The 115,343-nt window shown below is 59.2% G+C and carries 101 protein-coding genes, 7 tRNA genes, 3 rRNA genes and 1 other annotated feature (1 of these 112 running past the window's edge); of the genes, 72 read left to right on the forward strand and 39 right to left on the reverse strand.

Features of this window, described 5'->3' with window-relative positions; genetic code table 11:
* Positions 1-2,145 carry the 3' portion of a preprotein translocase subunit SecA gene (secA, locus tag J0F90_RS03680; RefSeq protein WP_033641260.1) on the forward strand. It extends 564 nt beyond the left edge of the window, so only the last 2,145 of its 2,709 coding nucleotides appear in the window; its start codon lies off the left edge, out of view; the stop codon is at positions 2,143-2,145.
* An 81-nt stretch (positions 2,146-2,226) separates the two neighbouring features.
* Positions 2,227-2,631, forward strand: a complete 405-nt coding sequence (gene mutT / locus J0F90_RS03685) for an 8-oxo-dGTP diphosphatase MutT (protein WP_028127851.1) — start codon at positions 2,227-2,229, stop codon at positions 2,629-2,631.
* A gap of 39 nt (positions 2,632-2,670) precedes the next feature.
* Here mutT and yacG read toward each other — a convergent pair whose 3' ends face one another.
* Genes yacG through coaE form a run of 3 tightly spaced genes read right to left on the reverse strand, consistent with a single transcriptional unit; the run spans position 2,671 to position 4,286 of the window.
* Positions 2,671-2,862 (reverse strand): DNA gyrase inhibitor YacG, encoded by a 192-nt coding sequence (yacG, locus tag J0F90_RS03690; protein ID WP_004932737.1) that lies wholly within the window; start codon positions 2,860-2,862, stop codon positions 2,671-2,673.
* 51 nt (positions 2,863-2,913) lie between these two features.
* Positions 2,914-3,666: a cell division protein ZapD gene (zapD, locus tag J0F90_RS03695; RefSeq protein WP_016929080.1), complete on the reverse strand. Its 753-nt coding sequence runs from the start codon at positions 3,664-3,666 to the stop codon at positions 2,914-2,916.
* Between the two features lie 5 nt (positions 3,667-3,671).
* Positions 3,672-4,286: a dephospho-CoA kinase gene (gene coaE / locus J0F90_RS03700; protein ID WP_033641261.1), complete on the reverse strand. Its 615-nt coding sequence runs from the start codon at positions 4,284-4,286 to the stop codon at positions 3,672-3,674.
* Between the two features lie 362 nt (positions 4,287-4,648).
* On the opposite strand from coaE, the gene J0F90_RS03705 reads away from it, so the two are divergent.
* Positions 4,649-5,692 (forward strand): GMP reductase, encoded by a 1,044-nt coding sequence (locus tag J0F90_RS03705; RefSeq protein ID WP_033641262.1) that lies wholly within the window; start codon positions 4,649-4,651, stop codon positions 5,690-5,692.
* A gap of 52 nt (positions 5,693-5,744) precedes the next feature.
* Here the strand turns inward: J0F90_RS03705 and hofC are convergent, their stop codons facing one another.
* From hofC to nadC, 4 genes are all read right to left on the reverse strand, one after another.
* The gene (hofC, locus tag J0F90_RS03710; RefSeq protein ID WP_033641263.1) at positions 5,745-6,944 is read right to left on the reverse strand and encodes a protein transport protein HofC; all 1,200 of its coding nucleotides are present in this window, start codon (positions 6,942-6,944) and stop codon (positions 5,745-5,747) included.
* A complete protein-coding gene (gene gspE / locus J0F90_RS03715) occupies positions 6,941-8,383 on the reverse strand; it encodes a type II secretion system protein GspE (RefSeq protein ID WP_033641264.1) in 1,443 nt (480 codons plus the stop codon). The genes hofC and gspE overlap by 4 nt, the downstream gene beginning before the upstream one ends.
* A 5-nt stretch (positions 8,384-8,388) precedes the next feature.
* Positions 8,389-8,826 (reverse strand): prepilin peptidase-dependent pilin, encoded by a 438-nt coding sequence (ppdD, locus tag J0F90_RS03720; RefSeq protein WP_033641265.1) that lies wholly within the window; start codon positions 8,824-8,826, stop codon positions 8,389-8,391.
* A 188-nt stretch (positions 8,827-9,014) separates the two neighbouring features.
* Positions 9,015-9,905 (reverse strand): carboxylating nicotinate-nucleotide diphosphorylase, encoded by an 891-nt coding sequence (nadC, locus tag J0F90_RS03725; protein ID WP_016929074.1) that lies wholly within the window; start codon positions 9,903-9,905, stop codon positions 9,015-9,017.
* Between the two features lie 84 nt (positions 9,906-9,989).
* Between nadC and ampD the strand changes: the two genes are divergently transcribed.
* Positions 9,990-10,586, forward strand: a complete 597-nt coding sequence (gene ampD, locus J0F90_RS03730; RefSeq protein WP_033641266.1) for a 1,6-anhydro-N-acetylmuramyl-L-alanine amidase AmpD — start codon at positions 9,990-9,992, stop codon at positions 10,584-10,586.
* On the forward strand, positions 10,586-11,440 hold the full coding sequence (gene ampE / locus J0F90_RS03735; RefSeq protein WP_004932714.1) for a beta-lactamase regulator AmpE: 855 nt from the start codon (positions 10,586-10,588) through the stop codon (positions 11,438-11,440). The genes ampD and ampE overlap by 1 nt, the downstream gene beginning before the upstream one ends.
* Before the next feature lie 61 nt (positions 11,441-11,501).
* On the opposite strand, the gene hemL is transcribed toward ampE, so the two are convergent.
* A complete protein-coding gene (gene hemL, locus J0F90_RS03740; protein WP_015376661.1) occupies positions 11,502-12,791 on the reverse strand; it encodes a glutamate-1-semialdehyde 2,1-aminomutase in 1,290 nt (429 codons plus the stop codon).
* Positions 12,792-12,965: 174 nt separating this feature from the next.
* On the opposite strand from hemL, the gene clcA reads away from it, so the two are divergent.
* Positions 12,966-14,405, forward strand: a complete 1,440-nt coding sequence (clcA, locus tag J0F90_RS03745; protein WP_033641268.1) for a H(+)/Cl(-) exchange transporter ClcA — start codon at positions 12,966-12,968, stop codon at positions 14,403-14,405.
* Between the two features lie 89 nt (positions 14,406-14,494).
* The gene (erpA, locus tag J0F90_RS03750) at positions 14,495-14,839 is read left to right on the forward strand and encodes an iron-sulfur cluster insertion protein ErpA (protein ID WP_033641269.1); all 345 of its coding nucleotides are present in this window, start codon (positions 14,495-14,497) and stop codon (positions 14,837-14,839) included.
* Positions 14,840-14,965: 126 nt separating this feature from the next.
* On the opposite strand, the gene J0F90_RS03755 is transcribed toward erpA, so the two are convergent.
* From J0F90_RS03755 to mtnN, 3 genes are read right to left on the reverse strand one after another with little or no spacing between them, the layout of a single operon-like run.
* Complete coding sequence (locus tag J0F90_RS03755; RefSeq protein ID WP_015376663.1) at positions 14,966-15,580, reverse strand: TRIC cation channel family protein; 615 nt, start codon at positions 15,578-15,580, stop codon at positions 14,966-14,968.
* Positions 15,580-16,365, reverse strand: coding sequence for a vitamin B12 ABC transporter substrate-binding protein BtuF (gene btuF, locus J0F90_RS03760; RefSeq protein WP_033641486.1), 786 nt, complete (start codon positions 16,363-16,365; stop codon positions 15,580-15,582). The genes J0F90_RS03755 and btuF overlap by 1 nt, the downstream gene beginning before the upstream one ends.
* A gap of 22 nt (positions 16,366-16,387) precedes the next feature.
* Positions 16,388-17,089, reverse strand: coding sequence for a 5'-methylthioadenosine/S-adenosylhomocysteine nucleosidase (mtnN, locus tag J0F90_RS03765; RefSeq protein ID WP_004932702.1), 702 nt, complete (start codon positions 17,087-17,089; stop codon positions 16,388-16,390).
* Between the two features lie 129 nt (positions 17,090-17,218).
* On the opposite strand from mtnN, the gene dgt reads away from it, so the two are divergent.
* The gene (dgt, locus tag J0F90_RS03770) at positions 17,219-18,736 is read left to right on the forward strand and encodes a dGTPase (protein WP_016929068.1); all 1,518 of its coding nucleotides are present in this window, start codon (positions 17,219-17,221) and stop codon (positions 18,734-18,736) included.
* 181 nt (positions 18,737-18,917) lie between these two features.
* Entirely contained in the window at positions 18,918-20,357 is a 1,440-nt protein-coding gene (gene degP / locus J0F90_RS03775) for a serine endoprotease DegP (RefSeq protein WP_033641270.1), read from the forward strand.
* A gap of 66 nt (positions 20,358-20,423) precedes the next feature.
* Here the strand turns inward: degP and barA are convergent, their stop codons facing one another.
* Positions 20,424-23,150 (reverse strand): two-component sensor histidine kinase BarA, encoded by a 2,727-nt coding sequence (gene barA, locus J0F90_RS03780; RefSeq protein ID WP_033641271.1) that lies wholly within the window; start codon positions 23,148-23,150, stop codon positions 20,424-20,426.
* A 66-nt stretch (positions 23,151-23,216) separates the two neighbouring features.
* On the opposite strand from barA, the gene rlmD reads away from it, so the two are divergent.
* The 8 genes from rlmD to J0F90_RS03820 all read left to right on the forward strand — a co-directional run bounded on the left by rlmD (position 23,217) and on the right by J0F90_RS03820 (position 34,187).
* Positions 23,217-24,566, forward strand: a complete 1,350-nt coding sequence (rlmD, locus tag J0F90_RS03785; RefSeq protein WP_033641272.1) for a 23S rRNA (uracil(1939)-C(5))-methyltransferase RlmD — start codon at positions 23,217-23,219, stop codon at positions 24,564-24,566.
* Between the two features lie 9 nt (positions 24,567-24,575).
* Complete coding sequence (gene relA / locus J0F90_RS03790) at positions 24,576-26,807, forward strand: GTP diphosphokinase (protein ID WP_004932686.1); 2,232 nt, start codon at positions 24,576-24,578, stop codon at positions 26,805-26,807.
* Positions 26,808-26,909: 102 nt separating this feature from the next.
* Positions 26,910-27,704, forward strand: coding sequence for a nucleoside triphosphate pyrophosphohydrolase (gene mazG / locus J0F90_RS03795; RefSeq protein WP_033641273.1), 795 nt, complete (start codon positions 26,910-26,912; stop codon positions 27,702-27,704).
* 351 nt (positions 27,705-28,055) lie between these two features.
* The gene (gene pyrG, locus J0F90_RS03800; protein WP_004932674.1) at positions 28,056-29,693 is read left to right on the forward strand and encodes a glutamine hydrolyzing CTP synthase; all 1,638 of its coding nucleotides are present in this window, start codon (positions 28,056-28,058) and stop codon (positions 29,691-29,693) included.
* An 81-nt stretch (positions 29,694-29,774) separates the two neighbouring features.
* Entirely contained in the window at positions 29,775-31,070 is a 1,296-nt protein-coding gene (eno, locus tag J0F90_RS03805) for a phosphopyruvate hydratase (protein ID WP_004932670.1), read from the forward strand.
* Between the two features lie 298 nt (positions 31,071-31,368).
* On the forward strand, positions 31,369-32,559 hold the full coding sequence (locus J0F90_RS03810; RefSeq protein ID WP_033641274.1) for an NAD(P)/FAD-dependent oxidoreductase: 1,191 nt from the start codon (positions 31,369-31,371) through the stop codon (positions 32,557-32,559).
* The gene (locus J0F90_RS03815; RefSeq protein WP_080286892.1) at positions 32,556-32,960 is read left to right on the forward strand and encodes a hypothetical protein; all 405 of its coding nucleotides are present in this window, start codon (positions 32,556-32,558) and stop codon (positions 32,958-32,960) included. Before J0F90_RS03810 ends, J0F90_RS03815 begins: the two co-directional genes overlap by 4 nt.
* A 30-nt stretch (positions 32,961-32,990) precedes the next feature.
* Complete coding sequence (locus J0F90_RS03820) at positions 32,991-34,187, forward strand: methionine gamma-lyase (protein WP_033641275.1); 1,197 nt, start codon at positions 32,991-32,993, stop codon at positions 34,185-34,187.
* A gap of 37 nt (positions 34,188-34,224) precedes the next feature.
* Here the strand turns inward: J0F90_RS03820 and J0F90_RS03825 are convergent, their stop codons facing one another.
* From J0F90_RS03825 to J0F90_RS03840, 4 genes are all read right to left on the reverse strand, one after another.
* Complete coding sequence (locus J0F90_RS03825) at positions 34,225-35,619, reverse strand: amino acid permease (protein WP_033641276.1); 1,395 nt, start codon at positions 35,617-35,619, stop codon at positions 34,225-34,227.
* Positions 35,620-35,721: 102 nt separating this feature from the next.
* Positions 35,722-37,257, reverse strand: a complete 1,536-nt coding sequence (hutH, locus tag J0F90_RS03830; protein WP_019455102.1) for a histidine ammonia-lyase — start codon at positions 37,255-37,257, stop codon at positions 35,722-35,724.
* Positions 37,254-38,945, reverse strand: coding sequence for a urocanate hydratase (gene hutU / locus J0F90_RS03835; protein ID WP_025159649.1), 1,692 nt, complete (start codon positions 38,943-38,945; stop codon positions 37,254-37,256). The genes hutH and hutU overlap by 4 nt, the downstream gene beginning before the upstream one ends.
* Positions 38,946-39,320: 375 nt before the next feature.
* Entirely contained in the window at positions 39,321-40,661 is a 1,341-nt protein-coding gene (locus J0F90_RS03840; RefSeq protein WP_015376678.1) for an MFS transporter, read from the reverse strand.
* Positions 40,662-40,988: 327 nt separating this feature from the next.
* Between J0F90_RS03840 and queE the strand changes: the two genes are divergently transcribed.
* On the forward strand, positions 40,989-41,660 hold the full coding sequence (gene queE, locus J0F90_RS03845) for a 7-carboxy-7-deazaguanine synthase QueE (protein ID WP_004932641.1): 672 nt from the start codon (positions 40,989-40,991) through the stop codon (positions 41,658-41,660).
* Positions 41,661-41,690: 30 nt separating this feature from the next.
* Here queE and queD read toward each other — a convergent pair whose 3' ends face one another.
* Positions 41,691-42,050 (reverse strand): 6-carboxytetrahydropterin synthase QueD, encoded by a 360-nt coding sequence (gene queD / locus J0F90_RS03850; RefSeq protein WP_004932638.1) that lies wholly within the window; start codon positions 42,048-42,050, stop codon positions 41,691-41,693.
* A gap of 436 nt (positions 42,051-42,486) precedes the next feature.
* On the opposite strand from queD, the gene cysJ reads away from it, so the two are divergent.
* The 3 genes from cysJ to J0F90_RS03865 are packed head-to-tail and all read left to right on the forward strand — an operon-like array spanning position 42,487 to position 46,799.
* Complete coding sequence (cysJ, locus tag J0F90_RS03855; protein ID WP_033641277.1) at positions 42,487-44,289, forward strand: NADPH-dependent assimilatory sulfite reductase flavoprotein subunit; 1,803 nt, start codon at positions 42,487-42,489, stop codon at positions 44,287-44,289.
* Entirely contained in the window at positions 44,289-46,004 is a 1,716-nt protein-coding gene (gene cysI, locus J0F90_RS03860) for an assimilatory sulfite reductase (NADPH) hemoprotein subunit (RefSeq protein ID WP_016929053.1), read from the forward strand. Before cysJ ends, cysI begins: the two co-directional genes overlap by 1 nt.
* Before the next feature lie 60 nt (positions 46,005-46,064).
* Positions 46,065-46,799 (forward strand): phosphoadenylyl-sulfate reductase, encoded by a 735-nt coding sequence (locus J0F90_RS03865; protein ID WP_016929052.1) that lies wholly within the window; start codon positions 46,065-46,067, stop codon positions 46,797-46,799.
* Between the two features lie 55 nt (positions 46,800-46,854).
* Here the strand turns inward: J0F90_RS03865 and J0F90_RS03870 are convergent, their stop codons facing one another.
* Entirely contained in the window at positions 46,855-47,925 is a 1,071-nt protein-coding gene (locus J0F90_RS03870) for an aminopeptidase (protein WP_033641488.1), read from the reverse strand.
* Between the two features lie 260 nt (positions 47,926-48,185).
* Between J0F90_RS03870 and cysG the strand changes: the two genes are divergently transcribed.
* The 5 genes from cysG to J0F90_RS03895 all read left to right on the forward strand — a co-directional run bounded on the left by cysG (position 48,186) and on the right by J0F90_RS03895 (position 53,025).
* Complete coding sequence (gene cysG / locus J0F90_RS03875; protein ID WP_033641278.1) at positions 48,186-49,616, forward strand: siroheme synthase CysG; 1,431 nt, start codon at positions 48,186-48,188, stop codon at positions 49,614-49,616.
* 22 nt (positions 49,617-49,638) lie between these two features.
* The gene (cysD, locus tag J0F90_RS03880; RefSeq protein ID WP_004932620.1) at positions 49,639-50,547 is read left to right on the forward strand and encodes a sulfate adenylyltransferase subunit CysD; all 909 of its coding nucleotides are present in this window, start codon (positions 49,639-49,641) and stop codon (positions 50,545-50,547) included.
* An 11-nt stretch (positions 50,548-50,558) separates the two neighbouring features.
* Positions 50,559-51,986: a sulfate adenylyltransferase subunit CysN gene (cysN, locus tag J0F90_RS03885; RefSeq protein ID WP_016929049.1), complete on the forward strand. Its 1,428-nt coding sequence runs from the start codon at positions 50,559-50,561 to the stop codon at positions 51,984-51,986.
* Entirely contained in the window at positions 51,925-52,614 is a 690-nt protein-coding gene (gene cysC, locus J0F90_RS03890; protein WP_080286893.1) for an adenylyl-sulfate kinase, read from the forward strand. The genes cysN and cysC overlap by 62 nt, the downstream gene beginning before the upstream one ends.
* Positions 52,615-52,698: 84 nt before the next feature.
* Positions 52,699-53,025 (forward strand): DUF3561 family protein, encoded by a 327-nt coding sequence (locus J0F90_RS03895; RefSeq protein ID WP_016929047.1) that lies wholly within the window; start codon positions 52,699-52,701, stop codon positions 53,023-53,025.
* Between the two features lie 52 nt (positions 53,026-53,077).
* Here the strand turns inward: J0F90_RS03895 and J0F90_RS03900 are convergent, their stop codons facing one another.
* The 3 genes from J0F90_RS03900 to J0F90_RS03910 form a co-directional block, all read right to left on the reverse strand.
* The gene (locus tag J0F90_RS03900) at positions 53,078-53,800 is read right to left on the reverse strand and encodes an amino acid ABC transporter ATP-binding protein (protein ID WP_033641279.1); all 723 of its coding nucleotides are present in this window, start codon (positions 53,798-53,800) and stop codon (positions 53,078-53,080) included.
* Positions 53,784-54,503, reverse strand: a complete 720-nt coding sequence (locus J0F90_RS03905; protein ID WP_042706788.1) for an amino acid ABC transporter permease — start codon at positions 54,501-54,503, stop codon at positions 53,784-53,786. Before J0F90_RS03905 ends, J0F90_RS03900 begins: the two co-directional genes overlap by 17 nt.
* 114 nt (positions 54,504-54,617) lie before the next feature.
* Positions 54,618-55,388 (reverse strand): basic amino acid ABC transporter substrate-binding protein, encoded by a 771-nt coding sequence (locus J0F90_RS03910; protein ID WP_015376687.1) that lies wholly within the window; start codon positions 55,386-55,388, stop codon positions 54,618-54,620.
* A 403-nt stretch (positions 55,389-55,791) separates the two neighbouring features.
* Here J0F90_RS03910 and ftsB point away from each other — a divergent pair, with 403 nt between their 5' ends.
* The 8 genes from ftsB (at position 55,792) to rpoS (ending at position 62,097) form a co-directional block, all read left to right on the forward strand.
* Positions 55,792-56,112, forward strand: a complete 321-nt coding sequence (ftsB, locus tag J0F90_RS03915; RefSeq protein WP_016929043.1) for a cell division protein FtsB — start codon at positions 55,792-55,794, stop codon at positions 56,110-56,112.
* Between the two features lie 3 nt (positions 56,113-56,115).
* Positions 56,116-56,823, forward strand: a complete 708-nt coding sequence (ispD, locus tag J0F90_RS03920; protein ID WP_028127843.1) for a 2-C-methyl-D-erythritol 4-phosphate cytidylyltransferase — start codon at positions 56,116-56,118, stop codon at positions 56,821-56,823.
* Between the two features lie 10 nt (positions 56,824-56,833).
* Complete coding sequence (ispF, locus tag J0F90_RS03925; RefSeq protein WP_004932594.1) at positions 56,834-57,307, forward strand: 2-C-methyl-D-erythritol 2,4-cyclodiphosphate synthase; 474 nt, start codon at positions 56,834-56,836, stop codon at positions 57,305-57,307.
* Between the two features lie 4 nt (positions 57,308-57,311).
* Positions 57,312-58,358, forward strand: a complete 1,047-nt coding sequence (gene truD, locus J0F90_RS03930) for a tRNA pseudouridine(13) synthase TruD (protein WP_033641280.1) — start codon at positions 57,312-57,314, stop codon at positions 58,356-58,358.
* Entirely contained in the window at positions 58,339-59,100 is a 762-nt protein-coding gene (gene surE / locus J0F90_RS03935; RefSeq protein ID WP_015376691.1) for a 5'/3'-nucleotidase SurE, read from the forward strand. The genes truD and surE overlap by 20 nt, the downstream gene beginning before the upstream one ends.
* Positions 59,094-59,720, forward strand: coding sequence for a protein-L-isoaspartate(D-aspartate) O-methyltransferase (locus J0F90_RS03940; RefSeq protein ID WP_033641281.1), 627 nt, complete (start codon positions 59,094-59,096; stop codon positions 59,718-59,720). The genes surE and J0F90_RS03940 overlap by 7 nt, the downstream gene beginning before the upstream one ends.
* Positions 59,721-60,045: 325 nt before the next feature.
* Complete coding sequence (gene nlpD, locus J0F90_RS03945; RefSeq protein WP_015376692.1) at positions 60,046-61,044, forward strand: murein hydrolase activator NlpD; 999 nt, start codon at positions 60,046-60,048, stop codon at positions 61,042-61,044.
* 54 nt (positions 61,045-61,098) lie between these two features.
* The gene (gene rpoS / locus J0F90_RS03950; protein WP_004932578.1) at positions 61,099-62,097 is read left to right on the forward strand and encodes an RNA polymerase sigma factor RpoS; all 999 of its coding nucleotides are present in this window, start codon (positions 61,099-61,101) and stop codon (positions 62,095-62,097) included.
* Positions 62,098-62,176: 79 nt separating this feature from the next.
* Here the strand turns inward: rpoS and mutS are convergent, their stop codons facing one another.
* From mutS to J0F90_RS03970, 4 genes are all read right to left on the reverse strand, one after another.
* Positions 62,177-64,732, reverse strand: coding sequence for a DNA mismatch repair protein MutS (gene mutS / locus J0F90_RS03955; protein WP_004932577.1), 2,556 nt, complete (start codon positions 64,730-64,732; stop codon positions 62,177-62,179).
* A gap of 311 nt (positions 64,733-65,043) precedes the next feature.
* Positions 65,044-66,036: an NHL repeat-containing protein gene (locus J0F90_RS03960; RefSeq protein ID WP_033634216.1), complete on the reverse strand. Its 993-nt coding sequence runs from the start codon at positions 66,034-66,036 to the stop codon at positions 65,044-65,046.
* 30 nt (positions 66,037-66,066) lie between these two features.
* Positions 66,067-67,038 carry an aldo/keto reductase gene (locus J0F90_RS03965; protein WP_033641282.1) on the reverse strand — a complete coding sequence of 324 codons (972 nt, stop codon included), beginning with the start codon at positions 67,036-67,038 and terminating at the stop codon, positions 66,067-66,069.
* Between the two features lie 12 nt (positions 67,039-67,050).
* Positions 67,051-67,788, reverse strand: coding sequence for an SDR family NAD(P)-dependent oxidoreductase (locus J0F90_RS03970; protein WP_327280422.1), 738 nt, complete (start codon positions 67,786-67,788; stop codon positions 67,051-67,053).
* A gap of 169 nt (positions 67,789-67,957) precedes the next feature.
* Between J0F90_RS03970 and J0F90_RS03975 the strand changes: the two genes are divergently transcribed.
* The 6 genes from J0F90_RS03975 to chbG all read left to right on the forward strand — a co-directional run bounded on the left by J0F90_RS03975 (position 67,958) and on the right by chbG (position 74,163).
* On the forward strand, positions 67,958-68,851 hold the full coding sequence (locus J0F90_RS03975; RefSeq protein WP_033641283.1) for a LysR family transcriptional regulator: 894 nt from the start codon (positions 67,958-67,960) through the stop codon (positions 68,849-68,851).
* Between the two features lie 417 nt (positions 68,852-69,268).
* Positions 69,269-69,586 carry a PTS sugar transporter subunit IIB gene (locus J0F90_RS03980; RefSeq protein WP_004932561.1) on the forward strand — a complete coding sequence of 106 codons (318 nt, stop codon included), beginning with the start codon at positions 69,269-69,271 and terminating at the stop codon, positions 69,584-69,586.
* 12 nt (positions 69,587-69,598) lie between these two features.
* On the forward strand, positions 69,599-70,960 hold the full coding sequence (chbC, locus tag J0F90_RS03985; protein ID WP_016929034.1) for a PTS N,N'-diacetylchitobiose transporter subunit IIC: 1,362 nt from the start codon (positions 69,599-69,601) through the stop codon (positions 70,958-70,960).
* Between the two features lie 43 nt (positions 70,961-71,003).
* A complete protein-coding gene (locus J0F90_RS03990; protein WP_033641284.1) occupies positions 71,004-72,389 on the forward strand; it encodes a glycoside hydrolase family 1 protein in 1,386 nt (461 codons plus the stop codon).
* Between the two features lie 15 nt (positions 72,390-72,404).
* Positions 72,405-73,253 (forward strand): transcriptional regulator ChbR, encoded by an 849-nt coding sequence (chbR, locus tag J0F90_RS03995; protein ID WP_016929032.1) that lies wholly within the window; start codon positions 72,405-72,407, stop codon positions 73,251-73,253.
* Between the two features lie 148 nt (positions 73,254-73,401).
* A complete protein-coding gene (gene chbG / locus J0F90_RS04000) occupies positions 73,402-74,163 on the forward strand; it encodes a chitin disaccharide deacetylase (RefSeq protein WP_033641285.1) in 762 nt (253 codons plus the stop codon).
* A gap of 9 nt (positions 74,164-74,172) precedes the next feature.
* On the opposite strand, the gene J0F90_RS04005 is transcribed toward chbG, so the two are convergent.
* Positions 74,173-75,552, reverse strand: a complete 1,380-nt coding sequence (locus J0F90_RS04005; RefSeq protein WP_033641286.1) for an MFS transporter — start codon at positions 75,550-75,552, stop codon at positions 74,173-74,175.
* A gap of 240 nt (positions 75,553-75,792) precedes the next feature.
* Between J0F90_RS04005 and pncC the strand changes: the two genes are divergently transcribed.
* The 3 genes from pncC (at position 75,793) to recX (ending at position 78,030) form a co-directional block, all read left to right on the forward strand.
* A complete protein-coding gene (gene pncC, locus J0F90_RS04010) occupies positions 75,793-76,281 on the forward strand; it encodes a nicotinamide-nucleotide amidase (protein WP_016929029.1) in 489 nt (162 codons plus the stop codon).
* A gap of 111 nt (positions 76,282-76,392) precedes the next feature.
* Positions 76,393-77,457, forward strand: a complete 1,065-nt coding sequence (gene recA / locus J0F90_RS04015) for a recombinase RecA (protein WP_004932541.1) — start codon at positions 76,393-76,395, stop codon at positions 77,455-77,457.
* A gap of 60 nt (positions 77,458-77,517) precedes the next feature.
* Positions 77,518-78,030 (forward strand): recombination regulator RecX, encoded by a 513-nt coding sequence (gene recX / locus J0F90_RS04020; RefSeq protein WP_028127836.1) that lies wholly within the window; start codon positions 77,518-77,520, stop codon positions 78,028-78,030.
* Between the two features lie 40 nt (positions 78,031-78,070).
* Here the strand turns inward: recX and J0F90_RS04025 are convergent, their stop codons facing one another.
* The gene (locus J0F90_RS04025; RefSeq protein WP_162180460.1) at positions 78,071-78,214 is read right to left on the reverse strand and encodes a hypothetical protein; all 144 of its coding nucleotides are present in this window, start codon (positions 78,212-78,214) and stop codon (positions 78,071-78,073) included.
* Between J0F90_RS04025 and alaS the strand changes: the two genes are divergently transcribed.
* The 11 genes from alaS (at position 78,164) to luxS (ending at position 85,626) form a co-directional block, all read left to right on the forward strand.
* Positions 78,164-80,791: an alanine--tRNA ligase gene (gene alaS, locus J0F90_RS04030; RefSeq protein WP_033641287.1), complete on the forward strand. Its 2,628-nt coding sequence runs from the start codon at positions 78,164-78,166 to the stop codon at positions 80,789-80,791. The two genes, J0F90_RS04025 and alaS, sit on opposite strands and share 51 nt — an antisense overlap.
* Before the next feature lie 252 nt (positions 80,792-81,043).
* Positions 81,044-81,229: a carbon storage regulator CsrA gene (gene csrA, locus J0F90_RS04035; protein WP_004091602.1), complete on the forward strand. Its 186-nt coding sequence runs from the start codon at positions 81,044-81,046 to the stop codon at positions 81,227-81,229.
* Positions 81,230-81,539: 310 nt separating this feature from the next.
* Positions 81,540-81,632, forward strand: a tRNA-Ser gene (locus J0F90_RS04040).
* 3 nt (positions 81,633-81,635) lie between these two features.
* A tRNA-Arg gene (locus J0F90_RS04045) sits at positions 81,636-81,712 on the forward strand.
* A gap of 61 nt (positions 81,713-81,773) precedes the next feature.
* Positions 81,774-81,850, forward strand: a tRNA-Arg gene (locus J0F90_RS04050).
* A 52-nt stretch (positions 81,851-81,902) separates the two neighbouring features.
* Positions 81,903-81,979 (forward strand) — tRNA-Arg (locus J0F90_RS04055).
* A gap of 73 nt (positions 81,980-82,052) precedes the next feature.
* Positions 82,053-82,129: transfer RNA gene (locus J0F90_RS04060), tRNA-Arg, on the forward strand.
* 178 nt (positions 82,130-82,307) lie between these two features.
* Positions 82,308-82,874 carry a fructose-1-phosphate/6-phosphogluconate phosphatase gene (yqaB, locus tag J0F90_RS04065; RefSeq protein ID WP_004932523.1) on the forward strand — a complete coding sequence of 189 codons (567 nt, stop codon included), beginning with the start codon at positions 82,308-82,310 and terminating at the stop codon, positions 82,872-82,874.
* Entirely contained in the window at positions 82,871-83,299 is a 429-nt protein-coding gene (locus J0F90_RS04070) for a YqaA family protein (RefSeq protein ID WP_025159656.1), read from the forward strand. The genes yqaB and J0F90_RS04070 overlap by 4 nt, the downstream gene beginning before the upstream one ends.
* An 82-nt stretch (positions 83,300-83,381) precedes the next feature.
* Complete coding sequence (gene gshA / locus J0F90_RS04075; protein WP_025301637.1) at positions 83,382-84,944, forward strand: glutamate--cysteine ligase; 1,563 nt, start codon at positions 83,382-83,384, stop codon at positions 84,942-84,944.
* A 166-nt stretch (positions 84,945-85,110) separates the two neighbouring features.
* On the forward strand, positions 85,111-85,626 hold the full coding sequence (luxS, locus tag J0F90_RS04080) for an S-ribosylhomocysteine lyase (RefSeq protein WP_004932513.1): 516 nt from the start codon (positions 85,111-85,113) through the stop codon (positions 85,624-85,626).
* 65 nt (positions 85,627-85,691) lie between these two features.
* Here luxS and J0F90_RS04085 read toward each other — a convergent pair whose 3' ends face one another.
* A complete protein-coding gene (locus J0F90_RS04085; protein ID WP_016929024.1) occupies positions 85,692-86,981 on the reverse strand; it encodes an HlyC/CorC family transporter in 1,290 nt (429 codons plus the stop codon).
* Positions 86,982-87,023: 42 nt separating this feature from the next.
* Entirely contained in the window at positions 87,024-87,815 is a 792-nt protein-coding gene (locus J0F90_RS04090) for a cytochrome C assembly family protein (RefSeq protein ID WP_004932506.1), read from the reverse strand.
* Positions 87,816-87,984: 169 nt separating this feature from the next.
* Between J0F90_RS04090 and ffh the strand changes: the two genes are divergently transcribed.
* The 5 genes from ffh (at position 87,985) to rplS (ending at position 91,601) form a co-directional block, all read left to right on the forward strand.
* On the forward strand, positions 87,985-89,346 hold the full coding sequence (gene ffh / locus J0F90_RS04095; protein WP_004932504.1) for a signal recognition particle protein: 1,362 nt from the start codon (positions 87,985-87,987) through the stop codon (positions 89,344-89,346).
* A 214-nt stretch (positions 89,347-89,560) separates the two neighbouring features.
* Positions 89,561-89,809 (forward strand): 30S ribosomal protein S16, encoded by a 249-nt coding sequence (gene rpsP, locus J0F90_RS04100; RefSeq protein WP_004932501.1) that lies wholly within the window; start codon positions 89,561-89,563, stop codon positions 89,807-89,809.
* An 18-nt stretch (positions 89,810-89,827) separates the two neighbouring features.
* Positions 89,828-90,376, forward strand: a complete 549-nt coding sequence (rimM, locus tag J0F90_RS04105) for a ribosome maturation factor RimM (RefSeq protein WP_019455135.1) — start codon at positions 89,828-89,830, stop codon at positions 90,374-90,376.
* A gap of 52 nt (positions 90,377-90,428) precedes the next feature.
* A complete protein-coding gene (trmD, locus tag J0F90_RS04110) occupies positions 90,429-91,196 on the forward strand; it encodes a tRNA (guanosine(37)-N1)-methyltransferase TrmD (protein ID WP_033641288.1) in 768 nt (255 codons plus the stop codon).
* Between the two features lie 48 nt (positions 91,197-91,244).
* Positions 91,245-91,601, forward strand: a complete 357-nt coding sequence (gene rplS, locus J0F90_RS04115; RefSeq protein ID WP_015376707.1) for a 50S ribosomal protein L19 — start codon at positions 91,245-91,247, stop codon at positions 91,599-91,601.
* A gap of 143 nt (positions 91,602-91,744) precedes the next feature.
* On the opposite strand, the gene J0F90_RS04120 is transcribed toward rplS, so the two are convergent.
* The 4 genes from J0F90_RS04120 to J0F90_RS04135 form a co-directional block, all read right to left on the reverse strand.
* The gene (locus J0F90_RS04120) at positions 91,745-91,972 is read right to left on the reverse strand and encodes an ogr/Delta-like zinc finger family protein (protein ID WP_021505301.1); all 228 of its coding nucleotides are present in this window, start codon (positions 91,970-91,972) and stop codon (positions 91,745-91,747) included.
* Between the two features lie 64 nt (positions 91,973-92,036).
* Entirely contained in the window at positions 92,037-92,552 is a 516-nt protein-coding gene (locus J0F90_RS04125) for a lysozyme (RefSeq protein ID WP_033641290.1), read from the reverse strand.
* The gene (locus J0F90_RS04130) at positions 92,536-92,757 is read right to left on the reverse strand and encodes an HP1 family phage holin (RefSeq protein WP_016929019.1); all 222 of its coding nucleotides are present in this window, start codon (positions 92,755-92,757) and stop codon (positions 92,536-92,538) included. The genes J0F90_RS04125 and J0F90_RS04130 overlap by 17 nt, the downstream gene beginning before the upstream one ends.
* Before the next feature lie 243 nt (positions 92,758-93,000).
* Positions 93,001-93,765 carry a DUF481 domain-containing protein gene (locus tag J0F90_RS04135; RefSeq protein WP_028127834.1) on the reverse strand — a complete coding sequence of 255 codons (765 nt, stop codon included), beginning with the start codon at positions 93,763-93,765 and terminating at the stop codon, positions 93,001-93,003.
* A 494-nt stretch (positions 93,766-94,259) separates the two neighbouring features.
* Here J0F90_RS04135 and J0F90_RS04140 point away from each other — a divergent pair, with 494 nt between their 5' ends.
* Positions 94,260-95,336 carry a 3-deoxy-7-phosphoheptulonate synthase gene (locus J0F90_RS04140; protein ID WP_033641291.1) on the forward strand — a complete coding sequence of 359 codons (1,077 nt, stop codon included), beginning with the start codon at positions 94,260-94,262 and terminating at the stop codon, positions 95,334-95,336.
* A 3-nt stretch (positions 95,337-95,339) separates the two neighbouring features.
* Complete coding sequence (tyrA, locus tag J0F90_RS04145; protein WP_033641292.1) at positions 95,340-96,461, forward strand: bifunctional chorismate mutase/prephenate dehydrogenase; 1,122 nt, start codon at positions 95,340-95,342, stop codon at positions 96,459-96,461.
* A gap of 54 nt (positions 96,462-96,515) precedes the next feature.
* Here the strand turns inward: tyrA and pheA are convergent, their stop codons facing one another.
* The 4 genes from pheA to bamD form a co-directional block, all read right to left on the reverse strand.
* Positions 96,516-97,673 (reverse strand): bifunctional chorismate mutase/prephenate dehydratase, encoded by a 1,158-nt coding sequence (gene pheA, locus J0F90_RS04150; protein ID WP_033641293.1) that lies wholly within the window; start codon positions 97,671-97,673, stop codon positions 96,516-96,518.
* 42 nt (positions 97,674-97,715) lie between these two features.
* Positions 97,716-97,842 (reverse strand) — a sequence feature (Phe leader region).
* Positions 97,794-97,841 (reverse strand): hypothetical protein, encoded by a 48-nt coding sequence (locus J0F90_RS04155; RefSeq protein WP_101428074.1) that lies wholly within the window; start codon positions 97,839-97,841, stop codon positions 97,794-97,796. Its footprint overlaps the feature before it by 48 nt.
* 122 nt (positions 97,843-97,964) lie before the next feature.
* Positions 97,965-98,306 carry a ribosome-associated translation inhibitor RaiA gene (raiA, locus tag J0F90_RS04160; protein ID WP_004932457.1) on the reverse strand — a complete coding sequence of 114 codons (342 nt, stop codon included), beginning with the start codon at positions 98,304-98,306 and terminating at the stop codon, positions 97,965-97,967.
* Positions 98,307-98,618: 312 nt separating this feature from the next.
* A complete protein-coding gene (gene bamD, locus J0F90_RS04165; RefSeq protein ID WP_004932456.1) occupies positions 98,619-99,350 on the reverse strand; it encodes an outer membrane protein assembly factor BamD in 732 nt (243 codons plus the stop codon).
* A gap of 131 nt (positions 99,351-99,481) precedes the next feature.
* Between bamD and rluD the strand changes: the two genes are divergently transcribed.
* From rluD to dkgB, 9 genes are all read left to right on the forward strand, one after another.
* A complete protein-coding gene (gene rluD / locus J0F90_RS04170) occupies positions 99,482-100,459 on the forward strand; it encodes a 23S rRNA pseudouridine(1911/1915/1917) synthase RluD (RefSeq protein ID WP_028127833.1) in 978 nt (325 codons plus the stop codon).
* Positions 100,459-101,190 (forward strand): purine nucleoside phosphorylase YfiH, encoded by a 732-nt coding sequence (yfiH, locus tag J0F90_RS04175; RefSeq protein ID WP_033641294.1) that lies wholly within the window; start codon positions 100,459-100,461, stop codon positions 101,188-101,190. The genes rluD and yfiH overlap by 1 nt, the downstream gene beginning before the upstream one ends.
* Before the next feature lie 130 nt (positions 101,191-101,320).
* Positions 101,321-103,894, forward strand: a complete 2,574-nt coding sequence (clpB, locus tag J0F90_RS04180) for an ATP-dependent chaperone ClpB (protein ID WP_025301647.1) — start codon at positions 101,321-101,323, stop codon at positions 103,892-103,894.
* 511 nt (positions 103,895-104,405) lie between these two features.
* Positions 104,406-105,947 (forward strand): 16S ribosomal RNA (locus J0F90_RS04185).
* An 88-nt stretch (positions 105,948-106,035) separates the two neighbouring features.
* Positions 106,036-106,111: transfer RNA gene (locus tag J0F90_RS04190), tRNA-Glu, on the forward strand.
* A gap of 239 nt (positions 106,112-106,350) precedes the next feature.
* Positions 106,351-109,257 (forward strand): 23S ribosomal RNA (locus tag J0F90_RS04195).
* Positions 109,258-109,355: 98 nt separating this feature from the next.
* A 5S ribosomal RNA gene (rrf, locus tag J0F90_RS04200) occupies positions 109,356-109,471 on the forward strand.
* The 16S, 23S and 5S rRNA genes sit together here with 2 tRNA genes alongside, the layout of an rRNA operon.
* Before the next feature lie 94 nt (positions 109,472-109,565).
* Positions 109,566-109,642: transfer RNA gene (locus tag J0F90_RS04205), tRNA-Asp, on the forward strand.
* A gap of 210 nt (positions 109,643-109,852) precedes the next feature.
* Positions 109,853-110,656, forward strand: a complete 804-nt coding sequence (gene dkgB / locus J0F90_RS04210; RefSeq protein WP_016929009.1) for a 2,5-didehydrogluconate reductase DkgB — start codon at positions 109,853-109,855, stop codon at positions 110,654-110,656.
* Positions 110,657-110,703: 47 nt separating this feature from the next.
* Here dkgB and yafC read toward each other — a convergent pair whose 3' ends face one another.
* Positions 110,704-111,591, reverse strand: coding sequence for a DNA-binding transcriptional regulator YafC (gene yafC / locus J0F90_RS04215; RefSeq protein WP_004930183.1), 888 nt, complete (start codon positions 111,589-111,591; stop codon positions 110,704-110,706).
* Positions 111,592-111,696: 105 nt separating this feature from the next.
* On the opposite strand from yafC, the gene J0F90_RS04220 reads away from it, so the two are divergent.
* Positions 111,697-112,872, forward strand: coding sequence for an MFS transporter (locus J0F90_RS04220; protein ID WP_033641295.1), 1,176 nt, complete (start codon positions 111,697-111,699; stop codon positions 112,870-112,872).
* 260 nt (positions 112,873-113,132) lie between these two features.
* Positions 113,133-113,906 carry an endonuclease/exonuclease/phosphatase family protein gene (locus J0F90_RS04225; RefSeq protein WP_033641296.1) on the forward strand — a complete coding sequence of 258 codons (774 nt, stop codon included), beginning with the start codon at positions 113,133-113,135 and terminating at the stop codon, positions 113,904-113,906.
* 51 nt (positions 113,907-113,957) lie between these two features.
* Here the strand turns inward: J0F90_RS04225 and mltD are convergent, their stop codons facing one another.
* A complete protein-coding gene (gene mltD / locus J0F90_RS04230; protein WP_103086433.1) occupies positions 113,958-115,340 on the reverse strand; it encodes a murein transglycosylase D in 1,383 nt (460 codons plus the stop codon).
* Positions 115,341-115,343 lie beyond the last annotated feature (3 nt).

The raw sequence follows: 115,343 nt of genomic DNA on the forward strand, positions 1-115,343 counted from the left end.
GACAACATGGCGTTCAGCCCGGAAGAGCGCGTGCAGCGCAAACTGCACTATGCGCTGGTGGATGAGGTGGACTCCATCCTGATCGATGAAGCGCGTACGCCGCTGATCATCTCCGGCCCGGCCGAAGACAGCTCTGAGATGTACATCAAGGTCAACAAGCTGATCCCTAAACTGATCCGCCAGGAAAAAGAAGACTCCGACACCTTCAAGGGTGAAGGGCACTTCTCGGTGGACGAGAAGGCGCGTCAGGTCCACCTGACTGAACGCGGTCTGATCCTGATCGAAGAGATGCTGGTGGACGCCGGCATCATGGATGAAGGCGAATCGCTGTACTCGCCGACCAACATCATGCTGATGCACCACGTTACCGCCGCGCTGCGCGCCCACGTGCTGTTCACCCGCGACGTGGACTACATCGTGAAAGACGGCGAAGTGATCATCGTCGATGAACACACCGGCCGTACCATGCAGGGCCGCCGTTGGTCCGACGGTCTGCACCAGGCGGTGGAAGCCAAAGAAGGCGTGGAGATCCAGAACGAGAACCAGACGCTGGCTTCGATCACCTTCCAGAACTACTTCCGTCTGTACGAGAAGCTGGCCGGGATGACCGGTACCGCCGATACCGAAGCCTTCGAATTCAGCTCGATCTACAAGCTGGACACGATCGTGGTGCCAACCAACCGTCCGATGATCCGTAAGGATATGCCGGATCTGGTGTACATGACCGAGAAAGAGAAGATCGGCGCCATCATTGAAGACATCCGCGAGCGTACCGCCAAAGGCCAACCGGTGCTGGTGGGTACCATCTCAATCGAGAAATCCGAAGTGGTGTCCCGTGAGCTGACCAAAGCGGGCATCGACCACAAGGTGCTGAATGCCAAATTCCACGCCATGGAAGCGGACATCGTCGCCCAGGCCGGCCAAAGCGGTGCGGTGACCATCGCTACCAACATGGCGGGCCGTGGTACCGATATCGTGCTGGGCGGCAGCTGGCAGGCCGAAGTGGCGCTGCTGGAAGAACCGACTGAAGAGCAGATCGAAGCTATCAAAGCCGCCTGGAAAGAGCGCCACGACGCGGTGCTGGCGGCGGGCGGCCTGCATATTATCGGCACCGAGCGCCATGAATCACGCCGTATCGATAACCAGCTGCGCGGCCGTTCCGGTCGTCAGGGCGACGCCGGTTCATCCCGCTTCTACCTATCGATGGAAGATGCCCTGATGCGTATCTTCGCTTCGGATCGCGTGTCCGGCATGATGCGTAAACTGGGTATGAAAGAAGGCGAAGCGATTGAGCACCCGTGGGTGACCAAGGCGATCGCCAATGCTCAGCGCAAGGTAGAGAGCCGCAACTTCGACATCCGTAAGCAGCTGCTGGAATACGACGACGTCGCCAACGATCAACGCCGCGCCATCTACAGCCAACGCAACGAATTGCTGGACGTGTCCGACGTGAGCGAAACCATCGCCAGCATCCGCGAGGACGTGTTCAAGAGCACCATCGACAACTACATCACGCCGCAGTCGCTGGAAGAAGAGTGGGACATTCAGGGGCTGGAAGAGCGCCTGAAGAACGACTTCGATCTGGAGATGCCGATCGCCCAGTGGCTGGACAAAGAGCCGGAGCTGCACGAAGAGACGCTGCGCGAACGCATTCTGGAGAACGCCAAAGAGCAGTATCAGCGTAAGGAAGAAGTGGTCGGCAGCGAGATGATGCGCAACTTCGAGAAGGGCGTGATGCTGCAGACGCTGGATTCTCTGTGGAAAGAGCATCTGGCGGCGATGGACTACCTGCGCCAGGGTATCCACCTGCGCGGTTACGCGCAGAAGGATCCGAAGCAGGAGTACAAGCGTGAATCCTTCAACATGTTCGCCACCATGCTGGAATCGCTGAAATATGAAGTGATCAGCGTGCTGAGCAAGGTACAGGTGCGGATGCCGGAAGAGGTGGAAGCGCTGGAACAGCAGCGCCGTGAAGAGGCCGAGCGTCTGGCGCAGCAGCAACAGCTGAGCCACCACGACGAGAACGCGCTGGCGACTGAAGATCCGAACGCGCCGGCGACCGCCGAGCGTAAAGTGGGCCGCAACGATCCTTGCCCATGCGGTTCCGGCAAGAAATACAAGCAGTGCCACGGTCGCCTGCAGTAATGCCGGCCGCGGTTGACCGATAACACCCAGGGGTTCAGCTTGCTGAACCCCTGTTTTTTTGACACCCATCAGGAGGGTGAGATGAAACATCTGAATATCGCCGTGGGCATCATCCGTAATGCTCAGCGGGAAATTTTTATTACCCGCCGCGCCGCTGACGCGCACATGGCCGGATTCTGGGAGTTTCCCGGCGGCAAGATCGAACAGGGTGAAACGCCGGAACAGGCGTTGAGCCGCGAGCTGCGGGAAGAGACCGGTATCGAAGCCGAACGCGCCGAACTGCTGGAAGTGGTGGAGCACCGCTTCAGCGATCGTATCGTGACGCTGAATTTTTATCTGGTAGAAGCCTGGGCGGGTGAGCCGTTCGGCCGTGAGGGGCAACCGATGCGCTGGGTAAAACAGGCGGATCTGCGTGAAGACGAGTTCCCGGAAGCCAATGTCGGCATTATTCAACTGCTGGTGGCGCAGGCGAACGCCGCGCAATAACAAGGTTGGCCTGGCGTCCGCCAGGCCAATAGCGGGCGATCAGCGATCGTCCATTTCACTCCAGTCTTCGCTTTCCGACAGATCGCTGTTGCTCGGAATGCGCTTCTCTTCATCGGCCCACTCGCCGAGATCGATCAGCTGGCAGCGTTTGCTGCAAAACGGCCGGAATGGGCTGACTTCACCCCAAACCACGCCGGTGCCACAGGTTGGGCATTTTACTACGGTCGTCATAACGGTTCCTTACGCCTTCTGTCTGTGCTGAGAAGGCTTTCTTTCACAAGTTCAACAACAGGCCAGTTCGAACGTCAGGCGTTCAGGCACCGCGCCATTTTCGCTATCCAGCGGCAGGAAACGAATGGCATAGCGCGTCTTATGGCCGGAAATCTGCGGATAAAGCTGCGGCGCCAGATGGAGGCGCAAGCGCAGCAGATCCGCCCCTTCGGCGTTGTCCTGGAAAAAACCGTTCAGGCTGATTTGATTGCGGAACGGCCCGGATTGGCGGATCAGATCCAACACCATGATCAGCGCCTGGTTCAGCGGATCCAGCGACTGCAGCCAGGCGGCGACGTCGGCATCGCGATCCTGCTGCGGCGCGTGCATCCACATGTGCAGGGTCGGCAGATCGAAGCTGCAGCAGCCGCCGGGAATATTCAGCCGCTGACGCACCAGGCCGATCAGCCGGTCTTCGCGCAGCGCCTGGCCGAGGCGCGGCGCCGCCATCAGCGCCGATGAGCGCGACTTCAGCTGACCGCGCAGCTGGTCGATCAGCGCCATATCCACGCCCGGCACATCGGCCCAGGCCAACAGTTTCTGCTGCTGGCGTTCCAACTCTTTGAGCAGTTCGGTGCGTACTTCGCCGCGCTCCAGCACGTCCAGCAAGTCGGAGACGGTGCGAAAGAAGGTGAGGGCGATGGCGGTCTCGCTCAGGGCGCGTTGGCCGTGCAGCTGTTGCAGCAGGAATTCGATGCGCAGCCAGGTGCGCATTTTTTCGTTCAGCGGGTGTTCAAAGAGAACGGTTGGGGAAACATCACTCATGCAGTTTAATCCTGTTGGGGCGCTGTTGCCGCCAGTTCAAGGTAGCGACGATGCAGTGCGGCGACCTGTGGCTCTATCCCCTGAGCGGCACCGCTGTTGTCAATAATGTCATCCGCCACGGCGAGGCGCTGCTGGCGCGTGGCCTGGGCGGCGAGAATGCTCTGCGCTTGCTCACGGCTGACGCCGTCGCGCGCGATGGTGCGAGCCAGCTGGGTTTCGGCGTCGACGTCGATCACCAGCACCCGATCGGCGCGATCCTGCAGACCGTTTTCCACCAGCAGCGGCACCACCCACAGCGCGTACGGGCTGCTGGCCTGCGCCAGTTGGCGCTGGGTTTCACGGTGTATCAGCGGGTGCAGCAGCTGGTTCAGCCAGGTTTTGTCATCGGGATGGCTGAAGATGCGCTGACGCAGCGCAGCGCGGTTCAACGCGCCGTCCGGCAGCAACATTTCATTACCAAATCGTTCGGCGATCGCGGCCAAGGCAGGGGTGCCCGGCTCGACGACCTGACGGGCGATCACGTCGGCGTCGACAAGGGTTGCGCCGTGGCGCGCAAAGGCGTTCGCGACGGTCGTCTTGCCGCTGCCTATGCCCCCGGTCAACGCAACAATGTAGGCCATGGTGTTAGGTGCATCCGATGTTCATAAAAAAATAATAGTCGAATCATAAAGCGATCGCGCAGAAGTGCAAGTCGGCAGGCGGCGCTTGCGCATCGGCACTGATCGGGTGGCGAGAAAAAACGCAGCGGCACGGCAAAAATGAGCGGGCAATCACACTGCGATTATGCAGGTAAATTTGTCGGATTGTAGCGTAAATAAAGGCGAATTCGCAGTCTTGTTCGGCGATTATTAGCGCGTATTATAACGTCACTGGAACTGGCATTAATCTCGCCGCCGTCTTTTTGCGCCACTGGAAAGCCGTCGGGCAGAGGTTCGAATATCCTCCTTGCGATCCGTCGCCATTAACCAGGAAATCATAAGTCATGCGTATTGAAGAAGATTTGAAGTTGGGCTTTAAAGACGTGTTGATCCGCCCTAAGCGCTCCACGCTGAAAAGCCGCTCCGAGGTTGAACTGGAACGTCAGTTTGCCTTCAAGCATTCAGGTTGCAGCTGGTCCGGCGTGCCGATTATCGCGGCCAACATGGACACGGTGGGCACCTTCCGCATGGCCGAGGCCCTGGCTTCTTTCGACGTTCTCACCGCCGTACACAAACATTACAGCGTCGAGCAATGGGCTGACTTCGTGCAGCGCATGCCGGAATCGGTGCTGCGCCACGTGATGGTCTCCACCGGCACCTCCGAAGCCGACTTCGCCAAAATGCAGCAGATCCTGGCCCTGTCTCCGGCGCTGAAATTCATCTGTATCGACGTGGCCAACGGCTACTCGGAACACTTTGTCGCCTTCCTGCAGAAAGCGCGCGAAGCCTGCCCGGATCACGTCATCTGCGCAGGTAACGTGGTCACCGGCGAGATGGTGGAAGAGTTGATCCTCTCCGGCGCCGACATCGTTAAAGTCGGCATCGGCCCGGGGTCGGTATGCACCACCCGCGTGAAGACCGGCGTGGGCTACCCGCAGCTGTCGGCGGTGATCGAATGCGCCGACGCGGCCCATGGGTTGGGCGGCCAAATCGTCAGCGACGGCGGCTGCTCGGTGCCGGGCGATGTCGCCAAAGCCTTCGGCGGCGGCGCGGACTTCGTGATGCTGGGCGGCATGCTGGCCGGCCACGACGAGTGCGAAGGCACCGTGGTGGAAGAGAACGGCGAGAAGTTCATGCTGTTCTACGGCATGAGCTCCGAGTCGGCGATGAAGCGCCACGTCGGTGGCGTAGCGGAGTATCGCGCGGCCGAAGGGAAAACCGTCAAGCTGCCGCTGCGGGGCGAGGTGGAGTTTACCGTGCGCGATATCCTCGGCGGCCTGCGTTCCGCCTGCACCTACGTCGGCGCCGAGCGTCTGAAAGAGCTGACCAAGCGCACCACCTTTATCCGCGTGGCGGAGCAGGAAAACCGCGTCTTCGGCAGCAAATAAGCCGCAGCTTGCATTCGGGCGCCGCGCACCGCGGCGCCCGCTATCCTCTTCTTTATCCCAGCACGCTGCCCAGTTGAAAGATAGGCAGATACATGGCGATCACCAAAGCGCCGACAATCCCGCCCACCACCAGCATCAGCAGCGGCTCCAGCGTTTGCGCCAGCGTATCGGCCAGCTCGTGCGTCTGCCGTTCATACCACTGCGCCAACTTATCCAGCAAGGCGTCCAGCGAACCGGACTCCTCGCCCACCCGCACCAGCTGCCGGCACAGTGGCGGAAACAGCGGTTGCAGACCCAGGGCCTGATGAAACGCTTCGCCTTCGGCGATCTGCCGTTGCACCTGCTCCAGCGCCTGCCGGTACAGCAGATGATCCGCCGCCAGCGCCGCCGCGTTCAAGCCTTCCACCAGCGTCAGCCCCGCGCGTTGGGTCATGGTCAGGATACGAAACGTTTGGCTCAGCGCGCCGCCGTTCACCAGCCGGGCAATCAGCGGCAGGCGCAGCAAGGCGGCCTGTTCGCGTTGGCGCCACGGAGGGCGCGGATGCAACCAGCGGAAGTAGCCGAACAGCGACGCGCCGAGCAGCAGCGCCAAATAGGGGCCAACGGCGATCAGCAGCGCGGACAGCCCCAATAACCCTTGGGTAAACCAGGGCAGCGGCGCATCGAACGACTGATAAACCTTGGCAAATTCCGGCAGCACCATCACCAGCATCAGCACGCTGACCAGCAGCGCCACCGCACAGATGAAAAGGGGATACCGCAGCGCTTTGGTCACTTTGCGGCGTAGCAGGTGCTGAGCCTCCTGCTGTTTCGCCAACTGCAGGCAGCAGCGATCGAGGTTGCCGGTCAGTTCGCCGATGGCGATCAGTTGGCGATAGATCGGTGGAAAAACGCCTGGTTGCGCGGCAAGGCTTTCGGAGAGCGGCTGCCCTTCGCGCACCTGTTCTGCCAACAGGCGCAACAGGCAACGCCAGGCTGCCGAAGGGTGCTCTGCCGCCAGAAGCTGCAGCGTATTGACCAGCGGCAGCCCGGCCTGCAACAAGGTAGCGAGCTGGCGGGTGAAGTGGATTAAGGGTTCTCCGCGCCATTGGCCGGGCGTGACGCGTTTGCCGTGCCCGATCCGCCAAGGTTGCAGGCCTTGTTCGATCAGCAACCTGCTCACCTGCCGTTTTTCATCGCTCATCAGTTCGCCGCGGCGTAAGGCGCCCTGAGCGTCGAAGGCCTGCCACAGAAACAACCGGCGCGCTTTCATGGCGTGGTTACGCCGAGCCGGACGACGTCGATGACGCGGTACAGTTCTTCCAGCGAGGTCGTGCCTTCGGCGGCCAGCGCCAGACCCGCCTGCAGCAGCGAAAGCTGCCCCTGTTCGCGGGCGATATCCGCCAGCAGACTGGGAGCGGCGTTCGCCAGCAATGCGGCCTGAATTTCCGGCGTAATGGCCAACAGTTCATACACGCCGATGCGCCCATAGTAGCCGCCGAAGCAGTGCTCGCAGCCGTCGGCACGCCAGGCGGTCAGCGGTTCCGGCCAGATCGCGGTGGGAAAATGCGTCGGCTGGCTGTGCGGGTAGCGGCAGTGGCGACACAGCCTGCGCACCAGCCGCTGGGCGACGACCAGCTTCAGGCAGCCGGCGAGCAGGTAGCCGGGGATACCCATGTGCATCAGCCGCGTCAGGGTCTCGCCGGTGGAGTTGGTATGCAGCGTCGACAGCACCAGGTGGCCGGTTTGCGCGGCCTTGACCGCGATCTCGGCGGTTTCCGCATCGCGGATCTCGCCGATCATGATGACGTCCGGATCCTGGCGCAGCAGGGCGCGCAGCACTCGGGCGAAGCTCAGCTCGGTTTTGGCGTTGATCTGGGTCTGATTAATGCCGAACAGCGGGATCTCGACCGGATCCTCGACGCTGCACAGGTTGCTTTGCGCATCGTTCAACTGGCGCATACCGCTGTACAGCGTTACCGTCTTGCCGCTGCCGGTCGGGCCGGTCACCAGGATCAAACCTTGCGGGCAGGTTAACGCCGCCGCGTAGCGCGCCAGATCCGTCCGGCTCATGCCCAGTTGATCCAGCGGCAGCTCTTGCTGCTCGCCCTGCTGAACACGCAGCACCACTTTTTCGCCGTGCAACGTCGGCAGGGTGGCGATACGCATGGCATAGCGCGCGCTGTCCAGCGTCAGGCTGAGCTGCCCGTCCTGAGGCTGACGGCGCTCGGCGATATCCAACTGGCCGAGGATCTTCAGCCGGGCGATGAGGCGCGCGGTCAGCTGCGGCGGCGGTGAGGCGAGGGTTTGCAGCACGCCGTCGATGCGCAGACGAATGCGAAAATGCTGCCGAAAGGGCTCGAAGTGGATGTCCGAGGCGCGGCGCTGAATGGCCAGGCGCAGCGTCTGGTTGATGAACTGTACCACCGGCGCATCGCCGTCGTCGGGGTAGGCGATGTCGGTCGTGTCCTCTTCGGCCGTCAATGGCGCCGGGAGCGGCTCGTGGTGCTGGTTCAGCGCCATCTCCAGCCTGGCCGCCGGCCATTGTTCCAAATGGATGCGCTTGCCGGTGGCGAAACGCAGCGCCGCCAGCAGCCCCTGCGGCGCTTCTTCGCTGAGCGCGACCGTCAGGGTGGTCGGGTCTTCGCTCAGCGCCAGCGCCTGATAGCGCCGGCACAGGGCGTGAACCTCTTCGCTGATTTGCGCATTCATCGCCGTTACTCCGCCGCGTTGTCGAAGCGGAAGACTTCCTGGCACACCTCAACCAGCGTCGCGTTTTCGCTGCTGCACAGCCGGGTCCAGCGGGTCAGTCCATCGGCGTTCGACTTGGGGGTTAATGCCACCGCCAGGCCCTGCAGCGTTTGGCTGCCGGTCAGCGTGATCACGCCTTTGACGACTTTCACCCCGCTGACATAGCGCGACGTGCCGCCGGTGGGAATGCCTTTGCTGCCGGCCTCGCAGCCGGCGGGCGTGCCTTCGTCCAGCACGCACAGCTCGACCGCCATTTTATACGGCGCTATGGTTTGCAGCATGTCGGTCATCGCCGCTTTCTGGATGTAGCGCTGGTAGGCGGGAATGCCGATGGCGCTGAGGATGGCGATGATGGCGATCACCACCATCAGTTCTATCAGGGTAAAGCCGCGTTGCGTTTCCATGCGTTGTTTCCTCCATTGGGGGGTGGAAGACAACGGTAGCGGCTTGCTCGGGGGCACGGCGAGGGGCTTTTGCGCGTTTCTCGGCGCGCCTCCATCAGTAATGATGTGGTTTGCAGCGGTGAAAAAAACGGTGAGAGGGGGTTCGCAATTTTACGGTGACGCCCCCGGCGGCGGCCGGGGGCGGGGGATCATTTGAAGCGCATCGACAGATCGAGTGCAGTGATGTGCTTGGTCAGCGCGCCGACCGAAATGTAATCCACGCCGGTGTCGGCGAAGGTGCGCAGCGTCTCACTGGTGACGTTGCCGGACACTTCCAGCTGGGCGCGGCCCTGGGTTTGGGCGACCGCCTGACGCATCATCTCGACGCTGAAGTTGTCCAGCATGATGATGTCGGCGCCGGCATCCAGCGCCTGCTGCAGTTCATCGAGCGATTCGACTTCCACTTCCACCGGCACGTCGGCGTGCAGCCAGAAGGCTTTTTCCACCGCGTTTTTGATCGAGCCGGAGGCGATGATGTGGTTTTCCTTGATCAGGAAGGCATCGGACAGCCCCAGCCGGTGGTTGCTCCCGCCCCCGCACAGCACGGCGTATTTCAGCGCGGTGCGCAGGCCGGGCAAGGTTTTGCGGGTATCGAGCAGGCGAGTCCGGGTCCCTTCCAGCAGGGCCACGTAGCGGCTGACCTCGGTCGCCACGCCGGAGAGCGTCTGCACGAAGTTCAGCGCGGTGCGCTCGCCGGTCAGCATCACCCGCGCCGGGCCGCGCAGCCGGCAGAGCGGTTGGTTCGGCGTCAGACGGTCGCCGTCCGCCACCAGCCACTCCACCTGCACCTGATTGCCCAACTGAATAAAGACTTCGTTCAGCCAGCGGCGGCCACAGAACACGCCGGCTTCGCGGGTGATGACGGTGGCTTCGGCCTGTTTGTCTGCCGGTAACAATTGCGCGGTAATATCGCGCCCGGCGTCGACTTCCCCCCCCAGGTCTTCACGCAGCGCCTGGGCGACGGCATAGGGAATATCACTTTCAATTCGTTCAAGAAGCTCGGTGCGGCGACTGTCGGCACTGTAGCGGCGTGTCGGCATGGAAAACTCCGAAATGGACGGTTAGATCGTAGGGGAACATGCTACTCTGTTGCAGGAATAAGTACCACCGCAGAGAGGTGTCTGATGCAGTTGGAAAATGGCTGGATTGTCGGGGTGACGCGAGTGCTCTCGCCGCACTGCGATCGGCGCCCGGATGACGAGCCGCCCTCGCTGTTGGTCATCCACAACATCAGCTTGCCGCCCGGCGAATTCGGTGGCCCCTATATCGACCAGCTGTTCACCGGCACGCTCGACCCTGCGCAGCACCCTTATTTTGCCGATATCCATCAGCTGCGGGTGTCGGCGCATTGCCTGATTCGCCGCGGCGGAGAGATCGTGCAGTATGTGCCCTTCGACCAACGCGCCTGGCACGCGGGCGTTTCCCTGTATCAGGGGCGCGATCGGTGCAATGATTTCTCCATCGGCATCGAGCTGGAAGGGACTGACCAGTTGCCCTACACCGAGGCGCAATATCGCACGCTGCAGGCGGTCACCGTGCTGCTGGCCGAACATTATCCACCGCTGGCGGCCCATATCGCCGGGCATTGCGATATCGCCCCCGGCCGCAAGACCGATCCCGGGCCGGCGTTCGATTGGGATCGCTATCTGGCATCTCTGGAACAACGCGGCGCGCCCGCCGACGCTATGCTTGAGACAAGAAAAAGGGAGAGGAATCGCTAATGACGCTGTTTACGCTGTTGCTGGTTTTGGCCTGGGAACGCCTGTTCAAGCTGGGAGAGCACTGGCAGCTGGATCATCGCCTCGAAGTGGTATTTCAGCGGCTGCATCGGGTTTCGCTGGCGCAGACACTGGCGATGACCGCCGCCTGGATGGTGATCGTCTGGGGCGTTCTGTGGCTGTCGCACGGGCTGTTCTTCGGCGTGGTGACGCTGCTGCTGTGGATCGTCATCGATCTGCTGTGTGTCGGCGCCGGCATCAAGCGCAAACACTACCGCGCCTACCTGAAAGCGGCGCGGCAGGGGGATATCCACGCCAGCGATCAGATGGCGGAAGAGCTGGCGTTGATCCACGGCTTGCCGGTGGACTGCAGCGAAGAGCTGCGCCTGCGCGAGCTGCAAAACGCGCTGCTGTGGATTAACTTCCGTTATTACCTGGCGCCGCTGTTCTGGTTCGTGGTCTTTGGGCCGTACGGGCCGATCGCGTTGGCGGGGTATGCCTTTCTGCGCGCCTATCAAACCTGGCTGGCGCGCCACAATACGCCGCTGGAGCGTTCGCAATCGGGCATCGATCACCTGTTGAACTGGCTGGACTGGATCCCGGTGCGTTTGGCCGGGGTGGCCTATGCGCTGTTCGGCCACGGCGAACGCGCGTTGCCGGCCTGGTTCGCCTCGCTGGGGGATCGGCATTCGTCGTCGTATCAGGTGCTGACGCGGCTGGCCCAGTTCTCGCTGGCGCGCGATCCGCATATGGATCCGGTGCAAACGCCGCGGGCGGCGGTGACGCTGGCGCGCAAGGTGACGATGATCATCGTGGTGGTGGTGGCGCTGTTGACCATTTACGGCACGCTGCTTTAAGCCGCTGAGAAAAACAAAACGGGCGCCGAGGCGCCCGTTTTGTTTGGCCATTCGGCCGGGATTACAGCTTGGCGAAGCAGCGACGCGCGGCGTCGATGGTGCGCTGGATGTCTTCCTTGCTGTGCGCCACGGACATGAAGCCCGCTTCGAAGGCGGACGGCGCAAGATACACCCCTTCTTCCAGCATCAGGTGGAAGAAACGCTTGAAGCGTTCCACGTCGCACTGCATCACGTCTTGGTAGCAGGTGACCGCCGGCGCGTCGGTGAAGAACAGGCCGAACATGCCGCCAACGTTGTTGACCACCAGCGGAATATTCTCCTCCTGCGCCGCGTGCAGCAGGCCAGCGGCCAGCATCTCGGTCAGTTCGGTCAGCGTCTGGTGCACACCTACCTGTGAGACTTCGGTCAAACAAGCGTAGCCCGCCGCCATGGCGATCGGGTTGCCGGACAGGGTGCCGGCCTGGTAGACCGGGCCGGTGGGCGCCAGCGCGTCCATCACCTCGCGACGGCCGCCGAAGGCGCCCACCGGCATGCCGCCGCCGATGATTTTGCCGAGGCAGGTCAGATCCGGCTCGACGCCGTAATAGGATTGCGCGCCGGCCAGCGCGACGCGGAAGCCGGTCATCACTTCGTCGATGATCAAGAGCGCGCCGTACTTGTCGCACAGGGCGCGCAGGCCCGGCAGGAATTCCGGCAGCGGCGGCACGCAGTTCATGTTGCCGGCGACCGGCTCGACGATAATACAGGCGATCTCGGACGGGTACTGTTCGAAGGCGGCGCGCACCGAATCCAGATCGTTATAGGTGCAGGTCAGAGTGTGCTTGGCGAAGTCGGCCGGCACGCCCGGTGAGTTCGGCTGGCCGAGGGTCAGCGCGCCGGAGCCGGCTTTCACCAGCAGGCAGTCGGCGTGGCCGTGATAGCAGCCTTCGAACTTGATGATTTTATCGCGGTTGGTGTAGCCGCGCGCCAGGCGGATGGCGCTCATGGTGGCTTCGGTGCCCGAGTTCACCATGCGCACCATATCCATCGTCGGCACCAGCTCGGTGACCAACTGCGCCATTTTGACTTCCATCTCGGTCGGCGCGCCGAAGCTCAGGCCGCGCTGCGCCGCTTCGATCACCGCGTCGCGGATCGCCGGGTGGTTATGCCCCAGCACCATCGGCCCCCAGGAACCGACATAGTCGATATAGGCCTTGCCGTCGGCATCGAACAGGTAAGCCCCGTCTGCCCGCTCGATAAACAGCGGCACACCGCCCACGCCGGTGAATGCACGCACCGGAGAGTTTACCCCGCCGGGGATCAACTGTTGCGCCTGGGCGTACAGACTTTCGGACTTGCTGTGTAGGCTCATAAATCGGCTCCTGGATTCTCTTTTGAATGATTTGACCGCGCTATTCTAGAGGAGAGCGCCGCGTTATGAAACGATCACAGTCAGATACCATTAACGGCAGCGTCCGCCGCCAGGTTGGGGTAGAATTATCGCCCTGCCTATTTGTATTACAAATTACCTGACGAATCACTCGCGATGACAGAATCACAATCACAGCCAGTCGGGACATTGAGCCCGCGTCTGCGCCGCAGCGATGCGGTGCGTCAGTTTATTCGCCGCGATAAAACCCCGGTGGCGATCCTGGTGATGGCCGCGCTGGTGGGGGCGCTGGCCGGTTTGCTCGGCGTGGCCTTCGATAAAGCGGTGGAGTGGGTGCAGCAGCAGCGGTTGGCTTCGCTGGCGCAGGTCGCCGACTCCTGGCTTCTGGTGTGGCCCCTGGCGTTTATCCTGTCCGCCGCGCTGGCGGCGCTGGGCTATTACCTGGTGCGGCGCTTTGCGCCTGAGGCGGGCGGCTCGGGCATTCCGGAAATCGAAGGCGCGCTGGAAGAGCTGCGGCCGGTACGCTGGTGGCGCGTGATCCCGGTAAAATTCATCGGCGGTATGGGCACGCTGGGGGCGGGCATGGTGCTGGGGCGCGAAGGGCCCACGGTGCAAATGGGCGGCAACGTCGGGCGCATGGTATTGGACGCGCTGCGCATTCGCGGCGCCGAGGCGCGTCATACGTTGCTGGCGACCGGGGCCGCCGCCGGGTTGTCCGCCGCGTTCAACGCGCCGCTGGCCGGCATCTTGTTCATCATCGAAGAGATGCGGCCGCAGTTCCGCTACAACCTGATCTCGATTAAAGCGGTGTTTATCGGCGTTATCATGTCGAGCGTGGTGTTCCAGCTGTTTAACGGCCAGGGGGCGGTGATCGCGGTCGACAAACTTTCTTCGGCGCCCATCAATACCCTGTGGCTCTATCTGGTGTTGGGGGCAATCTTCGGCGCGGTGGGCGTGGGGTTCAACGCGCTGATCTTCCGCACCCAAGACATGTTCGCGCGCCTGCACGGCGGCAGAATGCGCAATGTCTTGCTGATGGGCGGGCTGCTCGGCGGCGTGTGCGGCATTCTGGGGCTGATCCAGCCGGAGGCGGCGGGCGGCGGCTTTGGGCTGATCCCGATCGCCGCGGCGGGCAATTACAGCGTCGGCATGTTGATGTTCATTTTCATTACCCGAATATTCACCACGTTGCTGTGCTTCGGTTCCGGCGCGCCGGGCGGCATCTTTGCGCCGATGCTGGCGCTGGGCACGCTGTTCGGCACCGCCTTCGGGCTGGCGGGGGCGCATTTGTTCCCGCAGTACGGCATCGAGGCGGGCACCTTCGCCATCGCCGGCATGGGGGCGCTGTTCGCCGCCACGGTGCGCGCCCCGCTGACCGGCATCGTGTTGGTGCTGGAAATGACCGACAACTACCAGCTGATTTTACCGATGATCATCACCTGCCTCGGCGCTACGGTGGTGGCGCAGCTGCTCGGCGGCAAGCCGCTGTATTCGTCGATCCTGGCGCGCACCCTGCAACGGCAGGAGGCGCAGTTGGCGCGGGAGGCGGCGGAGAAAACAAGTAAAGAAAATACAACAAATGCGGTGAATACTTGAACGCAACACTCAGGTATCGGATAATCGTTAATATTAATCAGGCAGCCATAGTCGCGATCTGATGCTGAACAATGTTGGGAGTAAAGAGTATGAGTGATCAAACGGCACTGCCCCTGCAATTTACCGAGGCAGCAGCAAACAAGGTCAAGTACCTGATTGCTGACGAAGAAAATCCGAACCTGAAGTTGCGGGTTTACATTACCGGCGGCGGCTGCAGCGGATTCCAGTACGGCTTCACTTTTGACGACAAGGTCAACGATGGCGACATGACCATCGAGAAGCAGGGCGTGGCGCTGGTGGTCGATCCGATGAGCCTGCAGTATCTGGTCGGCGGTTCGGTGGACTACACCGAAGGGCTGGAAGGATCGCGCTTTGTGGTGACCAACCCGAATGCCAAAACCACCTGCGGTTGCGGTTCGTCGTTCAGCATCTGAGTTTGCCTGTCAGAACATCAACCCGCTCGCCTTACGGCCGGCGGGTTTTTTTATGCCTACCCTTCCACGAGGATCACTTCCGTGCCGTTCTCCTGCGCCGGACGGCCGCGAGTGATGCGCGGCTGCTCAGCGTTCGAGAATAAAGGCGGGCAGCTTGAGATGCCAGCGAATGGCCGCCAGCCGAATGGCCAGGGTGATGAGCATGCCCAGCATCATGGCCTGTTGCAGCGGCATGTTGAAGGTGTAGAACGCCGTAGCGTGCACGATGCCGCCGATGATGCAGGCGGTGGCGTAAATTTCGGTGCGCAGGATCATCGGGATCTCGCGCGCCAGCACGTCGCGGATAATGCCGCCGCCGACGCCGGTGATCACCCCCATGCAGATCGCCACCAGCGGGCCGGTGCCGGCCGCGAAGGCCTTGTTAACGCCGATGCCGACGAACACCGCCAGCCCGACGGCGTCGAGCACCGGTAGCACCCACTTCGGCAGGCGGCGCGGCTGGCGCACCAGCAGCAGCGTCAAGACGCAGGTGATCATCGCCACAACCAGATCGGTGGGATCCTTGACCCAAAATACCGGGCCGTTGGCCAGCGCCATGTCGCGGATGGTGCCGCCGCCGACCGCGGTGACCACGCCCAATACCAGCACGCCGAATGGATCCATGCGCAGCTTGCCGGCCAATAGCACGCCGGAGACGGCGAACACCGCCGTGCCGAGAATATCCAACCAGAACACCAGCATCAGCGGATCTCCGCCAGCTGGCGGCACAGCTGCTGCGCCGCCAACAGGATGCGCGGCCCGCCGCGATTGAACCAGTCTTCGTTCAGCGCGATCACCGGCACCTGCAGCTGCGGCGCCCAGAAGGCTTTCACATTGGCGGCCTCTTTCTCGCCGCCGGTGATGACGATGGCCTGCGGCTGACGCGCCAGCACCTGCTCGCGGCTGATCTGCGGCCAAGGGGTGCGGCTGTCGGCGAAGACGTTCTGCCCGCCGCACAGCGCCAGCACCTGGCTTTGCAATGTGGCGCCGGAGCTGGTGAACAGCGGCTGGGTGCCGAACTGCAGCAGCACGCGCCGTGGCGAGTTAGCGGCGTACTGTTGCTTGAGAGCGGCGAACTGGCGGCGAAGGCCGTCCGCCGCCTGATGCGCCTGCTCCGGGTGCGGGCTATAGCGCGCCAGCTTGTCCAGCAAGCCGGCGATCCCTTCGAGATTGTCGGCGTCCGCATAGAAGATCGGGATGCCGAACGCGGCGAGCTGATCCAACGCGCGTTGTGGATTACCGCCGCGCCAGGCGAGGATCAGATCCGGCTTGAGCGCCAGCACCCGCTCCAGATTGATGCCCTGCCAGGAGGCTACCTGCTCCAGCCTGGCGGCCTGCGGCGGGTAATCGGAATAGGCGCTCGCCGCCACCAGCACATCGCCCATGCCGGCGGCATAGGCGAGTTCGGTGGCGTTGGGCGCCAGGCTGATCACCCGCTGGGCGGCGCCGACCGGCAGGGCCAGCCAGAGCGCCAACAGACAGAGCATCGAGGTGAAGCGCAGCCTCACATCAACCGCGCTTGGCCAGGGTTTGCAGCATGGCGTTGACCATCAGCGTGGACTGCTTGGCCGCTACCACCAGGAACTCGTCAAAGCTCATGTGCGATTCGCTGTCGGCGACGTCGGAAATGGCGCGCACCACCACGAACGGCGTGCCGAACAGATGGCAGACGTGGGCGATCGCCGCGGCTTCCATTTCCACGGCGGCGACGCGCGGGAAGGTGGCGCGGATGCGCGCCAGCGGCTCGGCGCCGTTGATGAAGGCGTCACCGCTGCAGATCAGGCCACGCACCGCGTGCAGATCCAGCTGTTTGATGCAGCTTTCCGCCAGCGCGATCAGCGCATCATCGGCGACGAACGCCGCCGGGCAGCCGGCCATTTGGCCCGGCTCGTAGCCGAAGGCGGTGACGTCGGCGTCGTGGTAGCGCACTTCTTCCGACACCACGATGTCGCCCACGCGCAGCGTGCTGGCCAGGCCGCCGGCGGAGCCGGTATTGATCACCACGTCGGGGCTGCAGTGCTCCAGCAACAGGGTGGTGCCCATGGCCGCAGAGACTTTGCCGATGCCGGATTTCAGCAGGGCCACGTCAACGCCGCCGATCTGGCCGGTGTAGATTTCGCAGCCCGCGCGCTGGATGGTTTGACGGTTTTCGATTTGATCGCGCAGCAGGGTGACTTCCTGCTCCATTGCGCCGATGATGCCTACTTTCATAAATAACACTCGCTGATTGGCCGTGAGAATTGCGGCATAGTCTATCATGGCTGTGTATCAGAGATAATGCGTTGCATCCGCTGCCGGGAATTGTTATCACGGGGGCAGGGCGCAACGGCGGAGAAACAGATGTCCGGGATCGACTTCAAGCAAAAAATCAGCTTCCAACGGCCTTTCAGCAAACCGATCGAGGCTGAGGAAGAGTACGACATCGTGCGGCAGTTCGAGAGCGATCGCGGGCGCATCGTCAACTCGGCCGCCATTCGCCGTCTGCAGCAAAAAACCCAGGTGTTTCCGCTGGAGCGCAACGCGGCGGTGCGCAGCCGCCTGACGCACTCGATGGAGGTGCAGCAGGTCGGGCGCCATATCGCCAAAGAGATCCTCAACCGCTTCAAACAGGCGGGGAAGATCGACGAACTCGGCCTGACCCGGCTGCTCGATCCGTTTGAAAGCATCGTGGAAATGGCCTGCCTGATGCACGACATCGGCAATCCGCCGTTCGGTCATTTCGGCGAATCGGCGATCAATGACTGGTTCGCCCAGCGGCTCGATCCCGCCAGCTGCGGCAGCGAGCCGGGCAGCCACGATCGCTGCCAGGTGGCGACGCTGCGCCTGCATGAAGGGGAGAGCGATCTGAACCGGTTGCGCAGCCGGATCCGTCAGGATCTCAGCCACTTCGAGGGCAACGCCCAGGCGATCCGCATGGTGTACAGCCTGCTCAAGCTCAACCTGACCTACGCGCAGGTCGGCTGCATTTTGAAATACACCCGCCCGGCCTACTGGGCGAGCGACATCCCCGCCAGCCACAGTTACCTGATGAAAAAGCCCGGCTACTATCTGGCGGAAGAAGCCTTCGTCGATCGGCTGCGGCGTGAGCTGCATATGGGCGAGTTCGATCGTTTCCCGCTGACCTACATTATGGAGGCCGCCGACGATATCTCGTACTGCGTGGCCGATCTGGAAGACGCGGTGGAGAAGAGCATTTTCACCGTCGAGCAGCTGTATCAGCACCTGATTCAGGAATGGGGCGAGGTGGCGCCGGGCGATCTGTTCGACAAGACCGTCGCCAGCGCGTTTCGCAAGATCGATCGCGGCGGCGCGCGGCGCAGCGCGGAAGATCAGTTCTTCATGTATCTGCGGGTGTTTACCGTGGCGCGGCTGGTGCCGCACGCGGCGCAGCGCTTTATCGACAATCTGGACGCGGTTTATCAGGGCAGCTTCAATCAGGCGCTGCTGGAGGATTCCAGCCCGGCCTACCGGCTGCTGAAAATATTTAAAAATGTGGCGTTCAAGCACGTGTTCAACCACCCGGAGGTCGAGCAGCTCGAGCTGCAAGGTTACCGGGTGATCAGCGGCCTGCTGGACATTTACAGCCCGCTGTTGGCGATGTCGCTGGCGGACTTCACCCTGCTGGTGCGTGAGGACAGCCACCGCGCGTACCCGATCGAAACGCGTCTGTTCCACAAGCTGTCCACCAAGCATCGGCTGGCGTATGCGGAGGCGGTAGAAGGGCTGCAGCATTTATCGCCGGAGCAGCAAGCCATTCGGGAATATTATTTCCGCGCGCGTTTATTGCAGGACTATATCAGCGGAATGACCGACCTTTATGCCTATGATGAATATCGTCGATTAATGGCGGCGGAATAATTAAGCTGAGGAATAATTATCAGCAATTCCAACCGGTTGGCTGTCTTGATTTTTGTAAAGACGGACAATATTTGTTTACTATTGCCAATCATCTGTGCCGGAACTTCAGGCTATTAATTAACTCTGAATAAGCACGCAAGACGGCCATTCTTTTTTGAACGACTTTATAAGAGACACACAGATGAAAAAAACCGCATTAGTTCTGAGCGCATTGGCATTCAGCATCGGCATGGCGATGGGCCCGGTGACGGCCAGCGCCGCTGAAACCGCCTCTTCCTCCACCCAACAGCTGCCGAGCCTGGCGCCGATGCTGGAAAAGGTGATGCCTTCCGTGGTGAGCATTAACGTTGAGGGCAGCACCACGGTCAACACGCCGCGCATGCCGCAGCAGTTCCAACAGTTCTTCGGTGAAGATTCGCCGTTCTGCCAGGACGGTTCGCCGTTCCAGGGCTCGCCGATGTGTCAGGGCGGTGAACAGCCTGGGCCGGATGGCCAGCCGCAGGGCACGCAGCAGAAATTCCAGGCGCTGGGCGCCGGGGTGGTCATCGATGCCGCCAAGGGCTATGTGGTGACCAATAACCACGTGGTGGATAACGCCAACAAGATCCAGGTGCAGCTGAGTGACGGCCGCCGCTTCGACGCTAAGGTGATCGGCAAGGATCCGCGCTCGGACATCGCCCTGATCCAGCTGAAAGACTTCAAGAATCTGACGGCGATCAAGATGGCGGATTCCGATCAGCTGCGCGTCGGCGATTACACCGTGGCGATCGGCAACCCGTACGGGCTGGGCGAAACCGCCACTTCGGGCATCGTTTCCGCCCTGGGGCGCAGCGGCCTGAACATCGAAAACTACGAAAACTTTATCCAGACCGATGCGGCGATCAACCGCGGCAATTCCGGCGGCGCGCTGGTTAACCTGAACGGCGAGCTGATCGGCATCAACACCGCGATCCTGGCGCCGGACGGCGGCAACATCGGTATCGGCTTCGCCATTCCGAGCAACATGGTGAAAAACCTGACGGCGCAAATGGTCGAGTATGGCCAGGTGAAACGCGGCGAGCTCGGCATCATGGGCACCGAGCTGAACTCTGAGCTGGCCAAGGCGATGAAGGTTGATGCGCAGCGCGGGGCCTTTGTCAGCCAGGTGATGCCGAAGTCTTCCGCCGCGAAGGCGGGCATTAAAGCCGGTGACGTGATCGTCACCATGAACGGCAAGGCCATCTCCAGCTTCGCTTCATTCCGGGCGGAGATCGGCACGCTGCCCGTCGGCAGCAAAATGTCGCTGGGCATTATCCGCGACGGCAAACCGGTGACCATTGATGTCACGCTGGAGCAAAGCGCGCAGACCCAGGTGGCCTCGGGCAATATTTACACCGGCATCGAGGGCGCCGAGCTGAGCAACACCCAAGTCGGCAACCAGAAAGGCGTCAAGGTCGACAGCGTGAAAGCCGGCAGCGCCGCGGCGCGCATCGGCTTGAAAAAAGGCGATGTGATCCTGGGCGTGAACCAACAGCCGATCCAGAACCTGGGCGAGCTGCGTAAGATTCTCGACAGCAAGCCGTCGGTGCTGGCGTTGAATATTCAGCGCGGCGAGAGCCAATTGTACCTGCTGGCGCAGTGATAAACGTCAGGCGCTAAAAGAAAAAGGCACGCTGCGGCGTGCCTTTTTGCGTAACGGCCTGCGAATTCAGGCAGGCTGCGTCAGATGTGCGTGCGCCGCGTGGATCACCAGTTCAATCTCATCCAGCAGCTCCAGCCATTCCGGCTCCAGTTCGTCGTTGGTGACGCCCTGGCGCAGTTGCCGCTCGAGGTAGAAACACAGCTGCTTGAGGCGTGGCACGCCGCTGTAGCTGCAACTGCCGTGCAGCTTATGGACCAGATCGAGGATTTCGTCGTCATGCTGGCCGTCGAGCAGCGCCTGCACCCGTTCGCGCACCTGCGGCAAGAAATCGAGCAGCATTTGCAGCAGATCGCGCGCCAGATCCGGTTTATTGGCCGCCTGACGCAACGCCAGCGGCCAGTCGAGCGACAGCGGCGCGTCGTCGGCGACGGCGTTTTCCATTTCGCCACTGTGATAGCGCGACAGCACGCGGGTCAGCATTTTCTCGTCGATCGGCTTGGCCAGGTAGTCGTCCATCCCGGCCTGCAACAGGTGCTCGCGCTCGCCGCTGGCTGCATGGGCGGTGACGGCGACGATCGGCGTGGAGTTGTGATGCGGCAGTTGGCGGATCAACTCGCTGGCGTGAATGCCGTCCATCTTCGGCATTTGAATGTCCATCAGGATCAGATCCAGCACGTTGTCGCGCGCCAGCGCCAGCGCTTCCTCGCCGCTCTCGCACAACAGGGTTTTTTCTACCTGTTCCCCCAACAACGTGCCGATCAGCTTCAGGTTAGCCGGGTTGTCGTCAACCGCCATCACCGTCAGCGGCAGGCGTTTACGCTCAGGCTGCGCGGTGAGGCGTGCCGGCGCCTCCATCCGGAGCATCGGGAACAGTCGGGTGCTGGTGATCGGCTTGATCAGGCAGCCGAGCGCGCCTTGTTGTTTAAGCAGCTCGGCATCGATCTGCGCCTGGCACGGCAGCGCCAGAATGACCCGATCGGCCAGCTTCAGCGAGGCCAGCAATTTGTCCTCGTGCTGCGCCATGTTGTCGCGGAACGGGATGGGCACGCCGGCCAGCAGGAAATCATAGTGGCTTGGCGGCAACTGGCCCAGCGTCGGCGAGTGGGTGATCACCAGTTGCGTGACGCTGAGCATGTTGAGCGTCGCCTGCGCCGCCGTCGGGTTGGACTCGATATAGGCCAGCGTTTTGCCGTTCAGATCCGGCAGGCTCGGCGCCAGCGACAGCATGCCCTCGTTCAGATCCAGCGTGATGTGGAACCAGAAGGTCGAGCCGCGGTTCAACTGGCTGTGGAAGCAGATATCGCCCCCCATCTCTTTCACCAGCTTTTGCGTGATCACCAGCCCCAGCCCGGTGCCGCCGTGGCGGCGGGAGATGCTGGCGTCCGCCTGGCGGAATGCCTGGAACAGCTGCGACTGCTGGCGTTCGGAGATGCCGATGCCGGTATCGTGGATCTGCACTTCCACTTCCACCCGGCGATCCAGCTGTTTGCGCAGCTCGACGCGAATGTCGATATTGCCGGTTTCGGTGAACTTGATGGCGTTGCCCAGCAGGTTGGTGATGATTTGCTGCAGGCGAAGCGAGTCGCCGATCACCTGCTCCGGCACGTCGTTGTGCACATCCAGCGTCAGCTCCAGGCCCTTGTCGTGGGCGCTGGGCGCCAGCAGCACCACCACTTCGTCCAGCGTTTCACGCAGGGCGAACGGAATATGCTCCAGCACCAGCTTGCCGGCCTCCAGCTTGGAGAAATCCAGCACGTCGTTGATGATGGTCAGCAGGTTGTTGGCCGAGCGCTCGATGGTCTGCAAATAGTCGGTCTGGGTTGCGCTCAGATCGGTTTTCAGCATCTGGCGGGTGAAGCCGATCACGCCGTTGAGCGGAGTACGCAGCTCATGCGACATGTTGGCCAGGAATTCGGACTTGATGCGCGCCGCCTCCTGCGCGCGTTTTTTCGCCAGATCCAGCTCGACGTTCTGGATCTCCATCTGCTCCAGCGTTTCGCGCAGGTCTGACGTGGCCTGATCGATGTTCTGCTGCATCTCTTCGTGATAGGCGGTAAGCGACATCGCCATCGAGTTGATGCCGTTTTTCAGCATGTGCAGCTCGCCGAGCATGTAGCCTTCCACGCGGCTGTCGAGCTGGCCGCGGCGGATGCGGTCGACGGTGTTCACCATATTGCGGATCGGGCCGGTCACGTCGCGCATCAGCCGGTAAGCGAACAGGATGGCGATGCACATGCACAGCAGTAGCAGCAAGGTGGAGACGAAGACCTCTTTATACTGCTGCAGCCGCACCGACTGCAGATCCAGCTCGATCGCCACATAGCCCAGGTTGTTGTCGGGATGGCTGCCGCCGTCGGCGGTTTCATCCGGATACTGGCTTTCCGACAGGATCGGCGTGCGCAGGATCAGCGAATCGCCGCGTCGGGTGAGCATCAGCTCGGTGGGCAACGGCACGCCTTTCGGCAACTGCAACTGAGCGAAGTTGTGGTGATAATTTGAGGTGACGAACAGGTTGTTCTGCGCATCAAACACGGTGATCGAACGTACGATATCCGAATGGCGGCGGTGCAAAAGGCTGACCAACTGCCTGACCGATTCGCGGCTGCGGAACGTCATGCCGTACTCGCTGGCCACCGCCAGCGGCTCGATGATGCTGGCGCCGGCGTCGACCAGTTGCTCCTGCAGCTCGTTATAGCGGTGCACCACGAAGAAGGTGCTGAGCAGCAAACCAATCAGCAAGGTCGGGGCCAGAATCAGGATCATCATGCGCGCACGCAGGCTGTATTTGGTCATGGGATTCCAATGTGGGAGAATTGACAGCTGACACTAGCTTAATGAACCAGCACACAATCGACAAATATGGCGCAATTCTACTCTCCCAAACGCCGCGTGACGACCCGGCAGAGCTCACAAATCTTGACCGTGACGGTGAGCGATCTCGATCCTTTTGGCCAGGGCGTGGCGCGCCACGACGGCAAAGCGGTGTTCGTGCCGGGCGTATTGCCGGGCGAGCAGGCGGAAATCCAGTTGACCGAAGACAAGCGCCAGTTCGCCAAAGGCAAGCTCAAACGCCTGCTGAGCCGCAGCCCGCAGCGGGTAGAACCGCGCTGCCCGCATTTTGGCGTGTGCGGCGGCTGCCAGCAGCAACATGCGGATGAGGCGCTGCAACAGCAGAGCAAGGCGGCGGCGCTGGTGCGCATGATCGCCCGCGAAACCGGCGTAACCCCGCAACAGGAACCGGTGATCGCCGGCCCGGAATACGGCTATCGCCGCCGCGCCCGCCTGAGCCTGGCATGGCAGCCGAAGCTGCAGCGCCTGATGATGGGCTTTCGCCAGGCGGCCTCCAGCGAGCTGGTGGCGGTGGAGCACTGCCCGGTGCTGCGGCCGGAGCTGGAACAGCTGCTGGCGCCGGTGCGCGCTTGCCTGAGCGGGCTACAGGCGGTGCGGCGGCTGGGGCATGTGGAGCTGGTGCTGGCGGATAACGGCCCGCTGCTGGTGCTGCGCCATCTCGACGCGCTGAAAGAGGCGGATCGGCAGGCGCTGTTGGCGTTTGGCGTGCGGGAAAAGGTCGCCGTTTATCTGGCGCCGGACAGCGATCGGGTGGAAAAACTGTGCGGTGAAACGCCGTATTATCAGGTTGACGGGCTACGCTTAGACTTCAGTCCGCGCGACTTTATTCAGGTCAATGACGCCGTAAACCAACAAATGGTGGCGCAGGCCCTTGAATGGCTCGATATTCAACCCAATGATCGGGTGCTGGACCTGTTCTGCGGCATGGGCAACTTCACCCTGCCGTTGGCGCGCCGCGCCGCCGCGGTGGTGGGCATCGAAGGTGTTGCCACGCTGGTAGCGAATGGGCAATATAATGCACATAAGAATAAGCTGAATAATGCGTCGTTCTTCCATGAGAATCTGGAGGACAACGTTGCGCGGCAACCTTGGGCAGCACAAGGGTTTGATAAGGTGATGCTGGATCCCGCCCGCGCCGGTGCGGCCGGGGTGATGTCACACATTGTAAAACTGGCGCCGGCACGGGTGGTGTATGTTTCCTGTAACCCCACCACGCTGGCTCGCGACAGCAACGTGCTGTTGAACGCCGGTTATCGTCTTGCGCGCGTGCGGATGTTGGATATGTTTCCGCACACGGGGCATCTTGAATCAATGGCGCTGTTTATCAACGAGCGTGCGCCAGAGGTCGCTGCAAAGTAGGGAGAAGTTATGGTTGCGGTAAGAAGTGCACATCTGAATACGGCGGGTGAGTTCGCTCTCGATGAGTGGATCGCCGGCTTGGGGCTACCTAACCCGCAGTCATGTGAGCGATTGGCCGCAACCTGGCGTTATTGTGAGCAGCAGACCCAAAACCATCCCGACGCCTCGCTGCTGCTGTGGCGCGGCCTGGAGATGGTGGAAATTCTCTCGACGCTGAGCATGGACAATGACAGCATGCGCGCCGCGCTGCTGTTCCCGCTGGTGGACGCCGGCATCGTGCAGGAAGAGACCCTGACCGAAGCGTTCGGCAAGGGGATCGTCGCGCTGGTGCACGGCGTGCGCGATATGGACGCCATTCGCCAACTGAAAGCCACCCAAAACGACTCGATGGCCTCCGAACAGGTCGACAACGTGCGCCGCATGCTGTTGGCGATGGTGGAGGATTTCCGCTGCGTGGTCATCAAGCTGGCGGAGCGCATCGCCCACCTGCGCGAGGTGAAAGACGCGCCGGAAGACGAACGCGTGCTGGCGGCGAAAGAGTGTTCCAACATCTACGCCCCGCTGGCTAACCGGCTCGGCATCGGCCAGCTGAAGTGGGAGCTGGAGGATTTCTGCTTCCGCTACCTGCACCCGGAAGAATACAAGCGCATCGCCAAGCTGTTGCATGAGCGCCGCATCGATCGCGAACAGTTCATTGACGATTTCGTCGCCGGGCTGCGCGCAGAAATGGCCAACGAAGGCATTCGGGTGGAGATCTACGGCCGGCCGAAACACATCTACAGCATCTGGCGCAAGATGCAGAAAAAACACCTGGCGTTCGACGAACTGTTCGACGTGCGCGCGGTGCGCATCGTGGCGGAGCGCCTGCAGGATTGCTACGCGGCGTTGGGCATCGTGCATACCCACTTCCGCCATTTGCCGGATGAGTTCGACGACTACGTCGCCAACCCGAAACCCAACGGCTACCAGTCGATCCACACCGTGGTGCTGGGGCCGCGCGGCAAGACCGTCGAGATTCAGATCCGCACCCGGCAAATGCACGAAGACGCCGAGCTGGGCGTGGCCGCGCACTGGAAGTACAAAGAGGGCGCGGGCGTAACCGTGCGCTCCGGCTACGAAGAACGCATCGCCTGGCTGCGCAAGCTCATCGCCTGGCAGGAAGAAATGGCGGATTCCGGCGAGATGCTCGACGAAGTGCGCAGCCAGGTGTTCGACGATCGGGTCTATGTATTTACCCCGAAAGGCGACGTGGTGGATCTGCCGGCCGGCTCCACGCCGCTCGATTTCGCCTACCACATTCACAGCGACGTCGGTCACCGCTGTATCGGCGCCAAGATCGGCGGCCGCATTGTGCCGTTTACCTATCAGCTGAAGATGGGCGATCAGATTGAGATCATCACCCAGAAACAGCCGAACCCGAGCCGCGACTGGCTGAACCCGAACCTGGGATATGTCACCACCAGCCGCGGGCGCTCGAAGATCCACAACTGGTTCCGCAAGCAGGATCGCGACAAGAACATTCTCGCCGGCCGCCAGATGCTGGACAACGAACTGGAACACCTCGGCATCAGCCTGAAAGAGGCCGAAAAGCTGCTGATCCCGCGCTACAACATGAACTCGCTGGACGAGGTGTTGGCGGCGATCGGCGGTGGGGACATTCGCCTGAACCAGATGGTGAATTACCTGCAGGGCAAGTTCAACAAACCGAGCGCCGAAGAGCAGGATCGCGAGGCATTGCGCCAGCTGGTGCAGCAGAAAGCGCCGCCGCCGGCCCGCAACAAGGACAACGGCCGCGTGGTGGTGGAGGGCGTGGGCAACCTGATGCACCACATCGCCCGCTGCTGCCAGCCGATCCCGGGCGACGACATCGTCGGCTTTATCACCCAGGGGCGCGGTATTTCGATCCACCGTGCGGACTGCGATCAGCTGGTCGATTTGCAATCGCACGCGCCGGAGCGCATCGTCGATGCGGTATGGGGCGAAAGCTACTCCAGCGGTTATTCGCTGGTGGTGCGCGTGATGGCCAACGATCGCAGCGGGCTGCTGCGCGACATTACCACCATTTTGGCCAACGAAAAGGTCAACGTGCTGGGCGTCGCCAGCCGCAGCGACACCAAGAAACAGTTGGCCACCATCGACATGGATATCGAAATCTACAACCAGCAGGTGCTGAGCCGGGTGCTGGCGAAGCTGAACCAGCTGCCGGACGTGATAGACGCCAAGCGTCTGCACGGCAACTAAGCCCACATCGCCTTTCGGGCCGTATGCGCCATCGATACGGCCCGAGATCCATGAATTCGGTGGGCGCTCCCATGCGCCCTCATTCTTTCTCAGAGATTTTTTATGACCCAATCCACTCCGCTGCAGCGCCTGCTGAACATCATGAAAACGCTGCGCGATCCGCAGGTCGGTTGCTCATGGGACCGCAAGCAAACTTTCGCCACCATCGCGCCCTACACGCTGGAAGAGACTTACGAAGTGCTGGACGCCATCGAGCGGCAGGACTACGCCGATCTGCGCGACGAATTGGGTGATTTGCTGTTCCAGGTGGTGTTCTATGCCCAGATGGGGCAGGAGCAGGGGCTGTTCGATTTCGATGAGGTGTGCACCGCCATCAGCGACAAGCTGGAGCGCCGTCACCCGCATATCTTCGGCGACGCCGAGGCGGGAGACAGCGAAGCCGTGGCGGCGCGCTGGGAGCAGTTGAAGGCCGGCGAGCGCGCCGAAAAAGCGCTGCACTCGGTGCTGGACGACATTCCGCAGGCGCTGCCGGCGTTGATGAAGGCGCACAAGATCCAAAAACGCTGCGCCTCGGTCGGCTTCGACTGGAACACTCTGGGGCCGGTGCTGGACAAAGTGTATGAAGAGATCGACGAAGTGATGCACGAAGCCCGCCAGGCGGTGGTCGATGAGAGCAAGCTGGAAGAGGAGATCGGCGATCTGCTGTTCGCCACGGTGAACCTGTCGCGCCATTTGGGGCACAAGGCGGAGAATGCGCTGCAGGCGGCGAACCGCAAGTTCGAACGTCGCTTCCGCCAGGTGGAAGCGATCGTCCAGCAACGCGGGCTGCGGCTTGAAGACGCCACGCTGGAGCAGATGGAAGACGCCTGGCAGCAGGTGAAGCGCCAGGAAAGTTGAATCGCTGCGACGACAATGTTGATCGCAAACAAGGTTCACTCGAGCTGAAACGGTTAAGCTTTTGGTCAGGTCACAGGCGCATGGCTGCCGTCGGCAGCAAAAGGCCAACAAACTGAAATCTAAGGCGTTTTATCGCTCGAGAGGGGCGGTAAAAAGAAATTTTCTCCGCTAACTCTTTGTATTTCCTGGAGGGTTTATGCGGCGCCGGCGGAGTAAACCCTGATGAACATGGGAGGGCGGCCGAGATGATGGACAGCAAAACGATCGTTTGTAGGTCAGGAGAGGTTCGGGTATACTACTTTCCCGTCCTGGTTCTTCCATCGTCTTTAAACCTAAACTCTCAGGTTCAGCATGACAACTAATTATATTTTTGTGACCGGCGGGGTCGTATCCTCTCTGGGTAAAGGCATTGCCGCAGCCTCTCTGGCGGCTATTCTTGAAGCCCGTGGCCTCAACGTTACCATCATGAAACTGGACCCGTACATCAACGTGGATCCGGGCACCATGAGCCCGATTCAGCATGGGGAAGTTTTCGTCACCGAAGACGGCGCAGAAACCGATCTGGATTTGGGTCACTACGAGCGCTTCATCCGCACCAAAATGTCGCGTCGCAACAACTTCACCACCGGCCGCATCTACTCCGACGTGCTGCGTAAAGAACGCCGCGGCGACTATCTGGGCGCGACCGTGCAGGTCATTCCGCACATCACCAACGCGATCAAAGAGCGCATCATCGAAGGCGGCGAAGGCCACGATGTGGTGCTGGTGGAAATCGGCGGCACCGTCGGCGATATCGAATCGCTGCCGTTCCTCGAAGCCATCCGTCAGATGGCGGTGGAAGTGGGCCGCGAGCACACTCTGTACATGCACTTGACGCTGGTGCCGTACATGGCGGCGGCGGGCGAAGTGAAAACCAAGCCGACCCAGCATTCCGTAAAAGAGCTGCTTTCCATCGGTATTCAGCCTGATGTGCTGATTTGCCGTTCCGATCGCGCGGTTCCTGCTAACGAACGCGCTAAAATCGCGCTTTTCTGCAACGTGCCGGAAAAAGCGGTTATCTCTCTGAAAGACGTTGATTCTATTTATAAAATCCCAGGCCTATTGAAATCTCAGGGGCTGGACGATTATATTTGTAAACGATTCAGCCTGAACGCGCCGGAAGCCAACCTGGCCGAATGGGAACAGGTGATCTACGAAGAAGCCAATCCGGGCGGCGAAGTGACCATCGGTATGGTCGGCAAATACGTTGAGCTGCCGGACGCCTACAAGTCGGTAATCGAAGCGCTGAAGCACGGCGGGCTGAAAAACCGTTTGACCGTGAACATCAAGCTGATCGACTCGCAGGATGTGGAAACGCGCGGCGTGGAAGTGCTGAAAGGGCTGGATGCGATCCTGATCCCGGGCGGCTTCGGCTACCGCGGCGTGGAAGGCAAAGTGATGACCGCGCGCTATGCGCGCGAGAACAACATTCCTTACCTGGGCATTTGCCTGGGCATGCAGGTGGCGTTGATGGAGTTCGCTCGCAACGTGGCGGGGATGGAAAACGCCAACTCCACCGAGTTTATGCCAGACTGTAAGTACCCGGTGGTGGCGTTGATCACCGAATGGCGCGACGAAGACGGCAACGTCGAAGTGCGCAGCGAAGAAAGCGATTTGGGCGGCACGATGCGCGTAGGTGGCCAACAGTGCAACCTGAGCGACAACAGCCTGGTGCGTCAGCTGTACGGCGAACCGACCATTGTCGAGCGTCACCGTCACCGTTACGAAGTTAACAACATGCTGTTGAAGCAGATCGAAGCCGCAGGGCTGCGTGTCGCCGGTCGTTCCGCCGACAACAAGCTGGTTGAGATCATTGAACTGCCGAATCACCCGTGGTTTGTAGCCTGTCAGTTCCACCCGGAATTTACGTCTACGCCGCGTGATGGGCATCCGCTGTTCGCCGGCTTCGTGAAAGCCGCAGGCGAGCATCAGAAGCGCCAGGTGAAATAACATATTTGGTAGGCGGCGCGCGGTGAGAACCGCGCGCTGTTTGTCTGGAGTTTTAGTTTAACTTGTACTGAGGAAAACCTAATGTCCAAAATCGTTAAAGTCATCGGTCGTGAAATCATCGACTCCCGCGGTAACCCGACTGTTGAAGCCGAAGTTCATCTGGAAGGCGGTTTCGTAGGCCTGGCTGCTGCGCCGTCAGGTGCTTCTACCGGTTCCCGCGAAGCGCTGGAACTGCGTGACGGTGACAAGTCTCGTTTCCTGGGTAAAGGCGTACTGAAAGCCGTTGCCGCAGTAAACGGTCCGATTGCTCAGGCAGTACTGGGTAAAGATGCCAAAGACCAGGCGAACATCGACAAGATCATGATCGAGCTGGACGGCACCGAGAACAAATCCAACTTCGGCGCCAACGCCATTCTGGCGGTTTCCCTGGCAGCAGCGAAAGCAGCCGCAGCCTCTAAAGGCATGCCGCTGTACGAGCACATCGCTGAACTGAACGGCACCCCAGGCAAATTCTCCATGCCACTGCCGATGATGAACATCATCAACGGCGGCGAGCACGCTGACAACAACGTCGACATTCAGGAATTCATGATTCAGCCGGTTGGCGCGAAAACCCTGAAAGAAGCGGTGCGCATCGGTTCCGAAGTGTTCCACCACCTGGCGAAAGTTCTGAAAGCCAAAGGCATGAACACCGCCGTGGGCGACGAAGGCGGCTACGCGCCAAACCTGGGTTCCAACGCCGAAGCGCTGGCGGTTATCGCTGAAGCGGTAAAAGCGGCGGGCTACGAGCTGGGCAAAGACGTCACTCTGGCGATGGACTGCGCGGCTTCCGAGTTCTACAAAGACGGTAAATACGTGCTGGCCGGCGAAGGCAACAAGGCCTTCACTTCCGAAGAGTTCACTCACTTCCTGGAAGAGCTGACCAAACAGTACCCAATCGTGTCTATCGAAGATGGCCTGGATGAATCCGACTGGGCAGGCTTCGCTTACCAGACCAAAGTTCTGGGCGACAAAATCCAGCTGGTGGGCGACGATCTGTTCGTAACCAACACCAAGATCCTGAAAGAAGGCATCGAGAAAGGCATCGCTAACTCCATCCTGATCAAGTTCAACCAGATCGGTTCTCTGACCGAAACCCTGGCAGCTATCAAGATGGCGAAAGACGCCGGCTACACCGCGGTGATCTCTCACCGTTCCGGTGAAACCGAAGACGCGACCATCGCCGACCTGGCGGTAGGGACTGCGGCTGGCCAGATCAAAACCGGTTCCATGAGCCGTTCTGACCGCGTTGCCAAGTACAACCAACTGATCCGTATCGAAGAAGCGCTGGGTGACCGTGCGCCGTTCAACGGCCTGAAAGAAGTTAAAGGCCAATAAGTTCGACCTATTCGGTTGCTAAATAAAAACCCGCTGCGGCGGGTTTTTTTATGTTTTAAATTCGTGATGATTGTCAGTTTAATAATAAGTTTTTCATTGAATGCGTAGTTTTGTTTAACCCGATAATTTCATTAAAGATAGTAAATGCGTTTATTTTATATTCCCATTTTATTTGCTTTATAACTATTCGTTACTAGACTGCCAATAAGGCAGTTTATTTTTCGCCGTTCTGCCGTAGACCTTCATCATCACCATACCTTAATACTGCCGGCTTGCTGGCCGGTTGAGCGAGGGCTTGATGCGACAGCGAATCATCATTGTCGGCGGCGGAACCGGCGGCACCATCCTGGCCAATTTATTGGCCGCAAAATTGCACCGGGAAATTATTAATAATAAAGTCGAGTTATTAATGATATCGGATTCACCGCTGCATTATTACAAGCCGGCGTTTATGTATGTGGCGTTCAATACTTTTTTCAAGCAAGAGCTCACGCGCTCACAGCGGAGTTTATTGCGGCCAGAAATACAGTTTATTATTGATAAGGCGGAATCTTTCGATTTAAAACAGCGAAGCATAGCTACGCAAAGCGGTAAATTTTATTCCTATGATTTTCTGGTTTTCGCCACCGGCTGCGTACCTTGGCCAGAGCGCATCGAAGGACTGGCGCAGGCGGGCGATCATTTTTACCAGTATCAGGCCGCCAGGCGGTTAGCGCATAAATTGGCGACGATCGAGAAAGGCCGCATTTTCATCACCGTGTCCTTCCCTGAAACCCCCAACGTGCCCCATCAGTGCGGCATCGCACCGATCGAAACCACCCTGATGCTGGATGACTACCTGCGGCGGCGCGGCGTGCGCAAGGCGGTGGAGATTGTGTACACCTATCCGACCATTTCTCAACTCTTGCGTAACTGCCTGTTTTTACAGCACCCGACCGGCGAAGCGCTGCCCGCCATTTTTGCCGCGCGCGACATTCGCCACCAGCGAGGGTTTACCCTCAGCCGGGTAGACGCCCAGCGTAACGTCGCCTATTCCGCTGAGGGGGAAGAGCAGCCGTTCGACATTCTGATGGCGACGCCGCCGATTCGCGCAGTCGAGGCGGTGCGCAATACCGGATTGAGCGAGAGTCAAAACGGTGAAGGCTGGCTGCCGACCGATCATCAAACGCTGCAGGTCTACGGCCAGCAGGGCGTGTATGTCATAGGCGATACCGTGGATTTGCCGGTCAGCAAGGCCGGCGGCTCTTGCCATAATCAGGCGCCGGTCATTGCCGACAACATCGTGGCGGAAATGCGGTTGGGCCACACAGTGAGCCATTATGACGGCAAGGTGCAGGCGGTCGCGCAAATGGGGCTGAATGCCGGCATGCCGCTGGTGTACGACTATCGTCACGACGTGCTGCCGACGCCCGCCACCAAGGTGGGCGGCATGCTGCGCAATGGGTTTAACCGCGGCCTTTACTGGGCCACGGTAAGGGGGCTGATATGACGGAAAGCACGGTGCATGCGGCGGACCTGCAATCATTGGCGGCGTTGCTCGAGAAACTGCAGCCGCTGCTGGCGGGCGGCCGGTTGGATAACGTGGTCGATCTGTTGTCGCTGTTGTCGGACGTGGTGGATATTGCCGACAACGCGCTGGTGGAGAAACTGGCCGGCGTCTTTGAAGGTTTGGTGACCCTCGGCTGGGAAGGCGGAACGGCGCTGCAGATGGCGCACAGCGAGCTGCAGTTGAATCCTCCGCCGGCCAGTTTTCGCGCGCTGTACGCCTTGCTGAAGCAGCCGGATACCCTGCTGGGGTTAACGCTGCTGCTGCGTACTTTACAAATCATCGGCCAGCGCACGCGAGACAGCGCGTTGCCGTCAGCCCTTCCAGATGAATCGTCGAATTAAGCTTCACCCATTCAGGTAAGGAGTTGTGTTATGTCCGCTACAGCAGTTGGCCACGACTTTGCCACCCGGGCTATTCATTACGGCTACGATCCTCAGCGGTATCAGGGTGCACTGTCTCCACCGGTGTTTATGAGCTCTACGTTTGCTTTTCCCACGGCGGAATACGGCGGCGCCTGCTTTGCCGGCACCGAGCCGGGGTACTTTTATTCGCGCATCGCCAACCCGACGTTAAACCTGCTCGAGCAACGCATCGCCAACCTGGAGGAGGGGGAGGCGGCGGTGGCGTTCGCTTCCGGCATGGGGGCGATCACCGCGTGTTGTTGGACGCTGCTCAGACCGGGTGATGAGCTGATTGTCGATGAAACCGTCTATGGTTGCACCTTCAGCTACTTTCATCATGGTCTGGCGCGCTTTGGCGTTAAGATAACCCACGTTGACCTGACCCGGCCGGAGCGGCTGGCGTCGGCCATGGGGCCGCATACCCGGCTGGTGTATTGCGAAACGCCGGCCAATCCCAACATGCGCTTGATCGATATCGCCGCCGTGGCGGAGATCGCCCATCGGCATCAGGCGCTGCTGCTGGTGGACAACACCTACTGTACGCCCTATCTGCAGCGGCCTCTGGCGTTAGGCGCCGATATCGTGGTGCACTCGGCGACCAAGTACCTCGGCGGGCACGGCGATCTCCTGGCCGGGATAGCGGTGACGCGTCAGGCGTTGGCCGAGGCGATCCGTCTGGAGGGGCTAAAGGACATGAACGGGGCGGTACTGTCGGCGCAGGATGCCGCGCTGGTGCTGCGCGGGATGAAAACCTTGCCGCTGCGCATGGATCGTCATTGCGATAACGCGCAGCGCCTGGCGGAGATACTAACGGAGCATCCGGCGATCGAGCGGGTGTATTACCCCGGCCTGGCGAACTTCCCGCAGCATGCGTTGGCACGGCGGCAAATGGTGCGCCCCGGCGGCATGCTGGCGTTTGAACTGCGGGGCGGAATGCGTGCGGGCATTCGCTTCCTCAATGCGCTGCAGCTCATCTTGCGCGCGGTCAGCCTGGGCGATTGCGAAAGCCTGGCGCAACACCCGGCCAGCATGACGCACTCGGCCTACACGCCGGAAGAGCGGAAACGGCACCACATCAGCGAGGGGCTGGTGCGGCTGTCCGCCGGGCTGGAGGCGTTTGACGATCTGCAGGCGGATATCCTGCAGGCGCTGGCGCAGGCGCAATAAAAAAACCCGCCGCAGCGGGTTTTGGCCGAAGCGAGCGTTACATCTGTTGCGTCGCTGTGGTCACCGGCGAACCGCCGCCTTTTTTGCGCACCCACAGCCAGTAAGCCGCGGTGAGGAACGCGATCCACACCAGCCCGACGTACAGCGCGATGCGGCTCTCTTCGAAGTAGCCGAGCAGGCCGATGACGAACGCCATAAAGGCGGTCGCCAATGCCGGCGCCACCGGCCACCACGGCACCGGGAAGCTCAACTGACGCGTTTCTTCCGGCGACAGCGTGCGGCGCATGACGATCTGCGACAGCAGGATCATCAGCCACACCCAGACGGTGGCGAAGGTGGCGATCGAGGCGATGATCATGAAGACCTTCTCCGGGATCAGGTAGTTGAGCACCACCGCCAGCAGCAGGGCGATTGACATGACCAGCACCGTCATCCACGGCACGCCGCTGGCGGTCAGCTTGGTGAAGCTGCGCGGCGCCTGGCCGTCCTGCGCCATGCCGTACATCATGCGGCCGGCGCCGAAGATGTCGCTGTTGATGGCCGAAATGGCCGCGGTGATCACCACCACGTTCAGCACGTTGGCGGCGGAGCTGATGCCGAGGTTGCTGAAGATCTCAACGAACGGGCTGCCGTTCTGGCCGATGCTGTTCCACGGATAGATCGCCATCAGCACCATCAACGTCAGCACGTAAAACAGCAAGATGCGCACCGGTACGGCGTTGATCGCCTTCGGCAGCACTTTGGCGGGGTCTTTCGCCTCGCTGGCGGTGATGCCGATGATCTCGATGCCGCCGAAGGCGAACATCACTACCGCTAATGACGCGACCACGCCGCCAATGCCGTTAGGCATAAAGCCGCCGTGCTGCCACAGGTTGCTGATGCCGGTGGCGTGCTGGGCTTGCCCGAAACCGAACAGCATCACCGCCGCACCGCCGACGATCATCGCTACGATGGCGGCGACCTTGACCAGCGACAGCCAGAACTCCAGCTCGCCGAAAACCTTGACGCTGCACAGGTTGAGCGCGCCGATAAACAGGATGATGCTGAGCACCCAGACCCACTGGGCGACGTCCGGGAACCACAGCCCCATATAGATGCCGAAGGCAGTGACGTCCGCCAGGGCGACGATCACCATTTCAAAGGTGTAGGTCCAGCCGGTAAGGAATCCGGCCAGCGGGCCGAGATAGTGGCTGGCGTAGTGGCCGAACGAGCCGGAAACCGGCTGGTGCACCGCCATTTCACCCAGCGCGCGCATCACCATGAATACCGCCGCGCCGCCCACCAGGTAGGCCAGCAGCACCGCCGGGCCGGCCAGTTGGATGGCGCCGGCGGAGCCGTAGAACAGGCCGGTGCCGATCGCCGAGCCGAGAGCCATGAAACGGATATGCCGCGCGTTTAGTCCGCGTCTGAGTTGTGTCGTTTCGTTACGCATGTTGCTTCCCGTTAAGTGTTTGCCGAACAGGCACGCGCTGCCCGCGCCGGGTGGAACGCACCCGGCGGGGCAGAACAAACTGCGTGATTCAGTGTGTAATGATTATGCCTGGCTAGGCAGCAGCGCCGCAGGCAGCAGCGATGTCAGGTGACCGGCCGCCAATAGCTGGCTGGCGGCTTCAATGTCGGGGGCGAAGAAACGATCCTTGTCGTAGAAACTGACATGCTCGCGCAGCAGACGGCGCGCCTGCTCCAGACCTTCCGAGGTCTTCAGGCCGTTGCGGAAATCCAGGCCCTGGCAGGCGGCCAGCCACTCGACCGCCAGAATGCCGCGCACGTTGTCCGCCATGCTCCACAGACGGCGGCCGGCGGCCGGCGCCATGGAAACGTGGTCCTCCTGGTTGGCGGAGGTCGGAATGCTGTCGACGCTCGATGGATGCGCCAGCGCTTTGTTTTCGCTGGCCAGCGCCGCGGCGGTGACCTGAGCGATCATGAAGCCGGAGTTCACGCCGCCGTTCTCCACCAGGAACGGTGGCAGCTGCGACATGTGTTTGTCCATCATCAGCGAGATGCGGCGCTCGGACAGCGAACCGATTTCGGCGAATGCCAGCGCCAGGTTATCGGCGGCCATCGCCACCGGTTCGGCGTGGAAGTTGCCGCCGGACAGCACGTCACCCTGCTCGGCGAACACCAGCGGGTTATCGGAGACGGCGTTGGCTTCGATCTCCAGCACCTCGGCGGCCTGACGGATCTGCGTCAGGCAGGCACCCATTACCTGCGGCTGGCAGCGCAGGGAGTAAGGATCCTGCACTTTTTCACAGTTGCGGTGCGAGTCGGAGACTTCGCTGCGCGCGCCGAGCAGGTGGCGGTAGGCGAGGGCGGCGTCGATCTGGCCGCGCTGGCCGCGCACCTCGTGGATACGCGCATCGAACGGGCTGCGGGAGCCCAGCGCCGCTTCCACCGTCAGGCTGCCCGCCACGGTCGCGGCGGCGAACAGGTCTTCCGCGTCGAACAGGCCGCGCAGCGCGAAGGCGGCGGAGACTTGGGTGCCGTTCAGCAATGCCAGGCCCTCTTTCGCCGCCAGCGTCAGCGGTTTCAGGCCGGCTTTGGCCAGCGCTTCGGTCGCCGGCAGCCATTGGCCCTGATGGCGCGCCTGGCCTTCGCCCAGCAGCACCAGACTCATGTGCGCCAGCGGCGCCAGGTCGCCAGAGGCGCCGACTGAGCCTTTCAGCGGGATATGCGGATAGACTTCGGCGTTGACCAGCGCGATCAGCGCCTGGATAACTTCCAGGCGAATGCCGGAGAAGCCGCGCGACAGGCTGTTGATCTTCAGCACCATGATCAGGCGCACCAGATTGTCGTCGGTCGGCTCGCCCACGCCGGCGGCGTGTGACAGCACGATCGAGCGCTGCAGATTTTCCAGATCGTCGCGGGCGATGCGCGTCGAAGCCAGCAGGCCAAACCCGGTGTTGATGCCGTATGTGGTGCGGTTTTCTTCAACGATGCGTTCGACGCAGGCCACGCTTTGCTGGATTGGGGCATAGGCGTTGTCGTCCAGCGTCAGCGTCACCGGGTGTTGATACACGTCGCGTAGCTGGGCCAGCGTCAGTTTGCCCGGGCGAATAGTCAGCGCTTTCATGCTTTTTCTCCTTGGGTCGCGGCAACCATCGGCAGGTTCAGGCCTTGCTCGCGGGCGCAGTCGATAGCGATATCGTAACCGGCGTCGGCGTGACGCATGACCCCGGTAGCCGGGTCATTGTGCAGCACGCGGGCGATGCGCTCGGCGGCTTCGTCGGTGCCGTCGCAGACGATCACCATGCCGGAGTGTTGGGAGAAGCCCATGCCGACGCCGCCGCCGTGGTGCAGGGAAACCCAGGTGGCGCCGCTGGCGGTGTTCAACAGGGCGTTCAGCAGCGGCCAGTCGGAAACCGCATCGGAACCGTCTTTCATCGCTTCGGTTTCACGGTTCGGGCTGGAAACGGAGCCGGAATCCAGGTGGTCGCGGCCGATGACGATCGGGGCGGACAGTTCGCCGCGGCGAACCATCTCGTTGAACGCCAGACCCAGCTTGGCGCGCTGGCCGAGGCCAACCCAGCAGATGCGCGCCGGCAGGCCCTGGAAGCTGATGCGCTCGCGCGCCATGTCCAGCCAGCGATGCAGGTGTTCGTCATCCGGGATCAGCTCTTTCACCATGGCGTCGGTTTTGTAGATGTCCTGCGGATCGCCGGACAGCGCCGCCCAGCGGAACGGCCCGATGCCGCGGCAGAACAGCGGACGGATGTAGGCCGGCACGAAGCCCGGGAAGTCGAAGGCATTGTCGACGCCGGTTTCTTTCGCCATCTGGCGAATGTTGTTGCCGTAGTCGAAGGTCGGCACGCCCATCTGCTGGAACGCCAGCATGGCTTTGACGTGATCGGCCATCGACTGCTTGGCGGCGGCGACCACCTTGGCCGGCTCGGTCTGGGCGCGCTGGCGATACTCTTCCCAGCTCCAGCCCTTCGGCAGGTAGCCGTTCAGCGGATCGTGGGCGCTGGTCTGATCGGTGACCATGTCCGGGCGCACGCCGCGGCGCACCAGCTCAGGCAGGATTTCCGCCGCGTTGCCGCACAGGGCGATGGAGATGGCTTTGCCTTCTGAGGTGTATTTCTTGATGCGGGCCAGCGCGTCGTCCAGATCTTTGGCCTGCTCATCGACGTAGCGGGTTTTCAGACGGAAATCGATGCGGCTCTGCTGACATTCGATGTTCAGCGAGCAGGCGCCCGCCAGCGTCGCGGCCAGCGGCTGCGCGCCGCCCATGCCGCCCAGACCGGCGGTCAGCACCCAGCGCCCCTGCAGGCTGCCGTCGTAATGCTGGCGGCCCGCTTCGACGAAGGTCTCATAGGTGCCCTGAACGATGCCCTGGCTGCCGATGTAGATCCAGCTGCCGGCGGTCATCTGGCCGTACATGGCCAGGCCTTTGGCGTCCAGTTCGTTGAAGTGTTCCCAGGTCGCCCAGTGCGGCACCAGGTTGGAGTTGGCGATCAGCACGCGCGGCGCGTTGCTGTGGGTTTTGAATACGCCGACCGGCTTGCCGGACTGCACCAGCAGGGTTTCGTCCTCTTCCAGCGTTTTCAGGGTTTCGACGATCTTGTCGTAGCAATCCCAGTCGCGCGCGGCGCGGCCGATGCCGCCGTACACCACCAGCTCATGTGGGTTCTCCGCAACTTCAGGATCGAGGTTGTTCATCAGCATGCGTAACGGCGCTTCGGTCAGCCAGCTTTTTGCGTTTAATTGTGTGCCGCGTGGCGCGCGTACATCGACATTGCGAACTTTGTTATTTGTAGTCACAGCATTTTCCTCAAACAGTATCGGTGCAGATTCCATGCCGCGGTGGGGATGAGTACCACGGCATAACAATGCGTAGGGCTTATTAACATATACTTGTATGTACAAGCATATGCAACACTGACCAGTTGCCGCTGAAAAGTGGCATAAGAAAAAGTTATTTTCTTTTTATATCAGGTTGATATGCGATTTTTTATCACCGGCTTCATATGCGAAAAGCCGGAGAAAAGTGAGCTGTTCGGCAAAAATAAATTAAAATTGACTCATTTTTGGGCGGCTAGTCACAATATTTTTACAGACTGATTACAGTTGGCGGCGGAGGATAAACAAGCCCTATCACCGCGGGAAGAAAGCCCGCCGTGGGCGGGCTTGCCAGGCTCAGGCGGCCGGTTGCAGCATCGGCTTGCGGCTCATCTTGCACACCGTGGCGATGGCGGCGATCAGCGCCGGTACGCACAGGAACATCAGGATGCTCTGCACTTCCCACTGCATCGCCAGCAGTTGGGCGCCCATCATGGTGCCGGCGACGCCGCCGAAGCGGCCGATGCCCTGCATCCAGGCGATGCCGGTGGCGCGGCTGTGGGTCGGGTAGAAGGTGGCCGCCAGCGTTTGCAGCCCGGACTGCGCGCCGTTCATGGTGACGCCCATCAGGAAGATGAAGGCGCCCAGCAGCACGATCTGCTTGTCTTCGGTGGCCATCGCCACGATCAGCAGGGCGGTGACGACAAAGCCGCTCGAGACCACTTTGTGCGCATTCCAGCGGTCCATCAGCCAGCCGGCCACCAGGATGCCCAGCGTGCCGCCGAAGGTGAACAGCGAGGTGAGCATCGCCGACTGTTCCAGCTGATAGCCCAGCCCCTGCATCAGGATTGGCATCCAGCTCAGCAACACGTAGTAGATCACCAGCCCCATGAAGTAGGTCACCCACAGCATCAGCGTGCCGAGCAGGTAAGGGCGGCTGAACAGCAGGCCGACGCTGGTCTTGGCCTGCGTCAGCTTCTCTTCGTACAGGTAAAAACGCGTCACGCCGTCGAGGCTCTGGCTGACGAAGCGTTGCGCGATGCGTTTGATCTTCGCCGCATCCTGCCCGCGGTTGACCATATATTTGACCGATTCCGGCAGCAGCAGGATCAGCAAAACCGTCAACGCCAGCGGCGCAATGGCGCCGAGCAACAGCACGCTGTGCCAGCCGTAGCTCGGGATCAGCCACGATGAAATGGCGCCGCCGCCGGCCGCGCCCAGCGGAAAGCCGCAATACATGGTATTGATCGCCAGCGAACGGCAGCGCTGCGGCGCGTATTCGGAGATCAGCGTGATAGCGTTGGGCATCGCCGCTCCCAGCCCGAGGCCGGTGAGGAAACGCCACAGCGTCAGGCTATTGAGCGAGCCGGCGTAGGCGGTGGCCAGGCTCGACAGGCCGAAGAACAGGCAGGAAAACACCAGCACGCGCTTGCGGCCGATGCGGTCGGAGATTGGCCCGGCTATCAGCGCGCCGAGCGACAGCCCCAGCAGCGCGGCGCTCAGCACCGGCCCCAGATCCTGCTTCACGATGCCCCAGTCTTTGGCGACCGAGGGGGCGATATAGCCCATGGCGGCGGTATCGAAACCGTCGATGGCGAGGATCAGGAATCCGAGAATGATCAGTGTCCAGTGAAACAGCGAAAACTTGCTGTCGTCGATGGCCTGTTGAATATTTAACTCGCTGGTGGAATGAGTCATGGCACCCTCTAAACGCAGATGTAGTCGTGATGAATAGTACGTGGCCGAGACTGACGCTCGGCTTGTGTTTGCTTGTATATACATCTGCGCGTCGGCGCTTTATGTCAAATATAATTATCTTATTTGTTAACTGCGTGTTGTTTTCTGTGGAGCAGGTTGCACCGCGAATGAAAGGCCTAAGACCGGTTAACAAATTAAATGAACGCCATTGGCGGTGAGATATGCTGGCGGCGGCGCGGAGGAAAAAATTTAATACAATTTTGGCCGTTTGGTCGCCGGGCCGGAATCTGCGATAATCGTTTTTTACTTTTCCAGATTGAGAAACCGATGCAGTACCCGATCAACGAGATGTTCCAAACCTTGCAGGGCGAAGGCTTTTTCACCGGCGTGCCGGCCATTTTCATCCGCCTGCAGGGCTGCCCGGTAGGGTGCAGCTGGTGCGACACCAAACATACCTGGGAAAAGGAAGCCCATCGGGAAGTAGACCTGCAACGGATCCTGGTCAAAACAGAAGAGAGCGACGCCTGGGGCAATGCCAGCGCCGAGCAGCTGTTGGCGGTGATGCGCCAACAAGGCTACACCGCGCGCCATGTGGTGATCACCGGCGGCGAACCCTGCATTTACGATCTGGCGCCGCTGACCGAGCTGTTCGAACAGCACGGCTACCGTTGCCAGATTGAAACCAGCGGCACCCACGAAATTCGCTGCTCCGCCAACACCTGGGTGACGGTTTCGCCCAAGGTGAATATGCGCGGCGGCATGAAGGTGTTGGATCAGGCGCTGCGGCGCGCCGACGAGGTGAAGCATCCGGTGGCGCGCGAGCGCGACATCGAGGCGCTGGATGCGCTGCTGGCGACGTTGCAGGATGACAAGGCGCGCATTATCGCGCTGCAGCCGATCAGCCAGAAAGAAGAGGCGACCCGTCTGTGTATTGAAACCTGTATCGCGCGCAATTGGCGGCTGTCGATGCAGACCCACAAGTATCTGAACATCGCCTAAAATCAGGGCGCCATTGCGGCGCCCTTTCTTTTAACCTTTATATACGCATCCCGCAGTACAGGTCTCTTTCACCATCACCGCCGTCAATTCCGGCAGCTGGGGCTTGAGCTGCTGCCAAATCCAGGCGGCGAGCACTTCGCTGGTGGGATTTTCCAATCCTGGAATATCGTTCAGATAATGGTGATCCAGCCGTTCCCAGATCGGGGAAAACACAGCCTTGAGCTCGGCGAAATCCATCACCCAACCGGTGTGGGGATCCACTTCACCGGTCACTTCCAGACGCACCATAAACGAATGCCCATGCAGACGGCCGCATTTATGGCCCTCCGGCACGTGCGGCAAGCGGTGTGCGGCTTCAAACTGAAAATCTTTAAACAGCGTGGTTGCCATTATTACGGCCTCATTGACTCAAAAACCGCCGCATAGTACCGGAAAGCGCGTCTGCTTGCCATTTATACCGTTATGGTCTACCGCCGCGGTAACCGCGCCCGGTTAACACTTTTTTTGTTTGGTGTTTGCGGCACCTATCGGCTGGGGTTATGAGTCGAAATGTTGAACGGTGAAAAAATGATGAAAAAAAGCGCTTTAATTTCATCTGGATAAAAAACTTTGTTTAACGGTTTAAGCGTTATCCCTTACCAGAAAAACAGCTTAGTCATTTTGGTTATGATTTATTGCTATCCCTTATTTAATCGTTGCTATTCTGCTCGGTAACCTTACAAACTCTCCTGATCTTTTCCGCACACCCGACGCAGCGAAGAGACAGCGACTGGCACTGGCGCGCGCCTGGCAGGAAAGGCGCTAAGTATAGGAAATAAGTACAGCAATGACGACTCAGGCTCCTCCAACATCTTTGCTCCCGCTGACGCCCGAACAGCTGGCGCGCCTGCAGGCGACGATCGGCGACTATTCGCCGACGCAGCTGGCGTGGCTGTCCGGTTATTTTTGGGGCATGGTCAATCAACAGCCCGGAGCCGTGGCCATTGCGCCTGTTGCCCCTGCGGCTGCCGCCGGCATCACCATCATTTCCGCTTCGCAGACCGGCAATGCGCGCCGCCTGGCGGAGCAGCTGCGCGACGATCTGCTGGCCGCCAATCTGAGCGCCACGCTGATCAACGCCGGCGACTACAAGTTCAAGCAGATAGCTCAAGAGCGCCTGCTGGTGATCGTCGCTTCCACGCAAGGGGAAGGCGAGCCGGCGGAAGAAGCGGTGGCGCTGCATAAATTCCTGTTTTCGAAGAAGGCGCCGAAGCTCAATGACACCGCGTTTGCGGTGTTCGGGCTGGGCGACACCTCTTATGAGAATTTCTGCCAGTCAGGTAAAGATTTCGACGGCAAGCTGGCCGAGCTGGGTGCCGAGCGCCTGGTGGAGCGCGTGGATGCCGACGTGGAGTACCAAGAGCTGGCCGCCGCCTGGCGCAAACAGGTGGTGTCGGTGCTGAAGGCGCGCGCGCCGGCGGAAAGCGCCGCGCCGGGCGTGTTGGCCAGCGGCGCGGTTGACCTGATCGACAGCAGTCCGTACAGCAAGGAACAACCGCTCACCGCCCAACTGGCGGTCAAGCAGAAAATTACCGGCCGCGCGTCGGATAAAGACGTGCGCCATATCGAGATCGATCTGGGCGACTCCGGCCTGCGCTATCAGCCGGGCGATGCGCTCGGCGTATGGTTCGACAACGATCCGGCGCTGGTGGACGAACTGGTGCAGCTGTTGTGGCTGAAAGGCGACGAGCCGGTTGAGGTGGAAGGGCAGACCCTGCCGCTGGCGCAGGCGCTGCGCAGCCATTTCGAGCTGACGCAGAACACCACGCCGATCGTCGATAAATACGCCGCGCTGTCGCGCGACGAAACGCTGATCGGCCTGCTGGCGGATAAAGCCGCGCTGCAGCATTACGCGCACAACACGCCGATCGTCGACATGGTGCGCCAGGCGCCGGCGGATCTGAGCGCCGAACAGCTGATCGGCCTGCTGCGTCCGCTGACGCCGCGCCTGTACTCCATCGCCTCTTCGCAGGCGGAGAACGAAAGCGAAGTGCACATCACCGTGGGCGTGGTGCGTTACGACATCGACGGGCGCGCCCGCAGCGGCGGCGCCTCCGGCTTCCTGGCGGATCGCCTGGAGGAGGACGGCGACGTGCGGGTGTTTATCGAGCACAACGACAACTTCCGTCTGCCGGCCAACCCGGAAACGCCGGTGATCATGATCGGCCCGGGCACCGGCATCGCGCCGTTCCGCGCCTTTATGCAGCAGCGCGACGCGGACGGCGCCGGCGGCAAAAACTGGCTGTTCTTCGGCAACCCGCACTTTACCGAAGATTTCCTGTATCAGGTCGAATGGCAGCGCTACGTGAAAGACGGCCTGCTGACCCGCATCGATCTGGCTTGGTCCCGCGACCAGCAACATAAAATATACGTACAAGACAAACTGCGCGAACAGGGCGCGGAAGTGTGGCGCTGGATTCAGGAAGGCGCGCACATTTACGTCTGCGGCGATGCCAATCGCATGGCGAAAGACGTGGAAAACACATTACTGGAACTGGTGGCCGAGCACGGTGGCATGGATACCGAGCAGGCGGATGAATTTTTAAGTGAGCTGCGCCTTGAGCGCCGTTATCAGCGAGATGTTTACTGATGAGTGATAAACACCCCGGGCCTTTGGTAGTCGAAGGCAAACTGGCCGATGCGGAGCGCATGAAGAAGGAAAGCAACTTCCTGCGCGGCACCATCGCCGAAGATTTGAACGACGGCCTGACCGGCGGCTTCAACGGCGACAACTTCCTGCTGATCCGTTTTCACGGCATGTACCAGCAAGATGACCGCGACATTCGCGCCGAACGCGCCGAGCAGAAGCTGGAGCCGCGCCACGCCATGATGCTGCGCTGTCGCCTGCCGGGCGGCATCATCAGCCCGCAGCAGTGGCTGGGCATCGACAAGTTCGCGCAGGAGAGCACGCTGTACGGCAGCATTCGCATCACCAACCGCCAAACGTTCCAGTTTCACGGCATTCTGAAAGGCAACGTCAAACCGGTGCACCAGCTGCTGAACCGCTTGGGGCTGGACGCGCTGGCGACCGCCAACGACGTGAACCGCAACGTGCTGTGCACCTCCAACCCGGTGGAGTCCGAGCTGCATCAGGAAGCCTACGAGTGGGCGAAGAAGATCTCCGAACACCTGCTGCCGCGCACCCGCGCCTACGCAGAGGTGTGGCTGGATCAGGAGAAGGTGGCCACTACCGACGAAGAGCCGATTCTGGGGCCGACCTACCTGCCGCGCAAATTCAAAACCACGGTGGTGATCCCGCCGCAGAACGACGTCGATCTGCACGCCAACGACATGAACTTCGTGGCGATCGCCGAAAACGGCAAGCTGGTGGGCTTTAACCTGCTGGTGGGCGGCGGGCTGTCCATTGAGCACGGCAACAAGAAAACCTACGCGCGTCAGGCCAGCGAGTTCGGCTACATTCCGCTCGAACATACGCTGGCGGTGGCGGAAGCGGTGGTGACCACGCAGCGCGACTGGGGCAACCGCACCGATCGCAAGAACGCCAAAACCAAATACACGCTGGAGCGCGTCGGGGTGGACGTTTTCCGCGCCGAAGTGGAAAAGCGCGCCGGCATCACTTTTGCGCCGATTCGGCCGTATGAATTCACCGGCCGCGGCGATCGCATCGGTTGGGTGAAGGGCATCGACGATCAGTGGCACCTGACGCTGTTTATTGAGAACGGCCGCCTGCTGGACTATCCGGGGCGCCCGCTGAAGACCGGCATGGCGGAGATCGCCAAGATCCATAAAGGCGACTTCCGCCTGACGGCGAACCAAAACGTGATCATCGCCGGCGTGCCGGAAAGCGAAAAGGCGAAGATTGAAGCCTTGGCGCGCGATCATGGCCTGATCGACGACGAGATCAGCGAGCAACGCAAAAACTCGATGGCCTGCGTGTCGTTCCCGACCTGCCCGCTGGCGATGGCGGAGGCCGAGCGTTTCCTGCCGCAGTTTGTCACCAAGGTGGAAGGGATCATGCATCGGCACGGGGTGGGTGACGAGCATATCGTGCTGCGCATCACCGGCTGCCCGAACGGCTGTGGCCGCGCGCTACTGGCGGAGCTGGGGCTGGTGGGCAAGGCGGTCGGCCGCTATAACCTGCATTTGGGCGGCAACCGCGAAGGCACACGCATTCCGCGCATGTACCGCGAGAACATCAACGAAGATGAGATCCTGAGCGAGATCGATCTGCTGGTGGGGCGCTGGGCGAAGGAGCGCAACGCCGGCGAAGGTTTCGGCGACTTCACCGTTCGCGCGGGCATCGTCAAACCGGTGCTGGATCCGGCGCGAGATTTTTGGGAGTGAGGCCGGCGGCCCCTGGGCAGAGGGGCCGCACAGGTCATTTCAAGTATCAGGAGAGACAACATGGCTGAATTCGATCTGGCGGCGCTGAACGCGTTGCCCAAATCCGGGCAGGCGCTGGCATTAGCGGTGGTCAATGGCCAACTGGAGACCCTCAGCGCCGAACAGCGCGTTGCATGGGCGCTGGAGCATCTGCCCGGCGAATTCGTACTCTCGTCCAGTTTCGGCATTCAGGCGGCGGTATGCCTGCACCTGGTGACGCGTATCCGGCCGGATATCCCGGTGATCCTGACCGACACCGGTTATCTGTTCCCGGAAACCTATCGCTTTATCGATCAACTGACCGACCAACTGAAGCTGAATCTGCAGGTGTTCCGCGCGGAGCAGTCTCCCGCCTGGCAAGAGGCGCGCTATGGCAAGCTGTGGGAGCAGGGCGTGGAAGGGATTGAAAAATACAACCAGATCAACAAGGTCGAGCCGATGAACCGCGCGCTGGAAACGCTGGGTGCGCAGAGCTGGTTCGCCGGCCTGCGGCGCGAGCAGTCCGGCAGCCGCGCCAATCTGCCGGTACTGGCGGTGCAGCGTGGGGTGTTCAAGATCCTGCCGATCATCGACTGGGACAACCGCAAGATTTACCAGTATCTGACCGAACACGGGCTGAGTTATCACCCGCTGTGGGAGCAGGGTTACCTGTCGGTCGGCGATACCCACACCACCCAGAAGTGGGAGCCGGGCATGAGCGAGGAAGAGACGCGTTTCTTCGGCCTGAAGCGCGAGTGCGGCCTGCACGAAGGCTAAACGAGGCGAATCACACGACAGGGCTCAGCAATGCTGGGCCCTGTTTTTTTGCGGGCTACTTTTTCTTCTGTGGTTTCGGCGGGTGCGCCTGCGCCAGCTCTTTGATCAGCGGCAGCAGGATCTGCACGCTGTCGCGGCTGCGTTTGTCGATCCGCCCCGGCAGGTAGCGATCCAGATACTGCAGATTGTCATACTGCGGACGGTGCCAGGTGACGCCCTGCGGGAAGTGCGGGCTGACGGCGCGCTGTTGGTAGCCATCTTTGTCGCCCAGCGACCAGTTGGTGGCCTCCACCGACAGCACCGGGATGCCAGCGGCGTCGAACACCTCTTGATCGGAGCAGCAGCCGGTGCCTTTCGGATGCTGTGCGCTGCCCGGATTGGTGGCGGCGGCGATGCCGTAGCGATGGGCGATATCCAGCGCGCGATCGCGGGAACGCTTCGCCATTTGCGGCGGCGTGTTGCGACCGGCGTTGAAATACAGACGATCGCCGGTGATCAGGCTGTCGAGGTTGATCACCAGCACGGTGTTGCTTTTCTCTTCCGCGCTCATGCGTTGCAGGTAGTTCTGCGCCCCCAGTGAACCGATCTCTTCGGCGCTGGTGGCGACGAAGCGCAGGCCGTAGGCGGTGGGAATGTTCTTCAAGCGTTCCGCCAGTTCCAGCATCACGCCGATGCCGGAGGCGTTGTCGTCGACGCCCTGCAGCGTCAGGCCGCCGAGGTTGTTATCCAGATCCTCATCGCTCTGCGGCGTATAGGTGTCGAAGTGGGCGATGACCACGATCTGTTTTGGGCTGTCGCCGTTGCGGGCGGCGATCACCGAGCTGGCGGTGACGTTGTTCCAGTTCTTCTTGCCGTCTTTGCTGGTGTAGAGATAGCGCGTATTGACGCTGCGAATGTCGCTTTGGTAACCCATCTTGCTGAATTGCTGCTTCAGATAGTCGGCGGTGAGCAATTCTGCCGGGCTGCCCGCCATGCGGCCGGGGAAGTAAGTGGCGATGTGGCGGGTCTGTTCGGCGGCGAAACGGCCCATTGGCGCGTCTTTTACGGGCTGTGCGGCACAAACGCTGAAGACGCCGCCGAGTGCGAGGGCCAGCAGGCTGGTCTTCAGGTAAAAACGGGAAAACATACCGAAAAATCCTTCTTTGCTATCGGCGCTGCCGATCATTTTTCTTCGGCACCCAGTATGAGACGCCGGGCGGCATTACACAATTTCCCTGTCTCTTAATTTCGTACGAACGCGCAAACCGCCGCCGTGAGTATTACCGTTTGCCTCCTGCATTGCGGCCTATATTCCATAAAGGAACTAATCATTCCTTTTCGTCATTTCAGAGGCTAAATCTCAGCCCGTATAGTCACACTATCTTTCTGTTATATGAAAAGGCTGTTGTGGACTATCTACCAATATTCGCCGACCTGAAACAACGCCCGGTACTGGTCGTTGGCGGTGGTGACGTGGCTGCGCGCAAAGTCGATCTGCTTCAGCGCGCCGGGGCTGAAATACGGATAGTTGCGCAGTCGCTCTCACCGGAACTGGAACAACAACGTCAGCAAGGGCAGGTGCTCTGGCTGGGGAAAAGCTTTGATCCGCAGCAGTTGGACGACGTGTTTATGGCGATCGCCGCCACGGACGACAACGCGCTGAACGCCGCGGTGTTCGCCGAGGCGGATAAACGCCGGGTGTTGGCCAACGTGGTGGACGATCAGCCGCGCTGCTCATTCATTTTCCCGTCGATCATCGATCGCTCGCCGCTGGTGGTGGCGGTGTCGTCCAGCGGCCAGGCGCCGGTGCTGGCGCGACTGCTGCGCGAAAAGCTGGAGGCGTTGCTGCCCGCCAGTTTGGGGCAGATGGCGCAGGTGGCGGGCCGTTGGCGCGGCCAGGTCAAACGGCGGTTGGCTTCGATCGGCGAACGTCGCCGTTTCTGGGAGAAAACCTTCGGCGGCCGTTTCGCCACGCTGGTGGCCAACGGCCAGACGGCGCAGGCGGAACGGCAGCTGGAGCAGGATTTACACCGCTTCGCCGCAGGCGATGAAGGCGCACAGGGCGAGATCGCCCTGGTGGGCGCCGGGCCGGGCGACGTGGGGCTGTTGACCCTGCGCGGGCTGCAGGTGATGCAGCAGGCGGACGTGGTGCTGTATGACCATCTGGTCAGCGGCGAGATCCTCGATCTGGTGCGCCGCGACGCCGAACGCATCTGCGTGGGCAAGCGCGCCGGCGCGCACTCGGTGATCCAGGAAGAGACCAACCGGCTGCTGGTGGAGCTGGCGCAGCAGGGCAAACGCGTGGTGCGCCTCAAGGGCGGCGATCCGTTCATCTTTGGCCGCGGCGGCGAAGAGCTGCAGGTGGCCGCCGCCGCCGGCATTCCGTTCCAGGTGGTGCCGGGCGTCACGGCCGCCGCGGGGGCGACCGCCTACGCCGGCATTCCGCTGACGCATCGCGATCACGCGCAGAGCGTGACCTTTATCACCGGCCACTGCCGCCCGGACGGCGATGGTCTGGACTGGGCCGATCTGGCCCGGGCGCGGCAGACGCTGGCTATCTACATGGGCACCATGAAGGCGGCGGACATCAGCCAACGTCTGATCGCCCACGGTCGCGACGCCGCGACGCCGGTAGCGGTGATCAGCCGCGGCACGCGCGCCGATCAGCAGGTGCAGATCGGCACGCTGGAACACCTGGAATACCTGGCCCAACGGGCGCCGCTGCCGGCGCTGCTGGTGATTGGCGAAGTGGTGGAACTACACCATCAAATCGCCTGGTTCGGGCATCAATCGCAGACGGAAGGGGCCGCGCGCCCGGCCGTCGTGAATTTGGCATAGGCAAGGCTTTTAAGGATCTGTTATGGACGAAAAACGACTCACTCATTTGCGGCAATTGGAGGCGGAGAGTATCCATATCATCCGTGAAGTCGCCGCTGAATTCGCCAACCCGGTGATGCTGTATTCCATCGGCAAAGACTCTTCCGTGATGCTGCATTTGGCGCGCAAGGCGTTCTTCCCCGGCACGCTGCCGTTCCCGCTGCTGCATGTCGATACTGGCTGGAAGTTCCGCGAAATGTACGAATTCCGCGATCGCACCGCGAAGGAGTACGGCTTCGAGCTGCTGGTGCATAAAAACCCGGAAGGGGTGGCGATGGGCATCAACCCGTTCGTGCACGGCAGCGCCAAGCATACCGACATCATGAAAACCGAGGGCCTGAAGCAGGCGTTGAACAAGTACGGTTTCGACGCTGCCTTCGGCGGTGCGCGGCGCGACGAGGAGAAATCGCGCGCCAAAGAGCGCATCTATTCGTTCCGCGATCGCTTCCACCGCTGGGATCCGAAAAACCAGCGGCCGGAGCTGTGGCACAACTACAACGGCCAGATCAACAAAGGGGAGAGCATCCGCGTGTTCCCGCTGTCGAACTGGACCGAGCTGGATATCTGGCAGTACATCTTCCTGGAAAAGATCGACATCGTGCCGCTGTACCTGGCGAAACCTCGCCCGGTGGTGGAGCGCGACGGCATGCTGATGATGGTGGACGACGATCGCATCGATCTGCAGCCGGGTGAAGTGATCAGCCAGCGCATGGTGCGTTTCCGCACCCTGGGGTGCTGGCCGCTGACCGGCGCGGTGGATTCGCAGGCGCAAACCCTGCCGGAGATCATCGAAGAGATGCTGGTCTCCACCACCAGCGAACGCCAGGGGCGGATGATCGATCGCGATCAGTCCGGCTCGATGGAGCTGAAAAAGCGTCAAGGGTATTTCTAAGGAGCCGCCGGATGAACAACGCAATTGCACAACAAATCGCTGACCAGGGCGGCGTCGAGTCCTACCTGCACGCGCAGCAGCACAAGAGCCTGCTGCGCTTTCTGACCTGCGGCAGCGTCGATGATGGCAAAAGCACCCTGATTGGCCGCCTGCTGCACGATACCCGCCAGATCTACGAGGATCAGCTGTCGACGCTGCACAGCGACAGCAAACGCATCGGTACTCAGGGCGAAAAGCTCGACCTGGCGCTGCTGGTGGACGGCCTGCAGGCCGAGCGCGAGCAGGGCATCACCATCGACGTGGCCTATCGCTATTTCTCGACCGAAAAACGTAAATTTATCATCGCCGATACCCCGGGGCATGAGCAGTACACCCGCAACATGGCCACCGGCGCCTCGACCTGCGATCTGGCGATCCTGTTGATCGACGCGCGCAAAGGGGTGCTGGATCAGACTCGCCGCCACAGCTTTATCGCGACCCTGCTGGGCATTCGCCATCTGGTGGTCGCGGTAAACAAAATGGATCTGGTGGACTATCAGGAAGCGGTGTTCGAGCAGTTCAAACAGGATTACCTGACCTTCGCCCAGCAGTTGCCCGGCGATCTGGACATCAAGTTCGTGCCGTTGTCGGCGCTGGACGGCGACAACGTGGCGAGCGAAAGCGCCCATATGCCGTGGTACAGCGGCCCGACGCTGCTGGAAGTGCTGGAGAGCGTTGATGTGATCAGCGAGCGAGAAAACCAGCCGCTGCGTTTCCCGGTACAGTACGTCAACCGCCCGAACCTCGATTTTCGCGGTTATGCCGGCACGCTGTCCGCCGGCGTGGTGCGGGTGGGGCAACGCATCAAAGTGCTGCCTTCCGGCGTGGAGTCCAGCGTGGCGCGCATCGTGACTTTTGACGGCGATCTGCAAGAAGCGGTGCCGGGCGAGGCGATTACGCTGGTGCTGAAAGATGAAGTGGACATCAGCCGCGGCGATTTGCTGGTCGACGCCGGCGAAAACCTGCAGGCGGCGCAGAGCGCGCGGGTGGACGTGGTATGGATGGCCGAGCAGCCGCTGGTGCCGGGCCAGAGCTACGACATCAAGATCGCCGGCAAAAAGACCCGCGCCCGCGTGGAGAGCATCCGCCATCAGGTGGAGATCAACACGCTGGCGCAACACCCGGCCGATACATTGCCGCTCAACGGCATCGGGTTGGTGGAGCTGACCTTCGACGAACCTCTGGTGCTGGACAGCTATCAGAGCAATCACGACACCGGCGGGCTGATCTTCATCGATCGCATGAGCAACGTCACGGTTGGCGCCGGTCTGGTGCGTGAAACGCTGCAGGCCGCATCGGCGGCGCGCGGAGAATTCAGCGCCTTCGAGCTGGAGCTGAATGCGCTGGTGCGCAAGCACTTCCCGCACTGGGGCGCCCGCGATCTGCTCGGTGGCCGATAAGGTGGCCGCTGAACTGAGGGCGACCGGGCCGGACGATGAGAACGTGGTTTGGCATCCGCACGCGGTCACGCGCGCGGATCGCGAAGCGCGCAACGGCCACCGCGGCGCGGTGCTGTGGTTTACCGGGCTGTCCGGCTCGGGCAAATCCACCGTCGCCGGCGCGCTGGAGCAAGCGCTGCATGGGCTTGGCGTCAGCACCTATCTGCTGGACGGCGATAACGTGCGCCATGGTTTGTGCCGCGATCTCGGTTTTTCCGACGAGGATCGGCGCGAGAACATCCGCCGGGTGGGAGAAGTGTCCAAACTGATGGTGGATGCCGGGCTGGTGGTGCTGACCGCGTTCATTTCGCCGCACCGCGCCGAGCGGCAACTGGTGCGCGAGATGCTCGGCGACGATCGCTTTATCGAGGTGTTCGTCGACACGCCGTTGGCGATCTGTGAGGCGCGCGATCCGAAGGGATTGTATAAGAAAGCGCGCGCCGGCGAGCTGCGCAATTTCACCGGTATCGACGCGGTTTATGAGGCGCCGCAGCAGCCGGAAATCCACCTCGACGGCCAACAATTGGTAACAAATTTGATTGCGCAATTGTTAGACGTGTTGCGTGGTCAGGCTATTATCAAACCCTGAATTCAAAAAAAGCGTGTGGCGTTTTTCGCCATGCGCTTTTTACTCTAAGCCGCCGCAGAGCGAGCCGAATAACCAGGGATCACTATGCAAAATGTCACGCCTATCTTGATCGACTCCAAGCAGTCAAAACAGGAGAGAGAGGAGCCTTCTTATTCTTTCCTGGGCGGCGTCAGCGGCTTTGTTTTCTACTGGCTGGCGTTCGCGTTGCCGTTTCTGGTTTACGGTTCCAACACGCTGTTTTTCCTGCTCTATACCTGGCCGTTTTTCCTGGCGCTGATGCCGCTGTCGGTGCTGATCGGCATCACTCTCAGCATGCTGCTGCGCGGCCGTCTGATCTTGACGCTGCTGCTGACCGGCGCCGTTGTGCTGTGCCTGTTCTGGCTGGTGTTCAGCTTCCTGACCGGGTGGTGAGAGAGTGGGCGCCGATGCCGGCGCCCGCAGGATTGCAAAGCCGTGCCGAAGGTTACAAAACTTTGCTTAGAAACGCCTGAGTGCGCGGATTGGACGGGTGACTGAAGATCTGCTGCGGCTGCCCCTCTTCCTGAATGATCCCCTGATCGATAAACAGTACCCGGTCGGCCACCTCGCGGGCAAAGCCCATCTCATGCGTCACCACCACCATGGTCATGCCCTCGAGGGCCAGTGATTTCATCACCGCCAGCACTTCGCCCACCAGCTCAGGATCGAGCGCGGAGGTCGGTTCGTCGAACAACATGATCTTCGGCGCCATCGCCAGCGCGCGGGCGATGGCCACCCGCTGCTGCTGGCCGCCGGACAGACTGTTGGGATAGGCGTCGATCTTGTCGAGCAGGCCAACCTTGAGCAGCAGCTGCTCGGCTTGTGCGATGGCTTCAGCGCGCGGCTGTTTCTTCACGCTCACCGGCGCCATGATGATATTTTCCAACACCGTCATGTGCGGGAACAGGTTGAAGCGCTGAAATACCATGCCCACGCTTTCACGCATTTTGTTCAGGTCGGTTTTCTGATCGTGGACGGCGAAGCCGTTCACCTCGATCTCGCCGCCGGAGAGCGTTTCCAGCGCATTGATGCAGCGCAGGAAGGTGCTTTTTCCCGAGCCGGAAGGGCCGATGACGCACACCACTTCGTTGGCGGCGATCTGGCAAGAAATGCCGCGCAGCACGTGGCTTTCGCCGAACTGTTTTTGCAGGTTATGTACGCGAATCACTTTTACCGAACCTCTTTTCCATGTGCTGCACCAGCAGCGAGAGCAGGAAGGTGATGACCCAATAGACCAGCGAAATGGTCAGATAGGGCTCCCAGTAGGTGGCGTAGGCGCCGGAGACGGTACGGGCGGCATAGGCCAGATCCGCCAGGCCGATGGCGGAGGCCAGCGACGAATCCTTGACAATGGCGATGGCGTTGTTGCCCAGCGGCGGCAGCATGCGGCGGAAAGCCTGCGGCAGGATCACCTGACGCATGGTCTTGCCATAGCTCATGCCGAGCGAGCGCGATGCCTCCATCTGGCCGCGATCGATCGACTGGATCCCGGCGCGGAAGATTTCCGACACATAGGCGCCGGCGTTGAGCGTGATCGCCACCACGCAGGAGAGAAAGGCGCCGTAGTCGGCGCGCAGCGCGCGAGCGAAATCGACGCTCATCAGGCCGCTGGTGACCAGCAGACCGTCACGCGGGTTGATGAACAGCGGCACCAGCGCGAAGTGCACCACCATGATCTGCACGAACAGCGGCGTGCCGCGAAAGGCGCTGATGTAGATGCGCACCGGCCACTGAACGCCGTAATGCAGGATGGGTTTCCAGATGCCGTGCGGCGCCTGCGCCAAGCGGCCCAGCCCGAGGATCAAGCCCCAGGTGGTGCCCAGCAGCACGCAGATAATGGTGCATTTGATGGTCATCCAGGCGCCTTCCATAAACAGCGGCGCGTATTCCTGGATGATCTCCCAGCGGAAGTTCAAGGGGTATTCCTTCTTGGTAGGCTGAAACGGTGGCGCGCCGACGCTCTTGCGGGCGCCGGCGACTGGGGATTATTCCGCCGGCAGCGTCGGTACGTTACTGTCGAACCAGGTTTGGTAGATCTTGGCGTAAGTGCCGTCGGCGACGATTTTCTTCAGGCCGGCGTTGATCTTGTTGCGCAGTTCATCGTTGCCTTTGGCGACGGCGATGCCGAAATACTGGCGCTCGAACTTGGCGTCGGGCACCAGCTTGAAGGCTTTCTCAGGGTGGGTTTTGATATAGAACTTGGCCACGCCGACGTCGCCGACCGCCGCGCCGATGCCGTCTTCATACAGCTCCTGCAGCATCAGCGGGGTGTTGTCAAAGCGCTTGATGGCGGTGCTGTTTTTACCCAGCGCGTCGGACACCACGATGTCGCCGGTGCTGGAGTTTACCACGCCGACCTTCAGCGCTTTCAGCGCGGCGATGGAGTCCACCGTCGAGTCTTGCGGCACCACGATAGCCTGCTCCGCCGGGAAGTAAGGCGCTGAGAAATCAACCATTTGCTTGCGCTTGTCGGTGATGGTGATGCCGGAAATGATGATGTCGCGATCGCCGGAGTTCAGCGTGGCGAAGATCCCTTCCCACGGCGTATTGATCAGTTTGATTTGGAAGCCTTCAGCCTTGGCCACCGCCTTGATGATGTCGATATCGAAACCTTCCAGCTGCTTTTGGCTGTTTTCAAATTCGAACGGCCGATAGGTGCCGCCGGAGCCGACGACGTAGGTTGGTTCAGCCGCCAACGCGGCGATAGAGAAGGTGGCGGCCAGGCAGGCGCCGATCAGAACTAAACGTTTTAACATCGCGATCCCCGATAATGAATGGTTATATATTGGAATTATTTATGCACTATGAGTGCATAAAAATAAGCTTCAATGAATGAAAGTGCAACCGCTGCATGAGGATTATTCTCTCTATGGTGTTAAATATTCACTTTTTGCTTTGCTTTGGCGTAAGCGATGGGTCAGGAAGCGGTGATGCAGTGATTCTTGCTGCATAATGGAGGTGGGGCAGCGTGTGTCTCATTGGAAAACGCGGCGCGCGCGCCGAGCCAAAGGGGCGTTTTTTGCCGCTTTCGCAGCGGAATTAGGCGATAAACACGGGAACCCTTCATCCGTATTCTGAATTTGGCGCTGAAATGCCGCTCTCAGTGTGGAGTCCAACGAGAAGTTGTGGGATGATTGGTCGGTTTTTCAGGGGGCGGAGATGGGAAAACTTACGCTGCTATTGCTGGCATTGCTCGGTTGGTTACAGTATTCACTGTGGCTGGGCAAAAATGGTATTCACGATTACGTGCGGGTCAATGAAGACGTTGCGGTCCAGCAGGGCAACAACGCCAAGTTGAAAGCGCGTAACGATCAGCTGTTTGCCGAAATCGATGATTTGAACGGCGGACAGGAAGCGATCGAAGAGCGTGCGCGTAATGAGCTGGGCATGATCAAGCCCGGTGAGACTTTCTATCGTCTGGTTCCTGACCAATCCAGACGCAACGCGGCGTCTTCTTCGCAAAACAACGCACAAAAATAACGCATGAATCACTCCGCAGGTACCTTTCCCTCGGTGATTGCCGTCCTGCCCGCTGCCGGTATCGGCAGCCGCATGCAGGCGGAATGCCCGAAGCAATATTTAACCATCGGCCGGCACAGCATCGTCGAACACGCCATCCACGCCCTGTTGCGCCACCCGCGCATTGAACGGGTGATCGTGGCGATCGGCCCCGAAGATCGCCAGTTCGAACAGTTGCCGATCGCCCAGGATCCGCGGGTGATCGTCACCGAAGGCGGCAAGCAGCGCGCCGATTCGGTGATGGCCGGGCTGAAACTGGCGGGTGATGCGGACTGGGTGCTGGTGCACGACGCCGCGCGCCCCTGCCTGCACGCCGACGATCTCGAGCGCCTGCTGGCGATCACCGCACATAGCAAGGTCGGCGGCATTCTCGCCGCGCCGGTGCGCGACACCATGAAACGCGCCGAACCCGGCCGCGAAACCATCGCCCACACCGTCGAACGGCAGGATCTGTGGCATGCGCTGACGCCGCAGCTGTTTCCGCTGCCGCTGCTCAAGCAGTGCCTGCAGCGCGCGCTGGATGAAGGCGCGAACGTCACCGACGAAGCCTCGGCGCTGGAACATTGCGGCTATCATCCGCTGCTGATCGCCGGCCGGGCGGACAACATTAAAGTAACGCGGCCGGAGGATTTGGCGCTGGCGGCGTTCTATTTGACCCAGTTAGACAATTAAGGAGCGCATCATGCGTATCGGTCACGGTTTTGATGTACATAAATTCGGCGGCGAAGGCCCGTTGGTGATCGGTGGTGTTCGCATCCCTTACGACAAAGGCTTGCTGGCCCACTCCGACGGTGACGTCGCGCTGCATGCCGCCACCGACGCCCTGTTGGGGGCGGCGGCGCTGGGCGATATCGGCAAGCTGTTCCCCGATACCGATCCGGCCTTCAAGGGCGCGGACAGCCGCGAGCTGCTGCGCGAAGCCTGGAAACGCATCCGCGCCAAAGGGTACCGCCTCGGCAATCTCGACATCACGATTATTGCCCAGGCGCCGAAAATGGCGCCGCACATCCCGCAGATGCGCGTCTTCCTGGCGGAAGATTTGCAGTGCCATATGGATGACGTCAACGTGAAGGCCACGACCACCGAGCAGCTCGGTTTCACCGGGCGCGGCGAGGGCATCGCGTGCGAAGCGGTCGCCTTGCTGATCAAGGAATAACCGCATGGATATGGCGAATCTGACCTGGCTGCATGGCCGGCCGCAGAGCACCGGGGTGTTGAAAGCCAATCCGGAAGATTTCGTGGTGGTCGAAGATCTGGGCTTTGCGCCGGACGGCGAAGGCGAGCACGTGCTGGTGAATATCCGTAAAAACGGCTGCAATACCCAGTTCGTGGCCGATTACCTGGCGCGCTTCGCCGGCATTCACGCCCGTTCTGTCAGCTATGCCGGTTTGAAGGATCGCCACGCGGTGACCGAGCAGTGGTTCTGCCTGCATATGCCGGGTAAGGACACGCCGGATTTCTCCCGGTTTACGCTGGAAGGCTGCGAGGTGCTCTCGTCTGCCCGCCACCTGCGTAAAATGCGCATCGGCAACCTGAAGGGCAACCACTTTACGTTGGTGCTGCGCCAGATTTCCGATCGGCAGGACGTGGAACGTCGCCTGCAGGCCATCGCTGCGCAGGGCGTGCCGAACTACTTCGGCAGCCAGCGTTTCGGCCGCGGCGGCAACAATCTGGCGATGGCGCGCCGCTGGGCGAATGATGAAATTCGTGTCAAAGAGCGCAGCAAGCGCAGTTTCTATCTGTCCGCCAGCCGCAGCGCGCTGTTCAATCTGATCGCGAGCCAACGCCTGGCCGACGGCCTGCAGCGCACCGCGCTGGAGGGGGACGCCCTGCAGCTGAGCGGCCGCGGTAGCTGGTTCGTCGCCAAAGCCGATGAGCTGGAGGCATTGCAGCAGCGGCTGGATGCCGGTGAGCTGGTGGTTACGGCTCCCTTACCGGGCGACGGTGAGCCAGGCACCGCCGGCAAAGCCTTGGCTTTTGAACAACAATGCTTGGCGGAACAGCCGGAATTGCTTACGCTTTTAAAGCGCGAGCGTGTCGACCCCGCTCGCCGGGCCCTGCTGTTGCAGCCGCAAAATTTGCAGTGGAACTGGTGGGATGACGTTACCGTAGAATTGCGCTTCTGGCTGCCGGCAGGCAGCTTCGCGACCAGCGTGGTGCGTGAAATTATGCAGCAGGATGACAGTGATGCGGATATTGCTGAGTAACGATGACGGCGTCAGCGCCCCGGGCATTCAGGTGCTGGCGGCGGCGCTGCGGGAATTCGCCGAAGTGCAGGTCGTGGCGCCGGATCGTAACCGCAGCGGCTCTTCCAACGCCTTAACGCTGGAGTCGCCGTTGCGCACGCAGACGCTGGCCAACGGGGATATTGCGGTGTTGCAAGGGACGCCGACCGACTGCGTTTACCTTGGCGTCAACGCATTGATGCGCCCGGCGCCCGATATCGTGGTCTCCGGCATTAATGCCGGGCCGAATTTGGGTGACGACGTTATCTATTCCGGCACCGTCGCGGCGGCGATGGAGGGCCGGCACCTGGGGCTGCCCGCGCTGGCGGTGTCTCTGAACGGTCACCAACACTACGCGACCGCAGCGGCCATTACCTGCCGCATCCTGCGCGCGCTGCAGCGTGAACCGTTACGTACCGGAAAAATCCTGAATATTAACGTACCGGATCTGCCGCTGGCTGAGATCAAAGGCCTGCGCGTTACTCGCTGCGGCAGCCGCCATCCTGCCGACAAGGTCTTCTGCCAGCAGGATCCGCGCGGACAAAATATCTACTGGATCGGGCCGCCTGGTGATAAATTTGATGCCGGGCCGGATACCGACTTTGCGGCGGTGGAACAAGGCTATGTGGCGATAACGCCGCTACAGGTGGATTTAACCGCCTACGCGGCGCAAGAAGTCGTGAAAACATGGTTAACCAAGGCAGAGGTTAGCGGGGAATGGTGAATAAGCGCATGCAAACATTGCTGACGCAGCTGCGGCAGCAGGGGATCCGGGACGAAAAGCTGCTGCGGGCGATCGAAGCGGTGCCGCGCGAGCGTTTTGTCGATGAAGCGCTGGATCACAAAGCCTACGAAAACACCGCATTGCCGATCGGTTCCGGTCAGACCATTTCCCAGCCTTATATGGTGGCGCGGATGACCGAGCTGCTGAATCTGAAGCCCACCTCAAGGGTGTTGGAGATCGGCACCGGTTCCGGTTATCAAACCGCTATCCTGGCACATCTGGTGCAACACGTTTGTTCCGTCGAACGCATCAAGGGGCTGCAGTGGCAGGCCAAGCGCCGCCTGAAACAGCTCGATCTTCACAATGTTTCCACCCGCCACGGCGACGGCTGGCAGGGTTGGGCCTCGCGCGGCCCGTTCGATGCGATCATCGTCACTGCCGCGCCGCCGGAGATCCCGCAGGCGCTGGTGGAGCAGCTGGACGATGGCGGCATTTTGGTGTTGCCGGTGGGTGAGCAGGCTCAAACCCTCAAACGCATTCAGCGTCATGGCAACGATTTCGTTATCGATGCGGTAGAGGCAGTGCGCTTTGTGCCGTTGGTGAAAGGCGAATTGGCCTAGCGATTGTCTGAATTTTCGACCGTCTGCAAAATCTGTTGCACTTTCATCATGGCCGGATAAGGTTTTCTCGTTCCAATCAGGCTAATTTTCACTAGAATTGGCCTTTCTACGTAGTTGTCTTATGGTGCGGCAACGCCAATGTGGTTAGCATTGGCGCGCGTTTTGATGCTCCGGCGCGAGATGACCTGGCGTTCAGGGATCGGCCGGCGGCGCCTTTACATCGCAGAAACTGGGAAGTGGCAAAAGCTCGGCTACGATGTAAAGGGTATTTTGGATATATCACTGATATTGCTGTCATGGGGGAAGCATGAGCACGGGAAGCCCAATGATTACGTTACGCCGGGTAGCGGTGTGTACGATGGTAAGTTTGTGGTTGGCGGGTTGTACGAATACGGCCTCGACGTCGGCTCCTATCAGCAGCGTGGGGGGCGGCGGTGCCGCTCCATCCGGCAATAATAATGGCGGAGTGCAGCAGGCCAGCCCAGAGGGCCGCATTGTCTATAACCGCAGTTATAACGCCATCCCCAAAGGGAGCTACAGCGGCGGCGAAACTTATACGGTCAAGCGCGGCGACACGCTGTTTTATATTGCCTGGATCACCGGCAATGATTTCCGCGACCTGGCGCAGCGCAACAATATTCCCGAGCCATACAGCCTGAATGTTGGCCAAACCATTCAGCTTGGTAATGGTTCTGCCAACGGCGGCGGCGGCATGTTGGCGACGACAGACGCGACCAAAGGCGGCGTTCCGAAGCCACCTTCCAGCTCCCAGATCCAGACGGCAACGGTTGATTCTCAATCAACTAACGCGTATTCTGAAAACTCGGGTAAACAGAATGTAGGTAAGATGTTACCTGCAGCAGGTGCCGCAGCGGTTGGGACCGCGACTGCGCCTGTTACCGCGCCGGAAGCCGCTCCACCTGTGAGCAGCACCGTCAGCAACAGCGCTCCGGTCAGTACCTGGAGATGGCCGACTGACGGTAAGGTTATTGATAACTTTTCCTCATCAGAAGGTGGGAATAAGGGTGTCGATATCGCCGGTTCCCGTGGGCAGCCTATCTTCGCTACCGCCGATGGCCGCGTAGTGTATGCAGGCAACGCTTTACGGGGTTACGGTAATCTAATCATCATCAAACATAATGATGATTACCTGAGCGCCTACGCTCATAACGACACAATGCTGGTCCGGGAACAACAAGAAGTGAAGGCGGGTCAAAAAATAGCCACCATGGGTAGCACCGGTACCAGTTCAGTACGTTTGCATTTTGAAATTCGTTACAAGGGGAAATCCGTAAACCCGCTGCGTTATCTTCCGCAGCGATAGATTGGGCAGAATACGCTGAGATTCTGCTCGCGGTATCACGGGTAGGAGCAGCATATGAGCCAAAATACGCTGAAAGTTAACGAGTTACATGATGATGCGGATTTCGACGAGAATGGAGCTGAGGCCGAGTCGTTTGATGAAAAAGCGCTGGTAGAAGAAGAGACCAGCGAGAACGATTTAGCGGAAGAAGAGCTGTTGTCTCAAGGCGTTACGCAACGCGTATTGGATGCGACGCAGCTCTATCTGGGTGAGATCGGTTATTCACCTCTGCTGACCGCAGAGGAAGAAGTCTATTTTGCGCGGCGTGCTCTGCGCGGTGACGTGCCGTCCCGCCGCCGCATGATTGAAAGCAACCTGCGGCTGGTGGTGAAAATCGCTCGCCGCTACAGCAACCGCGGTCTGGCGCTGCTGGATCTGATCGAAGAGGGTAACCTCGGTCTGATTCGCGCAGTGGAAAAATTCGACCCGGAACGCGGTTTCCGCTTCTCCACTTATGCAACCTGGTGGATCCGTCAGACGATTGAACGGGCGATCATGAACCAAACCCGTACCATTCGTTTGCCTATCCATATCGTCAAAGAACTGAATGTCTATCTGCGCACCGCGCGCGAGCTTTCCCACAAGCTGGATCATGAACCGAGCGCTGAAGAAATTGCCGAGCAACTCGACAAGCCGGTGGATGACGTCAGCCGCATGCTGCGCCTGAATGAGCGTATCACCTCGGTGGATACGCCGCTGGGCGGGGATTCGGAGAAAGCGCTGCTGGACATTCTGGCCGACGAGAAGGACAACGGGCCTGAAGACACCACGCAAGATGACGATATGAAGCAAAGCATCGTCAAATGGCTGTTCGAATTGAACGCCAAACAGCGTGAAGTGTTGGCGCGTCGTTTCGGCCTGTTGGGCTATGAAGCGGCGACGCTGGAAGACGTAGGCCGGGAGATTGGCCTGACGCGCGAGCGCGTCCGTCAGATTCAGGTAGAAGGTCTGCGCCGTCTGCGTGAGATTTTGCAGATGCAGGGCCTGAGCATTGAGGCGCTGTTCCGTGAATAACGCCGGTTGTTGAACCGCATCAAATAAAAACGGTGAGCATGATGCTCACCGTTTTTTTATGCCCGCGTTTGGCGCCTGACTACACCATATTTTTCAGCCGGTAGATCCATTCCAGCGCCTGTCGCGGCGACAGGGAATCCGGATCCAGCGCCTCCAGGGCTTCTACCGCCGGCGAGGTCTCTTCCTGCAGCAGCGTCATCTGGGTGGCGTCGACGCTGCCCGATGCGGTGTGGCTGGAAATAGACTCCAGCTCGCGCAGTTTCTGACGGGCGCGTTTGATGACGTCGCGCGGCACGCCGGCCAGCGCGGCGACCGCCAGGCCATAGCTTTTGCTGGCGGCACCGTCTTGCACGCTGTGCATGAAGGCGATGGTGTCGCCGTGTTCAAGCGCATCCAGATGCACGTTGACCACGCCTTCCATTTTCTCCGGCAGGGTCGTCAGCTCGAAGTAGTGGGTGGCGAACAGCGTCATCGCCTTGATGCGGTTGGCCAGGTTCTCGGCGCAGGCCCAGGCCAGCGACAGGCCGTCGTAGGTGGAGGTGCCGCGGCCGATTTCATCCATCAACACCAGGCTGTGCTCGGTGGCGTTGTGCAGAATGTTGGCGGTTTCGGTCATCTCCACCATGAAGGTGGAGCGGCCGGAAGCCAGATCGTCCGCCGCGCCGACGCGGGTGAAGATGCGATCCACCGGGCCGATGGTGGCCTTGGTGGCCGGCACGTAGCTGCCGATGTGCGCCATCAGCACAATCAGCGCCGTTTGCCGCATATAGGTGCTTTTACCGCCCATGTTCGGACCGGTTATGATCAGCATGCGGCGCTGCGGCGACAGGGTGAGCGGGTTCGAGATAAACGGCTCGCTCAGCACCTGCTCCACTACCGGATGGCGGCCTTCGGTAATGCGGATCCCCGGCTGCTCGCTCATGGTCGGGCAAGCGTAGTTCAGGGTATCGGCGCGCTCGGCCAGGTTGGCCAGCACGTCCAGCTCGGCCAGCGCGGCGGCGCTTTGTTGCAGTTCCGCCAGGTGCGGCAGCAGCAGATCGAATAGCTCGTCGTACAGGCTTTTCTCGATCGCCAGCGCCTTACCCTTGGAGGTGAGCACTTTGTCTTCGTACTCTTTCAGTTCCGGGATGATGTAGCGCTCGGCGTTTTTCAGCGTCTGACGGCGTACATAGTGGATCGGCACCAGGTGGCTCTGACCGCGGCTGACCTGAATATAATAGCCGTGTACGCCATTGAAGCCGACCTTGAGCGTATCCAGCCCCAACTTTTCACGCTCGCGGATCTCCAGCCGATCGAGATAGTCGCTGGCGCCGTCGGCCAGTGCCCGCCACTCGTCCAGTTCGCTGTTGTAACCGGGGGCAATCACGCCGCCATCGCGCACCAGCACCGGCGGTGATTCAATGACCGCGCGTTCCAGCAGCTCGCGCAGTTCGTCGAACTGGCCTACCTGCGACAGCAGCTGCTGCACGTGCGGCGTTTTCACATCCTGCAGCAGCGCGCGGATGTCCGGCAGTTGCTGGAAAGCATGGCGCATGCGCGCCAGATCTCGCGGCCGGGCGGTGCGCAGCGCCAGACGCGCCAAAATACGTTCCTGATCGCCTACCTGACGCAGCGAAGGCTGCAGATCCGCGAACAGCTCCTGCAATGCGCCGATCGCCTGCTGGCGGGCAGTCAGGACCTTGATGTCGCGGGTTGGCATGTGCAGCCAGCGTTTCAGCATGCGGCTGCCCATCGGCGTGACCGTACGATCGAGGATCGCCGCCAGCGTGTTGTCGCTGCCGCCGGACAGGCTCTGCGTCAGCTCCAGGTTGCGGCGGGTGGCGGCATCCATGATGATGCCGTCCTGCTGGCGTTCCATGGTGATGCCGCGAATGTGCGGCAGCGAAGTGCGTTGGGTATCTTTGACGTACTGCAGCAGGCAGCCGGCGGCGCGCAGCGCCTGGTGCGCCTGTTCGACGCCGAAGCCGGTCAAGTCGCGGGTGCCGAACTGCAGGTTGAGCTGCTGACGCGCTGTCTCCAGCTCGAATTCCCACAGCGGGCGGCGGCGCAGGCCGTGGCGCTGTTCGATCAGCGCCATGTGTTCAAAGGTTTCCGGATAGAGCAGCTCGGCCGGATTGGTGCGCTGCAGCTCGGCGGCCATGGTTTCCAGATCCTGCGGCTCGGCGACGCGGAAGCGGCCGGAGCTAACGTCCAGCGTAGCGTAGCCGAAGCCGCGCGCGTCCTGCCAGATCGCCGCCAGCAGGTTGTCCTGGCGCTCTTGCAGCAGCGCTTCGTCGGTGATGGTGCCGGGGGTGACGATGCGCACCACTTTGCGCTCGACCGGCCCTTTACTGGTGGCCGGATCGCCGATCTGCTCGCAGATGGCGACGGATTCGCCGAGCTGCACCAGCTTGGCCAGGTAGTTCTCCACCGCGTGGTGCGGCACGCCGGCCATCGGGATCGGCTCGCCCGCCGAGGCGCCGCGTTTGGTCAGCGAGATATCCAGCAGTTGAGAAGCGCGCTTGGCGTCGTCGTAAAATAGCTCGTAGAAGTCGCCCATGCGGTAGAACAGCAGGATTTCAGGATGCTGGGCCTTGAGGCGCAGGTACTGCTGCATCATCGGCGTGTGCGAATCGAGTTTATCGGTGCTATTCATGCGATTATTTTTCCAATCCATTGAATGTAAAGGGAACTGTGATTTTCATTGTCGTCATTCGCTATCACATTGTTTCAGCAGGCGTCGCCCCATTCAGCGCTTGGCGGGCGGCGTAAATCAAATCATCAAAACGCCAAATGGCGCGCTCAAACCCGAGGTTTGCACAGACGCTTATACTAGCCCAGCGGGCAATCGGCTGTCACAGGTAAAAATGGGAAGTGCTGCGCAAGGCCGGTTTGCAACGAAGCGAGATTGTCGTTCGCCTGCGGGCAACAACGCAAGTGTCGCCGCCCGTTGAGGCGGCGTAGAGTTTATTTTGCGGCGGTGAGAGGCAAGGGCAGTTGATAGAGGCGGAAACTGTCGGGCACTTCGGTTTCATGGCCGGGCAGCAGGCGGTGGCGGATGCGCGACTCGCTGACGAAGGCGCAGCCTTGCGGAGTGATAGTGAGGTTGACCGGCGATTCCATGCCTTCGCGCAAGACCTCAATCCGGTGCGTGCCTGCCGCCTTGGGAGACGGGATCCGCAGGATCCGCCCCTGCCCGCTTTGGATCCCGTTCTCCAGCACAATCAGCGCGCCGTCCGGCGCCAATCCCATCCCGTCCGGGTTTTCAATCAGGCGCGGCAGCCGCATTTCCGTCAGCTGCGGCTTTGGAGCGTTATAACTGAGGGTGTAGAGCTTACCTGTGCCGAAATTGGCGACTGCCATCAGCCGGTCGTCGAGCAGCACGATCCCGGCGGCCCCCAGCCCGCTGGGGGCCGCTAGTTGCGGATCCTGATATAGCGTACGGAATGCCGCTTCGCCTGGCCGCAGGCGCAGGATGCCGCCGCCGCGGGTTTCCGTCACATACACCGTACCGTCTGCGCCGAGCACGATATCGTTGCCCATTTCTCCCGCCGGCAGCGCCAGGCTGCGGTTGAGCGTGCCATCCGCGACGTTCAGCGCATAGATGCGGTTGGCGCGCGTTTTGCCGCCGGAGAGAAAGTCCGGCGAATTGCCCCACAGCAGCCCGCGCCGTTCGTCCAGCCGTAGCGCGTTTGAGGCGAACACCGTGTCGGCGCCGGGGAAAAAGGTTTCCCACGCTTGACCCGGCCGCTTGCGCAGCACGTTGCCGCTGGTGATCAGGCCGACATACAGCGTACCGTCCGTCGCGCGGGCGATGCCGTTGGGGTAAAGCGCGCCAGGCGGCAGCGTCATGCTGCTTTCTGTGCAGTCTGCGCTGGCGGCGGCCTGCGCCGGAGCGCTAAGGGTGAATGCGGCAGCGAGGGCGAGCAACGCCGCTCGCGCGGTAACAGCGTATGACATGTTTATCTCCGGGAATGGGGGAAAGGGGGGCTACCAGCGCTCAGGGCGGGCAGCGTGCGCCATTGGCGCCTCCAGCGCGGCCACGTCTTCCGGTGATAGCCTGAGCTCGAGCGCCGCCAGCGCATCTTGCAGATGGTGCGGCTTGGACATGCCCACCAGCGGCGACGCCACGCCGGGTTTGGCCAACAGCCAGGCCAGCGCGATTTGCGCCGGTGGAACGCCGCGCGCGGCCGCCACCTCCGCGACCGCCGCGACGGTGCGTTCAACCTCGTTTCTGCCGCCGTACCAACGGGGCGCCTGCTCGTCGGTGGCGGCGCGCAGCGTGCCGCCGCTGCCGGAGCCGGCCAGCACGCCGCGGGCCAGCGGCGACCAGGGCGTCAGACCAAGCCCCTCCTCCAGGCACAGCGGGATCAGTTCCTCTTCATCTTCACGCGTCACCAGGTTGTATTGGCTTTGCAGCGAAATAAACGGCGCCAGGCGGTGCTGACGTTGAACGGCCAGCATTTTCATCAGGCGCCAGGCGTGCAGCGAGGAGGCGCCGAGATAGCGGATTTTGCCCGCCCGCACCAGGCCGTCGAGGGTGTCGGCGGTTTCTTCGAGCGGCGTTTCGGTGTCGAAGCGGTGCAGCACGAACAGATCGAGGTAATCCGTTCCCAGCCGCTGCAAGGAGGCATCGACGCTGTGCAGCAGGTGCTTGCGCGAGAGCCCCCGGCTGTTCGGCTGCGCGTCAATTGGAAAATAGGCCTTGGTAGCGATCACCACGTCTTCACGGCGGGCAAACGCCTTCAGCGCGCGGCCGAGAATGCGCTCGCTTTCTCCGCCGGAGTAAATGTTGGCGGTATCGAAAAAATTGATGCCCGCTTCCAGCGCCTCGCGGATAAAGGGGCGTGCTTCGTCTTCCTTCAGCACCCAGGGCCGCCAGGCCGGATCGCCGTAGGTCATGCAACCCAGGCAGAGGCGAGACACTTTCAGGCCACTGTCGCCAAGCCGAACGTAGTTCATGGCCTCGTCTCCTCAACGCATGCCGGCGATGGTGTAACCGCCGTCCACCAGCAGGCTTTGGCCGGTGATGAAGCGGGCTTCGTCCGTCGCCAGCCACAGCGCCACATCGCCGATGTCTTCCGATTCGCCCAGGCGGCCGGCGGGCGTGTGGGCGATAAAGGGCGCGAAGGCCGCGCTGTCAGCCACGCTGCTGCGCGCCATCGGCGTGTCGATGATGCCGGGGTTGATGTTGTTGACGCGGATGCCCTGGCCGCTGTATTCGAGCGCCACTGCGCGGATCATCGCATCGAGCGCGCCCTTGCTGGCGGAGTAGCTGGATGAGCCGGCCAGCGCGCCGTGGGTCAGCCAGGAGGAGGTGTTGATGATCACGCCGCCCGAGCGCTGAGCCAGAAAGGTTTCAATCTCGTATTTCATCGCCAGCCAGACGCCTCTGAGGTTAATGGCGATTACCCGGTCAAAATCCTCGCTGCTCTGTTCGGTGATGGGGGCGAAGTTGCCGATGATGCCGGCGTTGTTGAAGGCGACGTCGAGCCGGCCGTAATGGGCGGTCACCGTGGCGATCAGTTGGCGGATATCGTCTTCCTCGGAGACGTCGGCCACGATGGGCAGGGCGTCGCCGCCGGCCAGCGCGATGTCGCGCGCCGTGGCTTCGATTTCCGCCGCGCGTCGGCCGGCCAGCGCGACTTTGGCGCCTTCGCGGGCATAGGCCAGCGCGGCGGCGCGGCCGATGCCGGTGCCGCCGCCGCTCACCAGTACGACTTTGCCCGCCAGACGGCGCGGCGTTTCATGAGTTGGAGCTGTAGCATTAATCATCGTATCGATACCTGGTAATGGGGTCGATCGCAATGCTATGTTGTTAGATGACGGATAACTATCCGCTAAAAATTCATCTCACTATTAGATAATTTATATCAATAGCATGAAAAAACCTGAACTGTCCGGCCTGGCGGCCTTTGTGGCTATCGCCAGTGAACGCAGCTTCCGCCGCGCCGCCGCCCGATTGGGCGTGACGCCGCCGACGCTCACCCACACCCTGCGCGAATTGGAAGCGCAGGTGGGCATTCGCCTGCTGAATCGCACCACCCGCAACGTTTCGCCGACGGAGGCCGGAGAGCATCTGCTGGCACAGTTGGTGCCGGCTTTTACCGACATCGACGCCGCGCTGGAGAGCCTGAATGCGTTTCGCGCAGGGCCGCGAGGCCTGGTGCGCATCAACGCGCCGCGTTCGGCCATCGAGCTCGCCATCGTGCCGCATCTGGGGCGGTTGGCCTGCGAGTACCCCGGCATTACGCTGGAAGTGGTGGCGGACGAGGGGTTCGCCAACATTGTCGAGCAGGGCTTTGACGCCGGCATTAGGCTCGGCGAGGATCTGCACAACGATATGCGCGCGGTGCGTCTGACGCCGGATCTGCGTTTCGCCATCGTCGCCACGCCGGATTATTTTCAACGGCACGGCGAGCCGACGCACCCGCAGGATTTGCTGCAGCACCGCTGCATCGGTTGGCGTAAGGCCTCATCGGGCGAGCGCTACAAATGGGCATTTCAGCAGGGCGAGCAGCGGTTTTCCGTGGCGGTTAACAGCCCGTTGATACTCGATGACGGCAGGATGATGGTGCAGGCGGCGCTGGCGCACGTCGGCATCGCTTTCGCCATCGAACAAGAAGTAGAAGAACACCTGGCGAGCGGGCGGCTGCGGCGGGTGTTGACCGACTGGTGCGCGCCGTTTACCGGTTTTTACCTCTATTATCCTAACCGCAGGAATCATTCCGTGGCGCTGAGCACGGTGATCGAGTTGCTGCGTCTGCCCACCTAATCCTCTTCACCGGCTCTCGCGTTCGGCTGGCAGCAGCCGAATCAAGCTTGAACTATTTTTATTCCCTCGCCGTTTGTTCAGGCGCAAATAACCCCTTAAATTCTCAGCGAGTTCATAACTTGCTGTTTATAATTGCTATTTGAGTATTTATTGCGAATATTCCGAGTTTTTATCGGTTATTTGAGAGCCTGGTCACACTATTTTTTTGTGCGAAATGTGAAGGGGGTCAATCCATCAGGTCAATGAGAGACGGTTATGTCTCCTCCTGGCTTACCGATCCGTTTTTCATGCTCCGTATACTGTCCGTAACCAGGGCAACGTGACGGAAATTTTCATAAGGAATGTGCGTGAAGCAATCGTGATTGCATCTGGCATACAAATAACACGGGGTTTTTTTGATTATCTGAGGTGCTTGGTATGGAAAAGAAAAAAATCTATCTGTTTTGTTCTGCCGGTATGTCCACTTCCCTGTTGGTATCAAAAATGAAGGCGCAGGCCGAAAAATATGAAGTGCCGGTGATCATCGCCGCCTATCCGGAAGCGTTGGCCGCAGAGAAGGGCGTTGAAGCGGATCTGATCCTGCTGGGGCCGCAGATCGCCTACACCTTGCCGGAAGTGCAAAAACAGCTGCCCAATAAACCCGTTGAGGTCATCGATCCGCTGCTGTACGGCAAGGTCGATGGGCTGGGCGTGCTGAAGGCCGCGGTGGCCGCCATCAAGAAAGCCAATCAATAACAGGAGGCCGCCGTGAATACCCTCATTGCCTCGCTCGAGAAGGTTATCCTGCCTTTCGCCGTAAAAATCGGTAAGCAGCCCCACGTCAACGCCATCAAGAATGGCTTTATCCGCCTGATGCCGCTGACCTTGACCGGGGCGATGTTCGTGTTGATCAACAACGTGTTTCTGAGCTTCGGCGAAGGATCGTTCTTCTATTCTCTGGGCGTAAGGTTAGATGCCTCTACCATAGAGACGCTGAATAGTCTGAAGAGCATCGGCGGCAGCGTTTACAACGGCACGCTGGGGATCATGTCCCTGATGACGCCGTTCTTTATCAGCATGGCGTTGGCGGAAGAGCGCAAGGTCGATCCGCTCGCTTCGGCGCTGCTGGCGGTGGCGGCCTTTATGACCGTCACGCCGTTCAATGTCGGCGAGGCCTATGCGGTGGGGGCCAACTGGTTGGGCGGCGCCAACATCATTTCCGGTATGGTGATCGGGCTGGCGGTGGCCGAGATGTTTGCCTTCATCGTGCGGCGCAACTGGGTGATTAGCCTGCCGGACAGCGTGCCGGCCTCGGTGTCGCGTTCCTTCTCGGCGCTGATCCCCGGTTTCATCATCCTCTCCATCATGGGGCTTGTGGCGTTCGCGCTGGCGCACTGGGGCACCAACTTTCACCAGATCATCATGGACGGCATTTCGGCGCCGCTGGCCAAGATGGGCAGCGTGGTGGGCTGGGTGTACGTGCTGTTCTCCTCGCTGCTGTGGTTCTTTGGGGTGCACGGCTCCATGGCGCTGGCGGCGCTGGACAGCGGCATCATGACGCCGTTCGCGCTGGAAAACGTGGAGCTGTACAACAAATACGGTTCGGTCGAAGCGGCGGTAGCCGCCGGAAAAGAGTTCCACATGTGGGCGAAACCGTTCGTCGATTCCTACATCTACCTCGGCGGCACCGGCTCGACGCTGGGCTTGATCATCGCCATCTTCATCGCCTCGCGCCGCGAAGATTACCGCCAGGTCGCCAAACTGGCGACGCCATCCGGCATCTTCCAGATTAACGAACCGATTCTGTTCGGTTTGCCGGTGATCATGAACCCGGTGATGTTTATTCCGTTCATTCTGGTGCAGCCGGTGCTGACCATTATCACCTCCCTGGCCTACTACTCCGGGCTGATCCCGCCGATCACCAACATCGCGCCCTGGACCATGCCGGTCGGCCTGGGGGCGTTCTTCAACACCAACGGCAGCATCATGGCCATGTTGCTGAGCCTGTTCAACCTGGCGGTCGCCACCGTGATCTATCTGCCGTTCGTGGCGATCTCCAACAAGGCGCAGAGCCAGATCGACGCGGCGACGGAAAGCGAAGAAGACATCGCCAAGGCGCTGAAATTCTAACTGTGGAACGGGGCGGTGCGGCCGCCCCGCGAGGGACGCGAGTATGGAATATCAATTTGCCGACGGGTTCTGGTGGGGCAGCGCCACCTCCGCGCCGCAGTCTGAAGGGGCGGCCGCGCGGGACGGCAAGAGTCGCAACATCTTCGACTATTGGTACGAGATCGCGCCCGAGCGCTTTCACGGACGGGTGGGGCCGACCGAGGCCTCGACCTTTTATGACCATTTCCGCACCGATATCGGGCTGCTCAAAACGCTGGGCCATAATACTTTCAGAACCTCGATCTCGTGGTCGCGGCTGATCCCGGACGGCGACGGTGAAGTGAACCCGCAGGCGGTGGCGTTCTATAACGCGATGATCGACGAGCTGCTGGCGCAGGGCATCACCCCGTTTATCAATCTCTATCACTTCGATATGCCGCTGTGCATGCAACAGCGCGGCGGTTGGGAAAGCCGGGCGGTGGTCGAAGCCTATGCGCGTTACGCCGATACCTGTTTCGGCCTGTTTGGCGATCGGGTCACCCACTGGTTCACCTTCAACGAGCCGATCGTGCCGGTGGAAGCCGGTTACCTGAATGACCTGCACTACCCTTGCGTGGTGGACTTCAAACGGGCGGTCACCGTGGCGTATCACAGCGTGCTGGCGCACGCCATGGCGGTGCGGCGTTTCAGAGCGCGGGGGCTGCCGGGGAGCATCGGCATCATTCTAAATCTGAGCCCGACCTATCCGCGCTCCGACGCGCCGGAGGATCGGCAGGCCGCACACGACGCCGATCTGCTGCTCAACCGCAGTTTCCTCGATCCGGTCGCCAAAGGGCGTTACCCGGCCGCATTGCTGCACCTGTTGGAACGACATGGGCTGATGCCCTACTGCGAACCGCAGGACGCGCAGCTGATCGAAGGCGGCGTGGTGGATATCCTTGGCGTCAACTATTACCAGCCGCGCAGGGTGCAGGCGAAAGCGGGACGGCGCGCCGAGGGGCCGATCGCATCGCCGGAGGATTTGTTCAGTTACTATGCAATGCCGGGCCGCAAAATCAATCCGCACCGCGGCTGGGAGATCTACGAGAAGGGGCTGTACGACATCCTGATGGATCTGAAAGAGAACTACGGCAATCTGCCCTGTTATATTTCGGAAAATGGCATGGGCGTCGAGGGCGAAGAGGCGTTTATCGGCGCCGATGGGCGGGTGGAGGACGATTACCGCATCGACTTTATTCGCGAGCACCTGAAGTGGCTGCACCGCGCGCTGGCGGAAGGCTCGCAGTGCAAAGGCTATCATCTGTGGACCTTTATCGACTGCTGGTCCTGGCTGAACGCCTACAAGAATCGTTATGGGCTGGTGCGGCTGGATCGGGCGGATCAGCGGCGCACCATTAAAAAAAGCGGTTACTGGTTTGCCGAGGCGGCCAGACGCAACGGATTTGACTAACGGGAGGCCGGCGCCGTGTCCGATAACCGAATTTCGCTGAGTGCCAACGACGTGAAGCTGATTCGCGAGCAGGATTTCTTTAACTGCAAAGACTTTCACCTGTTCATCTACAACAAGGTGGAAAGCGCCACCGGGCTGCATCAGCACGACTATTACGAGTTCACCATCGTGCTGAGCGGCAAATGCTATCAGGAGATCAACGGCAAGCGGGTGCTGCTGGAACGCGGGGATTTCGTCTTTATCCCTATCGGTTCCTACCACCAGAGCTTTTACGAGTTCGGCGCGACGAAAATTTTCAACGTGGCGGTCAGCAAAGCGTTCTTTGAAGAGCATTACTTGCAACAGCTGCCGCGCTGCTTTGTCGCCTCGCAGGCCTACAGCCTGAGAAGCGAGTTTTTGGCCTATATCGAATCGGTGGTGAGTTCCCCGCAGTTTCGTGAGGACGACTTCGCCGAATTCCTCGAAACATTGACCTTCTACGTGATCAGCCGCATCCGACATTATAAAGAAGAAAACGACGGCGGCGATGATATCCCGCAGTGGCTGAAGAACACCCTGGCCGGCATGCATGACAAGGCGATGTTCGGCGAAAAGGCGTTGGCGAACATGGTGGCGCTGTCGGGGAAAACCCAGGAGTACCTGACCCGGGCGATGCGGCGTTACTACCATAAAACGCCGATGCAGGTGATCAATGAGATCCGCATCAATTTCGCCAAGACGCAACTGGAGGTCACCAACTATTCGGTTTCCGATATCGCCTTCGATTCTGGCTATGGCGACGTCAGCCTGTTCATTAAAAACTTCAAGCGGCTCACCGACGTGACCCCGGGCAATTACCGAAAAAAGTGTTACGGCCCTCTTTAGGGCCGCTCCCGATCAGTATCAACGCCGATATGCCGATGAGCTTCAGGGCGCCGGTCGGTTAATCATTTGATTTTTACCTTAACGAGGGGGAATGCCGCGCCGAGCGGTCGGCCTTCCCTTGCCAAAAATCTATCCCGCGGGAGCCTCTATGGAAAAACTACTGATCGTAAATGCCGACGATTTCGGCCTGAGCAAAGGGCAGAACTATGGCGTCATCGAGGCGTATCAGCATGGCGTCGTTTCCTCCACCACGGCGATGGTGAACGGCAGCGGCGCGCAGCACGCGGCGGCGCTCAGCCGGCAATATCCGGGGTTGCCGATCGGGCTGCATTTCGTTTTGACCCATGGCAAGCCGCTGGGCGCCATGCCTTCGTTGGTCAACGAACATGGCGAACTGGGCAAATGGCTGTGGCGCCGCGCCGAGGCCGGCGAGCTGTCGCTGGACGAAATTCACGAGGAGCTGCAGCGCCAGTTCGCGCGGTTTGTGACGCTGTTCGGCCGCCCGCCGACGCATATCGACAGCCATCACCATGTGCATATGCAGCCGCAAATTTATCCGCTGGTGGAGGCGTTCGCGCAAGCGCAGGGTCTGCCGCTGCGTCTTGATCGCGAAGAGGCGAAACGGCGCGAACTGGCGTTGCAGACTCCCAGCAGCACCGACGCGTTTGACGCGGGATTCTACGGTGAAATGATTTCCGAAGCCTTGTTCTTGCAGCGGTTGGCGCGCGCCGACGAGCAGGGCGCAGAGTCATTGGAAATGATGTGCCACCCGGCGTTCCTCGACGCGACGATCCTGCAGAGCAAATACTGCCACCCGCGCCTCGTCGAGCTGGATGTGTTGACCGCGCCGACGCTGAAAGCGGCGATCGCCGAACGCGGTTTTCTGTTGGGCTCCTTCCAGGATCTGTAACACCGCCGTTTACAGCATGGCGTGCGCCTTTTTCAGGCCGGTGTCTTCTTCAGGATCGGCGCCCTGAGGCAAGGGCTCCGCCTCTTGTGCTTCAGGCTGTGGCTCGTCGACCTCGGGCGCCGCTTCCGGCGGCGGCATGGTGTCGTGAATGATCTGCTCATCGAAGGTCGGATTGAGCGCCGGCGACAGCGGCGAGCTGGCGAGGCTGTCTGGCAGCGGGATGTGGGGCACCGGCGCGTCCTGCGCCAGCTGCGGTTCTTCCGCTTTCGCCGTGCGGCTGAGGGCCGCCAGCAGCACGCCGCACAGGGCGAAAAAGGCGTACAGGATATTGCCGCCCAGCGGTTCGATCAGCGCGCCGACCGCCAATGGCCCGATGCTGGCGCCGACGCCGAACGCCATCAGCAGACAGGCGGCCAGCGAGACGCGGCGTTCCGGCTCGATCAGATCGTTGGCCAGCGCCACCGCCAGCGGGTAGAGCGTAAATTGCAACATGCTGACGACGAACCCGACCGCCAGCAGCAGCGGGAAATCGATGTGCGGCAGCAGCGCCAGCGGCAGCGCCGCCACGATCAGCAAAATGGCGTTGAGGCGCATCAGCAACGGGCGATTATAGCGATCCGACAGCCAACTGAGCGGGAACTGCGCGATCAGCCCGGCGAAGATGGCCAGCGCCATGAACAGGCCGGTTTGCTGAGTGGTTAAGGATTGCAGGCTGGCGTAGACCGGCGCCAGGCCGTAAAACGAGCCCACCACCATGCCGATCACCAGCGTGGTGGCCAGCACCTTGGGAATGGCGCCGACAAAGTAACGCAGCTCCATCGGGGCCGGCGACATGTGGCGTGCATTGGTGCGGGTGGTAAGCGCGATCGGCACCAGACAAAGCGCGAAGCACAGCGCGATCACCAGCAGCGTGGTGATGCCCAGGTTGCTTTGCAGCATCAGCACGATCTGGCCCAGCGACATGCCGAGATAGGTCGCCGCCATATAGAAGCCGAACACCATGCCGCGCTGGTTGGATTCCGCCTGGTCGTTCAGCCAGCTTTCCAGCACCATATACTGGCACATCATGCACAACCCGATCACCAGACGCAGCGCAACCCAGGCGGGAATGAACGCCGTCAGGCCGTGCCCCAGCACCGCAGCGGTGATGATGCCGGCGCAGGCCACGTAGGCGCGGATATGCCCGACGCGGGCGATGAGAAAGTGGCCGACCTTGCCGCCGATCACCAACCCGATGTAGTTGGCGGCGATGATGGCGCCGATCAGCGCGCTGCTGACGTGGATGGAGGTCAGCCGCAGCGAGACGTAGGTGGTGAGCAGGCCCGAGCCCAACAGCAGCAGCAGGGTGGTGGTGTACAACGGCAAGAATACGCCCAACGTTTTTTTCACGCTATCATCCTAATCTCTTCTGGTGCGCCCTGAGGCCGCCGCAGCGTGCCGCCTCCGTGATGTTCCTTGTGCTGGTGCGCCGCCGCTCGATGGGGCGCTTCTTTTGATACTAGCAGCTTGGCCGGGCGCTTAAAACCGCACCTCCTGCGAGACGCTGCGCATTTCCACGCGCCAGCCGCTGCAGCGCCTTGATAAATGCTACTATCGGGCGCATATATCTGAATTCGCAAGGGAGGGGTTATGAGTGAAAACCAACTGCGCCGGCTCAGCGTGCTGGCAGGGGAGAAACTGAAGGCTCAGGGCCGCTGGATCACCTGCGCGGAATCCTGCACCGGCGGCGGCATTGCCAAGGCCATTACCGATATCGCCGGCAGCTCCGCCTATTTCGATCGCGGTTTCGTCACCTACAGCAATGCGGCGAAACATGATCTGCTGGGGGTGAGCGAAGCGACGTTGGCGGCGTACGGCGCGGTCAGCGAAGAGGTGGTGCGCGAGATGGCGATTGGGGCGCTGCGGGCGGCGCAGGCCGATCTGGCGCTGTCGGTGAGCGGCATCGCCGGCCCGGACGGCGGCAGCGCGGAAAAGCCGGTCGGCACCGTGTGGTTCGGCTTCGCCGGCAGCGATGGCCGGGGGCTGTCGCGCAAGATGCAATTCGAGGGCGACCGCGACGCGGTGCGGCTGCAGGCGACGATTTTCGCGCTGCAAACCGCCATCGACGAATTTTTGTAAATTAGGCTTGATACTGTATGACCATACAGTATAATTAGTGACATTTCCTGCACAACATACATTCAGTGGCAGTGTGGGGTAACACCGGCATTGCGAAACGAAGGAGCAAAAATGGCTATTGATGAGAACAAGCAAAAGGCGTTAGCTGCGGCACTGGGCCAGATTGAGAAACAGTTCGGCAAAGGCTCCATCATGCGCCTGGGTGAAGACCGCTCCATGGACGTGGAAACGATCTCCACCGGCTCACTGTCACTCGATATCGCTCTGGGCGCCGGCGGCCTGCCAATGGGCCGCATCGTCGAAATTTACGGCCCGGAATCCTCCGGTAAAACCACTCTGACGCTGCAGGTGATCGCCGCCGCGCAGCGCGAAGGCAAAACCTGTGCGTTCATCGATGCCGAGCACGCGCTGGATCCTATCTATGCGAAAAAGCTGGGCGTCGATATCGACAACCTGCTGTGCTCCCAGCCGGACACCGGCGAGCAGGCGCTGGAAATCTGTGATGCGCTGACCCGCTCCGGCGCGGTTGACGTCATCATCGTCGACTCCGTGGCGGCGCTGACGCCGAAGGCGGAAATCGAAGGTGAAATCGGCGATTCGCACATGGGGTTGGCGGCGCGCATGATGAGCCAGGCGATGCGTAAGCTGGCCGGCAACCTGAAAAATGCCAATACCCTGCTGATCTTCATCAACCAGATCCGTATGAAAATTGGTGTGATGTTCGGCAACCCGGAAACCACGACCGGCGGTAACGCCCTGAAGTTCTACGCTTCGGTGCGTCTGGATATCCGTCGTATCGGCGCCATCAAAGAAGGCGACGAAGTGGTGGGCAGCGAAACCCGCGTGAAAGTGGTGAAGAACAAAATCGCTGCGCCGTTCAAACAGGCTGAGTTCCAAATCATGTACGGCGAAGGCATCAACAGCCGTGGCGAACTGGTCGATCTGGGCGTGAAGCACAAGATGATCGAAAAAGCCGGCGCCTGGTACAGCTATAACGGCGAGAAGATCGGTCAGGGCAAAGCGAATGCCTGTAACTTCCTGAAAGAAAACCCGGCTATCGCCGCCGAGCTGGATAAGAAGCTGCGCGACCTGCTGCTGCACAGCGGCGGTGAGCTGGTGGCTGCCTCCGGTGACGACTTCGAAGATGACGAAGCGGAAACCAGCGAGCAGTTCTAATCGCTGAAGATGTGCGCCGCCGTTTATGTGGCGCATATCCTCTGAATTCAGGCTTGAATGATGAATGACTTGCTAAGCCGCGCCATGCGCCTGCTGTCGCAACGCGATCATAGTGAAGCTGAACTGCGCCGCAAACTTGCGGCGCAGCCGTTTGTGGCGAAAGCCCGGTTTGGTGGCAAGGGGCCGCATGCGCCGACATCGCCGACGGTGGCCGAAGAGCCGGTGGATCCTGCGCTGATCGATCAGGTTATCGTCTACTGTTACCAGCACAACTGGCTGGACGATAAGCGTTTCGCCCACAGCTACATCGGCAGCCGCAGCCGCAAAGGTTATGGCGCGCAGCGCATCCGCAGCGAACTGATGCAAAAGGGCGTGGATAAAGCGCTGGTGCAGGACGCGCTGGCGGAATGCGATATCGACTGGTGCGAACAGGCGAAACAGGTGGCGCAGCGAAAATTTGGCGATGCGTTGCCAACCGACTGGAAAGAGAAAGCCAAAGTGCAGCGTTATCTGCTCTATCGCGGCTTCTTCCAGGAAGAAATTCAGTCAATTTACCGTGATTTTGCGCAATGAGCGCACACGGGGTTTTACTTCCCTCTGAAGAAAATTTATCTTATCCCCACTTTTTGTTCGTGAGCTGGTTGTCATCGTCGGGATGACGCGCCACCGGCTCACGTGTCGTTATTCTAGCCTTTCCAGGAAAATTATGAGCAAGAGCACCGCTGAGATCCGTCAAGCGTTTCTCGATTTCTTTCATAGTAAGGGTCATCAGGTTGTAGCAAGCAGCTCCCTGGTGCCTAACAATGATCCGACATTGCTGTTTACCAATGCCGGCATGAACCAATTTAAGGATGTTTTCCTGGGGCTCGACAAACGCGCCTATTCCCGCGCCACCACCTCGCAGCGCTGCGTGCGCGCAGGCGGCAAGCATAACGACCTGGAAAACGTCGGTTATACCGCTCGTCACCACACCTTCTTTGAAATGCTGGGCAACTTCAGCTTCGGCGATTACTTCAAGCACGACGCGATCAGCTACGCGTGGGAACTGCTGACCGGTGAAAACTGGTTCAACCTGCCGAAAGAGAGACTGTGGGTCACCGTGTATGAAACCGATGACGAAGCGTTCGACATCTGGCAGAAGCAAATCGGCGTACCGGCGGAGCGCATTATCCGCATCGGCGACAACAAGGGCGCGCCTTTCGCTTCCGATAACTTCTGGCAGATGGGCGACACCGGTCCATGCGGCCCGTGCACCGAGATTTTCTACGATCACGGCGATCACATCTGGGGCGGCCCTCCAGGCAGCCCGGAAGAAGACGGCGACCGTTACATCGAGATCTGGAACATCGTTTTCATGCAGTTCAACCGTCAATCCGACGGCACCATGCTGCCGCTGCCGAAACCTTCGGTGGATACCGGCATGGGTCTGGAACGCATCGCGGCGGTGTTGCAGCATGTGAACTCCAACTATGAGATCGACCTGTTCCGCACCCTGATCGCCGCCGTGGCGAAAGTGACCGGCGCGACCGATCTGGACAACAAATCTCTGCGCGTTATTGCCGACCACATCCGTTCCTGCGCTTTCCTGGTGTCTGACGGCGTGATCCCCTCTAACGAAAACCGCGGCTACGTGCTGCGTCGCATCATTCGCCGCGCGATCCGCCATGGCAACATGCTGGGCGCGAAAGATACCTTCTTCTACAAGCTGGTAGCGCCGCTGATCGAAGTGATGGGCCCGGCGGCCGACGAGCTGAAACGCCAGCAATCGCTGGTGGAACAGGTGCTGAAAACCGAAGAGGAGCAGTTTGCCCGCACGCTGGAGCGTGGTCTGGCGCTGCTGGACGAAGAGCTGGCCAAGTTGCAGGGCGATACTCTGGACGGCGAAACCGCTTTCCGTCTGTACGATACCTACGGTTTCCCGGTCGATCTGACCGCTGACGTCTGCCGCGAACGCGGTCTGAAAGTCGACGAAGCGGGCTTTGAAGAAGCGATGGAAGCGCAGCGTCGCCGCGCGCGCGAATCCAGCGGCTTCGGCGCCGACTACAACAGCCTGATCCGCGTGGACGGCAGCAGCCAGTTCAGCGGCTACGATCACGACGAGCAGCAGGCGACGGTCATCGCACTGTTCCGCGACGGCCAGCCTGTCGATCAGATCAACGCCGGCGAAGAGGCGGTGGTGGTGCTGGACGAGACGCCGTTCTACGGTGAATCCGGCGGCCAGGTCGGCGATAAAGGCGTGCTGAAAGCCGCCGGCGCCGAGTTTGTGGTCAACGACACCCAGAAATACGGTCAGGCTATCGGCCATCAAGGCAAGCTGGCGCAAGGTTCGCTGAAGCTGAACGATCGCGTGGACGCGCAGATCGACGCCGAGCGCCGCAACAGCATCCGCCTGAATCACTCCGCGACCCACCTGCTACACGCCGCGCTGCGCCAAACGTTGGGCGAGCACGTTGCGCAGAAAGGCTCTCTGGTTAACGACAAATACCTGCGCTTCGACTTCTCGCATTTTGAAGCGATGAAGCCGGAACAAATTCGCGCGGTGGAAGATCTGGTTAACCAGCAGGTGCGTCGTAACCTGCCGGTGCAGACCGAGCTGATGGCGTTGGAAGATGCCAAAGAGAAGGGGGCGATGGCGCTGTTCGGCGAGAAGTACGACGACAACGTGCGCGTGCTGACCATGGGCGACTTCTCCACCGAGCTGTGCGGCGGCACCCACGCCAGCCGCACCGGCGATATCGGCCTGTTCCGCATTCTGAGCGAGTCGGGCACCGCGGCGGGCATCCGCCGTATTGAAGCGGTAACCGGCGCTGGCGCTATCGCCACGCTGCACCAGCAAAGCGATTTGTTGCAAGACGTTGCGCAGTTGGTGAAGGGCGACAGCAACAACTTGACCGATAAAGTGCGCTCGGTGCTCGATCGCACCCGCGCGCTGGAAAAAGAACTGCAGCAGCTGAAAGATCAGCAGGCGGCGCAGGAAAGCGCGTCGCTGTCCAGCCAGGCGAAAGTGGTTAACGGCGTGAAGCTGTTGGTCAGCCAGTTGGACAATGTCGAAGCTAAAATGCTGCGCACCATGGTGGATGACCTGAAAAATCAATTGGGTTCGGCCATTATCGTGTTGGCAACGACGGCTGATGACAAAGTCAGCCTGGTCGCGGGCGTGACCAAGGATCTGACTGACCGCGTGAAAGCCGGCGAGTTGATCGGCAACGTGGCGCAGCAGGTCGGCGGCAAGGGCGGTGGTCGCCCTGATATGGCGATGGCGGGGGGGACGGATATCAACGCCCTGCCAGCGGCGTTAAACAGTGTAGAAGCCTGGGTGGCCTCGAAGCTGTGAACATAAATAAATAGCACGCACAAACGCCATAATACTTTGTTGATTATGGCGTTTTCATACTGTGCTAACACAATTTAGTTACAATTGCGGGAACAAAGTTTTTCAGGTCGGCTAAACTTACCGTTATCTGAGGTGGGACCAAGTCTGCTTACACTTATTGTGGATTGCGCGGCTTACGTTTTCACCACATATGATGGATAATGACGGGGAAACTGAGAGACCCGACTCTTTTAATCTTTCAAGGAGCAAAGAATGTTAATTCTGACTCGTCGAGTTGGTGAAACCCTCATGATTGGCGATGAGGTCACGGTCACTGTGCTAGGGGTAAAAGGCAACCAGGTGCGTATTGGTGTGAACGCCCCCAAAGAGGTTTCGGTTCACCGTGAAGAAATCTATCAGCGCATTCAGGCAGAGAAGTCTCAGCAGACGACTTACTGATTCCGAAGCAGCGTCTCGTTGCCTGACGAGACGCTACTGCATCGTTTTAACCACTTCCTTCGCTCTCCCTCTTCTTTTTCGTGATTATTTTCCCGGTGAGTTTCCTGCTTTATTGCTGCAGACGTTGCGGTTGCCTGTTGATAAAACGCCCTTTTTGCCGTGAAATCGCCCATGTTGGGTGCGAATTGTGCAAACGCGCATGAGTTGGGAAAAATTGTTTGACTTAAAAGTCGGAGAAAGTAATATGTGCGCCACGCAGTGCCGATGAGCTTATCCAAAGCAAGTTAGGCACAATTCGAAAGAAGCGTATGGTGAGGTGGCCGAGAGGCTGAAGGCGCTCCCCTGCTAAGGGAGTATGCGGTCAAAAGCTGCATCCGGGGTTCGAATCCCCGCCTCACCGCCATTTGCATCCGTAGCTCAGCTGGATAGAGTACTCGGCTACGAACCGAGCGGTCGGAGGTTCGAATCCTCCCGGATGCACCATATTTTGCAGTATGGTGGGGTAGTAACAACGTACCATACGGTATCAAAAAAGAATTCCTGTGCATCCGTAGCTCAGCTGGATAGAGTACTCGGCTACGAACCGAGCGGTCGGAGGTTCGAATCCTCCCGGATGCACCATTCTTCAAGTCTGGCTTTATTAGCAAAGCCGGCACGCGGTAAAAATAGTAATGCATCCGTAGCTCAGCTGGATAGAGTACTCGGCTACGAACCGAGCGGTCGGAGGTTCGAATCCTCCCGGATGCACCATCTAAGAGAAGCCCGCCTTAGCGGGTTTTTGCTTTTCTGTTATTCGTGAAACAGGCAAGCGGCAAACAGTCATGCATCCGTAGCTCAGCTGGATAGAGTACTCGGCTACGAACCGAGCGGTCGGAGGTTCGAATCCTCCCGGATGCACCATCTAAGAGAAACCCGCCTTGGCGGGTTTTTCGTTTTTCAGCATTTAGCCATTCTCTCTTCACCCCTTTCCTTCTTTGCACTCGATCGATCACAGCACATTCCGCTATGACGCAGTCAGCGACAACCCAACGGCTTTACGCTAAAGTAGTTTTCTTTCCTCAACGATCATGGAGTAACGATGTACGACCGCTATCAGGGTCTTATTTTCGACATGGACGGCACGATTCTGGACACCGAGCCAACGCACCGCAAAGCGTGGAGTGAAGTGCTGTCGCGTTATGGCATGACGTTTGATGAAGCGGCTATGGTGGCGCTGAGCGGTTCACCGACCTGGCGCATCGCACAGGCGATTATCGCCAGCCACCAGGCCGATCTCGATCCCCATCATCTGGCCGCGGAGAAAACCCGCGCGGTGGAGGCGATGCTGTTGGACAGCGTGCGCCCGTTGCCGCTGATCGAGGTGGTAAAATCCTATCACGGTCGCCGTCCGATGGCGGTCGGTACCGGCAGCGAGCACCGCATGGCGGAAATGCTGCTGCGTCATCTCGGCCTGTTCAACTGCTTCGACGCGATCGTCGGTGCGGACGACGTACAGCGCCATAAACCGGAGCCGGACACCTTCCTGCGCTGCGCAGAACTTATCGGCGTGCCGCCGGAGAAGTGCGTGGTGTTTGAAGACGCTGAGTTCGGCATCCAGGCGGCAAAAAGCGCCGGTATGGACGTGGTAGACGTTCGCACGCTGTGAGTAGTACGCTAGCCGTAATATCGTTATTTGGCAGCAGCTTCCTCAGTGCGACGCTGCTGCCGGGAAATTCAGAAATCGTTCTGGTCGCTTTGCTGACCCAGAGTCGCGTCTCGCCGGAATTGCTGGTGCTGGCCGCGACCCTGGGCAACACGCTGGGCGGCTTGACCAATGTCATTATCGGGCGCCTGTTACCGGCGTTGAAACCACAGCGGGGGCTGGCAACGGCGCTCGGGTGGCTGCAACGCTTCGGCCCGGCTGCGCTGTTGCTCAGTTGGGTGCCGGTGGTGGGCGATTTGTTGTGCGTGTTGGCAGGTTGGCTGCGCATGCCCTGGGGCTCTGTCGCGCTGTTTCTGTGTATCGGAAAGGCGCTGCGTTACATCGTTTTGACTATGATAACGGTACAGGGCATCGCCTGGTGGCAGTAACCAAGTGAATATAACTCAATATTCTCTCGGGTGCGGATTCAGTATGCTTACGAGTTATTGTTTTTAGAAGCGGGAGGTCAATTTGATCCCGGACGTATCACAGGCGCTTTCTTGGTTGGAAGCCCATCCTCAGGCATTAAAAGGCATTCGTCGCGGCATCGAGCGTGAAACGCTGCGAGTCACGCCGAACGGCACCTTGGCGACTACCGGGCATCCGGAAAAGCTGGGGGCGGCATTGACGCACCACTGGATCACCACGGATTTCGCCGAGGCGCTGTTAGAGTTCATTACGCCGGTTGATGACAATATCGATCACCTGCTGACGTTCCTGCGCGATATTCATCGCTACGTGGCGCGCAATATTGGCGATGAGCGCATGTGGCCGCTCAGCATGCCGTGCTTTATCGAAGCCGAGCAGGATATTGAGCTGGCGCAGTTCGGTTCTTCAAACATCGGCCGCATGAAGACGCTGTACCGCGAAGGGTTGAAGAATCGCTATGGCGCGTTGATGCAGACCATTTCCGGCGTGCACTACAACTTCTCGCTGCCGCTGGAGTTTTGGCAGGCCTGGGCTGGCGTGCAGGACGCAGAAAGTGGTAAAGAGCAGATCTCGGCGGGGTATTTCCGCCTGATCCGCAACTATTACCGTTTCGGTTGGGTGATCCCGTATCTGTTCGGCGCATCGCCGGCCATTTGTTCTTCGTTCCTCAAAGGACGCGAGACCACTCTGCCGTTCGAACGCACCGAGCAGGGGATGTGCTATCTGCCGTACGCCACCTCGCTGCGTCTGAGCGACCTGGGTTACACCAACAAGTCGCAGAGTAATCTGGGCATCACCTTCAACGATCTGCACAGCTATGTGGCCGGTTTGAAGCGGGCGATCGTTACGCCTTCCGAAGAGTTCGCCAAGCTGGGCGTGAAAGAGGGTGACCGCTACCTGCAGTTGAACAGTAACGTGCTGCAAATCGAAAACGAGCTGTATGCGCCGATCCGGCCGAAGCGCGTGACCAAAAGCGGCGAGACGCCGTCAGACGCGCTGCTGCGCGGCGGTATCGAATACATCGAAGTGCGTTCGCTGGATATCAACCCGTTCTCGCCGATCGGCGTGGATGCGGTGCAGGCGCGTTTCCTGGATCTGTTCCTGGTGTGGTGCGCGCTGGCCGATGCGCCGGAGATGAGCAGCGATGAACTGCTGTGCACGCGCAAGAACTGGAACCGGGTGATTCTGGAAGGGCGCAAGCCGGGCCAGACCATCGGCATCGGCTGTGGCGCCAGCCATGAACCGCTGGAAAACGTGGGCAAGGCGCTGTTCGCCGATCTGCGTCGGGTCGCGGAAGTGTTGGACGGCGAAGCCGGCAACCGTCAATACCAGCAGGTGTGCGATGAGCTGGTCGCCGCATTTGACGACCCTGAGCTGACCTTCTCCGCGCGCATTCTGAAGGCGATGAAGGCGGAAGGCACCGGGCGCGTCGGTCTGCAGCTGGCGGAGCAGTATCGCCAGACATTGCTGGAAGAGCCGTTGGAAATCCTGAACGAAGCCGAGCTGGATAAAGAGCGGGAAGCTTCTTGGCAGCGTCAACGCGACATAGAAGCCAATGATACGCTAAGCTTTGAAGCGTTCCTGAAGCAAAACGGCGGAAGCTGAAAAAGAAAAAGGCCACATCAATGTGGCCAAATATGCATCTCTGATGACAGGGATGATGATAACAAATGCGCGTCTTTCACATACTCAGACTCGCAGGGTTGGAAAAGGTTTCCCGGTTAGGAAAAAAAGTTTCGAAATAAATGCTCTTTTACGAGGAGGTAGCGAAATGCCATTGCTGGATAGCTTTACCGTCGATCATACCCGTATGGCAGCCCCGGCTGTCCGCGTTGCGAAAACCATGAAAACGCCTCATGGCGATACCATCACGGTATTTGATCTGCGCTTTTGCCGCCCGAACCTGGAAGTGATGCCCGAACGCGGCATTCACACGCTGGAACACCTGTTCGCCGGCTTTATGCGCGACCACCTGAACGGCCAGGGCGTGGAGATTATCGACATCTCCCCAATGGGCTGCCGCACCGGTTTCTACATGAGCTTGATCGGCGTGCCGGAAGAGCAGCGCGTTGCCGATGCCTGGAAAGCGGCGATGGCCGACGTGCTGAAAGTGACCGACCAGCGCAAGATCCCTGAGCTGAACGAGTACCAGTGTGGTACCTACCACATGCACTCGCTGGAAGAAGCGCAGGAAATCGCCAAGCACATTCTGGATAACGGCGTGGTGGTGAACCACAACGACGAGCTGGCGCTGCCGAAAGAGAAGCTGCAGGAGCTGCATATCTGACCGTACGTTTCCCGCAGAAACAAAAAAGACGCGATTTCGCGTCTTTTTTACGTTCTGGCCGGCGGTCAGTGATGGCCGACGCTGGACTGCAGCGAGGTGATCGGCGTGACTCGCACCTGTTTGATCATGTTGCCCTGCACGTCGAGGATGTCGATATCGTAATGGCCGATACGCACCCGTGTGCCGATTTCGGGGATCTCTTCCAGTTCTTCCAGCAGCATACCGTTGACGGTACGGGCTTCATTGGCCGGCAAGGTCCAGTTGAAGGCTTTGTTCAGCTCCCGCACGTTGGCGGTGCCGTCGATCAAGACCGAACCGTCGCTCTGCGGCGTGACTTCTTCCGCCAGCGTCGGCGACATCGAGGTGGTGAAATCGCCGACGATCTCCTCGAGGATGTCTTCCACCGTAACCAGGCCCTGAATGTCGCCGTACTCGTCGACCACGATGCCGACCTTCTCTTTATTGCGCTGGAACTTCACCAACTGCACGTTGAGCGGCGTGCCTTCCGGTACGAAGTAGATCTCATCGGCGGCGCGCAGCAGGTTCTCTTTGTTGAACTCTTTTTTCTCGGTCATCAGGCGATAGGCTTCGCGCACGCGCAGCATGCCGATCGCATCGTCCAGCGAGCTGCGATACAGCACGATGCGGCCGTGTGGCGAGTGGGTCAGCTGGCGCATGATCGACTTCCAGTCGTCGTTGACGTCGATGCCGACGATCTCGGTGCGCGGCACCATGATGTCGTTGACCGTCACCTTTTCCAGGTCCAGCACCGAGATCAGCATGTCCTGATTGCGGCGGGAGATCTGCGACTGGGATTCACGCACGATGGTGCGCAGCTCATCCTTGCTGACGGCGTCGCTGATGCGCACGTTGGTGCGAATGCCGAACAGGCGCAAGGTCAGGCTGGTGATGCCGTTGAGCAGCCAGACCAGCGGGAACATCACCTTTTGCAACGGCGCCAGCAGGACGCTGCTGGGGAAGGCGATGCGTTCCGGATAGAGTGCGGCGAAGGTCTTCGGCAGCACTTCGGCGAACAGCAGCACGGCGAAAGTCAGTATGCCGGTCGCAATCGCCACGCCGAGATCGCCATACAGCCGCATGCCGACGATGGTCGCCAGCGCCGAAGCGAGGATGTTGACCAGGTTGTTGCCGATCAGCACCAGGCCGATCAGCCGATCCGGTTTTTGCAGCAGCTTCTCGACCCGACGCGCCGAGCGGTTGCCCTGTTTGGACAGGTGACGCAGGCGATAACGGTTGAGCGTCATCATGCCGGTTTCGGAAGCGGAGAAGTAAGCGGAGACCACGATCATGATCACCAGGATAATGATGAGAGTCCCCGTCGACACATGCTCCAATGCAGTATTCCTTATAGAGAGGGAAAGTTGAACCGGGCTGGCTCAGCGCACCATCACCTGTTGAATCAGACGGCTGCCGAAGTAGGCGAGCGTCAGCAGGAAGGCGCCGGCGAAGCTGAACCAGACGACGCGGCGGCCGCGCCAGCCTTCATGGTAATGGCCCCACAGCAACACGATATACACGAACCAGGCCATGATCGACAACACGGCTTTATGCACGTTTTCTTTGCTGAACAGATTATCCATGTACAGCAGGCCGGTGCACAGGGTGAGCGTCAGCAGCACCACGCCGATCTGGGTGATATGGAACATCTTGCGCTCGATGCTCATCAGCGGCGGCATGTCGGCGCTGAAGGTCAGCTTCTTGTTTTTCAACAGGTAGTCGAGCCAGGCGAGCTGTAAGGCGTAGAGCGCGGCGATGATCAGGGTGGCGTAAGAGAATAGCGCCAGGCCGATATGCACCATCAATTCCGGGCTGGCTTCCAGGTGAGTGATGAACTCGCCGGGCATGAAGCTGGCGAAGGCCAGATTGATCATCGCGAAGCTGTAGACGATCGGCAGCAGGAACCAGCCGCGATCGCGTGAAGCGACGAAGGTCATCACCGAACAGATGATCAGGCTGACGATAGAACCAATGTTCAGCAGGCTGAGATTCTGCCCGGCGCTGACGTCAAAGATGCGCTGCTGCAGCGCGATGGCGTGGCAAATCAACGCCACCACCGCCGAGACGAGGGCGAGCCGACGGTATGCGCTGTTCTTCCGCAACAAGCTGGGAATGATCAGTCCAAGGCTGAGCAGGTAGGCCATCAAAGCCACAATGGAGAAAACTGGCATAACGTTTAATTTTGCTTCGGCGTGGTTAATTGGAGTGTCAGTATAGCGTTGCGCGCGTTTCACTCCAACCTATCTCCAACGCTGAGGCAGAGATCCTGCGCGCTTCGTGTTATCATCGGCGCAATTGTGTCGCCGGAGCGGCCTGTCATTACACGTTGAGCATGAGACGATGTTTGAAAATTTAACCGATCGATTGTCGCGCACGTTGCGCAATATCAGCGGCCGCGGGCGGCTGACCGAAGAGAATATCAAGGAAACCCTGCGTGAAGTGCGTATGGCATTGCTGGAAGCGGACGTCGCGCTGCCGGTGGTGCGCGACTTCATCAACCGCGTCAAAGAGAGCGCGGTTGGCCATGAAGTCAACAAGAGCCTGACGCCGGGGCAGGAGTTCGTCAAGATCGTCAAAGGCGAGCTGATCGCCGCGATGGGCGAAGTCAACACCGAGCTGAATCTGGCGGCTCAGCCGCCGGCCGTGGTGCTGATGGCGGGCCTGCAGGGCGCCGGTAAAACCACCAGCGTCGGTAAGCTCGGCAAGTTCCTGAAAGAAAAACAGAAGAAGAAAGTGTTGGTGGTTTCCGCGGACGTTTATCGCCCGGCGGCGATCAAACAGCTGGAAACGCTGGCGGAAGGCGTCGGCATCGACTTCTTCCCGTCTGACGTCAAAGAAAAACCGATCGACATCGTCAATCGCGCGCTGCAACAGGCCAAGCTGAAGTTCTACGATGTCCTTATTGTCGATACCGCCGGCCGCTTGCACGTTGACGAAGCGATGATGGACGAGATCAAACAGGTGCACGCGGCGATCAAGCCGGTGGAAACCCTGTTCGTGGTCGACGCCATGACCGGCCAGGACGCCGCCAATACCGCCAAGGCGTTTAACGAAGCGCTGCCGCTGACCGGCGTGGTGCTGACCAAGGTCGACGGCGATGCGCGCGGCGGTGCTGCGTTGTCCATCCGCCATATCACCGGCAAGCCGATCAAGTTCCTTGGCGTCGGCGAGAAGACCGAAGCGCTGGAGCCGTTTTACCCGGATCGCGTGGCATCGCGCATCCTGGGCATGGGCGACGTGCTGTCGCTGATCGAAGATATCGAAAGCAAGGTCGACCGCGAGCAGGCGGAGAAGCTGGCCAACAAGCTGAAGAAGGGCGACGGTTTCGATCTGACCGACTTCCTGGAGCAGCTCAAGCAGATGCGCAACATGGGCGGCATGGCCAACATGCTGAGCAAGCTGCCGGGCGCCGGCCAACTGCCGGACAACGTCAAATCGCAGATGGACGACAAAGTGCTGGTGCGCATGGAGGCGATCATCAACTCGATGACGCTGAAAGAGCGCGCCAAACCGGAAATCATCAAGGGCTCGCGCAAGCGCCGCATCGCGATGGGGGCCGGCATGCAGGTGCAGGACGTCAACCGCTTGCTGAAGCAGTTCGACGAAATGCAGCGTATGATGAAGAAGATGAAGAAAGGCGGTATGGCGAAGATGATGCGCGGCATGAAAGGCATGATGCCGCCGGGCTTCCCAGGCCGCTGACGGGCCCCCGCACGCTGAGTGCGGGCGCTTTCAGCATTCGCCGTTCGCGGTGAAAACCGCCCGGAATTTGACAGGCTGCAAAAGTTGTCCCCTGCGATCGACGCTTTAGATTGCTTTTTGCGCCAAAATGAGTAAAATTTTCGGGCTTTTTATATTGCAACCGGGCCCCGTCCCTCAATGGGGCCCGGCTGTTTTATTAACTAAAGAGGATGTTATGGTAACAATTCGTTTGGCACGTGGCGGCGCTAAAAAGCGTCCGTTCTATCAAGTAGTAGTGACCGACAGCCGCAACGCTCGTGATGGTCGTTTCATCGAGCGCGTAGGCTTCTTCAACCCGATCGCTTCCGGTCAGGCTGAAGCACTGCGTCTGGACCTGGACCGCATCGAGCACTGGGTTGGTCTGGGTGCAACCGTTTCTGATCGCGTTCACGCGCTGATCAAAGACGCTAAGAAAGCAGCTTAATCTGTCGCGGTGGTGGCAATGAGCAAGCAACTCAAACCGGTAGCGCCTAAGCAGCCGATTGTACTCGGTAAAATGGGTTCCGCTTACGGCATTCGTGGTTGGCTCAGAGTGTTTTCATCCACCGAGAACGCCGAAAGCATTTTTGACTATCAGCCGTGGTTTATCCAGCAGGCGGGTCAGTGGCAGCATATCGAGTTGGAAGACTGGAAGCGCCACAGTCAGGATCTGATCATCAAGGTCAAAGGCATTGACGATCGGGACGCGGCGAATCTGCTGACTAATCGCGAGATTATGGTGGATTCTGAGCAACTTCCTCCGCTGGAGGGTGACGATTACTACTGGAAAGACCTGATGGGCTGCCAGGTAGTCACCACCGCCGGCTACGAGCTGGGTAAAGTCATTGATATGATGGAAACCGGCTCGAACGATGTGATGGTTGTGAAAGCGAACCTGAAAGATGCGTTCGGCATGAAGGAGCGGTTGATTCCGTTTCTTCATGGGCAGGTTATCAAGAAAGTCGATCTCACTGCCCGCGTGATTGAGGCAGATTGGGATCCTGGTTTTTGACCCCCGGATCAAACGGTCGAAGCAAGTGGAATAACGGTAAGGGGATTGGCTTGTGTTCATCGGTATTGTAAGCCTGTTTCCTGAGATGTTCCGCGCTATCACCGATTACGGGGTGACTGGCCGGGCAGTAAAAAATGGCCTGCTGAGCGTGCAGTGTTGGAGTCCTCGCGACTTCACCTACGACCGGCATCGCACCGTGGACGATCGCCCTTACGGCGGCGGCCCGGGAATGCTGATGATGGTGCAACCTTTACGGGAAGCCATTCATGCGGCGAAAGCAGCGGCAGGCGAGGGAGCAAAGGTGATTTATCTGTCACCTCAGGGGCGCAAGCTGGATCAAACCGGCGTGTGCGAACTCGCGGCCAATCAGAAGATGATTCTGGTGTGCGGCCGTTACGAAGGGGTAGACGAGCGCGTAATCCAAACCGAAATTGACGAAGAATGGTCAATCGGCGATTACGTTCTCAGCGGCGGGGAACTGCCGGCGATGACCCTGATTGATTCAGTCGCCCGTTTCATACCGGGTGTGCTGGGCCATCAGGCCTCAGCGGAGGAAGACTCCTTCGCCGACGGATTGCTGGACTGCCCGCACTATACCCGCCCCGAGGTGTTGGAAGGGATGGAGGTACCGCCGGTTCTGCTGTCGGGCAACCATGCCGAGATACGTCGCTGGCGCTTAAAGCAGTCGCTGGGCCGAACCTGGCTTAGAAGACCTGAACTTCTAGAAAGCCTAGCTCTGACTGACGAGCAAGCGGTGTTGCTGGCTGAGTTCCAACGGGAACATCAGGCCAGGCAACAGGACTATGAAGGAAACGTCTGACATCAGACGGGACCGATATATCAGTTTACCTAGGGTAAGAGACATATTATGAGCAACATTATTAAGCAACTTGAACAAGAGCAGATGAAACAAGACGTACCTGCATTCCGTCCGGGTGATTCCGTGGAAGTGAAGGTATGGGTCGTTGAAGGTAGCAAAAAACGTCTGCAGGCATTCGAGGGCGTGGTTATCGCTATCCGTAACCGCGGTCTGCACTCTGCATTCACTGTTCGTAAGATTTCCAACGGCGAAGGTGTTGAGCGCGTATTCCAGACTCACTCCCCAGTAATCGACAGCATTACTGTTAAACGTCGTGGTGCCGTTCGTAAAGCTAAACTGTACTACCTGCGTGAACGTACTGGTAAGGCTGCTCGTATCAAAGAGCGTCTGAACCGCGTTAACTAACGCTGCATCCAAAAGTTAATAGTTATCAGGGGTTGGCCTATGCCAACCCCTTTTTTTATCTTAAAACCTCGACAGGTTGCATTTGCGAGATTTCGTCTGCGCACCGCCAACATAATAAAGCCTGCATAAGCAGGCTTTTTGCATTACAGCGCTGCGGCGCTGTGTTTCTGCTGACTCTCCGGCGGGTGAGGCTGCGCCGGGATAATGTCATCGCCAGGTTTGACGATCACCCGTGCGACGGATTCGTGCGTGGCGAACGTGCAGCTGCAATTGATGTTGCGGCATTGATGGTAACGCTCTTTGGTCGACTCGCTCAAATAGCGGCTGGAGCGAGTGTGGGCCACGTGACCGCATAATGGACAGTGCATCATAAGAACCCCCTTGAACAAATTAAGTGAAATTGTTGTGGCATCACCACTTAGGCGAGCGAGCCCGTCATGATGAGGCAATGCCTTGCAAGCACAGTGCGCGTTCCATGGCGCGTCGCTGTTCCAGCCCCTTGTTTTTCTTTCCGTTTACATAAACCCAGCGTGGCAACTGATCGCAGGCCTGCTGCCACTGACCCTGCTGCAGCAGCGCGACCAGCGTGGAATGGCAGGCGGCGCTGATACCCACGTTGAAGGCGAAGGCGATCACCGCATCATAGGTTTGTTGCGAGAGCGTTTGCGGCAGACAGGCGGCCATGCCGCGCTCGGTGCGGCGAACATCGTCGACCAAATCCATCGCGGCTTTGCGTTCATCGATCGCTTTACCAGGGATGACGCCAGCGGTGTGCCCAATGCCCTGCGTCCACACCCCGGCGCTGCACTGGTAAGGCGACAGGCGGCAACCTTCGAGATCGGCGATCAGCCTGAGGCCGACTTCTGAGGTTTGCAGCTCGCCAAATGACGGCAACAGCACGGCGATGGCCAAAACGGCGGCGACGCTGCAGCGCTTAACGGTTGCACTCATCGTAAATGTTCCTCCGAGATGTCGCATTGCGCTCAATGGCCTTCAAGATCTGCAGGCTTTTACGTCGGTAGTACCAGTTCACCAGAAACGTGCCGATGCCTACCGCCGCACCGACTAAAAAGGCAATGTCCTGCGGAGACAGCTTGCCGAGCCAGGCGAGAAACAGCGCCATGGCGTAGGTGATGAATGAGGTGATTTTCTCCATAGCCTTATGCTCGCTTCGTTTACAGAATCTCGGGAGCCGGAGGCATCGATACGTGAGAGCTCGCTATCGATATCCATCATGCTCCTGGTCTGTATGATAATTACTGTATATGCATACAGTATTAAGCTATTTGCTAAAGTCGTCAATGGGTGGGATGAATATTTTTAGCAGATTGTGCAAAAGAGGGCGGCCGGCATAAAAAAAGCCCATCGATGATGGGCTTCGAGAAATAATGGGGGGAGATTACAGGCCGTAGACCAGCGTGACCGAGGTCGTCGTGTCGGTGTTCTTCGGCGCCGAGGCCGGCGGTTTGCTGTTGTAGGTCACGGTGTAAGCCACGCGCAATGAGAAGCGATCGTTGATCGCCACGTTCAACGCGCTTTCCGAGTTCAGCGTGGTTTCTTCGTTCGCCAGCGCGGAAACGCCCTGAATGAACTTGGTGTTATCGGTCAACTGATAGGAATAGTTGGCCGCACCATAGGCTAGCCCCTTGGTCGCACGGCCGCCGCCATGGTACTCGTCATGGCGCACGCCGGGACCGAATTCCACCCGCAGGTCACTGAGCGGCCCGTTAAGGAGTTGACGGCCGTAGCCGCCGGTCAGCGTGGAGCGTGAGTCGTAACCGTTGAAACGGTCACTCAGCCAGCTGGCCTGACCGAACAGGTAGTTGCGATCGGTCAGGTTATAGCGCGTACGGCCACCGGCCTGGTATTTTTCGGACGAGCGCACGTTGGAGGAGGTGGTGTTGTTGGCCGCCCCCCACAGGCTGTACGCCGCGTCGCTATTGAACCAGGTCATGTTGGTGTTGGCCAATAGGGTGGAGCTCTGCGAGTTGCCTGACTGGGCGTTGTAGCCCGCCTGCACGTTGCCTTCGAACGGTTTCTTGGCGGTGGCCGGATCGTCCATCGCGGTGAAAAGCGTATTGTCGGCAAGGGCTGAAACACTGGTGAAAGTCGTTAAGCAGCAAATATACAGCGGAAAAGCGCGACGAGCGCGAGAAGAGAGCATCTTGGATCCAGTTGTTAAGGGGAATTATTGTTGATGACGATCACATTATATCGGTTCATTTCGGCGACAAAAATAGCCGCCATTAGCTTAAGTTTTTAATTTTTATCCCTCATTTATTCGCTTTTCTTCTACTTAAAATCATCGCTTTTGGCGGCATTTCGTGCTGATCCTGCTTCGCACAGGCGTCGGTGCCGAGATCGGCGGCGTATCTTCGCTGTAAAATCATGTGTACAAATAAATTTACATATATTCATTTTTCTTAGACCGGATGGTTAAGGTGTGGTGAAGGTTTTTTGATTTATTAAGTTCATGTATTTATTGCATTTTAATTGGTTTTTCCAACTCTTTTTCAAAGGTGATTTAATCAGGATAATTGCGGTAATTTTTTATTTACGGGAAATGGATTGAAAACTTTACATATCGTGATAGGGTAGAGCCCTGAAACGCTCAATGTTCCATTTCAACGCATAACGCCAAACGACAGGAATAGCATCATGCAAAAAGACGCGCTCAATAACGTACACATCAGTGCAGAACAGATTCTCATCACGCCGGAGGAGCTGAAGAACCAGTTCCCGCTCAGCGCCGACGACGAAAATGAGATCGCCACTGCGCGCAACACTATCGCCAACATTTTGCAGGGGCGCGATCATCGCCTGTTGGTGGTATGCGGGCCTTGTTCGATCCACGATCCGGACGCGGCGCTGGACTACGCCCGTCGTTTGAAAACCCTGGCGGCTGACTTGAGCGATCAGCTGTATATCGTTATGCGCGTCTACTTTGAAAAACCCAGAACCACTGTCGGCTGGAAAGGTTTGATCAATGATCCGTACATGGACGGTTCGTTTGACGTTGAAGCAGGCTTGCATATCGCGCGTCGCCTGTTGCTGGATTTAGTGGGCATGGGCTTGCCGTTGGCTACCGAAGCGTTGGATCCGAACAGCCCGCAGTACCTGGGGGACTTGTTCAGCTGGTCGGCGATCGGTGCGCGCACCACCGAATCTCAGACGCACCGCGAAATGGCCTCCGGCCTGTCGATGCCGGTCGGCTTCAAAAACGGCACCGACGGCAGCTTGGGTACCGCCATCAACGCCATGCGCGCCGCCGCTATGCCGCACCGCTTCGTCGGCATCAACCAGGCAGGCCAGGTTTGCCTGCTGCAGACGCAGGGCAACCCGGACGGACACGTGATCCTGCGCGGCGGCAAAACCCCGAACTACAGCGCTGAGCACGTTGCGGCCTGTGAAAAACAGATGCTTGAGGCGGGACTCCATCCGTCCTTGATGATAGATTGCAGCCATGGCAACTCGAATAAAGACTATCGCCGTCAGCCTGCGGTTGCCGAGTCCGTGGTGGAGCAGATCAAGGCGGGTAACCGTTCGATCACCGGCATCATGCTGGAGAGCCATCTGCATGAGGGCAACCAGTCTTCCGAACAGCCGCGTGCAGACATGCGTTACGGGGTGTCCGTCACCGATGCCTGCATCAACTGGGAGAGTACGGAAACTCTGCTGCGTCATATGCATCAGGAACTCGGCGCTGCGCTGACGGCTCGCACGGGAGAAAAGTAAGTTATGGTGGCAGAACTGACCGCGCTGCGCGATCAAATCGATGAGGTGGATAAAGCGTTGCTGGATCTGCTGGCGAAACGCCTGCATCTGGTAGCGGAAGTGGGCGAAGTCAAAAGCCGTCATGGCCTGCCGGTTTACGTACCGGAGCGCGAAGCCGCGATGCTGGCCTCGCGTCGCCAGGAGGCGGAAAACCTCGGGGTGCCGCCGGATCTGATCGAGGACGTCTTGCGCCGCGTGATGCGCGAATCGTACGTCAGCGAGAATGATAAAGGCTTTAAAACTCTGTGTCCGCAGCTGCGGCCGATCGTCATCATCGGCGGCAACGGCCAGATGGGCCGGCTGTTCAACCGCTTGCTGACGCTGTCGGGTTATCAGGTCAGGGTATTGGATCAGGAAGATTGGCCGCAGGCGGAACAGCTGCTGGCAGACGCCGGCATGGTGATCGTCAGCGTGCCGATCCATGTGACCGAGCAGGTGATAAGCCGCCTGCCGACGCTGCCTGCCGACTGTATTCTGGTGGATTTGGCGTCGGTGAAGAACCGTCCGCTGCATGCGATGTTGGCGGCGCACAGCGGCCCTGTGGTGGGATTGCACCCGATGTTCGGCCCGGACGTGGGCAGCGTGGCGAAGCAGGTAGTGGTTTACTGCGACGGCCGCCAGCCGGAGGCTTACCAATGGTTGCTTGAGCAGCTGCAGGTGTGGGGCGCGCGGCTGCATCGCATCAGCGCGGTCGAACACGATCAGAACATGGCGTTTATTCAGGCGCTGCGGCACTTCGCCACCTTCGCCTACGGGTTGCATCTGGCGGAAGAGAACGTGCAACTGGAGCAGTTGCTGGCGCTCTCCTCGCCGATCTACCGGTTGGAGCTGGCGATGGTTGGCCGCCTGTTTGCGCAGGATCCGCAACTTTACGCCGATATCATCATGTCGTCGGAAGAAAACGTGGCGCTGATTAAGCGTTACTACCAGCGCTTCGGCGAGGCGATCAAGCTGTTGGAGCATGGCGACAAACAGGCGTTTATCGACAGTTTCCGCAAGGTGGAGCACTGGTTCGGCGATTACGCCCAACGCTTCCTGGTGGAGAGCCGCACGCTGTTGCGGCAGGCTAACGACAGCCGACAGTAAAACGCGGGCGGTAAACGTAAAGGGTTCGGCTTGGCCGAACCTTTTTTTATGGTTTCAGGATGGGTTGACCGGCACCACGGTGTCGCTTGGGTAACAGCCCAGTACCTTCAGCGAGCGGGTGATTGGCGCCAGATCGCGCAGCGCTTTTTGCATCGCGTCGGCACGCAGATTGGCTTGCACATCGATATAAAACATCTCTTCCCACGGATTGCCGTTGATCGGGCGTGATTCCAGTTTGGTCATGATGATGCCGTTGTCGCGCAGAACCAGCAGCGCTTCGACCAACGCGCCGGATTGCTGGCCGGTCGCCATAATCAGCGTGGTTTTGGCCGGCACCTGTTCAGATACGTCGATCGCTTTGCGCGCCAGGACGATGAAGCGAGTGATGTTCTGCTGCTGGTTGGCGAGGTTGTGTTCCAGCACCTGCAGCCCGTACAACGCGCCGCCGGCCTCGCTGCCCAGCGCCGCCACCTTCGGCGAATTCAGCTTGGCGACTTTCTCCATCGCCGCGGCGGTGCTTTCGGTGTACTCGATTTTCCAGTGCGGGAAGCGGTTAAGGAACTGGCTGCACTGTTGGAACGGCTGCGGATGGCTGTAGACGGTTTCAATCTGGCTCAGGTCGCTATCGCCGGCCACCAGAACACAGTGGTCGATCGGGTTGGTCAGTTCGCCGACGATCGACAGGCTGGTGTGCTGCAGCAGATCGTACACCTCGTTAATCGAACCGGAACTGGTATTCTCGATCGGCAAAATTGCGTAGTCCGCCTGGCCGGTTTCCACCTGGGCGAAGATATCCTGAAACTTCTGGCAACCGCATTCGATCAGCCGATCGAAATGGCGGGCGGCATATTGGCGTGCCGCCAGATGTGAATAAGAGCCTTTCGGGCCGAGGAAGGCGATGCGTGCGGCGTGTTGGCTGACAGGGTTGAGCTGGTGCTGCAGCAGCGCCTGCTGGGTCAGGACGGAATCTTCGATAATCAGTTGGAACAGGCGGGTGACGTAGAAGCCGTCCAGGTCGTAGGGTTTGGCGGCGGCGATCAGCGCATCCAGCAGATCGCGTTCGCGCTCTTTGTCGCGGATCGGACGGTGAGAGTGCAGCTTGGTCTTGCCGACTTCGATCGCCAGTTCACGGCGTTCCGCCAGGAGGGCCAACAGTTTCAAGTCCAGTGCGCTGATGCGCTCGCGCAGCACCAATAACGGGTTGTCAGTCATAATCAGCTTCCGCCTTCAATTCTTATTCGTTGTAAAACAGCCATAAAAAAAGCCTCCTGTTTCCAGGAGGCCTTGTTGTTCGTCTTCGCATTCTTTCTTACACGACGAAACGCCTCCCAGTCAGGGGAAGGTAAAAAAGAATGCGAAGAAAAACGGTGTGCGTGGCATGGTCTACCTAAGGTTAATGCGAACAGGTTTTAAAGTAACCGCTGGCTTTTACCCCGTCAACAAAAATACCCGACAAAAAACGCGCCCTCGGGCGCGTTTGATGCGGCAACCGCAGTCGGACGGTTATTCCTGCTCTTGCGTGACTTCCGGCACGATGTCTTTCACGCTGGCATTGCAGCGGCGCGCTTCGCCTTTGTGCTGCACCTTGTTCAGCTGGCGCTCCAGCTTGGCGATCAGCTCATTAACGGCGGTATACATGTCATCATGTTTGGCGCTGGCGACCAGCGGGCCGTTAGGCGTGGTAATGGTAGCATCGGCGACAAACCCTTGCGGTTCTTTGGATAAGACGATATGCGGGTTAATCAGCTGGGTCTGCCATTTTTCCAGTTTGGTGAGACGGTCTTCGACGTGATTGCGGATTGCGGGAGTGATATCCATTTGTTTGCTGGTAATGTTCAATGTCATATAACTTACCTCTCTGTCTTTCCGTCTTGGTGAATCCAGCATACCCCGCTTTTTGTTTAAATGCGTGATGTAAATCACGATTTTTTGTCACTTTTTGCAAAGTTAGTTCAATCTGTGATTCAGCATTTGAATTGGCTATCTAATGCTTGAGAGTTGTCGCCGGATGGCGCATTATTGATGAGTTGACCGGTGAGGAGCACTAGCTAACACCGTGTTTTTACTTGTGTATTTTTCCAGTGAAAACCAGGTCGACGCCAATGAAAACGGCAGCCGAGGCTGCCGTTTTGCTTTTCTGCCGTTGCCGACGCGCGCTTATTGCGGGTTGGCGGCGATCACTTTGGCCACTTTGTCAGCCTGGCCGTTCAGCTGCAGCTGCTTGTAGGCATTTTCCATCAGCGGCAACACGTCGTGCGTCGCTTTGGTATCCGGGAATTCACGCAACATCTGCTCGGCGCGATTAACGACCGCGACGTAAGCACCGCGTTTAGTGTAGTATTCCGCCACCGAAAGCTCATACTTGGCCAAGCGGTCTTTCAGATACACCAAACGCTTGTTGGCGTCGGTCGCGTATTGGCTGTTCGGGTATTGCTGAATCAACTGGCTGAAGTCGCGGAACGCAGCGCGAGCGTGCTGAGGATCGCGGTCAGAACGGTCAACCCCGAAGAAGCCCTGCAGCGCGCTGTCATCAAGCGCCATGTCGGTCAGGCCGCGCATGTACATCACGTAATCGATGTTCGGGTGCGTCGGGTTCAGACGCATGAAGCGATCGATGGATGCCTGAGCCATCGGCAAGTCGGCGGCCTTATAGTAGGCGTAAATCAAATCCAGCTGGACCTGCTGGGAATACGGCCCGAAAGGATAGCGGTTATCTAACGCTTCGAGTTGCGTAATCGCGCCCTTGAAGTTACCGTCCTGCAGTTTTTGCTGCGCGGTAGCATAGATTTCCGAAGGTGGGTTGTCGGGAACCGCATCCTTGGATGTGGAGCAACCTGCCAGCGCCAGGCTCAACGTGGCTGCCGCCACCAGATATTTCATACGCGTCATGACGTTTTGATTATCCTCAGGGTGTTATTCCGGGAGACTGTCCGTTAAGCTCCCGACAAAGACCAGGTACAATAGCACATTATATTAAACGGCATCGCCGTGAAAACCCAACGTTAACGAAGAAGCTGCATATGGCACAACAAGTACAACTCACCGCAACGGTGGCCGAATCTCAACTCGGACAACGTTTAGATCAGGCTTTGGCCGAATTGTTCCCTGATTATTCACGATCTCGCATAAAAGAGTGGATCCTGGGCGATCGGGTGAAGGTCAATGGCAAAACGTCAAACAAACCGAAAGAGAAGGTGCTGGGCGGAGAGACCGTCGCCATCGATGCACAGATTGAAGAAGAGGCGCGTTGGGAGCCACAGGATATCGCGCTGGATATCGTCTATGAAGACAGCGACATCCTGGTGATCAACAAACCGCGCGATTTGGTGGTGCACCCTGGCGCCGGTAACCCGGACGGCACGGTGCTCAATGCGCTGCTGTATCATTACCCGGAAATCGCCGACGTGCCGCGCGCCGGCATCGTGCACCGTCTGGACAAAGACACCACCGGCCTGATGGTGGTGGCGAAAACCGTGCCGGCCCAAACCCGGCTGGTGGAAGCGCTGCAGGCGCGTGAAATCACCCGTGAATACGAAGCAGTGGCGATCGGCACCATGACCGCCGGCGGCACGGTAGAAGAGCCTATCGCGCGTCATTCCACCAAGCGTACCCATATGGCGGTGCACCCGATGGGTAAACCAGCGGTAACGCACTACCGCATCATGGAACACTTCCGCGCACATACCCGCCTGCGCCTGCGCCTGGAAACCGGCCGTACTCACCAGATCCGCGTGCACATGGCCTATATCAGCCATCCGCTGGTGGGCGATCCGCTGTACGGCGGTCGTCCGCGTCCGCCGAAAGGCGCTTCGGAAGCCTTCATCAATACGCTGCGCGGTTTTGACCGTCAGGCGCTGCACGCCACTATGCTGCGTTTGTATCATCCGATTAGCGGTATTCAGATGGAGTGGCATGCGCCGCTGCCGCAGGACATGGTCGATCTGATCAACGCGCTGAAGGCGGACACCGAAGAATTCAAAGATCAGATGGACTGGTAATGAGCTCGCTCATTCTGCCTGACTGGCCGTTGCCTGCCGGCGTTAAGGCCTGCAGCACCACGCGTCACGGCGGCGTCAGCCTGCCGCCTTATGACTCGCTGAACCTCGGCGCTCACGTCGGTGACGAGGAGCAAGCGGTGAAGCGCAATCGGGAACGATTGGTTATCGCCGCCGGCTTGCCGCAGATGCCGGTGTGGCTCGAGCAGGTGCACGGCACTCGCGTGGTGACGTTGACGGGACAAGCGCCCGCCGATCTGCGGGCGGATGCGGTGTACAGCAACGAGCCGGGGCAGGTGTGTGCCGTGATGACGGCGGATTGTCTGCCGGTGCTGTTCTGCTCGCAGCACGGCGACGAAGTGGCCGCCGCTCACGCCGGCTGGCGTGGGCTATGCCACGGCGTGCTGGAGCAAACCGTGGCGGCGTTCAGCGCCGCGCCGGGCCAAATTAGCGCCTGGCTGGGGCCGGCGATCGGCCCGCAGCAGTTTGAGGTCGGGCCGGAGGTGCGCGCCGCTTTCATGGCGGAAGACGCTGAGGCCGCAGCGGCATTTACCCCGCACGGCGATAAGTTTTTGGCTAATATCTACTTGCTGGCTCGCCAACGCTTGTTGCGTGCGGGCGTTCAGGCCATCTACGGCGGCGACCGCTGTACGGTTAACGAAATGAGCCATTTTTTCTCCTATCGGCGCGACGGAATAACCGGACGTCTGGCAAGTTTAATCTGGCTGATATAACCTATTGAATTAGGACGATCCAACGACGCATGGCGTTGTACCGAAAATTTAGCGTCGAGATAACCTTGAAAATTTGAGGGATGACCTCATTTAATCTCCAGTAGCAATTTCGACCCATCTTGGAGGTGTTATGCGTCTGGATCGTCTTACCAACAAATTCCAGCTTGCCCTCGCCGATGCCCAGTCACTAGCCCTTGGGCACGACAACCAGTTTATTGAACCGCTACATCTGATGAGCGCCCTGCTCAATCAGGAAGGGGGCACGGTTCGTCCACTATTAACTTCCGCAGGTATCGATGCCGGGCGCGTGCGCACCGAAATCGAACAGGCGCTGTCCCGTTTACCGCAGGTAGAAGGCACCGGTGGCGACGTTCAACCGTCCCATGAGCTGGTGCGCGTTTTGAACCTGTGCGACAAGCTGGCGCAGAAGCGCGCGGACAAATTCATTTCTTCCGAGCTGTTTGTGCTTGCGGTGCTGGAAGACCGCGGTTCGTTGACCGACTTGTTGAAAGCGGCCGGCGCGACGGCCGACAAAATCAGCAAAGCCATTGAACAAATGAGAGGCGGTGACAGCGTGGAAGACCAAGGCGCCGAAGACCAACGGCAGGCATTGAAGAAATACACGATCGATCTGACCGAACGCGCCGAGCAGGGCAAGCTTGACCCGGTGATCGGCCGTGACGAAGAGATCCGTCGCACCATTCAGGTGCTGCAACGCCGCACCAAAAACAACCCGGTGCTGATCGGTGAACCTGGCGTAGGTAAAACCGCCATCGTCGAAGGCCTGGCGCAGCGCATCATCAACGGCGAAGTGCCGGAAGGGCTGAAGCACAAGCGCGTATTGTCCCTCGATATGGGCGCCTTGATCGCCGGCGCCAAATACCGCGGCGAGTTTGAAGAGCGTCTGAAAGGCGTGCTCAACGATCTGGCCAAGCAGGAAGGCAGCGTTATCCTGTTTATCGACGAACTGCACACCATGGTCGGCGCCGGTAAGGCGGATGGCGCGATGGATGCGGGTAATATGCTCAAGCCGGCGCTGGCGCGCGGCGAGCTGCACTGCGTCGGTGCCACCACGCTGGATGAGTATCGTCAATATATAGAGAAGGATGCGGCGCTCGAGCGTCGTTTCCAGAAAGTGTATGTGGCGGAGCCGAGCGTGGAAGACACTATCGCTATTCTGCGCGGCCTGAAAGAGCGTTACGAACTGCACCACCACGTGCAGATCACCGATCCGGCCATCGTGGCGGCGGCAACGCTTTCGCACCGTTATATCGCCGATCGTCAATTGCCGGACAAGGCTATCGACCTGATCGACGAAGCGGCGTCCAGCATTCGCATGCAGATGGACTCCAAGCCTGAATCGCTCGATCGGCTTGAGCGCCGCATCATTCAGTTGAAGCTGGAACAGCAGGCGCTGAATAAAGAGTCGGACGACGCCAGTAAGAAACGCCTGGACATGCTCAGCGATGAGCTGGGGCAGAAAGAACGCGAATATTCGGAGCTGGAAGAAGAGTGGAAAGCGGAAAAAGCGTCGCTCTCCGGTACTCAGAACATCAAGGCGGAACTCGAGCAGGCCAAAATCACCCTGGAGCAGGCGCGCCGCGTCGGCGATCTGGGGCGGATGTCGGAACTGCAGTACGGCAAGATCCCTGAGCTGGAGAAACAGCTCGCCGCCGCCACGCAGGCCGAAGGCAAGAGCATGAAGCTGCTGCGCAACCGGGTGACCGATGCGGAGATTGCTGAAGTGCTGGCGCGCGCCACAGGGATCCCGGTGGCCAGAATGCTGGAAGGCGAGCGCGACAAGCTGCTGCGTCTGGAGCAAGAGCTGCATTCGCGAGTGATTGGCCAGGACGAAGCGGTCAGCGCGGTCTCTAACGCTATCCGCCGCAGCCGCGCCGGGTTGTCCGATCCTAACCGGCCGATCGGTTCGTTCCTGTTCCTTGGCCCGACCGGGGTGGGGAAAACCGAGCTCTGCAAGGCACTGGCTTCGTTCCTGTTCGACAGCGACGACGCCATGGTGCGTATCGACATGTCCGAGTTTATGGAGAAACACTCCGTTTCGCGTCTGGTCGGCGCGCCTCCGGGTTATGTCGGCTATGAAGAGGGCGGCTACCTGACGGAAGCCGTGCGCCGCCGGCCTTACTCGGTGATTCTGCTGGATGAAGTCGAGAAAGCGCACCCGGACGTATTCAATATTCTGTTGCAGGTGTTGGATGACGGCCGCCTGACCGATGGTCAAGGCCGCACCGTCGATTTCCGCAATACTGTAGTGATCATGACGTCCAACCTGGGGTCCGATCTGATCCAGGAGCATTTCGGTCAGATGAACTACGCGCAGATGAAAGAGTCGGTGATGGAGATGGTGAGTCACCACTTCCGTCCGGAGTTCATCAACCGTATCGACGAAGTGGTGGTGTTCCATCCGCTGGGCGAGAAACACATCGCTGCGATCGCCAAGATTCAGCTGTCGCGTCTGTACAAACGTTTGGAAGAGCGCGGTTACGAAGTGACCATGACCGAGCCGGCCCTGGCACTGTTGAGCAAAACCGGTTACGACCCTGTGTATGGTGCGCGTCCGTTGAAACGTGCTATTCAGCAGGAGATCGAGAACCCGCTGGCGCAGCAAATCCTGTCTGGCAAGCTGATCCCCGGCAAGCTGGTAACGCTGGATGTGGAAAACGACCATATCGTTGCACGCCAATAACGACAGTTAAGCGTAATAAAGATGAAAGGGAGCGGGTGACCGCTCCCTTTTCTTTATCTTCGTTTGTCCCTATTTACAGGGTTTGCCGCTATTACTGTGCTAGAACCGGTGTTTTTTGACTAATAAATATCCTAAAAAACCGTTTTTGGTGATTATTTGAACGCTTGAAAAGTTTTTTGCATTTAGGGGTTGCGGCCCGCCGAGAACTCCCTATAATGCGCCTCCACTGACCGGGAACAACGACTGACAAGCCGCCGGGTCAGCGAGAAGAAAGCGAAATAAACGCTTGACTCTCCGGGCGAAAAGCGTAGTATACGCAGCCCGCGCCGATGAGTTTCTCGGCGCTGCTCTTTAACAATTTATCAGACAATCTGTGTGGGCACTCCACAAGACGATATCCAGCATCTTCGGATGCAAAAAAATATCAAGTCTTGAAGAGTGACTAACTGAAGTAAAATTCATGCAGTAAATCTTTGAGCATCGCTTCTCGAGTGGAAGCAAATCAAGCTTTTAATTGAAGAGTTTGATCATGGCTCAGATTGAACGCTGGCGGCAGGCTTAACACATGCAAGTCGAGCGGTAGCACAGGGGAGCTTGCTCCCTGGGTGACGAGCGGCGGACGGGTGAGTAATGTCTGGGAAACTGCCTGATGGAGGGGGATAACTACTGGAAACGGTAGCTAATACCGCATAACGTCGCAAGACCAAAGAGGGGGACCTTCGGGCCTCTTGCCATCAGATGTGCCCAGATGGGATTAGCTAGTAGGTGGGGTAATGGCTCACCTAGGCGACGATCCCTAGCTGGTCTGAGAGGATGACCAGCCACACTGGAACTGAGACACGGTCCAGACTCCTACGGGAGGCAGCAGTGGGGAATATTGCACAATGGGCGCAAGCCTGATGCAGCCATGCCGCGTGTGTGAAGAAGGCCTTCGGGTTGTAAAGCACTTTCAGCGAGGAGGAAGGTGGTGAGCTTAATACGTTCATCAATTGACGTTACTCGCAGAAGAAGCACCGGCTAACTCCGTGCCAGCAGCCGCGGTAATACGGAGGGTGCAAGCGTTAATCGGAATTACTGGGCGTAAAGCGCACGCAGGCGGTTTGTTAAGTCAGATGTGAAATCCCCGGGCTCAACCTGGGAACTGCATTTGAAACTGGCAAGCTAGAGTCTCGTAGAGGGGGGTAGAATTCCAGGTGTAGCGGTGAAATGCGTAGAGATCTGGAGGAATACCGGTGGCGAAGGCGGCCCCCTGGACGAAGACTGACGCTCAGGTGCGAAAGCGTGGGGAGCAAACAGGATTAGATACCCTGGTAGTCCACGCTGTAAACGATGTCGATTTGGAGGTTGTGCCCTTGAGGCGTGGCTTCCGGAGCTAACGCGTTAAATCGACCGCCTGGGGAGTACGGCCGCAAGGTTAAAACTCAAATGAATTGACGGGGGCCCGCACAAGCGGTGGAGCATGTGGTTTAATTCGATGCAACGCGAAGAACCTTACCTACTCTTGACATCCAGAGAACTTTCCAGAGATGGATTGGTGCCTTCGGGAACTCTGAGACAGGTGCTGCATGGCTGTCGTCAGCTCGTGTTGTGAAATGTTGGGTTAAGTCCCGCAACGAGCGCAACCCTTATCCTTTGTTGCCAGCGGTTCGGCCGGGAACTCAAAGGAGACTGCCAGTGATAAACTGGAGGAAGGTGGGGATGACGTCAAGTCATCATGGCCCTTACGAGTAGGGCTACACACGTGCTACAATGGCATATACAAAGAGAAGCGACCTCGCGAGAGCAAGCGGACCTCATAAAGTATGTCGTAGTCCGGATTGGAGTCTGCAACTCGACTCCATGAAGTCGGAATCGCTAGTAATCGTAGATCAGAATGCTACGGTGAATACGTTCCCGGGCCTTGTACACACCGCCCGTCACACCATGGGAGTGGGTTGCAAAAGAAGTAGGTAGCTTAACCTTCGGGAGGGCGCTTACCACTTTGTGATTCATGACTGGGGTGAAGTCGTAACAAGGTAACCGTAGGGGAACCTGCGGTTGGATCACCTCCTTACCTAAAGATATTAGTTCGAGTGGCGTGCTCACACAGATTGTCTGATGAAAAAGTAACGAGCAAAAGCGTCATAAAAGTACGGTGTCGTGTCCCCTTCGTCTAGAGGCCTAGGACACCGCCCTTTCACGGCGGTAACAGGGGTTCGAATCCCCTAGGGGACGCCAAGCTTCCGACCCACCCGGTGAAAGCGGCGGTCTCAAGTATCTGACGATACACCATATCTTAAAGATGACTTCCGAGTCATGTTTAAGATATTGCTCTTTAACAATCTGGAACAAGCTGAAAATTGAAACATGACGGCTGAAATTTATCCCTCCGTAGACGTATTGGGATAAAGAGTAACCTGTCATAGAGTCTCTCAAATGTTTGCAGCGCGAACGATGGAAACATCTTCGGGTTGTGAGGTTAAGTGACTAAGCGTACACGGTGGATGCCTAGGCAGTCAGAGGCGATGAAGGGCGTGCTAATCTGCGAAAAGCGTCGGTAAGGTGATATGAACCGTTATAACCGGCGATACCCGAATGGGGAAACCCAGTGTGTTTCGACACATTATCATGTCATGAATACATAGTGGCATGAGGCGAACCGGGGGAACTGAAACATCTAAGTACCCCGAGGAAAAGAAATCAACCGAGATTCCCCCAGTAGCGGCGAGCGAACGGGGAGGAGCCCAGAACCTGAATCGGCTTGTGTGTTAGTGGAAGCGTCTGGAAAGTCGCGCAGCAAAGGGTGATAGCCCCGTACACTAAAATGCACAGGTCGTGAGTTCGATGAGTAGGGCGGGACACGTGACATCCTGTCTGAATATGGGGGGACCATCCTCCAAGGCTAAATACTCCTGACTGACCGATAGTGAACCAGTACCGTGAGGGAAAGGCGAAAAGAACCCCGGCGAGGGGAGTGAAATAGAACCTGAAACCGTGTACGTACAAGCAGTGGGAGCACCTTCGTGGTGTGACTGCGTACCTTTTGTATAATGGGTCAGCGACTTATATTTTGTAGCAAGGTTAACCGTATAGGGGAGCCGTAGGGAAACCGAGTCTTAACTGGGCGATTAGTTGCAAGGTATAGACCCGAAACCCGGTGATCTAGCCATGGGCAGGTTGAAGGTTGGGTAACACTAACTGGAGGACCGAACCGACTAATGTTGAAAAATTAGCGGATGACTTGTGGCTGGGGGTGAAAGGCCAATCAAACCGGGAGATAGCTGGTTCTCCCCGAAAGCTATTTAGGTAGCGCCTCGTGAACTCATCTTCGGGGGTAGAGCACTGTTTCGGCTAGGGGGCCATCCCGGCTTACCAAACCGATGCAAACTCCGAATACCGAAGAATGTTATCACGGGAGACACACGGCGGGTGCTAACGTCCGTCGTGAAGAGGGAAACAACCCAGACCGCCAGCTAAGGTCCCAAAGTCATGGTTAAGTGGGAAACGATGTGGGAAGGCATAGACAGCCAGGATGTTGGCTTAGAAGCAGCCATCATTTAAAGAAAGCGTAATAGCTCACTGGTCGAGTCGGCCTGCGCGGAAGATGTAACGGGGCTAAACCATGCACCGAAGCTGCGGCAGCGACGCTTAGCGTTGTTGGGTAGGGGAGCGTTCTGTAAGCCGTTGAAGGTGGCCTGTGAGGGTTGCTGGAGGTATCAGAAGTGCGAATGCTGACATAAGTAACGATAAAGCGGGTGAAAAGCCCGCTCGCCGGAAGACCAAGGGTTCCTGTCCAACGTTAATCGGGGCAGGGTGAGTCGACCCCTAAGGCGAGGCTGAAAAGCGTAGTCGATGGGAAACAGGTTAATATTCCTGTACTTGGTGTTACTGCGAAGGGGGGACGGAGAAGGCTAGGCTGGCCGGGCGACGGTTGTCCCGGTTTAAGCGTGTAGGGGGTGTGACCTGGTAAATCCGGTTGCATGCTAACCCTGAGGCGTGATGACGATGCACTACGGTGCAGAAGTAGTTGATGCCCTGCTTCCAGGAAAATCCTCTAAGCTCCAGGTAACATTAAATCGTACCCCAAACCGACACAGGTGGTCAGGTAGAGAATACCAAGGCGCTTGAGAGAACTCGGGTGAAGGAACTAGGCAAAATGGTGCCGTAACTTCGGGAGAAGGCACGCTGGCATGTAGGTGAAGTCCCTTGCGGATGGAGCTGAAGCCAGTCGAAGATACCAGCTGGCTGCAACTGTTTAATAAAAACACAGCACTGTGCAAACACGAAAGTGGACGTATACGGTGTGACGCCTGCCCGGTGCTGGAAGGTTAATTGATGGGGTCAGCCGCAAGGCGAAGCTCTTGATCGAAGCCCCAGTAAACGGCGGCCGTAACTATAACGGTCCTAAGGTAGCGAAATTCCTTGTCGGGTAAGTTCCGACCTGCACGAATGGCGTAATGATGGCCAGGCTGTCTCCACCCGAGACTCAGTGAAATTGAACTCGCTGTGAAGATGCAGTGTACCCGCGGCAAGACGGAAAGACCCCGTGAACCTTTACTATAGCTTGACACTGAACATTGAGCCTTGATGTGTAGGATAGGTGGGAGGCTTTGAAGCGTGGACGCCAGTCTGCGTGGAGCCATCCTTGAAATACCACCCTTTAATGTTTGATGTTCTAACTCGGCCCCGTGATCCGGGGTGAGGACAGTGTCTGGTGGGTAGTTTGACTGGGGCGGTCTCCTCCCAAAGAGTAACGGAGGAGCACGAAGGTTAGCTAATCACGGTCGGACATCGTGAGGTTAGTGCAAAGGCATAAGCTAGCTTGACTGCGAGAGTGACGGCTCGAGCAGGTACGAAAGTAGGTCTTAGTGATCCGGTGGTTCTGAATGGAAGGGCCATCGCTCAACGGATAAAAGGTACTCCGGGGATAACAGGCTGATACCGCCCAAGAGTTCATATCGACGGCGGTGTTTGGCACCTCGATGTCGGCTCATCACATCCTGGGGCTGAAGTAGGTCCCAAGGGTATGGCTGTTCGCCATTTAAAGTGGTACGCGAGCTGGGTTTAGAACGTCGTGAGACAGTTCGGTCCCTATCTGCCGTGGGCGTTGGAAGATTGAGAGGGGTTGCTCCTAGTACGAGAGGACCGGAGTGAACGCACCACTGGTGTTCGGGTTGTCATGCCAATGGCATTGCCCGGTAGCTAAGTGCGGAAAAGATAAGCGCTGAAAGCATCTAAGCGCGAAACTTGCCTCAAGATGAGTCTTCCCTGGGCCTTTAAGGCCCCTGAAGGAACGTTTAAGACTAAGACGTTGATAGGCTGGGTGTGTAAGTGCAGCGATGCATTGAGCTAACCAGTACTAATGATCCGTGAGGCTTAACCTTACAACACCGAAGGTGTTTTTAGAGAGATTTTCAGCGAAGTTCCGAGATTGGTTCTGATGGCTTGACGGAAGTGAAGCGGTTGGAATGAAACGAATTTGCCTGGCGGCAATAGCGCGGTGGTCCCACCTGACCCCATGCCGAACTCAGAAGTGAAACGCCGTAGCGCCGATGGTAGTGTGGGGTCTCCCCATGCGAGAGTAGGACACTGCCAGGCATCAAATAAACGTTATCAGTGTGACGACTGGTAATGCGCAAATCGCAGAACGCGATGTTGCCGGCATCGAAAGATGCAACGTAAAAGAATCGGTGGAGCGGTAGTTCAGTTGGTTAGAATACCTGCCTGTCACGCAGGGGGTCGCGGGTTCGAGCCCCGTCCGTTCCGCCACTTAATTGATAAGCCCTGAGTCTCGACTCAGGGCTTTTTCATATCTGCATTTTGCGCTTTTCAGGCCGGAATTGTCCTTCCTTACCGCCTTACCCCCATATTGTTGCCGTTAGATCAAAAGTCTTATGCCGAACCAGGCGTTTTTGATCAATAAAAAAGTTGCCATAATCTTCCTCATACCACATCTACCTGTTAATGAGAGAAAACATTATGAGCATCCCTGCATTTGGTTTAGGTACTTTCCGCCTTCAGGATCAGGTTGTTATCGATTCTGTCAGCACCGCACTCGAGCTGGGCTATCGCACTATCGATACCGCGCAGATCTATGAAAACGAAGCGGCTGTTGGCCAGGCTATCGCTGCCAGCGGCGTGAAACGTGAAGACCTGTTCATCACCACCAAGATTTGGATCGCGAACCTGGCGAAAGGCGCGCTGATCCCAAGCCTGCAAGAAAGCCTGAAAAAACTGCAAACGTCCTACGTTGATCTGACGCTGATCCACTGGCCGTCACCCAACGACGAAGTGCCGGTTGCCGAATTTATGGCTGAGCTGCTGGAAGCGAAAAAGCTGGGACTGACTCGCCAAATTGGCGTATCTAACTTCACCATCGATTTGATGCAGCAAGCGATTGACGCGATTGGCGCCGATGAAATCGCCACCAACCAAATCGAGCTGTCACCGTTCTTGCAGAACCGCAAGGTGGTAGAATTCGCGCAGCAGCACGGCATCGCCATCACCTCTTACATGACGTTGGCCTACGGCAAAGCGCTGCAGGATGAAACGATCAAAAGCATCGCCGCTCGTCACAATGCAACTCCAGCACAGGTTGTCCTGGCTTGGGCATTGAAGCTGGGCTATGCAGTTATTCCTTCCTCGACCAAGCGTGAAAACCTGGCGAGCAACCTGTTGGCGCAGCAACTGACGCTGACCGACGAAGATATGGCGCAGATTGCCGCACTGGAGTGCAACGGCCGTCTGGTTAGCCCGGAAGGTCTGGCGCCAAACTGGGATTAATCATTCCTCGCAGTAGTCAGCATAAGGCGCCCATCGGGGCGCCTTTTTTATCGTTTCAGGTATTCACTCACAAAATCAATAAAGCTGCGCAGACGGTTGCTGACGGCGCTGTCGCTGTAATAAACCGCGTTGATCGGCATGGCGACCGGCAGTGTCGCTTCCACCAGAATCGGAACCAAATCTCCACGTTTGATATCTTCGTCGCTCATAAAGTCCGACAGGCAGGCGATACCGTTGCCATGCAGACAGAGATGGCGCTGGGTTTCTCCGCTATTGGTGGTCAAGCCTGGGGTGATTTCCAACTGGCTGCCATCTGAACAAGCCAGCGGCCAGCGGTTCAGGCTGGGCAGGTCGTTGAAGCCGATGCAGCAGTGATGTGCAAGATCTTCTACCGTTAGCGGCGTGCCGTGTTGAGCCAGATAGGCGGGAGAGGCGAGCACATGCCGATAGCTGGTCATCAGTTTGCGTGCTTTCAGCGTGGAATCGGTCAGTTCGCCTACGCGGATTGCGATATCCACTTTTCGCTCGATCAAATTGATAAAGTTTTCCGAAGACACCAGCGATAGCGACATTTCAGGATAACGTTCGCGGAACTCCGCCACTAAAGGCGTCAGCATGTGCAGCACCACCGGCGTTGCCGCGTCGACGCGCAGCAGGCCTTGCGGACGCTGGCGGCTTTCCATCAGCGCATTTTCCGCCGCGGCCATGTCGTTCAGTACCTTCTGCACTTGGCGAAAGTAATTCTCTCCTTCCTGAGTCAGGCTGATTTGGCGCGTGGTGCGGTTGAGCAACGTCACGCCCAGTTTGCTTTCCAGTTTTTTCACCGTTCGGCTGACTACGGAGTTCGCTTGTTCCAGGCGTTCGGCCGCCCGGCTGAAGCTGCCGCTTTCCACTACGGTGACAAAGGTGATCAGCTCGTCTGAGTTTGCTTTCATTTTTGCTCCGATAGCAAAGTTAATTTGAAATTTTGAGCATTTTTATCATTTAAGCATAGGCCGATAATAGCCGTCATCAACTTGAATGCTATTTCGGAGTAAAAAATGCCACTCGCATTACTTGCCTTAACCATCAGCGCTTTTGCTATCGGCACGACCGAGTTCGTGATTGTCGGGTTGATCCCGACTATCGCGGAACAGCTTGGGGTGAACGTACCGTCCGCTGGATTGCTGGTGACTATCTATGCCCTCGGCGTGGCCATTGGCGCGCCGGTGCTGACGGCCCTGACCAGCCGTATACCGCGCAAGCTGCTGCTGGTTGGCCTGATGGCGCTGTTCACTCTCGGCAACCTGCTGGCCTGGCAATCACCCAGCTATGAATCGCTGGTGATTGCCCGGTTGTTGACCGGCCTGGCGCACGGCGTGTTCTTCTCTATCGGCTCCACTATCGCGACGAGCCTGGTGGCGAAAGAGAAGGCGGCTTCCGCCATCGCCATCATGTTTGGTGGCCTGACGGTGGCGCTGGTGACCGGCGTACCGTTAGGGACGTTCATCGGCCAGCAGTTTGGCTGGCGTGAAACCTTCCTGGCCGTTTCTCTGATTGGCGCGGTCGCTACGGTGGCCAGCATTATTCTGGTGCCGAACAATATCAAGAACCAGGGCAGCGCCGGCGTGCGGGAACAGATGAAAGTACTGACTCATCCTCGTCTGCTGCTGATTTACGCAATTACCGCATTGGGATACGGCGGGGTCTTCACGACCTTTACCTTCCTTGCGCCCATGATGCAGGAACTGGCGGGCTTCTCTGCTCCGACCGTGAGCTGGATACTGTTGGCTTATGGTGTCGCGGTGGCGGTGGGTAACATCTGGGGGGGCAAGCTGGCCGATCGCCATGGGGCGGTGCGTGCCTTGAGCTTTATCTTTGCCGCGTTGGCCGTTTTGTTACTGGTGTTTCAGTTTACCGCCAGCCACAGTATCGCCGCTTTGCTGACGGTGATTGCGATGGGCGTGTTCGCTTTCGGCAACGTGCCGGGGCTGCAGGTCTATGTGGTACAAAAAGCCGCACAATACACGCCAAATGCGGTGGATGTGGCGTCCGGTCTCAACATCGCGGCGTTCAACATCGGCATTGCGCTTGGTTCGGTGATTGGCGGTCAGACCGTTGCCTCGCTGGGGCTGGCGCAGACCCCCTGGATTGGCGCGCTGATCGTGGTGGTTGCATTGTTGCTGGTTAGCCTCAGTGGCCGTCTGGATAAAAAGTCTCAGCGGCAAACAGCTTGATAGGCAACTATTACTGCCTGGCCCGCGTTTTGCGGGCCTTTTCGCATTTTTCACCTATTATCCCCCACCTTTACACAGCTATACCGTCAGAAGATTGAAATCGCTGCAGGTGGCCCCTATAACTGAAAAGGTGATGCCCGCAAAAGCCATGCCCTCTATGCGGGGTAGGCGTATAATCAATTCATCGTTGGCGAGTCTTCATCGCCAGTTTTCATGTTACTGGGTAATAGGCGAATCGCGTGCCGAAACGAACTTATGCAATGCGGTATGTTGCAGGTCAGCCAGTTGAGCGAATCTTTCCTGGCGCCGTTAACCAGCCGTTGCCGCCAGGGGCGGCGCTGCCGACGACCGGCGCCTTGCGCGTTATGGTGTGGAATATTTTCAAACAGCAGCGAGCCGACTGGCTTTCGGTGCTGAAAAACCATGGCAAAGACGCGCAACTGGTGCTGTTGCAAGAGGCGCAAACCACGCCGGAGCTGGTGAGCTACGCTACCGCCAACTACCTGGCGGCCGATCAGGTACCGGCCTTTGTGCTGCCGCAGCACCCTTCCGGCGTGATGACGCTGGCGGCCGCTCATCCTGTTTACTGTTGCCCGCTGCGCGAGCGAGAGCCGCTGCTGCGGCTGTCCAAGTCGGCCCTGATCACCGTTTATCCGCTGTACAACGGCGAGCTGTTGATGGTGGTGAACATCCATGCGGTGAACTTTAGCCTGGGCGTCGACGTCTACAGCAAGCAACTGGGGCCAATCGGTGAGCAGATCGCCAGCCACCGGGGGCCGGTGATCATGGCCGGGGACTTCAACGCCTGGAGCCGCAAGCGCATCAATGCGCTGTATGACTTCGCCGGAGATATGGCGCTGCGCGAAGTGAGCTTCGCCGACGATCATCGCCGCAAGGCCTTCGGCCGTCCGCTGGATTTCGTATTTTACCGCAATCTGGGGGTGGTGGAGGCGTCGGTATTGGTGACCAGCGCGTCGGATCACAATCCGTTGTTGGTGGAGTTCCACCCGGAAAAAGACTCTCCCGTCTGGTGAATCGCAGGTAATAAAAAAGCACCCCGCAGGGTGCTTTTTTGTGCCGGAAACTTAGGTATCCGGCGTTAGCTTGTTGCCGACAAACAGGGTCAGCTTCAGACCTGGCTGCAGGTTGCCTTTGGCGAGCGTTGAATTCCAACGCATCACGTCGTTAATATCGACGCCGTGACGACGTGCGATACTGGCGAGCGAATCACCTTTACGAACCTGGTAGGTGATACTGCTGTTATTGCCAGTATTGCTGGCCACTTGCAGGGTTTGCCCAACTTTTATGGCGCTCTTGGCGCGTAAGTTGTTCCAACTCTGCAAATCGCTGGTCTTAACGTTCAGCCGCTTGGCAATGCCCGATAAGGTGTCGCCGGAGCGCACTTTATACGAACTGCCACCGGTCAAACCGCTGTTCTTCGCCAACTGCGTCGTTGGCTGAGTCACGGCGATCTGGCCATCGGCCAGCGAGTCTTTCAGTTGCTCGGCATGTCCTTTGGGAACCATGATGTAATGGGGCCCGTTGGGTGCCGTAACGCCTTTTTTGTAGCCTGGGTTATACGCTTTCATCTTGGTGACTGAAAGTCCTGCCATCTCAGCCGCCTGAGTCAGCTGGATCTGCTGTCCGACATCAATACGCGCCAGCGCACGGGTTTCATCCGTTTTCGGGAGTTTCACGCCGTACTTCTTGCTGTTCTTGATGATGTCGCTCAGCGCCAGCATTTTCGGGACATAGATTGACGTTTCACGCGGAAGCGACAATGCCCAGAAATTGGTTGGCTTACCCTGGCGTTTGTTTGCCTTCACCGCTTGCATCACGCGGCCTTCACCACTGTTATAGGCGGCTACGGTCAGTAACCAGTCGCCGTTAAACATGCGGTTCAAGCGCTGCATCATGTTAAGCGCAGCGGTTGTTGAGGCGACGACATCGCGTCGACCGTCATACCACTGATTGTTTTTCAAACCATAATTGCGACCCGTTTGCGGCACGATTTGCCATAGCCCTGCGGCGTTGGCACTTGACGTGGCGTGTGGGTCAAAAGCGCTCTCCACTATGGGTAGCAGTACCAGTTCCATCGGCATATTACGTTTCTTAATCTGCCCGACTATCCAGTACATGTACGGCTCTGCCCGTAATGTTACATCGTGGAGATAGCTCTTACTTTTTAAGTACTTTCTTTTCTGATCACGGATCCGGGAATTTTCCGGAACCTCCATCTTCAGCTCGTCGCTAATGAAGTTCCACAGGTCCTGTTGCGCGGCGGGACTGTTGTTATCCAACCACCGCGCCGAGCTCGCTCGGCCATTTGCTGTGTACTCTCCTGCTTCACCATCTTGACCAGCCGAAGACAAACTCTGTGCATGCTGTTCTGGCGCCGGTGCGTCCTGCCTGGACGACTGGCAACCCACTAGCAAGACTGAGGCGAGAAATATCGCTTTAGCCTTCATGTG

The sequence above is a fragment of the Serratia marcescens subsp. marcescens ATCC 13880 genome, from assembly GCF_017299535.1.
In the GTDB taxonomy this organism is placed as follows: domain Bacteria; phylum Pseudomonadota; class Gammaproteobacteria; order Enterobacterales; family Enterobacteriaceae; genus Serratia; species Serratia marcescens.

Bases quoted from the DNA above. Each gene is read 5' to 3' on its own strand.
- queE (WP_004932641.1), top strand. From the start codon at position 40,989: ATGCAGTACCCGATCAACGAGATGTTCCAAACCTTGCAGGGCGAAGGC.
- ffh (WP_004932504.1), top strand. From the start codon at position 87,985: ATGTTTGAAAATTTAACCGATCGATTGTCGCGCACGTTGCGCAATATC.
- cysD (WP_004932620.1), top strand. From the start codon at position 49,639: ATGGACGAAAAACGACTCACTCATTTGCGGCAATTGGAGGCGGAGAGT.
- rplS (WP_015376707.1), top strand. From the start codon at position 91,245: ATGAGCAACATTATTAAGCAACTTGAACAAGAGCAGATGAAACAAGAC.
- mutS (WP_004932577.1), bottom strand. From the start codon at position 64,732: ATGAATAGCACCGATAAACTCGATTCGCACACGCCGATGATGCAGCAG.
- J0F90_RS04090 (WP_004932506.1), bottom strand. From the start codon at position 87,815: ATGCCAGTTTTCTCCATTGTGGCTTTGATGGCCTACCTGCTCAGCCTT.
- truD (WP_033641280.1), top strand. From the start codon at position 57,312: ATGGATATGGCGAATCTGACCTGGCTGCATGGCCGGCCGCAGAGCACC.
- J0F90_RS03940 (WP_033641281.1), top strand. From the start codon at position 59,094: ATGGTGAATAAGCGCATGCAAACATTGCTGACGCAGCTGCGGCAGCAG.
- dgt (WP_016929068.1), top strand. From the start codon at position 17,219: ATGTCCGGGATCGACTTCAAGCAAAAAATCAGCTTCCAACGGCCTTTC.
- J0F90_RS04135 (WP_028127834.1), bottom strand. From the start codon at position 93,765: ATGCTCTCTTCTCGCGCTCGTCGCGCTTTTCCGCTGTATATTTGCTGC.
- mltD (WP_103086433.1), bottom strand. From the start codon at position 115,340: ATGAAGGCTAAAGCGATATTTCTCGCCTCAGTCTTGCTAGTGGGTTGC.
- J0F90_RS04130 (WP_016929019.1), bottom strand. From the start codon at position 92,757: ATGGAGAAAATCACCTCATTCATCACCTACGCCATGGCGCTGTTTCTC.
- J0F90_RS03965 (WP_033641282.1), bottom strand. From the start codon at position 67,038: ATGAACTACGTTCGGCTTGGCGACAGTGGCCTGAAAGTGTCTCGCCTC.
- hemL (WP_015376661.1), bottom strand. From the start codon at position 12,791: ATGAGCCTACACAGCAAGTCCGAAAGTCTGTACGCCCAGGCGCAACAG.
- clpB (WP_025301647.1), top strand. From the start codon at position 101,321: ATGCGTCTGGATCGTCTTACCAACAAATTCCAGCTTGCCCTCGCCGAT.
- J0F90_RS03865 (WP_016929052.1), top strand. From the start codon at position 46,065: ATGGCTGAATTCGATCTGGCGGCGCTGAACGCGTTGCCCAAATCCGGG.
- mazG (WP_033641273.1), top strand. From the start codon at position 26,910: ATGACCCAATCCACTCCGCTGCAGCGCCTGCTGAACATCATGAAAACG.
- cysC (WP_080286893.1), top strand. From the start codon at position 51,925: ATGCGCTGGTGCGCAAGCACTTCCCGCACTGGGGCGCCCGCGATCTGC.
- pncC (WP_016929029.1), top strand. From the start codon at position 75,793: ATGAGTGAAAACCAACTGCGCCGGCTCAGCGTGCTGGCAGGGGAGAAA.
- J0F90_RS03755 (WP_015376663.1), bottom strand. From the start codon at position 15,580: ATGCTGGTGTTCTGGTTGGATATTCTCGGCACGGCGGTGTTCGCCGTC.
- mtnN (WP_004932702.1), bottom strand. From the start codon at position 17,089: ATGAAAGTAGGCATCATCGGCGCAATGGAGCAGGAAGTCACCCTGCTG.
- clcA (WP_033641268.1), top strand. From the start codon at position 12,966: ATGACAGAATCACAATCACAGCCAGTCGGGACATTGAGCCCGCGTCTG.
- coaE (WP_033641261.1), bottom strand. From the start codon at position 4,286: ATGGCCTACATTGTTGCGTTGACCGGGGGCATAGGCAGCGGCAAGACG.
- J0F90_RS03960 (WP_033634216.1), bottom strand. From the start codon at position 66,036: ATGTCATACGCTGTTACCGCGCGAGCGGCGTTGCTCGCCCTCGCTGCC.
- barA (WP_033641271.1), bottom strand. From the start codon at position 23,150: ATGACCAAATACAGCCTGCGTGCGCGCATGATGATCCTGATTCTGGCC.
- J0F90_RS03990 (WP_033641284.1), top strand. From the start codon at position 71,004: ATGGAATATCAATTTGCCGACGGGTTCTGGTGGGGCAGCGCCACCTCC.
- J0F90_RS04225 (WP_033641296.1), top strand. From the start codon at position 113,133: ATGCGGTATGTTGCAGGTCAGCCAGTTGAGCGAATCTTTCCTGGCGCC.
- rlmD (WP_033641272.1), top strand. From the start codon at position 23,217: ATGGCGCAATTCTACTCTCCCAAACGCCGCGTGACGACCCGGCAGAGC.
- J0F90_RS03895 (WP_016929047.1), top strand. From the start codon at position 52,699: ATGCAAAATGTCACGCCTATCTTGATCGACTCCAAGCAGTCAAAACAG.
- pyrG (WP_004932674.1), top strand. From the start codon at position 28,056: ATGACAACTAATTATATTTTTGTGACCGGCGGGGTCGTATCCTCTCTG.
- cysJ (WP_033641277.1), top strand. From the start codon at position 42,487: ATGACGACTCAGGCTCCTCCAACATCTTTGCTCCCGCTGACGCCCGAA.
- queD (WP_004932638.1), bottom strand. From the start codon at position 42,050: ATGGCAACCACGCTGTTTAAAGATTTTCAGTTTGAAGCCGCACACCGC.
- dkgB (WP_016929009.1), top strand. From the start codon at position 109,853: ATGAGCATCCCTGCATTTGGTTTAGGTACTTTCCGCCTTCAGGATCAG.
- yqaB (WP_004932523.1), top strand. From the start codon at position 82,308: ATGTACGACCGCTATCAGGGTCTTATTTTCGACATGGACGGCACGATT.
- ftsB (WP_016929043.1), top strand. From the start codon at position 55,792: ATGGGAAAACTTACGCTGCTATTGCTGGCATTGCTCGGTTGGTTACAG.
- J0F90_RS03840 (WP_015376678.1), bottom strand. From the start codon at position 40,661: ATGACTCATTCCACCAGCGAGTTAAATATTCAACAGGCCATCGACGAC.
- J0F90_RS04025 (WP_162180460.1), bottom strand. From the start codon at position 78,214: ATGAAAGAAATCGAGAAACGCTTGACGGATCTCAGCGGTGCTCTTGCT.
- J0F90_RS03810 (WP_033641274.1), top strand. From the start codon at position 31,369: ATGCGACAGCGAATCATCATTGTCGGCGGCGGAACCGGCGGCACCATC.
- J0F90_RS04140 (WP_033641291.1), top strand. From the start codon at position 94,260: ATGCAAAAAGACGCGCTCAATAACGTACACATCAGTGCAGAACAGATT.
- ampE (WP_004932714.1), top strand. From the start codon at position 10,586: ATGACGCTGTTTACGCTGTTGCTGGTTTTGGCCTGGGAACGCCTGTTC.
- mutT (WP_028127851.1), top strand. From the start codon at position 2,227: ATGAAACATCTGAATATCGCCGTGGGCATCATCCGTAATGCTCAGCGG.
- yacG (WP_004932737.1), bottom strand. From the start codon at position 2,862: ATGACGACCGTAGTAAAATGCCCAACCTGTGGCACCGGCGTGGTTTGG.
- J0F90_RS03820 (WP_033641275.1), top strand. From the start codon at position 32,991: ATGTCCGCTACAGCAGTTGGCCACGACTTTGCCACCCGGGCTATTCAT.
- ispF (WP_004932594.1), top strand. From the start codon at position 56,834: ATGCGTATCGGTCACGGTTTTGATGTACATAAATTCGGCGGCGAAGGC.
- relA (WP_004932686.1), top strand. From the start codon at position 24,576: ATGGTTGCGGTAAGAAGTGCACATCTGAATACGGCGGGTGAGTTCGCT.
- J0F90_RS03975 (WP_033641283.1), top strand. From the start codon at position 67,958: ATGAAAAAACCTGAACTGTCCGGCCTGGCGGCCTTTGTGGCTATCGCC.
- recX (WP_028127836.1), top strand. From the start codon at position 77,518: ATGAATGACTTGCTAAGCCGCGCCATGCGCCTGCTGTCGCAACGCGAT.
- J0F90_RS03825 (WP_033641276.1), bottom strand. From the start codon at position 35,619: ATGCGTAACGAAACGACACAACTCAGACGCGGACTAAACGCGCGGCAT.
- luxS (WP_004932513.1), top strand. From the start codon at position 85,111: ATGCCATTGCTGGATAGCTTTACCGTCGATCATACCCGTATGGCAGCC.
- hutH (WP_019455102.1), bottom strand. From the start codon at position 37,257: ATGAAAGCGCTGACTATTCGCCCGGGCAAACTGACGCTGGCCCAGCTA.
- surE (WP_015376691.1), top strand. From the start codon at position 58,339: ATGCGGATATTGCTGAGTAACGATGACGGCGTCAGCGCCCCGGGCATT.
- J0F90_RS03870 (WP_033641488.1), bottom strand. From the start codon at position 47,925: ATGTTTTCCCGTTTTTACCTGAAGACCAGCCTGCTGGCCCTCGCACTC.
- chbG (WP_033641285.1), top strand. From the start codon at position 73,402: ATGGAAAAACTACTGATCGTAAATGCCGACGATTTCGGCCTGAGCAAA.
- J0F90_RS03980 (WP_004932561.1), top strand. From the start codon at position 69,269: ATGGAAAAGAAAAAAATCTATCTGTTTTGTTCTGCCGGTATGTCCACT.
- alaS (WP_033641287.1), top strand. From the start codon at position 78,164: ATGAGCAAGAGCACCGCTGAGATCCGTCAAGCGTTTCTCGATTTCTTT.
- rluD (WP_028127833.1), top strand. From the start codon at position 99,482: ATGGCACAACAAGTACAACTCACCGCAACGGTGGCCGAATCTCAACTC.
- cysN (WP_016929049.1), top strand. From the start codon at position 50,559: ATGAACAACGCAATTGCACAACAAATCGCTGACCAGGGCGGCGTCGAG.
- yfiH (WP_033641294.1), top strand. From the start codon at position 100,459: ATGAGCTCGCTCATTCTGCCTGACTGGCCGTTGCCTGCCGGCGTTAAG.
- J0F90_RS04120 (WP_021505301.1), bottom strand. From the start codon at position 91,972: ATGATGCACTGTCCATTATGCGGTCACGTGGCCCACACTCGCTCCAGC.
- degP (WP_033641270.1), top strand. From the start codon at position 18,918: ATGAAAAAAACCGCATTAGTTCTGAGCGCATTGGCATTCAGCATCGGC.
- gspE (WP_033641264.1), bottom strand. From the start codon at position 8,383: ATGAATGCGCAAATCAGCGAAGAGGTTCACGCCCTGTGCCGGCGCTAT.
- cysI (WP_016929053.1), top strand. From the start codon at position 44,289: ATGAGTGATAAACACCCCGGGCCTTTGGTAGTCGAAGGCAAACTGGCC.
- J0F90_RS03910 (WP_015376687.1), bottom strand. From the start codon at position 55,388: ATGTTAAAACGTTTAGTTCTGATCGGCGCCTGCCTGGCCGCCACCTTC.
- J0F90_RS04125 (WP_033641290.1), bottom strand. From the start codon at position 92,552: ATGAGTGCAACCGTTAAGCGCTGCAGCGTCGCCGCCGTTTTGGCCATC.
- ampD (WP_033641266.1), top strand. From the start codon at position 9,990: ATGCAGTTGGAAAATGGCTGGATTGTCGGGGTGACGCGAGTGCTCTCG.
- nadC (WP_016929074.1), bottom strand. From the start codon at position 9,905: ATGCCGACACGCCGCTACAGTGCCGACAGTCGCCGCACCGAGCTTCTT.
- eno (WP_004932670.1), top strand. From the start codon at position 29,775: ATGTCCAAAATCGTTAAAGTCATCGGTCGTGAAATCATCGACTCCCGC.
- rimM (WP_019455135.1), top strand. From the start codon at position 89,828: ATGAGCAAGCAACTCAAACCGGTAGCGCCTAAGCAGCCGATTGTACTC.
- rpsP (WP_004932501.1), top strand. From the start codon at position 89,561: ATGGTAACAATTCGTTTGGCACGTGGCGGCGCTAAAAAGCGTCCGTTC.
- J0F90_RS03705 (WP_033641262.1), top strand. From the start codon at position 4,649: ATGCGTATTGAAGAAGATTTGAAGTTGGGCTTTAAAGACGTGTTGATC.
- nlpD (WP_015376692.1), top strand. From the start codon at position 60,046: ATGATTACGTTACGCCGGGTAGCGGTGTGTACGATGGTAAGTTTGTGG.
- ispD (WP_028127843.1), top strand. From the start codon at position 56,116: ATGAATCACTCCGCAGGTACCTTTCCCTCGGTGATTGCCGTCCTGCCC.
- recA (WP_004932541.1), top strand. From the start codon at position 76,393: ATGGCTATTGATGAGAACAAGCAAAAGGCGTTAGCTGCGGCACTGGGC.
- btuF (WP_033641486.1), bottom strand. From the start codon at position 16,365: ATGCTCTGTCTGTTGGCGCTCTGGCTGGCCCTGCCGGTCGGCGCCGCC.
- rpoS (WP_004932578.1), top strand. From the start codon at position 61,099: ATGAGCCAAAATACGCTGAAAGTTAACGAGTTACATGATGATGCGGAT.
- pheA (WP_033641293.1), bottom strand. From the start codon at position 97,673: ATGACTGACAACCCGTTATTGGTGCTGCGCGAGCGCATCAGCGCACTG.
- J0F90_RS04220 (WP_033641295.1), top strand. From the start codon at position 111,697: ATGCCACTCGCATTACTTGCCTTAACCATCAGCGCTTTTGCTATCGGC.
- zapD (WP_016929080.1), bottom strand. From the start codon at position 3,666: ATGAGTGATGTTTCCCCAACCGTTCTCTTTGAACACCCGCTGAACGAA.
- yafC (WP_004930183.1), bottom strand. From the start codon at position 111,591: ATGAAAGCAAACTCAGACGAGCTGATCACCTTTGTCACCGTAGTGGAA.
- bamD (WP_004932456.1), bottom strand. From the start codon at position 99,350: ATGACGCGTATGAAATATCTGGTGGCGGCAGCCACGTTGAGCCTGGCG.
- tyrA (WP_033641292.1), top strand. From the start codon at position 95,340: ATGGTGGCAGAACTGACCGCGCTGCGCGATCAAATCGATGAGGTGGAT.
- J0F90_RS03815 (WP_080286892.1), top strand. From the start codon at position 32,556: ATGACGGAAAGCACGGTGCATGCGGCGGACCTGCAATCATTGGCGGCG.
- J0F90_RS03905 (WP_042706788.1), bottom strand. From the start codon at position 54,503: ATGGAAGGCGCCTGGATGACCATCAAATGCACCATTATCTGCGTGCTG.
- ppdD (WP_033641265.1), bottom strand. From the start codon at position 8,826: ATGGAAACGCAACGCGGCTTTACCCTGATAGAACTGATGGTGGTGATC.
- csrA (WP_004091602.1), top strand. From the start codon at position 81,044: ATGTTAATTCTGACTCGTCGAGTTGGTGAAACCCTCATGATTGGCGAT.
- raiA (WP_004932457.1), bottom strand. From the start codon at position 98,306: ATGACATTGAACATTACCAGCAAACAAATGGATATCACTCCCGCAATC.
- hofC (WP_033641263.1), bottom strand. From the start codon at position 6,944: ATGAAAGCGCGCCGGTTGTTTCTGTGGCAGGCCTTCGACGCTCAGGGC.
- erpA (WP_033641269.1), top strand. From the start codon at position 14,495: ATGAGTGATCAAACGGCACTGCCCCTGCAATTTACCGAGGCAGCAGCA.